This is a genomic window from Shewanella sp. WXL01, from assembly GCF_012263345.1.
Classification (GTDB): Bacteria; Pseudomonadota; Gammaproteobacteria; order Enterobacterales; family Shewanellaceae; genus Shewanella; species Shewanella maritima.
This window is the reverse complement of sequence record NZ_JAAIKQ010000011.1, coordinates 1-115,343: the sequence shown is the minus strand read 5'-3', so window position 1 is coordinate 115,343 and position 115,343 is coordinate 1. Positions and strand designations below refer to the sequence as shown.

Below are 115,343 nucleotides of genomic sequence, written 5' to 3'. Positions count from 1 at the left end.
GCGCATAAAACCTGCTAGCACTACAAGATCGGGTTGATACTTGTTGATTGCCTCAAGCAGGCGGGCATCGTACTGTTCACGGGTCTCATCAGAATGAGCAATCACACAGCTGGTGTCGATTTCACTATGATGCGCTCTAACTAATCCATAAGCGTCAGGTTTATTACTGATCACACCCACCACATCAGCGGTTAAGGTGTCATCACATCCATCAATAATGGCTTGAAGATTAGAGCCATTACCTGAAATAAGCACAACGACACGACAGCGGTGTGACATGTTAGATGATCTCCACTTGCTCTTCGTCGCCATTGCGCGCAGCAATGTCACCGATTAACCAAGCGTTTTCACCTTCAGCTTTTAATAGCTCAAGTGCAGATTCAACCTGCTGCGCAGGTAGCGCGATAATCATACCGACACCACAGTTAAATGTACGGTACATTTCAAACTGCTCGATGTTACCGTTGTCTTTTAACCAGTCAAATACTACTGGCCATGTCCACGAGTCTCCTTTAACAACAGCTTTTGCATCTTCAGGCAGTACGCGTGGGATATTTTCCCAGAAGCCGCCACCTGTGATATGCGCCATTGCGTGCACGTCAGCCTGCTCAAGTAGTTTAAGTAGTGACTTAACGTAGATTTTTGTTGGCTCAAGTAGGTGGTCGATTAGCGGCTTACCTGCTAAGTCTTGTTGTGGGTCAGCTTTGCTCACCTCTAACACTTTGCGGATAAGCGAGTAACCATTTGAGTGTGGGCCTGAAGAACCTAGCGCAATTAGCGCATCGCCAGCTTTAACTTTGCTGCCGTCGATTAATTCTTCTTTTTCAGCAACACCAACGCAGAAACCAGCTAGATCGTAATCTTCGCCTTCGTACATGCCTGGCATTTCAGCAGTTTCACCACCGATTAGCGCGCAGCCTGATTGGTGACAACCTTCAGCAATACCGTTAACGACAGAAGTCGCAGTATCAACATCAAGTTTACCAGTTGCGTAATAGTCCAAGAAGAATAGTGGCTCAGCACCAGCAACGATTAAGTCGTTGACACACATAGCAACTAGGTCGATACCAACAGAGTCATGCTTTTGGTAGTCAATCGCTAGACGCAGCTTAGTACCAACACCGTCAGTACCAGATACTAATACAGGTTGCTTGTATTTAGTTGGTAGTTCGCAAAGAGCGCCAAAACCACCTAGGTTACCCATAACTTCTGGGCGGTGGGTACGCTTAACTGCAGACTTGATGTTATCAACTAACTTGTTACCAGCGTCGATATCAACACCAGCATCTTTATAACTTAGTGGGGTAGGGGTGCTCACGGAGGATCCTCTCGGGTACATCGTTCTATGGGATTTTTATGCGGCGGTATTCTATCAGTTTGTGATACAGCTCGAAAGCCAGAATTGTACTTATCCGCGCAATAAAACGTTCATTTGCTTGATTTAGCTTGCGATGGCTCACGATTCACTGTAATAGCGAAACTTTATGTTTTATATATGGGATAAATAGACTACCATTTGTGCCATTAGGCCATTGTTGTAACGACTGAGGAGATCAGGATGAAAGTTGTTGAAGTTAAACACCCATTAATTCGTCATAAAGTTGGATTAATGCGTGAAGCAGACATCAGCACCAAACGCTTTAGAGAATTAGCTACAGAAGTTGGTAGCTTATTAACTTATGAAGCGACTGCAGATTTTGAAACTGAGAAAGTGACCATCGACGGTTGGAATGGCCCAATTGAAGTTGAAAAGATTAAAGGTAAAAAGGTAACCGTGGTGCCAATTTTACGTGCAGGTCTTGGCATGATGGACGGCGTACTTGAGCACATCCCGAGCGCCAAGATTTCGGTTGTGGGCATTTATCGTGATGAAGAAACGTTAGAGCCAGTGCCTTACTTCGATAAGCTAGTGAGCAATGTTGAAGAGCGTGTGGCGATTGTGGTTGACCCTATGTTAGCTACCGGCGGCTCATTAATCGCTACTATTGATTTGCTAAAAAGCCGCGGCTGCAAGTCAATCAAAGCGCTTATTTTAGTTGCAGCGCCAGAAGGTGTTAAAGCGCTTGAAGAGGCTCACCCAGATGTTGAGCTTTATACTGCATCAATAGATGAGTGCTTAAACGAAAATGGTTATATCCTGCCTGGCTTAGGTGATGCTGGTGATAAAATTTTTGGTACCAAATAACATCTAGCTGCGGCTTTGTTCATCAAAAAATAAGGGAGCATATGCTCCCTTATTTTATTTTTGATCAACTCTAACATTAACCATTTGGCTATTGTTCTATTCTGCCTTTTTCAGGCAATATCTCGACGATAATCCAGCTTTTACCACGTTTGACCAATCTGATAGTTCTGTCGTCAACCCAATCTCTGCCGCCTCTCAAGCCTTCCATCTTGACAATTACCGTCACGTCATCAGTAAATTTACGGAAGAAGTCGATATCAATTTCGTCAATAGACATAGTGACGTCAGTCATCGATAGCCCTAACACGTGACGCTGCACCGCAGAAGCAATGTGGTAGTGCTCAATGACTTCTTTAAGGTCGTTATCGACATATCGCACAGCTTTAGATACATCACGCTCGACATAGATAGCGTTAAAGAAACCAAGAGAGACTTCCTCCGGAGTTAGGGCTTTAGTGCCGCTTTCATCCGGCTGTCCACAGGCAGAAATGAGCAGTAAACCTAGAAAACAAACTGACGATAATAATCTTTTAAACATAGAGATAGCTCTGGTTAACCCAAAAGTACTCAGCACATTGGGTTAGTTAATTTTATCGTTAGTATTACTGTTTAGCTGTTATTTAACAACTGTTTATCATTTAAAGAGAGGGAGTAGTGCGATAGCAACCAAGCTGCATAGACTTATCCGTGTCCATTTGTAACTGAGTTTGTTTTAAGCTTGACTGCCAGCATGGTGGATGTCATAACTAACTCAATAGCTGCATTTTAGTAGCGGGCTTCATTCGTCCCTATGTTATCCACAAAATCTGTGGACAAGTGTGTTAACGAATCTTGATTTTAACCTTAAGTTTATGAAATTAAACTTAATTATCCTTTGGTTATTTTTTACCACCTTTATTTCCTGTCGCTTAATTCACCAATTACTGCTGTTGTTTTGTTGGTAAAAGCTGCGCTTTTTACTGCTATTTCGAGCTCTAAGTCAGTCAGCACCAATAATCTGTTTGTTTATCCACATTAGTAACTAGCCTTGTCTAGCTATGATCAAACACTGCTAGTTAGTAGCGAGCTTATATTAATGCGGGGAACGCATTTCAGAACAAGACCGCCCATAAAAAAGCACCTCTTGAAGAGGTGCTTTTAAATGACTTTTAGCTAGCAGTGGCTCGCTAATTACCGAACGTTAGCTATTCTGCTCGGCTTGTGCTGCCTGGATAGCCGTTAGTGCGATGGTGTATACGATATCATCTACTAGTGCACCACGAGATAAGTCGTTAACCGGTTTACGCATACCTTGCAGCATAGGGCCGATACTAATTAGGTCAGCACTACGTTGAACCGCCTTGTAAGTCGTGTTACCTGTATTGAGATCTGGGAATACGAATACGGTTGCTTTACCCGCTACTGGGCTGTTTGGCGCTTTTGAGCGAGCAACGTTTGGCATAACAGCGGCGTCGTATTGCAGTGGACCGTCAATCACAAGATCTGGGCGCTTCTCTTTAGCAATACGTGTTGCTTCACGTACTTTATCTACGTCAGAACCTGTGCCAGATGTTCCTGTTGAGTAGCTGATCATCGCTACACGTGGCTCAATACCAAATGCCGCAGCAGACTCAGCTGATTGAATCGCGATATCAGCTAATTGCTCAGCGTTTGGATCAGGGTTAATCGCGCAGTCACCGTAAACGAGTACTTGATCAGGCATCAACATAAAGAAGATTGATGATACAAGGCTAGAGCCTGGTGCGGTTTTAATTAACTGTAGTGGCGGACGAATGGTGTTGGCTGTGGTGTTAACCGCACCAGATACAATACCGTCGACTTCGTTTTGCGCCAGCATCATGGTACCAAGTACCATGTTGTCTTCTAGCTGCTCTTGAGCAACTACTTCAGTTAGACCTTTATGGCGGCGTAAATCCAGCATAGGTTCAACATAGTTATCACGTGCACCTTGTGGCTCAATGATTTCAATGCCATCACCAAGCGTGATTTCTTGCTGCGCAGCGATACGTAGAATTTCTTCGCGGTTACCTAACAGCACACAGCGGGCAATACCGCGCTCAGCGCAGATTGAAGCCGCTTTAATTGTACGAGGCTCTTCACCTTCAGGTAGTACAATTTTCTTACGCGCAGCGCGAGCAAGCTCAGTCAATTTATAACGGAATGCTGGTGGCGATAGTAAGTGCTCGCGTGGTGAATCTTGAGTAACAGACTCAACCCAGCTTTGGTCGATATGACTGGCGACAAACTCTTGTACTTTCTCAACACGTACCGCATCGTCAACTGGCACTTCATGGTCAAAACGCTGGATATTAAGCGATGTCTGCCATGTATTCGACTCAATCAAGAATACCGGTAAACCAGTTTCAAAAGCTTGTTCACAAAGGCTCATTACTTCAGGCTCTGGCTCATAGCCACCTGTAAGTAATAGTGCGCCAATTTTCACGCCGTTCATTGCCGCTAGACACGCAGATACAATCACGTCTGAACGATCGCCGGAGGTCACTAGTAGCGAGTCAGCTTTAATGTGCGACACCATGTTGCGGATACTACGAGCACAGAAGGTTACACGGCGCATGCGGCGGGTGTTCATGTCACCTGCATTGATGATTTTAGCGTTAAGGTGCTTGGCTAAATCTGAAGCACGCGGCGAAATCAGGTCGGTGTTAAACGGTACACTACCTAAAATGCGAATAGGGCTCTTGCCTGGCAACTGGAACATATCAGCTGTGTTGATTTGCGGTGCGCTGCGATCAAACACTTCAGATAAGTCTGGACGAGCACGACCTTCTTCATCAACGGGTGCACCAATTTTGTTGATAATGGCGCCCATTAGGCGTTTGTTCTTGCCACCACCCCATGCATTTTGTGCAATCTCAAGGCGATTCATTAGGCTATCAGCACTATCATTGCCTGGAGTCGCGATGAAAATCACATCGGCATCAAGTGCTTTGGCAATTTCATAGTTGATGTCATCAGCAAATGGATGGCTACGTGTTGGCACTAAACCTTCGATAACGATGGTTTCAGTTTCTGAAGTTGACTCAGCAACACGAGCAATAATTTGCTCAAGCAATACATCAGTTTGCTCTGAGCGGATTAAGTCTTGAGCATGCTCCATAGAAAACGGTTCAAGTGGGTTCACCGTTGGAGATTTAGTCAAGATAGTGGTTGAGCGTTCAGGGCCACTATCGCCAGCGCGAATTTGTGCAATTGGCTTAAAGAAGCGAACCTTAACACCTTTGCGCTCCAAGGCGCGAACCATACCCAAGCTTAGCGAGGTTAGACCGACACCTACGCCAATTGGGATCAACATAATATTTCGAGACATACTATCCTCTGTATGTAGCTAGCAGCGCTTATTGCGCCGCAATTAATTTGATTGAATCTTCAGCGATTACCCACTCTTCATTGGTTGGGATAACCATAGCCACTGTGCTGTCGTCAGTTGTTATCACGCCTTCATTACCAAAGCGTGCAGCTGTGTTCTTTTCTGCATCAACAGAGAAGTTGAAGATTGCAAGGTGGTTCAGTACTTTCTCACGGATAACGTCAGAGTTTTCACCAATACCGCCAGTGAATACCACTGCATCAATGCGACCTAGTGGCACAGAGTAAGATGCAATGTACTTAGCTAAACGATAGCAGAAGATCTCAAGTGCAAGGGTTGCGCCTTTGTGGCCTTCTTCGTAGCCTTCTTCGATACCACGGCAGTCGTTGGTTAGCTCAGAAATACCGAGCAGACCCGATTGCTTGTTCAATAGGTTGTTAACTTCATCTAGCGTGTAACCAAGCTGGTTGACTAGGTGGAAGATGATTGACGGGTCAAGGTCACCACAACGTGTACCCATTACCAAACCTTCAAGTGGGGTTAGGCCCATTGAAGTATCAACACTCTTACCGCCTTTTACAGCTGTTACTGACGCGCCATTACCTAAGTGAGCAACGATCACGTTCGTGTCTTCTACTGACTTGTTAAGAGCTTTTGCTGCTTCGCGGCTAACAAATAAATGGCTAGTACCGTGCATACCGTAGCGGCGGATACCGTGTTCACGGTATAGCTTGTATGGCAGGGCATACATATAAGCTGTTTCTGGCATGGTTTGGTGGAAGGCGGTGTCAAATACTGCAACTTGTGGCAGAGCAGGGAATGATGCCATCGCCGCACGAATACCGATAAGGTGAGCAGGGTTATGCAAAGGTGCAAGTGAAGCACAATCTTCAATACCTTTGATCACTTCATCAGTGATGATCACAGAACGAGTGAACTTTTCACCACCGTGCACGATACGATGACCAATTGCCTGGATGTGTTCGGCAAGCTGTGGCTGCTCGGCTAAGATTTTGTCAACAATAAACTCAACCGCTTCACGGTGAGCAGTGAATGCACCTAAAGACGCTTCATTCTTCGCTCCGTTGAACTTCCACTTAATACGTGAATCTTCAAGACCGAAACACTCAGCAAGACCTGAGATGTGCTCTTCACCAGACTCTGCACCGATCACGGCAAATTTTAAAGATGAGCTGCCGCAGTTAAGTACTAGGACTAATTTATCTGACATGGTTACGCCTTTTCATTAAAGTAAAAACTAAATTCTTGTTAACTGAACCATTTTCCATGTATGACACTGACATACAGTAGGCAAGGGTTAAGCCTAAAACATTGACCTACGGCCCTTTGGTTTGGGGCACGTGCGTGCTTTATGCTATGGTATAAACACGATTTGTGTGTTTTGGTTACTTAGCTTTGCTCGTCAATTTGTATTCTCTATTCAACCAAGGCCGCCGCTATATGAAGGTGTGGCCGATGGTGAAACAATTAAGCTGGTTTTTTCCTGAGTACCGCGTGATAAAGGCAACCAGATTAGCTTTGTTTGTGATGCCCGCTATTGCGCTTGCCACTCTGGTTATGCAGGTTGGCGTGCTAGGTTGGGCACACTTGCCACAGGCTATTGCCATGGGCTTATTTTTTGTTAGCTTGCCAATCCAAGGTTACATTTGGCTTGGTTGGCGAGCTCAGCATCCTTTGCCGTTAACCTTATTTGACTGGAGTAACCAGTTATCGCAAAAGTTGTCATCAATGGGTGTTAATTGTCAGCCATTGACGGCAAAAGCCTGTTATTTAGACATGGCTTATATATTAAAGCTTGCTTTCGAACGATTAGACAAAAGCTATTGGGATGAACTTTAGCTTTTTAGTCTCATCTAGCGCGTTTTTTGATTATTGTTAATTAGTAAACTGCGTTGATGCCCCGTTCTGTAAACACGGCTTTAATGGTTTCCATCACTTCCTTTGACGGTGGTTTTACATCTTTTAAGCTGTATTCTTCACCAAATGATGCCCACTTATGCTCACCTAATTGGTGGTAGGGCAGTAGCTCTACTTTTTCTACGTTGGTCATTGGCTTGATAAATTCGGCTAACTTAATTGCACTGGCAACATCATCAGTAAACCCTGGGACGACCACATAGCGGATCCAGGTTGCTTGGTTGCGTTTAGCCAAATATTCAGCGAACTGCAAAGTGCGCTGATTGCTCACTTTGGTCAGGTCGATATGGGTATCGTCATTCATCTGCTTGATATCAAGCATCACTAGATCGGTTTGATCGAGTAGTTCATCAATAATCGGTTCGTACTTGCGAACAAAACCATTGGTATCTAAACAGGTATGAATGTCATTTTGTTTACACGCCTTAAACAGTGCGTGGACAAACTCAGCTTGTAAAATCGCTTCGCCACCACTAGCCGTTACGCCGCCGTTACCGGCAACTAAAAATGGCTTGTAAGACAGAATTTGTGTCATTAGCTCTTCAACTGTGACCTCTCTACCGCCATCGAGATCCCAAGTGTCCCGGTTATGGCAATATTGGCAGCGCATCAAACACCCTTGCAAGAAGGCGATGAATCGAATACCAGGCCCATCTACGGTACCAAATGATTCGATTGAATGAATACGGCCTTTGGTCATGGATCTTCCTTGTGTTGAAGGCGTTAAGGCTAAAAATTTGGGCAGCATCTATTGATGCTGCCCAGCTGGACTAAAGGACTACAAACCTTTAGTGAAAGTACGTGTGATCACGTCTTGTTGCTGCTCAGGTGTCAGTGCGTTGAAGCGAACTGCGTAGCCCGATACGCGAATTGTTAGCTGAGGGTATTTCTCAGGGTTAACCACCGCATCTTCTAGCATTTCACGATTCATCACGTTCACGTTTAAATGCTGACCACCTTCACGTGCTTCGTTGCTCATGAAGTAACCGTCCATCAGTGATGCAAGGTTTGCGCAGCGACCGCCTTCATCTTTGCCTAGTGCGTTAGGTACGATAGAGAAGGTGTACGAGATACCATCTTGAGCGTGCGAGAATGGTAGTTTGGCAACCGACGTTAGTGATGCAATTGCACCAGACTCGTCACGGCCGTGCATTGGGTTTGCACCTGGAGCAAATGGTGCGCCTGCAGGGCGACCATCTGGCGTGTTACCTGTCTTCTTACCGTAAACCACGTTAGAGGTAATGGTTAAGATAGACTGAGTTGGTACTGCATTGCGGTACATCTTACGGTCACGGATTTTCGCCATGAAACGTTCAACTAGGTCGCAAGCAATGTCATCAACGCGTGGGTCGTTGTTACCATATTTAGGGTAGTCACCTTCGATCTCGAAGTCGATTGCAATACCATCTTCATCACGTACTGGCTTCACTTTGGCGTACTTAATAGCAGATAGTGAGTCAGCAGCGATAGACAGACCAGCAATACCACATGCCATAGTACGGCGAACGTCACGATCATGCAGTGCCATTAGCGCAGACTCATAAGAGTACTTGTCGTGCATGTAGTGGATTGAGTTTAGTGCTGTCACGTATTGGGTTGCTAACCAATCCATTAGCGTGTCTAGACGACCCATAACGTCGTCAAACTCAAGTACGTCAGCAGTGATGATGTCAGACTTAGGCGCGATTTGCTTCTTCATCTTTTCATCAATACCGCCGTTGATGGCGTATAGCATTGTTTTAGCTAGGTTAGCGCGCGCACCAAAGAACTGCATGTGCTTACCCACAACCATAGGGCTTACACAACACGCGATAGCGTAATCGTCAGAGTCGAAGTCTGGACGCATTAGGTCGTCGTTTTCGTACTGGATTGAACTGGTGTCAATCGATACTTTCGCACAGTAGTTTTTGAACGCCTGTGGTAGTTGGTTTGACCAAAGTACCGTGATGTTTGGCTCAGGGCTTGGACCCATGTTGTAAAGTGTGTGTAAGAAACGGAAGCTGTTTTTAGTTACTAGCGTACGACCGTCAACACCCATACCGCCGATAGATTCAGTTGCCCAGATAGGGTCACCAGAGAATAACTCATCATATTCAGGAGTACGTAGGAAGCGAACCATACGTAGCTTCATTACGAAGTGGTCAACCATTTCTTGCGCTTGCTCTTCGGTGATCACACCGTTTTTAAGATCACGCTCAACGTATACGTCTAGGAAGCTAGAAGTTCGGCCAAGTGACATTGCCGCGCCGTTTTGACTCTTAACAGCAGCTAGGTAACCGAAGTAAGTCCATTGAATTGCTTCTTGGGCATTGGTCGCAGGGCCTGAAATGTCGTAGCCGTATGATGCAGCCATTTGCTTCATTTGGCCAAGAGCGCGGTGTTGCTCAGCGATTTCTTCACGTAGTTGGATAACGTTAGATAAGTCTTCACCCGCTTCGAACTGGGCTTGCAGTGAACCAAACTGTGCAAACTTGTCAGCCATTAGGTAGTCAATACCGTATAGCGCGATACGGCGGTAGTCACCAATGATACGACCACGACCGTATGCGTCTGGTAAACCTGTTAGTACACCTGATTTACGGCAAGCCATGATTTCTGGTGTATATACATCAAATACACCTTGGTTATGAGTTTTGCGTAGTTCTGAGTATACGTATTTGATGTCTTGGTCTAGTTCGCGATCGTAAGCTTTGCACGAACCTTCAACCATACGGATACCACCGTTTGGCAGCATAGCACGCTTAAGTGGTGCGTCAGTTTGCAGACCTACGATAGTTTCTAAATCTTTGTTGATGTAGCCTGCATCGTGAGAAGTGATGGTAGAAACTTTGTCTGTGTCGAAATCAACAGGAGCATGAGTGCTGTTCTCTTGCTTGATGCCTTCCATTACTTTGTCCCAAAGGGCAGTAGTGGCGTTGGTTGCATCGGCTAAGAAAGATTCGTCACCTTCATATGGAGTGTAGTTAGCCTGAATAAAGTCACGAACGTTTACTTCTGACTTCCAGTCACCAGCGGCGAAACCTTCCCAAGCTTTAGCAAATACTTCTGTTTGTTTAGTCATCGATTGCTACCTTAATCGTATTTAAACTTAATTGACTGTAGACCATTATCTATAACATGAGTGCCAGATGATACTTATTATAGGTAATTGCTTTAGTCTGCTAATATTTGACCCACAACAATAGATGATTATTGCGGTATCTGAACCTATTTCCAAGTCGGTATTGGTACGAGTCGACTTAGTGAAATTCTTATTTATCAATATTGGTAAGACCAATTTACCCTAAAGATATTAGCATAGCGTTCCACTAAACGCATTGAGAATCGAACTTCGTGTATAAGCAATATACAAAACTGTTACCCAGGTAACAGTTTTCACGCTGCCGATTCCGATTGGTATATTAATTGATTATTCTATGTCCGTTGAATAATGTTTTGAACTCTTTATGTCCGTTTTTAACTTGGTTGTTTAAGGCTTAGTCAATAAGAAAAAGTACATGGAAATATTGGTAAGACCAATTTAACCTGTGTTTTTGTGCCATTTTAATTTTGACGTTTTTCCTATTGCTATAGAAGGTGGGATGAGCGAGTCGATACGAGTGATGTTATGTCTAATACGAGTAAGCAACAGTCAGCCGCTGTTGCTAAAAGCCCTTTAGTTGCCGCTGCCAGTGAATACGGTATTGCAAAAGTCAATAAGCCAGCAAAACAGTCATTTATATTAGCTGTGTTTGCTGGGGTGTTTATTGCAATTGCCTTTATCTTTTATATTTCGGTAACCACAGGTAGCACCATGGGATGGGGCATGACGCGCTTGGTTGGTGGGTTAGCATTTAGCATGGGCTTAATGTTGGTTATTGCTGCTGGGGCTGAGTTGTTCACTAGTACTGTGTTGACTACAGTCGGTTGGGCTCACAATAAGATAACGGTTGCTCAGCAACTGCAATGTTGGACTCGAGTCTACTTTGGCAACATGCTTGGTGCATTCGTCATGGTATGCATGATTTTCGCAGGTGGCTTATTTGCGTTAAATGATGGTCAATGGGGCTTAACCGCACTTAAAATTGCTCAACACAAGTTACATCATACCTGGGGGCAAGCGTTTGTTCTTGGCATAATGTGTAACATGTTAGTGTGTTTGGCGGTATGGATGACATTTGCGACTAAAGATTTATTCACTAAGTGCTTTATCGTAATGTTGCCGGTAGCCATGTTTGTTTGTGCTGGCTTTGAGCACTGTATTGCTAACATGTTTATGATCCCTATGGGGATTGTGATTGCTGAGTTTGCGCCTGAATCATTTTGGTTGGCCGCTAATGTAGAACCTGCGCAATTTAGTGATTTAACCCTGGTCAACTATATTGGTGCTAACCTAATTCCGGTTACCCTAGGTAATATTGTCGGTGGTGCGGTGATTGTTGGTTTAGGCTATTGGCTCGCTGACAATACTGAGTTGCTAGGTGCTAAAGCACAACAAACAAAACAGCAGAGTGGCACGGCAGCCAAAGCTAACGACTAACCGTTTATTATAGGAATATTGCGTACTTTTCTATTGCATTAGACAGGAAATAAAGCTCCCACTTTGGGAGCTTTATTGTTTTTTAGAAGCCATCTCAGTGCTTGTATAGCCGCCGACAGCATTTGAAAATATTGTCAGGCAAACTTAGGTTATGCCTTGTTTAATCCCTATTCTCTAATATTTCTCTTATCTCAGCATTGGTATAACGGCACTTAATTCCAAGCGCTATATTTGAAGTGTCATGTTTTTTGTTCTCACTTAGCCAACGGTTAACTTGTGGCATTGTGCAAGCTGCTAAACTAGAGTCAGGTGCGCTATCTAGTTCGGGGTTTTAGTTGACAATAAAAAAGGCCACCGCGCGATGCGGTGGCCTCACTTTAAAACCGTCAATTTATTTCAAGACGGCTCATTCTGTTAACCGACTGGTGAACTCAGAGCTAAAGCACCATAGCGGCTATCCAACCAAACACCAATAGCGGAATATTAAAGTGGATAAAGGTTGGGATAACACTGTCTCTAATGTGGTCGTGTTGACCGTCGACATTTAAGCCTGCGGTTGGGCCTAGGGTTGAATCAGAAGCTGGTGAGCCCGCATCGCCAAGCGCTGCAGCTGTGCCAACAAGAGCAATGGTCGCAGGGATTGAAAATCCAAAACTGAGGGCGAGTGGCACATAAATGGTGGCGATAATCGGGATGGTAGAGAATGATGAGCCGATACCCATGGTAATCAATAAACCCACTACTAACATCAGCATGGCGGCTAGCGGTTTGTTATCACCGATAAACTCGCCAATTGAGGCCACAAGCGTAGAAACCTCGCCAGTAGATTTTACAACTTCTGCAAAGCCTGCAGCAGCAATCATAATAAAGCCGATATTCGCCATCATGAGAACGCCCTGACTAAACAAGTCCTGGCCAGAAACGTTCTTCAAAATACCAGATAGATTTAAAATGATAAATCCACTTAAGGCACCAAAAATCATTGAGTCTGTTTGTAGCTGTACAACTAAAGTGGCAACAATGGCAGCTACAGAAACCCAAATACTTTTGGTTTCTACAGTAACCTCTTGTTGCTGTTGATCAACTTGTTTTGTTTGGTATTGTCTTGGTTTGCGATAACTAACAAACATCGCAATTAGTAAGCCAGAGACCATGCCAAGTGCTGGAAGCAGCATTGCCTGTGGAATTTGGCTACTTGTCGCTTCAAGTCCATTACTGGTAAGGTTTGCAAGTAAAATATCGTTCAAGAAGATACCGCCAAAACCGATTGGCAAGATCATGTAAGTGGTAACCAGACCAAAGGTTAGCAAACAAGCAATAAGTCTACGGTCGATATTGAGCGCTGAGATCACCAATAATAGTGGCGGAATTAAAATTGGGATGAACGCAATGTGGATTGGTAGCACGTTTTGCGAGCTAACGGCCATGGCTAGAATGGCAAATAGCAAGCTCCAACGCAGCAGGTTAGTATTGGCGCTCGTTGGCTCTTTACCTAGCTTCTTTATTATTGATTGCGAAATTAAGGTGGTTAAACCTGAGTGTGATAAAGCTGCAGCAAAGGCGCCGAGTAGGGCATAACTAAGTGCTATTTGCGCGCCACCACCAAGACCGCTGTTAAATGCAGCGATAGTTTCGTTTAAATTTAAGCCGCCAAATAAACCGGCAGCGACTGCACTAATGGTCAGTGCAATGACCACGTTGACGCGGGCAAAGCTCAAAATGAGCATTAAGCACACCGCAATTACAACTGCATTCATATTTACGCTTCTTATTAGATTTTTGTTAAACGGTTATTTTTGACCTGATTTAATGAGTTTGTCTAGCTCAATAGTGTTATTTCATTAACTTTGAAGCGCTAATTATCAATTCGCTGATAACTTGTAAATAAGCATGACACTCAATGTAAAGCGAGGTTGTAGCTTGGGTGCGTATGTGAACTAAACTCACGGTGTTGTATTTTTCAACGAATAAAACAAAATTCATCGGAAATATCTTACTGCTACTCCAAATTAGTAGTATGGTATGTCACAGTTTTGTTTATACCATGATGTGTATACACTAACTTGAACTATTTAAGCCATTAATGGAGAGTAAAAATGAGCGTATTAGTAGGACGTCCAGCCCCAGATTTCACTGCAGCAGCAGTTCTTGGTAACGGTGAAATCGTTGATAGCTTTAACCTAGCAACAGCGATTAAAGGTAAACCAGCGGTTATTTTCTTCTACCCACTAGATTTCACTTTCGTATGTCCTTCAGAGTTGATCGCATTTGATCACCGTATGGAAGAATTCACTAAGCGCGGCGTTGAAGTAATTGGTGTTTCTATCGACTCACAATTCTCTCACAATGCGTGGCGTAACACTCCTGTTGATAAAGGTGGTATTGGCCAAGTTAAATACACTCTTGTTGCTGACGTTAAGCATGAGATTTGTAAAGCTTACGACGTTGAGCACCCTGAAGCTGGTGTTGCATTCCGTGGCTCTTTCCTAATCGACAAAGAAGGCCAAGTTCGTCACCAAGTAATCAACGATCTACCACTAGGTCGTAACGTTGACGAAATGATTCGTATGGTTGACGCACTTCAATTCCACGAAGAGCATGGTGAAGTTTGTCCAGCGGGCTGGTCAAAAGGTGATGAAGGTATGGACGCAAGCCCAGAAGGTGTTGCTTCTTACCTAAAAGACAACTCAGAAAAGCTTTAATCTGTACCTAGATTAGTTTTACGAGTATTAAAAAAGCTGCCTCCGGGCAGCTTTTTTGTTTTGGTTAGTCGTTTATCTTACCTCGACTATTTAGTCTCGTTGCTCTGTTCTTGAAGGGATTGCTCTTCAAGTGACTGTTCTTCAAGTGACTGTTCTTCCAGGGACACGCATGGCCAGCCACCAAGTGCCTTCCATTTATTAACGATATGACAGAAAAGCTCAGCGGTGCGCTCCGTATCATATAGTGCAGAGTGGGCCTCGCTATTGTCAAAATCAATGCCAGCCATTCTGCAAGCTTTGGCTAATACCGTGTGACCAATTGCAAGACCGGCAAGGGTTGCAGTGTCAAAGCTGGCAAATGGGTGAAATGGCGAACGTTTTAATGAGTTGCGTTCAATGGCTTGATTGACAAAGCCAACATCGAAGGCTGCATTGTGAGCCACAATAATACTGCGGTGACAGTCTGCAGCTTTTTGCGCTTTTTTCACTTCTTTAAAGATTTCTAAAAACGCCTGTTTTTCATCGACCGCACCGCGCAGCGCACTGTATGGGTCGATACCATTAAACGCTAATGCGTCAGGTTCAAGGTTTGCTCCCTCAAACGGCTCGATGTGATAGTGCAGGGTTTTATCAAGCTCAAGCACACCATCTTCATTCATTTTTAATAGGGTGACGGCTATTTCGAGCAGGGCATCTGTTTTAGCGTTAAAACCAGCTGTTTCCACATCGATAACGACGGGGTAGTAGCCACGAAATCGATTCTTAAATTTATTGGTGTCGCAAATGTCAGTCATGCCTGCCGTATCCTATTTTACTGGTCATCGAAACGCTGTGATGACGTTGGTCGGCTATTATGGCGAATCGCCGTGGCGCTGTCATGTTGCTTAGGGTAAATAATCACCAATTAATAGCAGTTTGGTTAAAGGATTTCAGTTTAAGGCCGATAGCTAAAGAGAACTTAGTGATTAGGGGAAGCAATATGTGGCAAAAATGGCTGTTGGCAGCGTCTATTTTGATGTGCTCAAGTGCGCAAGCTGAGCTGCGTCATTATGTTGCATCCCTTGATAACTCAATGTGGAAAATCAGCGAAGACTCACCTGTTGAATGCCAGCTTTCTCACGACATTCCTGGCTATGGTACAGCGATGTTTACCAGTCGCTCTGGTAAAGACATGAATATGTTGTTTACCCTAGATATGTGGCTAAAACCAGATGCGGTCACTCAGGCAAAATTGATTAGCCGTGCACCACAGTGGCGACCAGGTCTAAACTCTCGTGAAATTACCACATTAACTTATCATGAGCAGTTTAACGGTGAAGTGCCGAAGAAAGCTGCTTGGGCCATGCTTAATGAGCTAAGTCAGGGCATGGTACCTACCTTTTACTACGCAGATTGGTACAACCCGTCTTCAAAAGTGGCGGTAGGGATCTCTTCGGCAAACTTTAGCTCTGAATATCATAAGTTTCGTGCTTGCTTAGCAAATCTACTGCCTTATGGTTTTGATGACATTTCTTTTACTGTGCTTAACTATCGCGAAGGTGGCAAAGAGTTGACTCGATACTCGAAAAAGCAGCTAGAGCGAGTAAAGCGTTATTTAGAGCATGACCAAGATGTTGACCTCATCTTGGTTGATGCATACACCGATAGCTATGGTGAACAAGCCGCTAACCAACAGGAATCTGAACTGCGAGCTCAATCCGTAAAAGATATTTTAGTGGCAAGTGGCATTGACCAAACCCGAATTTCGACAACCGGTCACGGTGAGCGTCGCCATGTTGCGGGTAACGCGTTGGCGACAGACAGGCAAATTAACCGCCGTGTTGTCATTAAAATCACTAAAGATATCTAATCACAAGTATCCGCAGATTTAGCCATTTTGTTCACGGCTTTCAGCCTGTAGGCTGCCGATTGATTCGGCAAATATCACTTAAGAGGTATACGGAAGGCTAAACGTAGGCCAACTCTTTATATCGCTGCAATTTTATCGTTATTAGTAGAACGCTCTTGCACATAGTGCAGGGGCGTTTTTATTGATTTGCATTATGAGGTTTAGACTACCCAAGTTACTATAACTTAGGCAAAAAAAAGCCTGCTTAAATAAGCAGGCCGAATAATTTGCAATCAACAAATTGAAGGAAGGAAGTCAAGCATAAGAACCAATAACAACTGATGTATTGGGTTACATCAATCTGGTGTTCTTTGTTCTCAAAAATCTGAAAAACTTGTTTTTGGGAACGAGGTAAATATTAGAGCCTGGGCACTAGTTTGACAAACTAGAAAATTTTCATGTTTGCATTAGTTTTTCTTATGATTAATTGGCTGTGAGTATTATGCTAGTCACTAGAAATTATTATAAGCACTGTGATTTATCATACTTGCACGGAAGATTTGCATTTTTAGTGCATATCTATTCGTATCCCCCATGCTAGCAAGGATAACAAAATGTTAAATTCGGTTTATATGGCATGTTGGCCGAATTAATTTTTATGAAATTATTAAAGAATATAGATTGCATTGGGGATGACTGAGCTGAATATCCTGGTTTGTTGATTGGGTTAGATAAATAAGGGCAAGTACGTGATATTGCAGTTAGGTGCGTTTGGATAGACTAGATACAGCGGAGCTGTTGTGTCTATAAGTTTTAAATGTGCAAACTTATTTAAGGGTGGGCAGGCTGAGCAAAGCGCGAAGTAGTCGTCAACATCGCTATTGTTAAGGTATTGCAGATTAATAATTCTTCACTTAAACCCTACATTGGACGTAATCGGGTATTTTAGTGAGCAAAAGTCGGATTTCAGTGGTCATATTATTCACAAGCCTAGAGTGACTAGGTATAGTAAGCGAAAAATAAATAATAGATTATGCAAACGTTAATGACCTTTAATTGGCCAATTTCCATTTACTATGAAGATACCGACGCTGGCGGTGTTGTTTATCACTCCAATTACCTCAACTTTTTCGAACGGGCGAGAACCGAGTGGTTAAAGTCATTAGCGATTAACCAAACCGAGTTGCTTAAGCAAGATATTGCGTTTGTTGTAAAGCATGCCGATATCGACTTTCGTATCGCCGCCCGTTTTGAGCAATCACTTAGCGTTCGTTCAACACTAACCCAATTAAAGAAAGCATCTATGGTGTTTCATCAACAGTTAATTGATGAGCAAGATAATGTGTATTGCGAAGCAAGCATAACAGTTGCTTGTATCGCCCTTTCAAAAATGCGCCCTAAGGGCATTCCGCAATCAATAGTTCAGGAGTTTAACCGTGCACGCTGATATTTCATTTATTGGTCTTTTCCTTGAAGCGAGCTTGCTCGTGAAATTAGTGATGTTGACCTTGCTCGGTTTATCGATTTTATCTTGGGCTGTGATTATTCAGCGTCGCAAATTGCTCAATCATGCACGTACTCGCTCTGTTAAGTTTGAAGATACCTTTTGGTCTGGTGTTGACTTGAACCGCCTTTATAAAGAGTTAAGTGCCCGCGGTGATAGCGTAACAGGGCTTGAGTCGATGTTTATCGCAGGTTTTAAAGAGTATTCGCGTCTTAGTAAAGTAAACAGTAAAGCGCCTGAAGCGGTAATGGATGGGACATCGCGAGCGATGCGAGTAAGTCTGTCGCGCGAAATTGAAAAAGTTGAGAATAACTTACCTTTACTTGCCACCATCGGTTCAACCAGCCCGTATATTGGCTTGTTTGGAACGGTATGGGGGATCATGAACTCATTTATTGCGTTGGGAGCAGTTGAAAACGCCACACTTGCCATGGTGGCTCCAGGTATTGCTGAGGCCCTAATTGCGACTGCAATGGGCTTATTTGCCGCTATCCCGGCAGTTATTGCCTATAACCGTTTTTCTACTCAAGTTGAAAAGCTTGAAGGTAGCTACGCCAACTTTATGGAAGAGTTTGCCAACATCTTGCAACGTCAGGCTTATGCCGAGAAGGATGCGAGCTAATGTATCAACGTAAACGTCGCCGGCCTGTCGCTGAGATCAACGTTGTACCCTATATCGACGTGATGTTAGTGCTGTTGATCATCTTTATGGTGACCGCGCCGATTGTCTCCCAAGGCGTAAAAGTCGAATTGCCACAAGGCGAGGCAGAGCCACTACCTGCTGAAAGCAAGCCACCCATTGTCGCCTCGATTGATGCCGTTGGTGATTATTTCTTAAACGTGGGCAGTGGTTCTAATTCTGAGCCCATGACACTTGAGTCAATTAGTATCGAGGTTGGCGCTTTGGTCGAGCTAGAGCCCGAGCGCCCAGTTGTGGTTAAAGCTGATAGAAGTATTCCTTACGAGCATGTGATTCAGTTAATGGTGACGTTGCAGGCGTCTGGCGTGCCAGCTGTTGGCTTAATGACAGAATCACCGGAGGAAAACTAAATTGGCTGATAAGTCTAATTTTACCGTTCCTTTAGGTATTTCCGCTGCGGTGCACATTGGAGCAATTGTGGTGTTAGCGCTGGGCGTTAGCTTCGACGATAAGCCAAAACCTATGCCAGTCGCTGCCAGTGCGCCTATCGTAGAGGCGGTAGTGATTGATCAAAAAATGGTGAATCAGCGCGTTGAAGAGCTGAAAAAGCAGCGCGAAGATGCCGCCCGTAAAGAAAAAGCGCGCCAGCAAGAATTAGAGCGCAAGGCGCAAGAAGCCAAAAAAGCGCGTGAGCTTGAGCAGCAAAAGATTAAACAGTTAGAAGCTGAGCGTAAGCGTAAAGAGCAAGAAACTAAAAAAGCTAATGACGCAGCTAAAGCCGCCAAGCTAAAACAGCAGCAAGAGAAAGAAAAAGCCGAAAAGGCTGAGGCGCTCCGTAAGCAAAAAGAACAGGAGAAAAAAGCGGCTGAAGAGGCTGCTAAAAAAGCCGCAGAAAAACGTAAAGCTGAAGAAGCTGCAGCGAAAAAGGCCGAAGAAGAGCGTAAACGTAAAGAAGAGGCTGAGCGTAAACGAAAAGCTGAAGAAGAACGTAAGCGTAAAGAAGCCGCTGCCAAGGCTCAGCGTGAGCAAGAAATGGCTGATGCGTTAGCTGCAGAGCAAGCTGCGCTGTCAAAAGCGCGTCAACGTCAGGTAGTCTCTGAAGTACAAAAGTATCAGGCAATGATCCGCGCAACTATTCAACGTAATCTTGTTGTTGACCCGTCAATGCAAGGTAAGAGTTGCCGAGTGTTTATTCGCCTAGCCAAAGATGGCTTTGTGATTGCGAGTCAAACACTCGATGGCGATCAGGTTGTATGCCGCGCAGCAAAAGCCGCAATTAATAAAGCCGGTAAGCTACCTGTGTCATCTGAAGCTGATGTTTATGAAAAGCTTAAAGAAATCAACCTAACAGTTTCACCAGAATAATTGTTATTTACACAACAGCAGATTGTGATTAGTAAAGGAGTCTTATGAAAAACTTGGCTAAATGGCTAGTGTTCGCATTTGCCATTATTACGCTGCCAGCTCGCGCGGCGTTAGATATTGTCATTACCGAAGGGATTGATGCCGCTAGGCCAATTGCTGTTGTGCCTTTCGTGTGGGAAGGGCAAGGGCCTGCTCCTGAATCTATTTCTGATGTTGTGATGTCAGACTTAGCTCGCAGCGGCACGTTCAAATCACTGGACGTACGCGCATTGCGACAAGCAAACATCGCTACTGTAACCCAGTTTGATGTTGCTCAATGGCAGGGCATTGAAGCAGAAGCGCTAGTTGTCGGCTCGGTTAAACCTTACGGCGCAGATCAATTCCTAGTTAAATTTGAGTTGATCGATTTAGTTAAAGCGCAATTTGATGCAATGAAAGGTCCAGCTAATAAAGATGCTTATCTTTTAGAAAATCGTGAGACGGTGATTAGTGCGAATCAATTTCGTCAGTACAGCCATCGTATAAGCGATATCGTGTATGAAAAGCTTACCGGTATTCGCGGCGCGTTTTTAACCCGTATTGCTTATGTTGTAGTTAAGCCAGAGCAAAAATCGCCGTACCATCTTATGATCGCTGACTATGATGGTTACAACGAGCAAATGTTATTACGCTCGCCAGAGCCGTTAATGTCACCTACCTGGTCACCAGATGGTCGCCGCTTAGCTTATGTAAGCTTTGAAAACCGAAAAGCTGAGATTTTTGTGCAAGATATTTATACTCAGCAGCGTATAAAGGTAAGTAGTTTTGATGGTATTAATGGTGCGCCAAGTTTCTCTCCTGATGGTAAGAAACTAGCAGTCACGTTATCAAAAGACGGTCAGCCTGAGATTTATGTTATCGACATCGCTACCAAGGCGATCAAGCGTGTGACCAACCATTATGCTATTGATACTGAGCCATCGTGGTTCCCTGATGGCAAGTCACTGTTATTTACCTCTGAGCGTGGTGGTCGCCCGCAAATTTATAAGGTGGACTTGCAGACCAATAAAGTCAGACGCATGACCTTTGAAGGCGAATGGAACTTAGGTGGCTCAATTACCCCTGATGGCCGGAGCATGATATTTGTGAATCGCACTAACGGAAAGTTCCATATTGCGCGTATGGATTTGGCTACCCGCTTCATGCAAGTTTTATCGTCAACCCAATTAGATGAATCTCCAAGTGTTGCGCCAAATGGCACTATGGTGATTTATGGCACGACGCACAATGGTCAGCAAGTGCTGGCAGCAGTTTCTATGGATGGTAGATTTAAGGCTAGGTTGCCTGTCGGACAAGGCGCGGTTAAATCACCGGCTTGGTCTCCATTTTTATAATTTTATCGACAAGGATTTATGATGGATCTGAATAAACTATTTAAAGCAATGGTAATTGCTGTACCTTTATTCGCATTAGGTGCATGTAGCTCGACTTCTGACTCTGAAACTGAGTCAAGTAGCTCTACTTCTTCTTCACAAACATCAGGTCAATCTGGTGAGTATGCTAACGGTGGTGTTGAAACAGGTGGCGTGGCCCCCGTACTTTCACCAGTTGAGCAGCAACGTTTAAAAGAGCAAGAACTGCGCCGCGAGAACATTATCTACTTTGACTTCGACCGCAGTGAAGTACAGACCAAGAACGCTGAGATTTTACAAGCGCACGGTAACTATCTAGTAGAAAACCCAAATGTTCGCGTATTGATTGAAGGCCACGCAGATGAGCGCGGTACGCCAGAGTACAATATTGCACTTGGTGAGCGCCGTGCGAAAGCGATTGCGAAGTACCTACAATCTATGGGTGTACAACCTAGCCAAATGAGCTTTGTAAGCTACGGTGAAGAAAAACCACTGGATTTTTCTCGTACCGAAAGTGGTTTTGCTAAAAACCGTCGTGGTGTTTTAGTTTACTAGTCAATTATTACCAGCAACCACTGAATGTGGGTTAGGAGTGTCGGGATGAAACGTACGATTTTAACGGCTGCATTGCTATCAGTAATGTCAGGGGCAATGGCAGCACCAGCACCAGTAGAAGAAATTGGTGGCGGTGCTACAGGCTCAAGCCAGGATCGTATTGCTAAGCTTGAGCGTATTTTGAAGGCGAAGCAACAAAATGAATTTGATATGCAGCGACGTTTGGACCAATTGCAAAACGAAGTGTTAGAACTTCGTGGTCTAGCTGAGCAACAACAGTATCAGATGGATCAAATGCTGCAGCGTCAGCGTCAGCTATATGATGATATTGCTAAGTTAAGTACTCAACCTGCCGCTTCTATACCGTCTCCAACAACGTCTGTAGATACACCGACTTCGAGCTTAGGTGAGACCGCAAGCTATGAAGCTGCTGTAAACCTCGTATTGAAAGAGCGCAAGTATGAGGAGGCGATCCCAGCCTTCAGTCAGTTTATTGCGCAATACCCGCAATCAAGTTATGCACCAAACGCAAATTATTGGTTAGGGCAGCTATTATATAACAAAGGTTCGTTGGACGAGGCTAAAGCGGCATTTGTGATTGTGGTTGATAAATATCCCCAGTCAAGCAAGCGTGGCGATAGCTTAGTTAAGCTAGGAATGATTGCTGAGAAGCAAAATGACAAAGCTGGTGCCAGTGCTTTATATAACTCAGTTTTAAAAGAGTACCCTAATAGCGCTTCGGCTAGACTTGCAAAGCAGCAATTATCTAGTCTTTAATCAGTTTTATATCAAGAAACAGCCGCTTAGATCGTTTTTCATGCAAACGGCAAAAAATTGGGAATTTGCACTTGCATGAGGAAATGAAAACGGTATTATAAGCGCCCTCAGCACACAGCGGTGTTGAGGGCAGCAAATGTTGCTTCAATAGGTGTCACTGTTTCACACTTCTTAAGTTGTCATAGTTACTCCAGAATCAAACTTAGTCTGATTCAAAACTAGATGGGCGTTAGCTCAGTTGGTCTTTGAGATTGACAGTTGGCTTTTGCTTCAGAATTCAAGTTTACTTGATTCAAAACCTAGATGGGTCGTTAGCTCAGTTGGTAGAGCAGTTGGCTTTTAACCAATTGGTCGAAGGTTCGAATCCTTCACGACCCACCACTTTATCTGTGAGTGTTGCCAGTTTGGCGAGAATTCAGAAACAAACCTAGATGGGTCGTTAGCTCAGTTGGTAGAGCAGTTGGCTTTTAACCAATTGGTCGAAGGTTCGAATCCTTCACGACCCACCACTTTATCTGTGAGTGTTGCCAGTTTGGCGAGAGTTCAGAAACAAACCTAGATGGGTCGTTAGCTCAGTTGGTCTTTGAGATTGACAGTTGGCTATTGTTCCAGAATTCAAGTTTACTTGATTCAAAACTAGATGGGTCGTTAGCTCAGTTGGTAGAGCAGTTGGCTTTTAACCAATTGGTCGAAGGTTCGAATCCTTCACGACCCACCACTTTTCTGAGAGTGTCGCCCGTTTGGCGAAAATACAGAAAACTCAAGTTCGCTTGATTCAAAAGCTCGATGGGTCATTAGCTCAGTTGGTCGTTTGATACAGACAGTTGGCTTTTGCTCCAGAATTCAAGTCTGCTTGATTCAAAACTAGATGGGTCGTTAGCTCAGTTGGTCTTTTTAGATAGACAGTTGGCTTTTGTTCCAGAATTCAAGTTTACTTGATTCAAAATTAGATGGGTCGTTAGCTCAGTTGGTAGAGCAGTTGGCTTTTAACCAATTGGTCGAAGGTTCGAATCCTTCACGACCCACCACTCTTCAAGCACATTTACCTGCTGTAAATCCCCTTTTAATATCTATCTAATAAATGACTAAACAACTAGTTGTTATACACTTTTGTCTAATAGACCTATTGCTAATGTAAACAGTTCGTTAAATGTTCCATATTGTTGTGTGCTTTACACTAACAATAACTGGGGACACAAGGATGAAATATTCAACACTGAGTGTAGCAATTGGCTCTGCATTACTTCTTTGTTCGGGAGCGAGTGTAGCCGATACTGAAATGACTTTTGGTGGCTATGTTAAAGCTGATGTCATGTTTAGCAGCTATGGTAACGGTGCGCCTGATTCCGGGCAGCTTTCAAGACAGTTTTACGTGCCTGGCACCATATACGGCAGCGAAGGCAATGGTAAGCAAGTTGTCGATTTTCAGGCCCGAGAATCTCGATTTAACTTTAAAACTGTGACTGACGTAGATGGACACACATTAACAGGCTTTATTGAGCTTGATTTTATGACTCATTCTGACGGTAATGAGCGGGTTTCTAATAGTTACTCACCCCGTATTCGTCATGCGTTTGTCAGTTACGACAACTGGACTATCGGTCAAACCTGGTCGACCTTCCAAAATCCAGGAGCCTTGCCTGAAAATTTAGATTTTGTGGGGGCAGCTGATGGTGCGGTATTCGTTCGTCAAAGCATGATCCGTTATACCAATGGTAACTGGCAATTTGCGGTTGAAAACCCTGAGACCACTGTAACACCCAATGGTGGCGGCACACGTATAACAAGTGGCAGTGGCATTGTGCCTGATGTCGTCGCTCGTTATAACTTGAAAACTGATAGCGGTGCAAAAGTATCGTTCTCAGGTATTGTTCGTCAGCTTAATGTTGACAATGCCACTATTGATTCAACAGAAATGGCTTACGGCGCAAGTGTTGCTGGTATGATCCCTGTGGGCGGTGATGACATCAAGTTCTCAGCAACTTACGGCACTGGGCTAGGTCGTTATGTGGCACTGAATTATGCCAACGGCGGCGTTATTAACGATAAAGGTGAAATCGAAGCTATTACCTCATTAGCAGGTTATGCTTCTTATCGTCACTGGTGGACCGATAAATGGCGCTCAAGCTTCACTTTATCTGGCTTTAAAGCGGATAACGAAGTCGCGTTTACTGGCGGTGGCGTTAATAAAACGGCATATTCTGGCTACATTAATCTACTATATTCACCATCTAAACCTCTGACATTTGGTGTCGAGTATATGCATGCGCTTAACGAGCGTGAAGATGGCAGTGACGGCGATTTAAATCGTATTATGTTCTCAGCCAAATACGTACTGTAAATACAAAGCAGTACTTGTGATTCCCTGAGCTAAAAAGGCTAAGGGAACGGAAAGCAAAAACCACCTCATGTAAGGTGGTTTTTGTTTGTATTGAGATACTAAGAGCTTATAAAAATTATTCTGATACTTTGTTGCTTGAAGGGCGCAGACGATGGAATTCACTTTGCGGGTAGTAGCCTGGACGCTGCTTACTATTTGCCAGCTTATAAGCTGCATTAAAGTAGATATTGAGATCTTGAATCGCGCCAGATAAATCCCAGTCGTCACGATATTCGTCACATACATTGTGATAGCAGCCTTTCATTATCTCTAACATACGCGCTTTATATTGAGCGGATGCTTCATCAAGTGGTGTACTACCGCTGCCCGCAAATACTGCTGGGACACCTTTTTTGGCGAAACTAAACTGGTCTGAACGGAAAAATCCACCTGATTCAGGGCGTGACTCTCTCAACGCTTTACGTCCTTGCGCCTCAACTTCAGTGATCAGCAACTGCTCAAGCTCTGACTGACCTTTACCAATAATGGTGTAATCTTTGGTTTTCCCATAGATGTTTGTGCTATCAACGTTAAATACCGCGATAGTATCGTCAATTGGGTAGATAGGGTTATCGGCATAATAGCGTGATCCAAGCAAGCCTTGCTCTTCACCCGTGGTGGCGATAAAGGTCACAGAGCGTTGATTGGCACCTCCTTTGTCAGCTTGCTCGGCAAACATGCGTGCAATCTCCATTATTCCCGCTGTGCCTGAAGCGTTGTCGAGGGCGCCGTTGTATATATTATCGCCTTGCTTGTTGGTATCTTTACCTAGGTGATCCCAGTGGGCGGTAAACATAATATGCTCATTAGCTTTGCTTGAACCGGGTAGGGTAGCTACTACGTTGTAGCTGTCTGAGTAGCTTGTTTTATTGCCAAAAGCGATATTTGCTCTTTGCTTTAGTAGTAAGTTTAACGGGCCACTTGCAGCTCTGTCGGCAACATTAGTCAGGTTATGACCGCTAGCGGTAAATAGCTCATTTGCTAGATCTTTTGTCATCCAACCTTCAACCATTACTCGGTTGTTTTCGCTATTTTTGGCAGACGCCAAATCTTGTTGCGGTCCAGTCCAGCTATTTTCCACCACGCTCCAAGGGTAAGACGCAGGCTTAGTATCATGAATAATAATGGCACCAAGCGCGCCTTGACGGCTCGCTTCTTCAAATTTGTAACTCCAGCGGCCATAGTAAGTCATGGCTTTGCCATTGAATTTTTGCGACTCTGGGTGAGCAAATCCTGGGTCATTGATTAAAATAACCGCTATTTTTCCTCTCATATCAATATCTTGATAATCGTTCCATTGATACTCGGGGGCATTGATACCATAACCAACAAAGACCAATGGTGCTTGCTTGATGTCTATTGCCTTAGTGTCGTGGCGAGTGTTTAAAACGATATCGTCACGGTAGTTAGCTATGACATCATTAAAGCTAATGGTTTGTTGCTCGCTAGCGGTGTAACTCACCATAGGCACAGCTTGTAGGTAGCTGCCGTTATTTGCACCTTGTAATCCCATTTCTTTAAAAGCGGCACTCAGGTAGTCAAGAGTGAGCTTTTCGCCTTTTGTTGTCGGCGCTCGACCCTCAAACTCATCAGAGGCAAGGGTTTTTATATCTTGGCGAAAACGAGATTCATTAAATGAGACTTGAATACTCGGTGCAGGTTTAGCTTCGATTGATAAAGAAGGTTGCTCATCGTTGCAACCAGTGGCTAATGCACACAATGTGAGTGCGAAAATTGGAGCCCGATATGTCATGGTCACCCTTAGTGTTGTTTTTCTTGTTGTCAGCGATATAGTCGCCTATCTGCATTGCAATAAAAAGCCAAAAACTATTTGAAGTTGTTACCAAATATAAGTGTATAGCAGTATGTGCTAATGAATGATTTTATGTTTGATAGCGGTTTTGATTCAGCTATTGTTTTAGGCGCTGAATTTGCCGGCTGTGAGCCGTTGAATAAGCCAAAGATTGTTTTTGCGGGATGTTTGATTGTTGAGTTCTAATAATGTCTTTTTATTGCAGGCATATCGACCGTAACTAGCCAGTCATATGTGCGCTCTGTGTGGTAGGTGCTTAGTTACTGTAAGGTACAAAAAAGGCGTTGCTCTATAGAGCCACGCCTTTTCAAATACAGGGCGATGCTAAACTATTTTTAGTAAGCCTAACTCACGTTCACTCTTTAAGATTTTGAAGCCTTGCTTCATAAAGTTGAATTTGTCGTTGCTTGGTAGCAATTCGAGTGAACCCAGAAGTTGTTCAAATGCGTTATCAATGGCGAGTTGGTCACGCTCTTTCAAATGATTAAACACTAACGGCCTGAGTACCATGGTAAATATACCGGAAATATCATCCCAGCGTTGTTCGTTAATCGCTCTAAAGTTACGCATTAACTCTCGTGTACATAGTGCGGCGAGAATTTCATTTTTGTCTCTAAAATGCTGGTAGCACGACGCACGTGATAAGCCACATGCTCTTGGTATATCAGACATCGAGAAGTTGATGATCCCGTGTTGCTTAATCAGCTCATCTGCTGCGTGAAGTAATTTCTCTTCAGTTGTCATTTTATCCCCCGATAAACTTAAGCAACACAATATACACTTGTTTAGGTCGAAAGTGTTACCCGTTTACCGTATATAGCTCACAATAATGAACATGTGTGCGCTAAAAATCGTCAACTCTGTACCAAAGTAAATTGACAGCCCGTGTTTTACGCAAACAGATTTTGCAAACAACAAAAAAGGGCAACAAAGTGCCCCCTTTATGGTTTCTCTCGCGATTGGCAAAAATAGCCAAATGGCATTGCTCAGTTCATTGCTTAAATCATTAACATTCGACGATGTTAACTGCTAAGCCACCTTTAGCTGTTTCTTTATATTTACTACGCATATCTTTACCCGTATCCATCATGGTTTTAATGACTTTGTCGAGTGAAACTTTATGGTGACCATCACCGCGAAGCGCCATACGCGATGCGTTAATTGCTTTAACTGCACCCATGGCGTTTCGCTCAATACATGGAACCTGTACTAGACCGCCTACTGGGTCACAAGTTAAGCCAAGGTTATGCTCCATACCGATTTCTGCAGCGTTTTCAACGTGAACAACTGTGCCGCCCATAATTTCAGTTAGGCCTGCTGCAGCCATAGAACACGCTACGCCGACTTCACCCTGACAACCGACCTCTGCACCTGAAATTGATGCATTCTTTTTGTAAAGAATACCAATAGCTGCAGCGGTAAGCAGGTAACGCGCACAGATGTCGATATCAACTTCTTGTACAAACGTATCGTAATAGCAAAGCACTGCGGGAATGATGCCAGCAGCGCCGTTAGTTGGCGCTGTTACCACGCGATCGCCTGCGGCATTTTGCTCATTAACTGACAGTGCGAATAAATCTACCCAATCCATTGCTGTTAGGGGATCGACGCTGTTTCTGCCTTCTGCTTTTAAGCGGCGATAAAGCGCTGGGGCGCGGCGGCGAAGTTTTAATCCACCAGGCAACATGCCTTCTTTTTGATAACCACGCTCAACACACTGCTTCATAGTTTGCCAGATATGCCAAAGCCCTTGCTTTACCTCTGACTCACTCGCAATGCTTAACTCGTTAGCCATCATCAATGAAGAGATGCTGAGACCATTGTCACAGCAAATTTGCAATAGCGCCGTTGCCGTTTCAAAGTCATAAGGCACGTTAATTGGCGTTGCAGGTGATGCATCTTGTGCGGTGATTTCATCTTCATCGAGAATAAACCCGCCGCCAACAGAGTAGTAAGTACGTTGATAAATACATTCACCCTGGTTAAATGCATATAACGTCATAGCGTTAGCATGTGCAGGCAGTGACTTACGTCTATGGTAAGTGATGCCGTTTTCTTTGGTGAATTTTACTTTGTCGCCGCTAGCAAGTGTGAGCTGCTGGTCGTTTGAAACCTGGGCTAGGATGTCATCAACTTTATCGGTATCGACGGTTTCTGGGTCTTCACCCATCAGTCCTAAAATAACGGCTTTGCCTGTGCCGTGGCCTTTACCTGTTTGCCCAAGCGAGCCAAACAGTTCTGCTTGCAGTTCATCTACCTTATCAAGCAAGCCTTGGTCGGCGACATTTTGCATGAAGATTTTACCGGCTTTCATTGGCCCAACTGTATGTGAGCTTGACGGGCCGATGCCGATCTTGAACATGTCGAAAACACTGATCATAGAATAACCTTGGTCTGGGTCGTATTTTGTTTTAGTTATTACAGAGTATAATCGCTGCTAGAGAGATTAAGCCTGTTTATTTGTGGCAAAGTATCACACACTTTTTACTAAATGATTCATTAGATTTTTTTATATCTGCATTTCGCATTAGTGAGATTTATTTGTATGCAGTTATATTCCTAACATAGCTAAACTAATAGCTTTTTCTACATAGAGGTTCGCAATTGAGTTACCTAATGATGGACTTGGCGGGGTTAACCGTCAGTGAAAAAGAAGCGCAGCAGCTCGCACACCCACAGGTAGGCGGCGTAATTCTATTTAGCCGAAATTATGAGACAAAATCTCAGTTGGTTGCATTGACTGCAGAAATTAGAAAAGTGCGCAAAGACCTGATTATTGCCGTTGATCATGAGGGCGGCCGTGTGCAGAGGTTCGTCTCCGAGTTTAGTAAAATTCCGGCTATGGGCAGCTTACTAGCGCAGGCAAAAGGCGACTTAACCCAAGCATGTAAATGGGCTAAAGAGTTAGGTTTTTTAATGGCAGTGGAGTTACTAGCTTGTGATATCGACTTGAGCTTTGCGCCCGTACTGGATTTAGATGGCATTAGTGAAGTGATAGGCAAGCGAAGCTTTAGTCACGACCCTAAGCAGGTAGCTCTGCTAGCAGATGCCTGGATTGATGGCATGAATGACGCGGGCATGGCCGCTGTTGGTAAACATTTTCCGGGTCATGGCAGCGTGCAAGCCGACTCACATATTGCCATGCCAGTCGATAGCAGAAGTAAAGCCGAGATTTTTGAAAATGACATGACGCCATTTGCCAGCTTAATCGAGCAGCAAAAATTACAAGGCGTGATGCCTGCTCACGTGGTTTACGACCAAGTCGACCCAAACCCTGCGGGCTTTTCAAGTTATTGGCTTGGTGAGGTTTTAAGGCAACAGCTAAAGTTCGCCGGGGTGATTTTCTCAGATGACCTTGGCATGAAAGGAGCAAGTTTTGCTGGTGATTACCTAGGGCGGGCAAAAGCAGCACTAGATGCAGGTTGTGACATGATTTTGGTATGTAATGACCCTCAGGGTGTTGAGACATTGCTAAATGAGTTTCAATGGCCAAGCCACGCACCTAAGCATGACGTGAAGCAATTGCTTGCTAATAGCAAACAAGTTGCAAAAGCATTAGAGCAAGAGCAGCGCTGGTTGGATGCCCAGGCACTTGCCAAGCAATTTGCTCAGTAGCTGAGAAGGCGATAAGTGGGGGCCGTTGTGAGTAGTAATAAAAATTGCCGTAAGCTTATCTACTAGGCTTGAAACGACACTTGTGTGATCGTGATCAGATATCTTGTTATGCAAAGGTTAATTAATGTGCAACTGTACGCTTAAATGTAGCAATTGGTAACAAGTGGTGATACAAAGTGTCACAGGCAAAGTTCGAAATGCGACTCGAATAATGTCTATGTCATATTTTAACTGATTAGCAGTTTCAGCGACTCATTTTGAGTCGCTTTTTTTTGTCCAAATTAAACCCATTATGGACAGTAGGTAGAGTATCTGCCGTTTGTATAAAGTCCGAAACGAGTGCGTATAAACAAAAACAGCGCTTCCCTGTGTAGGTCAGCGCTGTTAGTTATCTAAACTGCTAAAACGTTATAGCTGGGGTGGTGTTTGTACCTCGTCATCTGCCGATGAGCTTAAATCAATTGGGCGCGCTGTGGTAGGTTGCTCCATTTTACGGATTTGCATAACGATACCCATTTGCGGGTGGTCAAAGTAATGCACTTCCCCACTGCGAACGCGGCGGTTTTGTTTCATCGGGATGGTTTGCAAAAACGGTACAAGTTCGACGTTTGTTTGATCACCGGCTTGTTGCTCTTGGCTATAACCGTAACTAGTTAGGCTACCAAAATCGCTAAGGCTTTGTTCAATGCGCGTTGGTTTGCGTAGTCCAAGGTCATGTTCGATGTACAAATAGTGACTAAGATAAATATTAATGGTGCCATCAAGCTCCCAAACTGGCTTAGTTTGCTCCTCAAGCGAGAACAGTTGACCAAAGCTGCCGAATTGGTTGTGCGCCGTTGATGAGTCAGTTGTTTCAGTTTGCTCAATTGAGCCAAACGAGCCGAACTCACCAAACTGAGCAGGCTGTGATGTGTTATTTACCTCAGAGACTTCAGGCTCTTCAATCTGAGATTCAGGCTGCTTTACGACGTGCTCGCCATGGTAGCTGTATTCTTCTGAGAAATCTTTACCGGCAAAAATACGAACAGGCTTTGAGCGGCGTTTTGACTGCATATCTTGCTGCCAAGTAAGATGCAGCAGTGGTTTGACTCCTGGCTCTTTTGAGACTGTGGTGATCACATCTGCAAATTGAGATTGTGATTGTGCTAGCAATAACGGTTCATCACCTAAATATGCCGTTTGCTCAGTCTCTGCTGCGATAGTGACAGGTACTACACCTGGGTGAGATTTTTGGCTTTGACTGTTAAATTGTTGCTGACAGTCAGGGTTGTCGTTGAGCCAGTCGTTTGAGTCACACCCTGCAAGCCCTAGTGCTACACCAGTAATATCAGTGGTGATCACAGGTGAGATTAAATCAATTGCTCTGCTGCTAATTGGCTTAGCAGGTGCATCTTCGTCCCACTGCTCGGTATTTGGCTGTCCTTGCCTTTCAAATACAAACACTTCAACTTCAAACCAGGTTTTAGCTTGAACTGTTAATGGTGAGCAAAGCAGACTGAGGCCAGTCATTGCTGCTAGTGACATTGCCAGTTTAGGTTGCACTATTTGTTGTCTCCATTCGGGTGTTTAGCAAACTCCTCAAGTAGGGTTTGCACCAGGTCGAGACGCTCTTTACTCGTCTCTGCGGGAATGTTGAACTTTAACTTATTTGGTCCGTCCATTCGATACATTTGTGGTTGGTTTTGCAATAAACCTATGATGAACATAGGGTCGACTTTGTTGTCGTCGCTAAACTCAACACTGCCGCCTTTGGCATGAAGCTCGATTTTACTGATACCAAGCTTGGTCGCTTGATGTTTGTATAGGGTGAGATCCATTAAGTTACGAGTGGCATCAGGTAGCATGCCAAAGCGGTCAATGAACTCAACTTTTAGCTCATCAATCATGTTCTCGTTTTCGCAGTTAGCAATGCGCTTGTATAGCGATAGACGCATGTTTACGTCACCAACATAGTCTTCTGGCAACAATGCTGGAATACGCAGGTCGATTTCAGCCTGACTGCTCATCATGTGCGCCAGTGACGGCTCTTTACCTTGTTTTAGCGCGCTAACGGCAGATTCAAGCATATCCATGTACAAGCTAAAGCCAATTTTTGAAATATGACCGCTCTGCTCATCACCTAGTAGCTCACCAGCACCACGAATTTCTAAGTCCTGGGTTGCCAACATAAAGCCGGCGCCTAAATCTTCTAATGCGCCAATGGCCTCAAGACGTTTACGGGCATCTGATGTCATGCGTTTTGGGTGTGGCGTCATCAAGTAGGCGTAAGCCTGGTGGTGTGAGCGACCAACACGGCCGCGTAATTGGTGCAACTGGGCTAAACCAAACTTGTCTGCTCGGTCCATAATAATGGTGTTGGCACTGGGTACGTCGATACCGGTTTCGATAATCGTGGTACACACCAACACGTTAAATCGTTGGTGGTAAAAGTCAGACATGACTTTTTCAAGGTCACGCTCACGCATTTGCCCATGCGCTGTGACAACTCGCGCTTCTGGTAACAGTTCACGAATATCATTGGCAGCGCGCTCAATACTCTCAACATTGTTGTGTAAGAAGTACACCTGACCACCACGCAAGATCTCCCTGGAGATGGCTTCTCGCACAGTGGCTTTGTCAAACTCGCGTACAAAGGTTTTTACTGCCAGACGTTTAGCTGGCGGGGTAGCGATAATCGACAAGTCACGCATGCCTGACATTGCCATATTTAGCGTACGTGGAATTGGCGTTGCGGTAAGGGTAAGAATATCGACGTTCGCGCGTAGTGCCTTAATTTTCTCTTTTTGACGAACCCCAAAGCGGTGCTCTTCATCGATGATCAACAGGCCAAGCTGCTCAAAGTTAGCTTGTGATTGCAGCAGTTTGTGTGTGCCAATAACAATATCGACCTTGCCTTCGCTAAGTTGCTCAACCACCTGATTTTGCTCTTTGGTGGTTCTAAAACGCGACATGACTTCAATCACCACCGGCCAATCGGCGAAGCGGTCTTTAAAGTTTTCATAGTGCTGCTGGGCTAGCAGGGTAGTTGGCACTAACACCGCCACTTGTTTGCCTGCGTTTACCGCAATAAAGGCGGCGCGCATGGCAACTTCTGTTTTACCAAAACCTACGTCACCACAAACTAGCCTGTCCATCGCGGTTGGTGCTTGCATATCATCAAGCACATTTTCAATGGCGACCTCTTGATCGACTGTTTCTTCAAATGGGAACCCCTGGCTGAACAGCGCGTATTCTTCATCATCGACTTTAAGCGCATCGCCAGGACGTGCTTGACGTCTGGCATAGACATCCAGCAATTCAGCCGCTACGTCGCGAATTTTCTCAATGGCTTTTTTCTTAGCTTTCGCCCAAGTTTCGTTGCCTAGCTTGTTAAGCTGAGTTTCTTCCTCATTACCGACACTGTAGCGGCTTATAAGGTGCAGCGACGATACAGGTACGTAAAGTTTGTCGCCGCCTGCGTATTCTAGCTGCAAGTACTCAGCTATCAGACCGCCTGTATCTAATGTTTGTAAGCCCTTGTATAAAGCGACACCATGCTCTAAGTGCACAATAGGTTGGCCCACCTTTAGCTCGGCTAAGTTTTTAACCAGAGCGTCAGCGCTAACTTGTTTTTGCTTTTCACGGCGGCGCTGCTGTGAAATACGTTGGCCAAAAAGCTCGGTTTCACAGATCAGGCTAACATCGCCTTTTGCTGTACCTTGCAGCACGCAGCCTCTGGCTAGCGGCGCAACAATTAAGCCGACTGCCTCCTTTGATGCCAGATAGTCATCAAGGTGGTTAAATAGCACCGGCTTGATATCAATTTTGGCAAATAGCTCGAATAAGGCTTCACGGCGGCCTTCAGATTCAGCACAAAACAGTAAATTTTGCTGTTGCTCGCTATATTCGGCTAGCGCAATAAGTGGCTGCTTAAGCTTGTGATTAGCGTTAATGTCAGGCAATGCTTGAGTTTGCGCAATTTGGGTATGCTTAGGCAGCTGCGCATCTTGTTGTTTGCTACGCTGTGTATCACTGCTCTGCGTATTGCGCTCGTCAGTTTGTGTTGTGCGCAAAGCGAGCAGCTGACTACGCTGATATTGTTTAAATGCGCCAAATAACTCATCGGTTGGTAAATACAGCTCGTGTGGAGCAAGTAATGGGCGCAGTGGGTCAACGCGGCGATCTTCAAAACGCTCGTTAATTTCCGCAAGGTAATGTTGGCACGAAGCCTCAATGTCACCCACAGTGATAAGCGCGGTTTGCTCTGGCAAGTAATCGAATAGGCTAGCGGTGTCATCAAAAAACAGCGGCAAGTAGTTCTCAATACCTGCAGGCATGAGATTACGGCTAACTTGTTGGTACACTGATTCAGGCTCTTTTGATATCACTTCAAAGCGGCGGCGATAGCGCTGCCTGAAACCTTCAATGGCATCTTTGTCGGTCGCGAACTCTTTTGCTGGCAGCATTCTAATTTGCTCAAGCGCCATGCCTGAGCGCTGAGTTTCAACATCGAAGAAGCGAATCGATTCGATTTCATCATCAAATAATTCAATACGCAGTGGCTGTTTTGAGCCTGTAGGGAAGATATCGACTATCGAGCCTCTAATGGCAAACTCGCCATGCTCATAAACCTGCTCAACCAAATGATAGCCTGTATCAACTAAATGCTGACGCACGCTTTGCAGTGCATAGATATCGCCTTTTTTTAGCAGCATCACATTTGAGGTTAAAAACGCTAGTGGTGGTAAGCGCACCATGAGGGTATTAACTGGCACTATCACTACTAGCTGCTGCCCTTGGCTAATTTGCGCCAAGGTTTCTAGCCGCTGGGAAATCAAATCCTGATGCGGCGAGAAGCTATCATAGGGCAGGGTTTCTCTGTCCGGGAACAAGCACACTTGCACAGACTTATTCGCTAGTAAGTAGCCAAGCTCGGCTTCGAGTGTGATGGCAGTTGGCGTGTCTTGGGTCACGAGTAAGGTAGTGCCAGTATTTTGCTCGATAAGTTTGGCTAAGGTGATAGCCTGGGCGCTGCCGCCTAGAGTGGCGAGGGTTTGTAATTGCTGACCTTTATTGACACTTGGTGGTGTCAGTACATTAAATTGCTTCATTGATGCTGCAGTATTAATTTAGATTTGAATAAGCGTATCGACTGGCTATGACTTTAACTTTGGCTGATGACTCTAACCAACCTAAGTTGATGACTCTAACCTAAGTTGATGATTGTTGCTGCTTTCGGCGTTTAAGCATTTTTTGTTGCACATTCAAGCTGGCTTTAACCAGTTGCTCGACGTCATCTTCAAGAATTTGGCTGAAATCGAGTTGGCAATGCCATTGTCCTTCAAGCTCTTTACAGGCTTTTACCTCACAAAAACACAGCAAGGCGACAAGTTCTGAGCGAATAAATAATTGGGTTTGGTAATGCTCACCAACGTTAAGAGGCTCGCTGCTTAAAATGCTAATGCCGCTGCCGCCAAACTGAATACCACTTACAGGCTCACCTTGTTGTTGCTCGTTTTCAAGAATGTATTGCAACACGAGATCAATTTTGCGAGATTGAAGCTTGAGGTAATCCACTACCGCTTTAGCATCGTTGTCGATTTGCCTAAGCTGTAATAGGCAATTTGCCTCTAAGCCTTTCACTTCAGTTAATAATTGCAGACCAACAGATTGTAAGTCGCGCAGTTGCTCTTCGCTAGGAAGTGGTTGGCTGTTGTCCCATAAAGTGAGGTAAGCGCTGAATTGATGAGGCACGCTAAAGTAAGAATTGCTGTCAGGTAACAAGGTTTGCCTCTTTATTTATCACACTAATAGCCCTATTATCGTGCCCAACTTAATGATTTAGCAAGTCATAGACTTAGCGTGCTCGTATTAATTCTTGCTATCTTACCTTATTGCACGCCAAGAAAGTTTAGGATTAACAATAAAATATGAATTTGGGCTTTTCGTTTTATATTGGATTTCGTTATTGGCGAGCGCGAAAAGCCAATGCTTTCGCGTCCTTTATCACCTTTTTTGCCGTATCAGGCATTTTCCTTGGTGTTGCCGCTTTGATTATTGTCAGCTCAGTAATGAATGGGTTAGAGGCGCAGCTTAAAGACCGCATTCTGGGAGCTGTGCCGCAATTGACCCTAGTGAGCGAGCAAGGTTTTGCTGATTGGCAAGACACTACGCAGCGCGTACTCAAGCAACATCATGACATTAAAGGCATGGTGCCAAGTGCAACTACCCAAGCTATGGTGCAGTCAGTCAATAATATTCACGCTGTGCAAGTGTTAGGCATTTACCCAGAGCATGAGCAGGGATTGTCACAGGTGATGAGTCACAGCTTTGACGGCGCGTTTGCCGCGTTAACACCTGGTAGCTACCAAATTGTGCTTGGCAGGCAGCTTGCTATGACCTTAGGTGTATCAGTAGGTGAGAGAATTCGCGTGTTGAGTGGCGATGGAGTAGTGTACTCGCCGCTTGGGCCAGTGCCGAGTCAGCGCAAGTTTACCGTTGCGGGTATTTTCGAGATGGGCTCTCAAGTTGATGCCAATCTTGCTTATGTACACTATCAAGATCTGCGCCGCTTAATGCGTAAAAATCCTAATCAGGTTAACGAACTCAGAGCATACCTTAGCGATCCGTTTGATGCGCCTGTACTAGCACAGCAAATCACGGCTCAGTTTCAAACGCACGCTAACCTTGAACAAAATGCTGGCAAGGAGCAAGGTGCTGATAGCATCACAGTGGTTGATTGGCGCCAGCAGTTTGGGCATTTGTTTTCCGCAGTAAAAATGGAAAAAAACATGATGTCATTGATGCTAAGTCTCATTATTGCAGTCGCAGCCTTTAATATTGTGTCAGCGTTAGTGATGATGGTGGTCGATAAAACCACTGATGTTGCAGTATTAAAAACGCAAGGGTTGACCACGCAATCGGTAATGGCAGTTTTTATTGTGCAAGGTGGATTAAATGCGGTACTTGGGCTGCTAAGTGGCACTCTTGCAGGTATCGTTATCACCTTAAATATCAATAGTATTTTGAACGCTATTGGCATCTCCGTATTAGGCGCGGGGCAGACTCTGCCAGCCTCAATATCAGTGACCCAAATAGGTGTGATTGTTGTTGGAACCTTATTTGTCACCCTAGCCGCCACCTTATACCCAGCTTACACCGCAGCTAAAGTTCAACCTGCAACAGCTTTGAGATACGAATAAATGACTAATCAAACTCCAGCCTCCTCGCAAGCACCAAAGCTGTTACATGTCAGCGCGGTAAGTAAACAGTACCAAGAGGGCGAGATTGCTACTCAAGTGCTCAGTGACGTTGAGTTGAGTGTCGCGCCCGGTGAGCAGCTCGCTATTGTGGGTAGCTCAGGTTCGGGTAAGTCGACGCTATTGCACCTAATGGGCACATTAGATACCCCAAGCGCGGGTAAAATATTGCTCGATGGTGAGGACATTCACAGTGTTTCGGCTAAGCGTCAGGCGCAGATCCGTAACCAAGACCTTGGTTTTATTTATCAATTTCACCATTTGCTGCCAGAGTTTAGTGCCCTTGAAAATGTGGCAATGCCGGCATTTATTCAAGGTGCTAACAAGGCTGGAACACTTAAGCGTGCAACTGAATTACTTGAGCGGGTGGGCTTATCGCATCGCCTTGAACACACGCCAGCACAACTTTCAGGTGGTGAGCGTCAACGTGTCGCGATTGCTAGAGCGCTAATTAATAGACCAAAGTTAGTCCTTGCCGATGAGCCGACCGGTAACCTTGATGCCAGTCGCGGCGATGAAGTGTATGCGTTGATCCGTGAGTTGTCGCAGCAATTTGGCACAGCATTCGTGGTAGTAACCCATGATTATAAACTCGCTGCCAAGATGGATCGTCAGCTGACGATGAAAGATGGCAAGCTCCACTCTCAAGAGGTTGATAGCCAAGAGACTGGTACACAAGGTGTTTCACACCAGCAGGAAGCTGCCCAATGAGTTTAAAATTGCCTCTTACAATTGGTTGGCGTTTCTATCGCCAACGTCAGGCGAATGGGTTTATCAACTTTATTTCGTTTGCATCGACTTCTGGTATTGCACTTGGCGTTGCCGTGTTGATTATTGTGTTGTCGGTAATGAACGGCTTTGAGCGTGAGCTACAACAAAGGCTGCTTGGCGTTACCCCTCATGGCGAGCTGGTTGGGGTGAACTCACCATTGCAAGATTGGCAGTCTAAGGCACAGTCAGCTGATCTAATTCCCGAGATTAAAGGTGTTGCGCCGTTTGTGCGCTTGCAAGGTTTAGTGCAAAAGCCCGGCGGATTTCAAGGCATTCAAGTTACGGGTATCGATTTAGCTTATGAGCCAAAAGTGTCCACCATTGCAGAGTATATGGATGAGTCAACTTGGCAAACGTTAGCTGAAGATGCTAACAACATTGTCCTCGGTCAGGCGCTGATGCAGCAGTTAGGGCTTAACATTGGTGATGCTGTGGCTATGTACACGCCGCAGAAAAACGCCACAAGACTCACTCAAGCGAAAAGTCATCGATTTGTGGTGACCGGGAGTTACAAATTAAGTGGTGAGGTCGAGCAAACTCAGGCCTATGTACCGATGGTGTATCTTGCAAGGTTGCTTGGTCATGAAGGGCTGGCATCTGGGATCCGCATTAAAGTTGATAATGTACTGCAGGCACAAAGCGTTATTCGTGAGCTTGGCTATGCTCAAAGCGAATATGTGTATATGAATGACTGGACGAGAACTCAAGGCCACTTATATTCAGATATTCAGCTAGTAAGAGTTGTGATGTATCTGGTACTGGCGCTAGTGATTGCTGTAGCTTGCTTTAATATCGTCTCGACACTCGTGATGGCGGTGCGCGATAAAGCCTCAGAAGTTGCAATTTTGATGACCATGGGACTGCAACGTTTTAGCATCATGGCGATATTTATGTTGCAAGGCGCGCTTAACGGATTATCTGGCTGTGCTATCGGCGGCGTTGTTGGCGTGGTTATCGCGCAAAATTTAAGTGCGATAGCTAAAGCAATTGAGAGCGCTTTTGGTATTCAGCTGCTGGCTGGTGGCATTTACTTTATTGATTTTGTACCAACTCAACTTGAGCTAAGAGATGTAGCCTTTGTGATATTCATGGGACTGGTGATGAGCCTGATTGCCACGGTTTATCCGGCCTGGAAAGCATCAAAAATAGCGCCTGCAGCCGCGTTGGCAGGGCGATAAGGATATTTTAGGGAAACTACCGAGTTAGTTTAGCGTGTAGAGTGTTCGCTAGCCATCAATTACATCCACAAAAAAGGTCGCCAAATGTATTTAATGATACTGGGCGACCTTTTTTGTATTCTATATCAAGCTTTAAAGCTGGTTACTTACTTTACTATTACTTTCTATTTGTATTTGCCGCGCTTATTCCACTTAAATAACACGTTGTACTTCCAAAGGTTAGACATCACAAAGTAACCCACAATGGCGCTGACAACGGCTAGTACGCCGCAGCCGACAAGAAAGGGTAAACCTATGGTTGAAAGTGAAGACTCAACCCACGCCCAGCTTGCCTCAAAATGAAATTCTTGCTCTGGTCTACCCATAATTTTTGCGCCCAATAAATAGGCTGCATAGAACATAAACGGCATGGTGACCGGGTTGGTTAACCAGACCAACGCGACAGACACTGGTAAATTAACGTTAAAGAAGATGGCTAATGCGGCGGCGAGGATCATTTGAAACGGAATAGGGACCCAGGCGGCAAACAGGCCAATCGCAAATGCGCCAGGGGCTGACTTACGGTTGAGTGCCCAAAGATTAGGTTTGTGGAGTAAATTGCCGAACACCTTTAGATACTTATGATTTTTAAGTTCTTCCGGGTTAGGCATGTATTTTTCGATAAATTTTTTTGGCATCTTCGGCGATTACTGTCTTTACTCAATCGTTATGAATCGATTTATTATCGGTTATTGCACGTGTTGTTTTTCAGCGCTGCTGTGGCCGCAGATCTTACCATTGCAATGGATTGTGCTCTGGCTGCTAATTGGGGGAATGTGCTTTAAAAAAGCCCCTTTTATCAGCGGGATCATGATGTCGTTGTCTTGGTTATCCATTGTATTTCATGGTTTTTATTCACATCAGACAACAGCAAAACCAACACAACAAATATTCAGGGCAGAGATAGTATCACTAGTTAACCAAAACCGCGACTGGATTAGTGTTGATGTTAAAAACCTTGAACAAACTAGCGCTAGCAAATTACAGGGTTATTACCGCTTAAACTGGAACAGTGCTCCTGACGTGAAACCTGGTCAGGTATGGCAATTTAGCGCGCGGATGAAAAGTATTAGTGCTATCGCCAATCAAGGTGGCTTTAATCAGCAAAAATACTTCATCAGTAGACATATTATAGGCCGAGGCAGCGTCAGGCGTGCTGAGTTAATCCAAGATAACCCTGCGTTAGTGCATCAATTTAAATCAGACTTGGTTGTAGTACTGTCAAAGCTTGCCAATGGCGATGTGTTGCAAGCGCTGCTTTTAGGTCAAAAGACGGCCTTGTCTGACGAGCGGTGGCGTCATTTAAGGCAAACGGGGAGTGGTCATCTTATTGCCATTTCCGGGCTGCATTTATCTGTGGTTTTTGGGCTGTTCTGGGTAATCTTTTCCAAACTCTGTAAGCCGTTAGCCCAGCACAACTACTTTGCTTACCGAGCCGTTACGTTATTACTGCCGCTTGTTATGGCGTTTATCTATGGCTACTTAGCTGGTTTTCCGGTTGCAACAACGAGGGCAATTATCATGCTGATTATGGTGGTAGTGCTAAGTGTGTTTAATCAGCATGCCAGTGTATGGGATCGTTTGCTTTATGCCTTGTTCGCCGTGTTGGTCATTGATCCTTTTGCTATATTAAGTAGTGGCTTTTACTTATCGTTTTGCGCATTGGCAATTATTTTGTTGGTAGGTACAGGTCGCGGTGCTGAAATGAGATCAACGCTTGAAAGTGATAAACAACTAGATCAAGCATCTGTTACTAATCCCACCAACCTTGCTGCTAGCGAAAATGCACATGTTATTTGGCGCAAGGTCAAACACTATGGGATGGCATTGTGGGCGATTCAATGGCGCTTAGCTTTGGTATTAGCGGCAGTGCAAGCTTTGTTATTTTCGACTGTGTCGGTTCATAGCATGTGGCTGAACATGTTGTTTGTGCCTTGGTTTAGCTTGCTGGTTATTCCAGTTGCGATTCTAACCTTATGTGTTTGGGCGATGTTCTGGTTTATCAATTTACTTGGGATACGTATATTTGGTCATGATTTAGTCAGTTGGCATGAGTCGGCAGAGTTATTTGAAATTGCTGACGCACTGTTGATGCCATTTAGCGCATTGCTTCACTATTCCGATTACTTACCTTATGCGCTGCTGACGGTATCTGAGCGACAAGCAGGCTTGCTCGTGTTAATTCTGGTGATTGCGGTAAGTGGCTATTTGATCAAACAGCTGCTTTTATCGCAACTTGCTATTCCTTGGATAAGCCTAGCTAGGCAGCAATTATTCACCGCAGTCAGACGTTTATATTCGCGTAAAACGCTTGGGGTTGCTGCAGTGCTAGTTGGCTCGGCGGGTATGCTATTAGCTTTTATTTTGACGAATACGCTCCCCATTCTGGTCGCTGCAGAACCAGCAATAAAATCGAACCTGAGCGACAAGCTTGAAAGCGGTGAATATAAGCTAAGTCCATCGGTAAATTCCAAGCTTCATCCCTCTGAATTTATCGCTGAATCTAAACCTTTTTCTGACTGGCAATTACATGCTTTAGATGTCGGGCAAGGGAGCGCCCTGGTGTTTGAGATAGGCGGTCAAGCGATTATCTATGATACAGGCGCAAAATACGGTGACAGCTTTACCTATGCGGACAGAGTGATAGTGCCGTTTTTAAATGCCCGTGGTTTGGGTCATGTCAGCCATATTTTCATTAGCCATAATGATAATGATCACGCGGGTGGTCTAGCTCGGCTAGCTAAGTTGTATCCGCAAGCGAAGATAATCGCTGATGATGAATCTATAAAGGCAGATTTCGGCAAGCGAGTATCGCCCTGTAGCGGCTTTAATTGGCAGTTTGCTCAGCTAACGTTTAGCGCATTACAGACCCCTTTGATGGCTGCGGGAGAGAATGACTCTGACAATAATCGCTCTTGTGTATTATTGCTTGATGATGGCTCGAGTAAACTGCTGTTAACCGGCGATATCGAAACAGAGCGCGAACGGGGGTTGTTAGCCAATCAGCAAATTCAAAATGTCGATATCATGTTTGTGCCTCACCACGGCAGTCGCACCTCATCGACGAGTGAGTTTATCAATCATACCCACCCTAAGCTTGCGGTTGTTAATGCAGGCTTTGCCAATCAGTACGGATTTCCCAAAGAGGACGTCATGCAAAGGTATCAATCTATCGGTGCGAAGACGTTCGTCACTGGAGAGCTTGGTCAAATAAGCTTCAATTTTAATCAGGGCGGTTATCAAGTGAGCAGTTATCGCCAGCAAATGTCACCTTTTTGGTATAACCGTTTGTTTAAATTTGGTGAGAAAGTTAAAGCAGAGTAGAATGCGTCTCTATGTTTGTCATGAAAGTAATCAAATAAATGTCATCAGAAGCAAATAATGAAATGTGGGTTGTATTCAAACGTTTAATGACGTATGTGATCCCCATGAAATCCATGTTCATCTTTGCGGTGCTTGGCTTGCTTACCTATGGTTTGGTCGATGCGGCGTTCATTGCCTTTGTAAAACCTTTTATTGACGAAGGTTTTGGCCAGTCAGCATCCAATGTTGCAGGTGTTGACCTTCCTACTCATACTGGCTTTAGCGCCAACAACGATATCATGATGATGGCACCCTTTGTGGTGATAGTGATGTTCACTATTCGCGGCTTTGCTAACTTTGTCTCTACTTACTGTGTGTCATATATCAGTGCCAAACTGATTATGGATATGCGTCAAGAAGTATTTGAGCACTACCTGCGTTTACCTGTGAGCTATATTGATCGTGAGAACAGCGGTAACTTGATCTCGCGCGTTACCTTTGACACTGAGCAAATTGCCCGAGCATCAGGCAGCGCTTTGATTTCGATTGTTCGCGATACCATCACAGTAGTTGGTATGCTGGCGATCATGTTCTATTACTCGTGGAAATTATCCCTGTGTATTTTGGTTATCGGCCCAATCATGGGTGTAGTGATCAGTGTGGTGAGTAAGCGTTTTCGTAAGGTGTCTAAGCAAATTCAGTCTGCGATGGGCGGGGTAACAGCTACCACAGAGCAGATGATTAAAGGTCATAAAAATGTGTTGGCCTTTGGCGGTCAAGAAACCGAAATGAAGCGTTTCTTTGACGTGAACGATCGTAACCGTTATCAAAATATGAAGCTTGCCGTTGCCCAATCCATCAGTCAGCCACTAATCATGGTCATTGGCTCGTTTGCGCTAGCGTTTGTACTTTATGCCGCAAGTTGGGACAGCATGGCGCAAGAACTCACCGCCGGTACATTTGCGGCAATTTTGGGTGCGATGCTAGCCATGCTGCAGCCAATTAAGAACTTAACACGAGTAAACGCAGAGTTTCAGCGCGGTATTGCAGCATGTACCACGGTATTTGAGCTGTTGGATACGCAGCCAGAAGAAGATAAAGGCAGTTTTCATGTTGAGCGCGTTGAGGGTAAATTGACCTTTAACCAGGTGACCTTTAGTTATCCTGAGCAAGAAACTGCGGCGCTTAAGGGCATAGATTTTAATGTTGAGCCAGGCAAAACCGTGGCACTGGTTGGTCGTTCAGGCTCGGGTAAATCAACCATTGCGAGCTTGATTACCCGCTTTTACGGCGGTCTATCAGAGGGCGATATTTGCATTGATGGCACCAGTATCTATGACTACCAACTCAAGTCTTTACGTAATCAAGTGGCGTTAGTGTCGCAGCAGGTGACGCTATTTAATGACACTATCGCGAATAACATCGCCTATGCCTATCCGGGAGAGGTGACTCGCGAGCAAATTATTGAGGCGGCAACGCTGGCCCACGCGATGGAGTTTATTGACGAGCTGCCCGATGGCTTAGATACCGAGGTGGGTGAAAACGGTGTGTTGTTATCAGGCGGTCAACGTCAGCGTATCGCCATTGCTCGCGCCATGTTACGCAACGCACCTATCTTGATTTTGGATGAAGCAACATCTGCACTTGATACTGAATCTGAAAAGGCCATTCAGCAAGGTTTAGATAACCTCAGACAGAACCGTACGTCTATCGTTATTGCTCACCGTTTATCAACCATTGAAAGCGCTGACGAAATCTTAGTGGTTGAGCAAGGTGAGATTATGGAGCGCGGCACCCATAGCGAGCTGCTCGAGAGAAATGGCATGTACGCGAATCTTTACCAAATGCAGTTTGGTGAGTAATGCAAAACTGGGTTAATAAAATCTGGTATCAAGGGCATTGGGCAAAATGGTTGCTAGTGCCTTTGTCTCTGATATTTTGGTTTGTCTCGAGTATCAGACGCAGTTTGTTTCGCTTAGGGTTAAAACAACAAACTCGTTTGCGTGTGCCAGTGATTGTTGTGGGCAATATTACCGCTGGTGGCAGTGGCAAAACCCCAACTGTTATTCATTTAATTGAATTATTGCGCGCTAATGGCTACAAGCCGGGCGTTGTGAGCCGTGGCTACGGCGGCAGTGCCTCTGAGGCTATGTTGGTTGAGCCTAGTAGCGAGCCTAGTCTAGTTGGTGATGAGCCGGCGCTGATTGCGATGCGCACGAAAGCGCCGATGGCGGTAGGTTCAAAGCGTGCTCAAGCAGCAAAGCTGTTGCTAGCAAATCATGATGTTGATGTGATTATTAGCGATGATGGCATGCAACATTATGCTCTCGCCCGTGATATTGAAATTGCGCTAGTTGATGGTGACAGACGCTATGGCAATGAGTGGTTAATTCCAGCAGGTCCGCTACGTGAAGGTACCAGTCGCCTAGAAAGTGTTGATTTTATTATTAACAATGGCGGGCCGGCGCAAGATGGTGAAGCCCTGATGACACTCGCACCTCTTAAGCCTGCAGCAGTTGTCTCCTTGGCCGCAAATATGCCTATAAATACGCAAGCTGAATGTTTTGATAAACAGCAACCGATTTACGCGATTGCAGGAATAGGCAACCCACAAAGATTTTTTGATAGTTTAGGCAATCAGGGTTTTAATGTTACTCGCACTCAAGCATTTGATGATCATCAAGCGTACAGTGCTGAACAGTTGCAGCGTTTTAGTCAGGATGCAGCGCTGCTGATGACAGAGAAAGATGCGGTTAAATGTCGCGCTTTTGCTCAGCAACACTGGTGGTATTTACCGGTTAATGCCAAACTAACAGCAGAGTTTGATCAAGCATTACTGAGCCGCTTACAGCAAGCGGTTGATAAAATAAAGGAAGCATAATGGCGTTTGATAGAAAATTACTTGAAATTGTCGCGTGTCCAGTAAGTAAAGCAAAGCTGGAGTATGATAAAGAGAATGATCGACTAATCTGCAAAGAAAGCAAATTAGCCTATCCAATTACTGAAGGTATTCCTGTGCTATTGGAAAACCGTGCTACGCCGCTAGAAGCCTAATTTGCCCATATAGGTAGATTGTTTAATATGCGAATGCTTAACAAAAAGCCACCTTCATCGAAGGTGGATTTTTATTATAAGGGGTTTAAAAAGGCTCTGGCTAAGCTTTCGGCTCTGACTATCACAGCTTGCTTGTTTACACCTCAAGCTGTTGCTAGCAAGGTGCTGAATAATCCTGATGCATCGCATTATGCTTTTGCCAATTACTTGGGGAGTGGCTTGTATCGCACTTCCGGTCAAAATGCTGCAGTTGCGAACGTACCACTAAAATTTACCTTAGATGAAGCAGACGACCATCTAGTTAAACTGCGTCTACCCATCTCATTGGGCTTTTTTGATTATTCATTTGATGATCTCCCCGGTGGGCAGCTACCTGAAAGAGTCGGCACCATGACGGTGACGCCGGGGCTAGAATATCATTGGCTGTTCAATGATAAGCTCACGTTTGAGTCATATTTAGACTTAGGTTATGGCCATAATTTTACTAACTCAAGCAATGTCGGTATCGTATCGCTCGGCACTGCAGCGGTTTATCAAATTGATATGCCTGAATACACGCCTATATGGACCAACAGACTATTTTGGGCAAGTTATCGTAGCAGTATCAATGATAACTCTGACAGGTTTGCCGTATACCAAGCTGGGTTAGATTTTGGCTTAGGCTATAACTGGCGTGCATTCAATCGCAACATGGAGCCAAGGCTATTTGTTAGCGGCCGTTGGTTTTTTGATGATCTCACCTTTGCCAATCCTGAAGGGGATGATGTTGTTAGCAATTACACCTACGAGCTCGGTGCCACAATCAAATTTGATAAACCCATAGGCTGGGATGTGTTTGGTTGGGACGGCCTTAAGCTAGACCGTTTAGGCGTGAGTTATCAAAATGGTGGCGGCATTATCGTCTGGCGTTTGATCTTTTCGTTACCAATCTAACATTTCACCACCATTAGCTGTTATTTAGCGATTTCCCCAGATATGAGCGTTAACGCTGTCGCTACTTTCAGTTTTATCAGTCTTAGCTGCTGGCGCGCTAGCTTTTTGAGTGTGGCTTGACGGTTTTTCAGTATCAGTTTTACTCACAAAATAATGGTCAGGCAGCTGGTGGTTGTTCATTTTAAGCCACAGCATTTCAACCTTATCTCTTGCCCACTGGGTTTTGCGCAAAAACTTGAGGCTCGACTTCACGCTTGGGTCGCTTTTAAAACAGTTAATGTTTATCTGCTCCGCCATTTGCTCCCAGCCATAATGCGCGACGAGATCTGTTACTACTTGCTCGAGTTTCACACCGTGCAATGGATTGTTTTTTTGCGTCATCGTTGTTCAGCCAATTTAATGTGGAAATATGCTTAGCGACTTATTATACGTGACGCCTGAGCTGCATGAAATAAGCTCTAGGCACAAAGCTCAGTAACCTAGGTCTTTGGTGTGGAACTGGCAAGGGCAATTATGCTTGAATGACAGGGATATCTAGGAGCGACAAAAAAGGGAAAGATGCTTAGGCAATCTTTCCCTTTTTAAGTTAGGGCTCACTGAGTGAGCGCTCGGCTAATTAAGCTGTTTTAGCGTCTGCTTCAGCCTCTTCACCCGGAAGTTCGTCTTCACCTTTACCTTTTGAGATCTTGAATACAACGCCAGTTACAACGATAGCGAAGATAAAGCCAGCAACCGTTGATACATCGATTGGTAATCCGAAACCTAGTTTATCGTTGCTTAAGATAAAGCTCGCACATACAGTGGTCATAAACATCGCTGGTACGGTAGTAATCCAATGGAATTTATTGTGACGAAGTAAGTAAGCTGACGCAGTCCACAGCATCATTACTGCTGTTGATTGGTTAGCAAAACCGAAATAGCGCCAGATAACCCCAAAGTCAACTTGAGTTAAGATACCACCAATAACAAACAGAGGGATGGCCATCATTAAGCGATTACGTAAGGTCTTTTGCTCCATGTTGAAGTACTCAGCAAGGATAAGGCGGCTTGAGCGGAAAGCTGTATCACCAGAAGTGATAGGTAGAATCACCACACCTAGGAAAGCTAAGATACCGCCAAATACGCCTAGTAGGCCGAATGAAGCTGAGTACACTACGTTACCTGGGCCACCGTCAGATACCGCAGCTTGTAACGATTCAACTGACCCAAAGAATGATAGTGCAAGCGCACACCAGATTAGCGCGATAACACCTTCACCAATCATTGCGCCGTAGAATACAAAGCGGCCGTTTTCTTCATTTTCCATGCAGCGAGCCATTAGAGGTGACTGTGTTGCGTGGAAGCCAGAAATTGCACCACAAGCAATGGTAATAAATAGCGCTGGCCATAGCGGTAGGTCATTTGGGTTCATGTTAGTGAACATGTCGCTCACCTGGAAGCCACCCATGATTTGATGCTCGCTTGAGAAACCAATTGCGGTGATAAGGCCAACTGACATAAAGATAAGTAGCGCGCCAAACAGTGGGTAGAAGCGACCGATAATCTTATCTACAGGAACGATTGTCGCAATGATGTAGTAAGAGAAAATTGCCACAACCATAGCAATAACAGGAATGTTGAAGCTGGTTTGATCGTTAACTAGCTTGGTTAACATGCCTGCAGGAGCAGAAACGAATACCACACCAACAAGCAGCAGCAGTACGATAGCAAACACGTTCATAAAGTGCTTGGCGCCATTACCTAGGTAACGGCCGGTAATGGTTGGTACTGATGCCCCGCCGTTACGAACCGATAGCATACCTGAGAAATAATCGTGAACAGCACCCGCAAATACACAACCAATCACGATCCATAGCATTGCCGCTGGGCCGTATAGTGCGCCCATAATTGGACCAAAGATTGGGCCGACACCAGCAATGTTAAGTAGCTGAACCAAGTAAACTTTTTTGTTTGACATAGGGACATAGTCAACGCCATCCTGCTTTGAATATGCAGGTGTTTGACGTTTGGCATTAATGCCGAAAACTCTTTCGACAAACTGTCCGTAAATGAAGTAGCCACCAATTAGAAAGGCGACACATGTTAGAAACCAAATCATATCCATACACTCTTAATAGCAATTTTGTTCAAGGCTACTTTAAGCAATTGCTGTTATTTAGTGGCGCTAGATTGATTAACAGGCAAGATTGCTTGTTTAAGCGGTGCTATAAAGCGCTAAGCGGTTGCAGGTAGAATTGAGCGGTATTAAATAGAGAGCTAAGTGGTTATAAATCGATTTAAGCGGCGCGATAACGAGCTAAGCGGTTATTGATAGCTCTGAGCGGTTACTTGCCAAGGTTTAGCGGTTCGCTCGCTGACAATCATAAATTGCCGCTGAGCGTTGTATTGCTAATTAAAGTAAACAATCGCTCATAGTTTGGCTTTCGCCTGTCAGTGAGCATGTACCTGTGACCAATAAAAATAGGTTGCTGGTTAGTTTTATATATAAAACATTCAAGGTTTTTCTCTATTGAAAGCCAAGAGTTTGCTTTAGCGCTTTTAGGTAACGACGTGACACAGGCACTTTAGCGCCGCTTTTAGTGGTGATTTCCGCGCCTGTGTCTAAAAGCTCAATTTCTGTAATGGCGCTAGGTGCGACCAAATACTGTTTATGGCAGCGAATAAGCGGGGTTTTTTCTTCTAAAACCTTGAGTGTTAGTTGCGTGTGGCAAGGCATGAAAGGCGTAAAAACCTTGATGCCGCCAACATAACTCATTACGTATTCAACATCTTGAGTTTGGGTCACTATCAAACGGTTACCGCAAAAGCACGGCAGCTGTTCAAGCTCAGTTGGGCTGATAGTGGATAAGTCTTGAGGAGTTAACTCTGTGCGCAATTTCTCAAGTGTTTTACGAAAACGGGTGTCATCAATAGGTTTTAACAGGTAATCAAAGGCATTGTTTTCAAAAGCTTTAACCGCATATTCGTCGTAAGCTGTGATAAACACTACTCGAGGTAAGAAGTCTGGGTTTAGCATGGCGATAAGCTCCATGCCGTTAATTCGCGGCATTTGAATATCAACAAAAATCAACTCAGGCTTATGTTGGTTTATCTGTGCTAGCGCATCAATGGCATTGCCGCATTGAGCAATTACCTCAAAGTCGTCATGCTCATCAAGCAAATCGATAATTTCCTGCCTAGCAAATGGCTCGTCGTCGATGATAATACAGCGGATCATGGATGATTATTCCTCTAGGGGCAGGCGAACTTGAACTTGAGTAAGTTTATCAGCTTCACACTCGACGCTCACGCCATACTGTTGGCCAAACTGTGCTTGAATGCGTTTATGGACGATATTCATACCAAGGCCTTCGGTTGTTTCACTAGGCTGATACAAGCCGGCGTTGTCGGTCACCATTAACAGCAAGTCATCACCATCAATTTGTGCACTGACATTAATCACACCAGCTTCAATTAGATGTGAGGTACCATGTTTTACAGCATTTTCAATCAAAGGCTGTAGGGTAAAAGCAGGCATTCTATAGTTGGCTAGCTCATCGCTAATGTCGATGTTAACGGTAAGCTTATCGATAAATCGTGCTTTTTCGATAGTCAGGTAAGCATCAATATGCTCAAGCTCGTCTTTTAAGGTTACCAGTTCACTTGAGCGTTTCAGGTTGATACGCAAAAACTGTGAAAGCTGTTGCAGTAGCATCTTTGCCATTTTTGGCTCGCGCTTAATAATGGCGCTGATGGTATTGAGTGCATTAAATAAAAAGTGTGGATTAACTTGTGCTTGAAGTAGCTTTAATTCTGCTTGCACCAGTAGGTTTTGTTGCTGTTCAAAGCGGCCGTATAGGATTTGGTTGGAGAGTAACCTTGCGATCCCCTCACCAAGAGTACGATTGATATTCAAGAATAATTTATTTTTTGGCTCATATAGTTTAATGGTGCCAATAACCTCGTTGTTGCTTCTAAGGGGAATAACAAGGCTTGAACCCAGCGGGCACTTGTTCGATAACGAGCAGGCATAAGGAATATCCACACCATCTGCAAACATCACTTTATTCTGGCTGATAGCGTCTAGGGTTATTTGTGAAGATATAGGCGTACCTGGCAAATGGTGATCATCCCCAATACCAATAAATGCCAGTAATTTTTCATTGTCAGTAATGGCAACCGCGCCAACCTGAGTTTCTTCAATAACAATTTTAGCTACTTGACTACTGCTTTGTTGATCAAACCCTTTGGATAATAGGCCGACACTGCGCTCGGCAATCTTTAGCGCTTTGGCGGAGAAGCTCGATGATAGTTTGTCGAACATGGTTTTCTGGTCGCGGATCATGCTCATAAACATAGCCGCGCCCAAGGCATTGACTAATAACATCGGCGGGGCGATTTCTTTAACGAGTGCGAGAGATTGATCAAATGGCTTGGCAACTAGCAAGATAATCAGCATTTGCATTACCTCGGCGCAAAAGGTCACGAGAAATACCTGCATTGGATGGTAAATAAGCTCACTCTTGTCATTACGCTTTAAATACAGGTGCACTAAACCAGCTGTAAGCCCTTCGAGCGTGGTTGAAATAGCACAAGCAACATCGGTAAAACCGCCGAGGCTATACCTGTGTAAACCACCCGTAAGGCCGACAAAAAAACCTGTTACAGGACCACCAAGTAAGCCGCCGAGCACTGCGCCCATTGCCCGAGTATTGGCAATGGCCCCCGTGGTTTGCTCACCAAAGTAGGTTGCCATAATACAAAAGCCAGAAAATATCAGATAGATATACACCTTGTGGGGCAAGCGTTTTGATGTTTCTGTAAACAGCTTGAATAGCGGGGTTTTACTCAACAGGTAAACGATAACCAAATAAAGGCACATTTGCTGAGTCAGTAACAGAATAAGTGACATGGTGTAGCTCTTGTTTGCTTTTTAGGTGTTCGCGTTTTTAAGGTTTAATATTTCTAGGTTTTCACGTGCTAGTGTAAAGTCGCGTCATACAATGCAGATAGAGCTGCTTTGTTTTATCGTTTAGCTACTTACGTTTTTTGTTTAACAATTTAGTCTGTGCTGAACTCGACTTACTGCAAAAATCGTCGATTAAAATCCGTAAGATCTTTGACTTAGCAATATTACTATTTTGATTTATTTCATCTAGCTGTGAAATACTTTTTTCGGTAAGTGTGAAGGTGGCACGGCGATAAACTTTTGCGCTGTTTTTATCTAAGCCTTTAATAAACTCGGCAGTGGTTTGCTGCTGTGGTTGTTCGCCATCGATGAGTGACTTTTTACCAAAAGCATAGTTATTGGCGTCTTCAATAAAGTCGTCAACAGACACCGCCTTGCGGCGGTTCTTCGGAAGCTTACGTTTGAGATCAGTTAAACTCATAGCTATTTTCTGGTGGTATAGCGAAAAGTTCATCGGTGATGGCGCGGATTTCATCGGCAGCTTTGCCTTCTGGCTCTATTTCAAGTACTGATGAACCAGACTCTTCACTGTCATCGTAGATGTTACGACTAAAAGTGACAGAATTTAGTGCGCGCAATCCGTAAGACTCTACCACTTCTTTAGCCTCAAGGATCCGCTTATATTGTGATGGTAGCGCGGGGCACTGGGTCATTACAATGGTGGCGACCATTTTAGGATTGACCATCTTACAGGTGCTTAGCATGTCTTCCATGTGTGGCAGGGTTTTTAAATCGCGACGTTTTGGTCTCAGCGGAATAACCACATAAGTGGCTACCGACATAGCAGCACGCATAGCTAAGTTATCCTGACCACCACAGTCGACAATAACATAGTCAAAACGCTCATCAAGACTCAGTAAATCATTGCGAATTTTTCCGTAGAGCTGAATACAGTTGATAGCAGGGAGTTCAGGGTCGTTGTTACGCGCTTGGATCCAGTCTGAAGTAGTACGCTGAGGGTCACAGTCCACCATCAATACATTGGCATTGAATTTTTGAGTAATATTGACCGCTAGGTTTTGCGCTAAGCAGCTTTTGCCACTACCGCCTTTTTCGCCGCCAACTAGCAATATCATATTCGTCTCCCTTTGCGCCGCGAGGCAATGTTGAACTTAGGCTACTGCATGCAAGTGATTGATGACTTATTTCGCCGAATAAAATTGCGTGCCAATAGTAAAGATTATAGGACACATCTGACATTTTACTTTGCCGATAAGCGGTTCAGTCTTGCTTTACACCAATTGCATCGCAATATGAAAGCCGTTTTCGTCGGCTGCAGAGCAGCGGCAAACTTGACCTTTAATGGTATTTTGTTGTGGTGTGCCTTGATTAAAGGTGAGGGCAACGAGCGCGCCGACTTTAAAGGCTTGTTTGTATTCAAATAGCACACCTTTTCGGGCGAGGTCGAGACAGGTTGCATCATCTTCTATAGCTTGGCCTTGATCATCAATCCAGTGCAGGCGTACTGGCTCGGCTTCCATATCTACGCGAAGTGACGCGCGCTTTTCTTTAAAACCAGTTGGCTCGTTCGCCATAACCATCACTCCTTTGTCGTGGTTGGTACTTAGAATTTATCAGGCTAGTGTATTAGTTTTAGCATAAACAAGATGTTAAGCAATAGCCAAGCGCCTCTAGTCGTTGTTAATTTACTGCTACAGGCGCTAAATGTGGGTTATCAAAACTCAGGTTGGTTAGTCTTCCATGTCTTTGTTCTTTGGGTAAGGCAGTTTTAATTGCCCCCAACGGATCACAATTACCGTGCATGCTAACACAATGGTGGAGATAGAGATGGCAAGTACGCGCCAGTCGTCCATGCCTTTCATGTCGAGAATGAGGTATCGCGCTAACGCAACTATGGCAATATATAGTGGCATTCGAATAGGTAGTTTACCTGATTCAAGATAGTTAACTACCATAGCGAGTACTTCGAGGTAGATAAAGAGTAAAAGCAGGTCGGCGAGCTGCACTGTTTTAATATTAAACATGTGCAAAATTTCTTCACCAATTGCGTAAACGGTCGCAATAGAAATGATGAACAAGACTACGTGTTCAATCATCTTCAGGCTTTTTACACCAATTTTACGCAGTGCGGTATCAGGCATGACAAGTATCCATAAAAATCAACATAATGGCTCAAGTATATGCCCGACAATGTAAATCGTTGCAGTGATCTAGTTCAAAGAAACAAAAAAGGCCAACTATCTGTGATAATTGGCCTTAATTTTCAGCTTTATGAGGATAAAGCTGATGTCATGAGCGCAAAATAACTTAGCGTTGTAGTGCTTCGTTAAGTAGTGGACGCATGGTTTTGATTAGCTTAGCAGTGACTTTTGGGCTACCAGCAACAATGTTACCTGATGCAAGGTAGTTGTGAGCACCTGTGAAGTCTGTAACTGTGCCGCCAGCTTCGCGACAGATAAGGTCACCTGCAGCGATGTCCCATGGTTTTAGGCCGATTTCAAAGTAACCGTCCATACGACCCGCAGCAACGTATGCTAGATCTAACGCAGCAGAGCCTGCACGGCGAATGTCAGCACATTGTGGGAATACCGCACCTAGAATATTCATGTAAGTTTCGGTGTGCTGGCGAGCCTTGAATGGGAAACCCGTTGCGATGATAGTGCCATCTAGATCGTTAACTTGAGTAACGCGTAGACGGAAATCGTTCACTTTTGCGCCTTTACCGCGCACGGCTGAGAATAGCTCGTCACGAACCGGGTCGTAAACGACTGCAACTTCAACTTTGCCTTTGTATTGAACCGCGATAGAAACCGCGAAATGAGGGATACCACGAACGAAGTTAGTGGTACCATCCAGTGGGTCTACAATCCATACGTAATCTTTATTCTCACCACGGTTTTCGCCGTCTTCTTCACCCACAATAGTATGGTCAGGGTAAGACTTTCGAATTTGATAAACGATGGCTGATTCAGCTTCCTTGTCAACGCTCGTAACGTAGTCGTTCATTCCTTTCGCACTAACCTCGACACGGTCAAGTTCGTTAAAAGCGCGCATGATAGTTTGGCCCGCCGCGCGTGCTGCGCGTGTGGCAATAGTGAGCATTGGATGCATTGCAATCCCCTGGATGTTAAAGAACGTATATAAAATAGCCGGCGTATTATACTCAATTTGTTGGTTATATCAAATGCAGATTTTCATATAACCATGTAATCTCCCTTGTGTTAGTATGCGCAGATTGAATTTTCCTTAAAATAGATCAAGTTACATGCTAAGTAATATCCGCGTCGTCCTCGTCGGCACGTCACACCCTGGTAATATTGGCTCTACTGCCAGAGCTATGAAGACCATGGGCCTTACCAATTTATATTTAGCTGAGCCTCGCGTTGAACCTGATGGTCATTCTATTGCACTTGCAGCGGGCGCGGCAGATATTCTTGAAAACTTAACCAGAGTTGATTCATTAGAAGAAGCGATTGCCGATTGTAGCCTAGTCATTGCCACAAGTGCTCGCAGCCGTACTCTTGATTGGCCAATGCTAGAGCCTCGTGAAGCGGGTGAGAAACTTGCGCAGCGCAGTGAAACTGGCCCTGTTGCCATTGTCTTTGGTCGTGAAAATCATGGTTTAAGTAACGAAGAGCTGCAAAAGTGTCATTACCACCTAACCATTCCGGCCAATCCTGAATATAGCTCGCTTAACTTAGCGCAAGCTGTGCAGTTGATTTGTTATGAAACTCGGGTTGCTCAGTTAGCGCTTGATGAGTCAGGAAAACAAGTTACCGAGGAAGAATACCCGCTATCTGAAGATTTAGAGCGATTTTTCACTCACCTTGAAACAACTTTGAGTAAAACCGGGTTTATTATTAAGAACCATCCCGGTCAGGTGATGGTTAAGCTGCGCCGCTTGTTTACTAAAGCAAGAATTGAGGCTGCAGAAATGAACATTTTGCGCGGTATTTTAACCTCAATCGATAAAAAGATTGTTGAGCCTTCGCAAGAAGAGTCAGACAAATAGCGTCCGTCCATTAGGGAGAGTTATATGGGCATTATCTCCACCATAAAAGAAGATATCGCATCCATCTATCATCGCGACCCAGCCGCGAACAGTAATATTGAGATCCTACTCAATTATCCAGGCATGCAGGCAATTTGGTTGCACCGTATTAGCAACAAGCTATGGCTTAAAAACTGGAACCTAACGGCGCGATGTTTGTCGACTTTTTCTCGTTGGTTAACGGGCGTTGAAATTCACCCCGGTGCGACTATTGGTCGTCGTTTTTTCATTGACCATGGTATGGGAGTGGTGATTGGTGAAACCGCCGAGATTGGCGATGATTGTACCTTGTACCACAGTGTTACCTTAGGCGGTACTACTTGGCAGTCCGGCAAACGCCATCCAACCCTTGAAAATAATGTAGTTATTGGTGCCGGCGCCAAAGTGCTAGGCCCGATCACCATGCATGAAGGAGCCCGAGTTGGTTCCAACTCTGTGGTAGTAAAAGATGTGCCTGCAGGTAAAACGGTAGTTGGTATTCCAGGGCGAATCGTTGCAGCCGCTAGCGAGCAGTCTAAAGAAACGTCTGAGCGACGCAGCCAGATGGCGAAGAAATACGGCTTTGACGCGTATGCGGTATCACCGGACAACCCAGACCCTGTCGCAAATGCCATTGGGCAAATGCTTGATCATATGCACCTAATGGACTCAAAAGTGCAAGAAGTGTGTCAGGCGGTGCAATCTATGGGTGGTGAAGTATGCACTGAAAAACTACCTGAGCTTAACGTTGATGAATTTAACGAAGCTGAGCGCGCCGCGGCTGAAAAGCGCAAGCAGGAAATTGATGAGTTTGACCCGCATATTTAAACCGTGACAAATAGCCTCGTTTAAGTTGCCTGCTTTAGCTGTTGATGGTTTAGTTATCGGTACTTAGGTTGTCGGTAAGTTGGGCTACGTTAAATGGGGCTACGTCTTTAGTGATTCAAGAGGCAATTGAGCTTTTATCCCGAAAACTGTTAGCTATTACTCATTAATTGTTATTTGCCCTGAATAAATGTTTCTTAGCCATTGAATAATTGACTTCAAAAAGGTTAAATACCCCAGCAAATGAGTAGGGTGTTTTGCATTTTGTGAAGTACCGCAATACTTGAGTAAATTACTGGGATAAATACTTGACTAAATTACTCGGGTATGATGCAATTGCACCATACTTTTTGGGAGCAGTAGAAAGTTATGAAACTTACATCAAAAGGTCGCTACGCAGTGACCGCCATGCTAGATGTTGCCATTCATTCATCGCTAGGGCCTGTTCCCTTGGCCGATATTTCTGAAAGACAGGGTATTTCGCTGTCTTATCTTGAACAACTCTTCGCCAAATTACGTAAACAAGGTCTTGTTGCAAGTGTCCGTGGCCCAGGTGGTGGTTATCGCTTAGGTCTAAAAGCAGATGACATCTCGGTTGGCATGGTTGTGCATGCCGTTGATGAGTCCGTTGATGCAACTCGCTGTCAAGGTCAAGGTAACTGCCAAAGTGGCAGTCGTTGTTTAACTCATTCGTTATGGGGTGATTTAAGCAAGCAAATCTCTGACTTTTTAGGCGGAATTACCCTTGCCGGGTTAATGGAAAAACGAGATGTGCAGTATATCTCGGTAAAGCAAGATGAATTGCAGCAGGAACAAAGAGCCGTTTCGTAAGGCTTTGAGTTGATTTGAAAATAATTATTATTTGTACGTTGTATGGTGGCTAAAGGCTGCCCTTGTACGGAGTGTGAGTATGAAGCTTCCTATCTATTTAGATTACGCCGCAACAACCCCGGTTGACCCGCGTGTTGCAGATAAAATGGTTAAACACATGACTATGGACGGTGTTTTTGGCAACCCAGCCTCTCGTTCACACCGTTATGGCTGGCAAGCAGAAGAAGCCGTTGATATTGCGCGTAACCAAATTGCTGACCTTATCAATGCGGATCACCGCGAAATCGTGTTCACTTCAGGTGCAACTGAGTCTAGCAACCTTGCAATTAAAGGTATTGCGCACTTTTACCACAAGAAAGGTAAGCACATTATCACTAGCAAAACCGAGCATAAGGCGACCCTAGATACTTGTCGTCAATTAGAGCGCGAAGGTTTTGAAGTTACCTACCTTGAGCCAGAAGCAAACGGCATCATTCCTCTATCTCGCATTGAAGAAGCAATGCGTGAAGATACAATCCTTGTGAGCATCATGCATGTGAACAACGAAATTGGCGTTGTACATGATGTGACTGAAATCGGCGAGCTATGCCGCTCGAAGAAAATTTTCTTCCACATGGATGCAGCACAAAGCGCAGGTAAGCTGCCAATCGACGTACAAGAAATGAAAGTTGACCTTATCTCTATCTCAGGTCACAAAATGTACGGCCCTAAAGGTATTGGTGCACTATATGTTCGCCGTAAACCTCGTATTCGCCTTGAGTCGCAAATGCACGGTGGTGGCCATGAGCGCGGTATGCGTAGTGGTACACTTGCTACCCATCAAATCGTTGGTTTTGGTGAGGCTGCAGCGGTTGCTAAGCAAGATATGGAAAGCGATAACGCGCGCATTCGTCAGCTACGCGACAAACTATGGAATGGCATCAAGCACATCGAAGAAACTTACATCAATGGCGATATGGAGCAGCGTTACAGCGGTATCTTTAACGTGAGCTTTAACTTCGTTGAAGGTGAGTCTTTGATGATGGCACTTAAAGATTTAGCAGTATCGTCAGGCTCTGCCTGTACTTCTGCAAGCTTAGAGCCGAGTTACGTACTACGTGCTTTAGGTCTAAACGATGAAATGGCCCATAGCTCAATTCGTTTTTCTATCGGTCGCTTCACAACAGATGAAGAGATTGACCACGCGATTAAAACAATTACCGAGTCTATCGATAAACTACGCGCAATGTCTCCTTTATGGGAAATGTTCAAAGACGGTATCGACTTAGAAAAGGTGCAGTGGACTCACCACTAATAACAAGCGTCTAACTGACGATATTGCATTGTTAAACGAACAGATTTTGGAGTAATACCATGGCTTATAGTGAAAAAGTAATCGACCATTATGAAAATCCACGTAACGTGGGTTCATTCGAAAAAGACGACCCATCAGTAGTGACTGGTATGGTTGGCGCGCCAGCTTGTGGTGACGTAATGAAACTGCAGCTTAAGATTGATGACGAAGGCATCATCGAAGACGCTAAGTTCAAAACTTATGGTTGCGGCAGTGCGATTGCATCAAGCTCGCTAGTTACTGAGTGGGTTAAAGGTAAAACTGTTGAAGAAGCTGCAGCAATTAAAAACGCTGACATCGCTGAAGAGCTAGCGCTTCCACCGGTTAAAATCCACTGCTCAATTTTGGCTGAAGATGCAATCAAAGCCGCGATTGACGAGTACAAGACTAAACAAGACAAGTAATATCTGGAGTTAAACATGGCTATTACAATGACCCCAGCAGCGGTAGATCGAGTAAAATCGTTTCTAGCCAATCGTGGTAAGGGGCTTGGATTGCGCCTAGGGTTAAGAACATCCGGATGTTCTGGCATGGCTTACGTGCTTGAGTTTGTCGATGACCTTAACGACGATGATGAAGTTTACGCTATCGATGGCGTGAACATTATCATCGACGCTAAGAGTTTCATCTATTTACAAGGCATTGAACTCGACTTTGTAAAAGAAGGCCTAAACGAAGGTTTTCAATTTAACAACCCCAATGCCAAAGGTGAGTGCGGCTGTGGCGAAAGTTTCACGGTATAATCGACTCTCTTTGACAATCCAATAGCGCTGTGCGGTCCAATACATGAACTATTTTGAGCTTTTTCATTTTACGCCAGCCTTTGATATAGATACCACAGCGCTTGCAGAACGCTATCGCGAACTGCAGCGCGCGGTACATCCCGACAAATTCGCCCATGAATCTGAGCAACAAAAATTGCTATCTGTGCAACGTACCGCGCAGATTAATGACGGGTATCAAACGCTAAAAACACCTCTTCGCCGCGCTGAGCACATGCTTAGTTTGCGCGGTATCGATTTAAGTCACGAAACCACCACTGTTAAAGACACCAGTTTCTTAATGCAGCAGATGGAGTGGCGTGAAGCGCTAGAAGACATCAACCACAGTGATGATCCTCAAGATCTAATTGACGATTTATACGATTCATTCGCTCAGTTTGAAAAGTCGCTATTTAGTCAGTTATCCTCACTGCTTGAAAACAATAATGAGCAAGACAATTTATCTGCCGCGGATCAAATTCGTAAGCTCAAGTTTATGGCAAAGTTACAAGACGAGCTGTCGCGCATTGAAGACCAACTGCACGACTAGTTTTTGCCACGCATTTACATAACAAATTTACAAGTTGGAACAATATGGCACTGTTGCAAATTGCAGAACCTGGCCAAAGCGCCGCGCCACATCAACACCGCTTAGCTGTGGGTATCGATTTAGGAACCACCAACTCGCTGGTTGCCTCTGTACGCAGCGGCGAAGCCACAACGCTGGCTGATGAACAACAACGGCATTCACTACCTTCAGTGGTTCACTATGGTAAAGATGAGATTGTGGTTGGCCATCAAGCACAGGCATTATCAGCATCAGATCCGGTTAACACGATTGTTTCGGTTAAGCGTTTTATGGGACGTAGCCTTGCTGATGTGCAAGCAAATGACGTGCAGCACGCTTACCAGTTATCTGCCAGTGAGCACGGTTTACCTGTGTTTGAAACCTCTCAAGGCAAGGTTAACCCAATTCAGGTGTCTGCTGAGATCTTACGTCCATTAATTGAACGCGCTGAAAACACCTTAGGTGGTGAGCTTCAAGGCGCGGTGATTACTGTTCCGGCTTATTTCGATGATGCCCAGCGTCAAGGCACCAAAGATGCTGCTGAGTTACTCGGCGTTAAAGTATTAAGACTATTAAATGAGCCAACTGCAGCGGCGATTGCTTATGGTTTAGATACCCAGCAAGAAGGGGTTATCGCCATTTACGATTTAGGTGGCGGCACCTTTGATATCTCAATTTTGCGCCTTAATCGCGGCGTATTCGAAGTGCTAGCGACCGGCGGCGACTCTGCATTAGGCGGTGATGATTTTGACCATTTATTGCAAGCTCATCTGCAACAAGCATTTGCTTTAACTGAAGTTGATGTTCATTTAAACCGTCAGTTGTTAATTGAAGCGCGCCGCGTAAAAGAGCAGTTAACTGACATTGACGCTGTTGAAGCAACTATTGAAGTCGCAGGTACTACCCACACTTGCCAAGTTAGCAAAGCTGACTTTGACCAATTGATTGAAAAGCTAGTGAAAAAGACCATCAGTAGTTGTCGCCGCACGTTACGTGACGCTGGCGTGAGCACTGATGAAGTGCTTGAAACCGTGATGGTTGGCGGCTCAACTCGCGTGCCACTAGTACGTGAAAAGGTTGCAGATTTCTTTGGTAAAGCGCCATTAACCTCTATCGACCCTGATCGCGTAGTTGCCATTGGTGCGGCGATTCAAGCCGATATCCTTGCGGGTAACAAGCCTGACTCTGATTTACTACTGCTTGACGTACTGCCGTTATCGCTCGGTGTTGAAACCATGGGCGGTTTGGTTGAGAAGGTTGTCACGCGTAACACCACCATTCCTGTCGCACGCGCACAAGAGTTTACCACTTTTAAAGATGGTCAAACGGCAATGGCATTTCATGTGGTGCAGGGCGAGCGTGAGCTGGTTGATGACTGTCGCTCACTGGCGCGTTTTACTTTAAAAGGAATTCCACCATTAGCTGCAGGCGCTGCGCATATTCGAGTTACTTACCAGGTTGATGCTGATGGTTTGCTTAGCGTTACCGCAATGGAGAAATCAACCGGCGTACAAACGTCAATTCAAGTGAAGCCATCGTTTGGGCTTTCAGATGTTGAAATTGCCACCATGCTAAAAGACTCAATGAAGCATGCGAAAGAAGACATTACCCGCCGTATGCTAACCGAGCAAAAGGTCGAAGCTGCGCGAGTGATTGAATCGCTAACAGCGGCGCTCGCGAAAGACGGTGATTTATTGTCAAGTGAAGAGCGTGAGCAACTTGATAATGGCATTATTGAGCTTAATAATGTTGCCCAGGGCGACGACGTTGACGCCATTGAGAAAGCAATTTCAGCTTTAGATGCACAAACTCAGGACTTTGCATCTAAGCGTATGGATAATTCAATTAAGGCTGCGCTAACTGGCCAGTCAGTTGACAATATATAGGTGAAGCAATGCCACAGTTAGTATTTTTACCCCATGAAGAGTTGTGTCCAGATGGCGCAGTTGTCGAAGCTGAAGTGGGTGAAACCATTCTTGATGTCGCCTTAAAAAACGGTATTCATATTGAACATGCTTGTGAGAAGTCATGTGCTTGTACAACGTGTCACTGTATTGTGCGTGAAGGCTTTGACGACTTAGAAGAAAGCGACGAGCTAGAAGACGATATGCTAGACAAAGCCTGGGGACTTGAGCCTGAGAGCCGTTTAGCCTGCCAAGCTAAAGTTGTTGAAACAGACTTGGTTGTAGAGATCCCGAAATACACGCTCAACATGGTCAGTGAAGGCGACCATTAATCTCACCTATCGCTATCATGTTTAAATGGGTAAACCAAAAAGCAGCGCATTAGCGCTGCTTTTTTAGTTGGCTGTTAACTACTTATAAACTGATGCTCTGGGAAAAATAGCAGTTAATGATTGAGTCTTAGCTCTTGTCGGTGCTCACGTAAATGCTTTTCACCGCATACTGCACAGCGCTGCTCAGTAGGATCGGCTGCTAGGCGCTCAGGCTCGATTTCCATCTCACAATCGGCGCACAAGCCATATAAGCCAAGTTCTAGTTGGCAGTAGGCTGCATCAAGCTGCACTAGCTTATGGAATAGCTCGTCGTCCAGTAAATGAGTATGGCTGATTTGCTCTATTAACTCAGGCAAAGTGGCTTGTTCATTAACGCTTAGGCGCTGCTCAGCCATCAGAGGAGTGTTTAGCGCCAAGCTAAGTTGAGAGCGTAGCGCAACCTCTCGGTTGATCAGAATTTGTTTGGTAGCTTGGCTAGACACGTTATTCGCCTTATTTCAGATAATGAAGACGATTTTAAGCGGTCAAATGTTATTCGCTATGATGAAGATCAATCGACAGCTAATTAATGGAATAATTAAGCAAAATTCATACGTTTATTGGACGAATGAGCATAGCGTAAGTGTTTTTGCCGATTTAGTGGCGTGAAGCTAACTCTTGGTTCGCTTTCTCTAGCTCAGTGACAATCGCATCTTTGGTTTTATGCACCCTAAGTTGTCTAAACAGTTCTTCTGCTTGCGGGTATTGGCGGTTGAGATACCTAAACCACTGCTTGATACGTGCTGGATAATAAGTTGCTTTCTTACCGTTTAATTCACGCTGGGTGTATTGCAGCAAGAGTTGCAGTGTTTGTTGCCAGCTAAATGGCTCCACGCCATTTTTTATGGTGTCAGCAAGGTTTGGCAGTGAAATTGCGCCGCGGCCAACCATAATATCACTGCACTGAGTTACTTCCATACAGCGTTTGGCATCGTCAACGTTCCATATTTCACCATTTGCTATGACTGGAATAGGAATAGCTTTGCGGATTTCAGTAATGTATTCCCAATAGGCTGGAGGCTTATAGCCATCAACTTTACTGCGAGCATGTACTGCAAGCTCAGTTGCACCGGCTTCATAAATTGCCAGTGCATTTTCCATAAACTTAGACTTATCTTCAAAACCTAAACGGATCTTAGCGGTGACCGGCTGCTCGCTTGGTACTGCGTCGCGCATGGCTTTGACAATATCGTATATGGTCTCTGGGTACTGCAAAAGCACAGCGCCGCCATTACTCTTGTTCACCATTTTAGCTGGGCAACCAAAGTTAGCATCGACGCCATGAGAGCCAAGCTCCACCGCTTTATAAGCATTTTCTGCCATCCAGTCGGCGTGTTGACCCAATAGCTGAACTCTAACTGGCGTGCCAGAGGGTGTTAGGCCGTTATTGTGTAGCTCAGGGCAAAGCTTGTAATACACTTTTTCTGGCAATACTTGATTTACCACGCGCACAAATTCGGTGACCACCAGATCATAAGGGTTAATTGCTGATAAAAGATCTCGCATGTGGTCGTCAACCACACCTTCCATCGGGGCCAGAATAATACGCACAATGAATCCAAGTCAGTAAAAGGGCGCTTATTTTAGCGCGTAAAATTAGCCACGCCAGTAGTTTTGTCCTGGTAATTAGGCTGCTACTCGGTAGCTTATTGTTATTTATCGTTATATTGAATTGCTACGGTTAAAAAATCCGCTATTATCAAAGGTGAAGACTCTATTCGCTAGCAGGGATTTGCAGTGGTTGAATTGATCTAGAATAATTTTTTTATCTTTTTTGAAATAAAAATAATTAACCCAAGGTCTATTCAGGTAAGTCAGCGCATTGAGAGCAAACAAAGGTGAGTTGGCCACCCATTACAATATTTTAAAAGGAAGATAAATTATGAGTTCAATCAAACAAACATCAGTAGCAGTAGCATTAGGTGCAGTTGTAATGAGTGCTGGCCTAGCAACAGAAGTACAAGCAAACCCATTTGGTTTTGAGCAAATGTCTTCAGGTTACCAATTAGACGGTGGTGAAGGTAAATGCGGTGAAGGCAAGTGTGGTGAAGGTAAATGTGGCGGTGACAAAAAAGCCAAAGCAAAAGAAGGAAAATGCGGTGAAGGCAAGTGCGGCGGCGACATGAAGAAAGCCAAAGAAGGCAAGTGTGGCGAAGGTAAATGCGGTGAAGGCAAATGTGGCGGCGACATGAAAAAAGCCAAAGAAGGTAAATGTGGCGAAGGCAAGTGTGGTGGCGACATGAAAGCTAAAGAAGGTAAATGTGGTGAAGGTAAGTGTGGCGGCGACATGCTATAAGCAAGTCGGCTAATACATGATATAAAGGCCTGACTATCAGGCCTTTTTTGTACGAGTTTGGTATGATTTTCATATTGCGCAGATAAAGGAAGTAATCATGACTGAAGTGAGTAGTACGCGTCACCCAAATCCTATGGTCGGGCTAGGATTACGCCGAGAAATGTTAGATGAATTTTGTCAGCAAACGCCTAACCAAATTGAGTTTTTCGAGGTCGCACCAGAAAACTGGATGACGCTTGGTGGCAAGTTTGGCAAGCAATTTAAACAACTCACCGAGCGGCACGCGTTTTTTTGCCATGGTTTGTCTTTATCGATTGGTAGTCCTGAGGTGTTAGACGTTGAGTTTGTCAAAAACATCAAAACCTTTTTAGATGCGCACAATATTGATGTCTACTCTGAGCATTTGTCTTATTGCTCTGGTACAGGGCATATGTATGACTTGATGCCCATTCCATTTACCGATGATGCGGTTAGCTATGTTGCTAAGCGCATTAAGCAAGTCGAAGATATTTTAGAGCGACCATTTATTCTCGAAAATGTCTCTTTCTATGCCGCCCCTGGTGCACAGATGAGTGAACAAGACTTTGTCAACGCTGTGCTGAGCGAGGCTGATTGCCAATTATTGTTAGATGTAAACAACATCTATGTAAATTCGATTAATCATCAATATGATGCATTTGAGTTTCTCAAAGCGATGCCAAGCGAGCGTATTAAATATCTGCATGTGGCTGGGCATTACGAAGAAGATGTTGATTTAAGAGTCGATACCCATGGCGCAGATGTAATTGACCCGGTTTGGAAGTTGCTTGAGCAGTGTTATCAAGTTCATGGTGTGCATCCCACCTTACTTGAGCGTGATTTCAATATTCCGCCCACAAGTGAACTACTGAAAGAGATTAACCAGATTCATGCTTTGCAGCAGCAAGCTATCGCAAGTAAGTCTCCTAATGAGATAGTCGCTTGATGAGACTGATTATTGTCAAACGTATAGATTTTGCTAGATGTTTAGATTTTGCTAAAGGTGTAACAGATGGACTTTAAAGCTCAGCAACAGCAATTTATGGATTACATTAAAAATCCGCAAAATCCCATTCCTGAGGGGATAGAGCCGCGACGAATGACGATTTATCGCGAGCTGTTCTTTAATAATGTCGATGGCTTTGTATCTAGCGCTTTCCCAGTATTAAAAAGCTTGTATTCACAGCAAGCCTGGGGTGATTTAGTGCAGCAGTTTTTTGAGAAACATGACTGCCAAACCCCAATATTTGTTGAGATAGCACAAGAGTTTTTAAGCTTTTTACAAAACGAGTACCAGTTAACCGACGATGATCCGGTATTTATGTTGGAACTGGCACATTATGAATGGTTAGAACTGGTTGTTGCTATATCAAAGCCAAACCCCGCTCAGCAAAAACTTGAGCCTGAACAAGTTAGCCATGAGCCTTTGTGCTTCTCAAGCTTGGCAAGGATTGCTCAGTATGCATTTGACGTGCAGCACATTAGCCTTGATTACCAACCAATTGAGCCACCGCAGCAGCCACAGTTTTTTTGTGTTTATTTAGATGACGTGCAAGAGGTGGCATTTTTGCAGCTTAACCCGTTGAGCGCTCAGGTGCTGGCATATATTGATGCCGCGCAACAGCCAGTGAGTTTCAGTCAAATAACGGATTGGCTGATGACGGCTTACCCAAATATGGCTCAGGAGACGATCAGTGCAGGCTGTTTAGATATGCTTAAACAAATGGCCGAGCAGGGGATTGTTGTCACCACTAAGCAAAGTACTGAATAGCTCGATATTGTAACTGTTCTGAGGGTAGAAATATCCCACAAAATTTATGGTTTTTATTCTGAACACAAATCGCTAGAATGGCGCGACTTTGTGAAGTGAGTCACAAATTCTAGTCGTGTATGGCCTAATGGCTCATGCGAATTTGCGTAAAACAATAATCAGATAGGAACCATTATGAGTCAGCCGTTTAAAGACCCGTTTAACTTTTTATATTTTGTTGGTTTTATTCTTGTTTTGTTGCTGCCAACGCTGCCTGCAAGCTTATCTTTCCTGCGTCTTGCTGGTGTGATTCAATTCTAATCAAGCACTAGAAGCTCAATTGTTCCCTATAAGGCCACCTCAATGAGGTGGCTTTTTGTTTTGGCTCGTCGGTTAGCTTGCATGCAAAACAGTGCTGTAAGTTGAGCGCTAACTAATCAAACGCAACGGCACTATGACTGGTAACGGGGATTAACCATAGTCTATTAAGTTTGATTTTAGCCTTTGATGTTAGACTAAATGCCATGTTTGTAGCGATATAAGTTTAAGTAAATTTACTGTATCGGCGGCAATTAGCTGATAATATCGGCGAGCATTTTATGGCGTATTTGAGTTAAGTACAGATAAGGTTTTCATGGTAATCAAGCGCGGTTTTTTTCTTGTTATTGGTCTGATTAGTTTAGGGCTCGGGTTACTCGGTATTGCAGTTCCTCTGCTGCCTACAGTTCCCTTTATCTTGCTGTCGGCTTATTGTTTTGCCCGCTCAAGCGAGCGATTACATAATTGGTTGATGACTCACCCTTGGTTTGCTGAGGCGTTAAATAGTTGGCAGCAACAACGCGCATTGCCAAAAGCGTTGAAGAAAAAGGCCATGATCATGACCACGCTGAGTTTCGCAGTGAGTATTGCGATTGTGCCTTTGGTATGGGTGAAGATTATGCTTGCCTGTATGCTTTGTGGATTGTTGTTTTACTTAAAATCGATTCCAGATGTACAAGAATGAGGCATGTATCAAGTCGATAAGTTGCAACGCAAGCGGAACAGGCATAAGATCACATCATCTTTACACAAGTCCACATTTGTTGTGGACTTTTTATTGCGCAGAATTAAATTAAGCAACTTAGAGTAATCGTATTATGATGAATCAAGACAGCCTCGCACTAATTAAAGCCAGCATTAAAACTATTCCTGACTACCCAAAGCCAGGCATCATGTTCCGCGATGTCACCAGCTTGTTAGAAGACGCTCAAGCGTACAAAGCAACGATGGCACTGCTTGTGGCACATTATCAATCAAAAGGCTTTACCAAAGTGGTTGGTACAGAAGCGCGTGGTTTCCTTTTCGGCGCGCCATTAGCATTAGAGTTAGGTATTGGTTTTGTTCCTGTGCGTAAACCAGGTAAGTTACCACGAGCAACTGAAGCGCAAAGCTATGAACTTGAATACGGCACCGACACCTTAGAAATTCACACCGATGCCATTGAGCCAGGTGACAAAGTACTTGTAGTAGATGACTTGCTCGCTACTGGCGGCACAATCGATGCAACAGTCCAATTGATCCGTCGTCTAGGTGGTAATGTTGAGCACGCTGCCTTTGTTATTTCACTACCTGAGATTGGCGGTGAAAAGCGCTTGAAAGATCTTGGTCTTGAAGTGATGAGCCTGTGTGAGTTCGAAGGCGAATAATCCCCTTTCTATTTAGGCCATAAAGCTGGGTAATTCTTGCCCTGTGTCAAGTGGCGATATTCCCAGCTAATGGTTGTCAAACAATAGCGTGACTTAGGTTTGCATGTTATTGTTTGGCATCATACTTTGCCAACATCCAGCGTTAGTTAGCCTGCATCTGTTATCGTTAGTCAGTTAACTGAAACCGCCGCTGTATTGCTGTCTAAGTTCAAGTTTTTTCTAGTTTGATTAGTTTGGGGATATTCATGTCATATCAGGTGTTAGCGCGTAAATGGCGACCTGCCACATTTGAGCAAATGGTTGGGCAGTCGCATGTGCTAATGGCGCTGACTAACGCACTGACACAGCAGCGTTTGCATCATGCTTATCTCTTTACTGGAACTCGCGGTGTGGGTAAAACCAGTCTTGCGCGCTTGTTTGCTAAAGGCCTTAATTGTGAGCTAGGTGTGAGTGCAACGCCATGTGGTCAATGCGCTAGCTGCGTTGAAATTGCCGAAGGGCGTTTTGTTGATCTTATTGAGGTGGATGCCGCTTCACGAACAAAGGTTGATGATACTCGCGAGCTGTTAGATAACGTGCAGTACAGGCCAACCCGTGGCCGCTACAAAGTTTACCTGATTGACGAAGTACACATGTTGTCAAAAAGCAGTTTTAATGCACTGCTGAAAACCCTAGAAGAGCCGCCAGAGCATGTAAAGTTTCTGCTGGCGACAACCGACCCTCATAAATTACCTGTAACCGTGTTATCGCGCTGTTTGCAGTTTAATCTGAAGAGCTTGTCGCAAGATGAAATCGCCAATCAACTCAACTTTGTTTTAGGGCAAGAGCAAATAGCTTTTGATGACGCAGCGCTGAATTTACTCGCAAAAGCCGCTAACGGCAGCATGCGTGATGCCTTGAGTTTGACTGATCAGGCGATTGCTTTTAGCAGTGGTCAGGTATTGATTGAGCAGGTTCGCTCAATGCTTGGCAGTATTGATGAGCAACATGTCATTGCGCTACTTAAAGCACTGTGTGATGCTGAAATCGGGCCACTAATGCAATGCTTGCATCGAATTCTGGCCTTCGGCGCTGATGCCGATGAAGTGTTGCGCAGTTTACTCGAACTACTGCACCAAATTACCTTAACTCAATTTGCACCAGCTGCAGCGCAGCAATCGCTATATAGCGAGCAAATTATCAACTTTGCCCAGCAAATATCAGCCGAGCAAATTCAGCTGTACTACCAGTTATTACTGAGTGGTCGTAAAGATCTGCCCCATGCACCAGATCCTAAGTCTGGCTTAGAAATGGCGCTACTGCGCGCGGTTGCTTTCGTGCCTGAAAAATCGACCCAGCGTTGGGTAGTGCAGAACCAAGCTCAGGTCGACCTTGAAGCAAAGCCTATTAGCGAGGTCGTCGAGACCAGCCCAAAGCCAGCTAGCGAGCAAAGCTCTGAAGCAACTGAAGCAGATAGCTTAGAGTCCAATTTAGCCGACAAAGCTGAGGTGGAAGAGCCTGTAGCGTCTCAAGAACCAGTCGTTTCCCAAGAAACAGTCGTTTCTCAAGACGCAGTATCAGCCAGTTCTCAAAACCAAGAACAAGTCTCGTCTCAAGATGTTAATGAGCAAGCTTTGCCGCCGGAGAAACCGACAGTTTCGGAGCAACCCAAGTTAGCAGAACCTGCATCTGAAAATGATGCATCAGAAGCCGAAGATGATCAGCAAGCATTAAATGCAGAGCAAGCAATCTTATTGAGTCAGGCCCAGTCGCTAGGGTTTGAGGTGACTACGCTCGGTAATGAAGATAAATCGCTCGCTAGTGATGAGCCGTGGAAACAAGCTGAAACTCAGACTGACGTCTCTCAGTCACAAGTTGATGAAGCCGCAAATCACTCAGATACAAGCGCAGCTCAGCTTGAAACTCGAGAAGATGCTCAATCAGAGCCAGAGCAGCTGCATACTGCACAAGTGGAAGCTGTGCAGGCTGCAGATACTCAGGTTGCTAACTCTGATACTCAAGCTAGCGCATCGCTCCAAACAAATACCAGCAATGAGGTGAGCGCCGATGATGCGTACCATATGGCAATGGCTGAAATGTCAGAGCAAATGGCTGATGACGATTATCAGTTTGGCTTGATGTCAGATTCTGGTGAGTTGGCAACTGAAACCCAAATAGGTAATAGTGCTGAGATAAGTCATAACGCTAAAATTTCTGAACTAACACTAGAGCAAGCACCTGAACAAACCGTTGCATCTCAACCTAGTGTGATTTCTGAAGCCGTGACATCAAATGAAGATGACGATCTTGATGACATGCTTGATGCTGTATTAAACAGCCGCGCTGAGCTGGTAGCTGATTTAGAAGCGTTAGCCATAGAGCAAAAGAATAATCAAGCTAATGAGGCTGCAGCCGCAAAAAAGAGCGCTAAAGAAAAATCCGCGAAGCCAGTCGAGCCGAAACAGGCTGATTCTGTCACTGCAAGCGCTAATGCCGATACTTACAATGATACTAGTTCTGATGTCGAAAGCTCTGATGTCGCTAACTATGAGGCTAACCGCTCAGAGACTGGCAACTCAAAGATTGGTAACTCAGAAATTAGCAGTGCAGAAGCAAGCCAATTTAATGCACCAGACGCGGTTAAGTCTGAAGATTCATCTGAAGCACCAACAAGTTACACAAGTAGTGAAGATAGACCACCTTGGGTAGAGCCAAGCCCAGAAGAACTTGCGGCGGAAAATCAAGCCGCTTCCCTAGTTGAACAAACATTAGTAGAGCAACCATTGGTTAAGCAGCCATTAGTTGAAGCTAGTCAACAAGCTCAGTCTACTGAAGCTCTAACTCAGCAGTCTCAAGCCCCATCCACTCAAGCTCAGACGGCTCAAATGCAGGCGACTCAAGTACAAGTTACGGGACAGCAATCAAGTGCAGCGCACCCCCAAAGTACAGCGCAAGTAGACGATGCTAGCATTGGTCACTCAAATGCCAATGCTAATGGGCATCAGATAACCGGTGATGAACGTGATTTACAGTGGTACCGGGTAATGAGTCAGGTTAAAGCCGGTGGACGTGTGCGTCAGCTTGGAGTTAACTCTATTTGTCATGGGCTGACATCACCGCTGAAGCTAACGTTAAAGCCAGATCAAAAGCATTTAGCTGCACCTGCGGCAATTTCACAACTTGAGGCGGCATTAACGGATTACCTTGAGCAAGAAACCCGTGTCGAGATTGAAGTTGGCGCAGTGCAAGGGCATGAAACACCGCTAGAGTTGCGTAAACGATTCCATCAAGAATTAACTGCAGGTGCCACGCAATCACTGTTAAATGATGATAGCGTGCAATGGATGATACAAACCCTTGGTGCACAGTTAAATCAAGATAGCGTGTTATACCCAACCGAGCAGTTAAGCCAAATAGGCAACTTAATCCCAGCTAAACATTAGCGGTGAGTTAACGCGATACAATAAAAAGTCATTTTTGGCGTTAGATGATCAATCCTTCATCTCAAAAAGCTAATACTAGCATTGCCAATTAAGTTTATTTCAGTAAGATGGGCTGCATATGAAAGCAGCTTGCTGTCAACGTTAGAGTAAAGAGAAAAGATTATGTTTGGAAAAGGCGGTATGGGCAACTTAATGAAGCAAGCCCAGATGATGCAAGACAAAATGGCGAAGATGCAAGAAGAGATCGCTCGCGCTGAGATGACAGGCGAAGCTGGTGCAGGTCTTGTAAAAGTAACCATGACAGGTGCTCACAATGTTCGTAAGGTTGAGATTGACCCAAGCCTTATGGAAGACGACAAAGAAATGCTAGAAGATCTGATTGCAGCTGCATGTAACGATGCTGCGCGTCGTATCGAAGAGAATCAAAAAGAGAAGATGGCTGAAGTAACCGGCGGTATGCAATTACCACCTGGTATGAAAATGCCTTTCTAAGCATTTACCGCTTAAACGAACAAAGCCAGCTCATTGAGCTGGCTTTGTTGTACTTAGGCTACGTCAACCTGATTAAACGCTACTGATTAGCTTAGTAGGCCGTTCTCGCGCACGTATTGTTCGAATTCAGTGCAGCCACCGATTGGCTTTTCGTCGATGAAGATTTGCGGCACGGTTTCTACAGGCTTACCTACGCTTTTAGACAGGTCAGCTTTTGAGATGCCTTCAGCATGGATATCGACATATTTGAATTTAAAATCATCACGTTGTTCAGTCAGCTTTTCTGAAAGTTCAACGGCACGTACGCAATATGGGCAGCCTGGGCGACCAAAAATAACAACAAACATAATGACTCCTCTTATTAGTGTGAGCAATTTATAACATAAGTTGCAGTTAATGAATAACCTAGATGGCGATAAATTCATCTAACAACATAGCGTTAGCAGTTAAGCGTTTGTTTGTGTGATGCCACTATCATTCATTGCTGACAAGTCGTTAGGTGAAGCGCTTAGCTAAAGTCAGTTTTGTGTCTGCCTTGATAGTCGAAGAAGCTTTCAACGAGATCCCAGCGGTGCTTGTTTTTCTTAAGTAGCAGCATATCAGGCATGCGAAAACGGTCACTGTCTTTAATTACCGCGCTAATCGAATTGTACTGAGGGTGAAGTATCCCCGGCGTTTTGGTGTGCTCTAACACAAAGGTGGCGTAAAATGCTTTGCGCTGAGCGCTGGTGTCAAAGCGGTAGTAACGTTTAAAGTCGTTACCCTCAATGTCTAGGTATTGAATAATAAGCTTGTCATCTTGCTCGCTAAACAGCATTTGCTGGCATTTGAAAAGGTGGTGATGCTGAGATTGCAGTACCTGCTTTAGGCGTTTGTCTGGGTCGATTAAGGTCGAGTCGCAGCAATGACACACTCTGGCGGCAATATCGTTTTCTGCGCCGCAATCAGGGCAAGACTTGGAGCGAAAACGAAAATCGCATTGCACTTGTTTATCACCATTGAATCCATCACTTAGTAGATCAGGTTTGCCATTGAGAGCCTCTGGTTCAACTAACCCCTGACAACGCCTCCCAAAGTGTTCGACTAAATCGCCGTCACCATCGACAATGCCCCAAAAGGTATTTGCAAACTGGCACACAGGGCAGTGGACTTGCACCGGAACTGACTTACTGTTGGGTTTAACTTGACCAACTTCAGGAAAGAACAAGTCGTACCCATTAGCGGCGTAATCAATGACCAAACACTCCTCTTTGTTGTCGCTTAAGCGTAAGCCGCGGCCAACCATTTGTTGAAACAAGCTCACCGAAGCTGTTGGTCTGAGAATCGCGATAAAGTCGACATGAGGCGCATCAAAGCCTGTGGTTAATACTGCTACGTTTACGATGAATTTTATCTCACGGGCTTTAAAGCGAATGATAATGTCGTCACGTTCACTATGCGGGGTGTTAGCTGTAATAAGCGCTGCAGAGTCATTTGTATTTTCTAGAGCAAACTTTTCAAGTAACGCCATGATTTCTTGTGCGTGTCTCACGGTTGCCGCGAATACAATCACGCCTTGTCTTGTGCGGGCAAGGTCGATAATTTGCTTGGTAATTGCTGTGGTTGCACGGCCTTGGTGATTCAGTAGCGAGTCTACTTGCTGCGCGGGGTATTCACCGGTTTCGCTTGGCGTAAGCTCATTAAAGTCATATTGAGCGCTTAAGCCATCAAGCAGTTTTGGCTGAGTTAAAAAGCCTTGTTTGATCAGCGGTCGCATAGGCAGTTCAAATATGCACTTTTCAAATACTGGGTTATCGCTATTGCCAACTTTACCGTGATAGTGAGTACGATAAATCCAGCCGATACCTAAACGATAGGGCGTCGCGGTCAGCCCGAGTAGCTTGATGTTGGGATTTTTGTCTCTCAGCGCGCTAAGCAGTGTTTGGTATTGACTGGTGTCGTCATTAGACACCCTATGGCACTCATCAATAATTACCAGCGAGAAAGCTTGATCAAATTTTTCAATCGCTCTGGCAGCGGATTGCACACTGGCGACCACAGTTTTGCCGCTGGCTTTCTTTTGCTTTAAGCCCGCAGAATAAATGCTGGCTTTGTCGGTCAGTAATCCGACTTTTTCAGCATTCTGCTCAACGAGTTCCTTTACATGGGTCAATACCAACACATTGCCATTGGCAATACGTGCTAACTCAGCAACCACGATGCTTTTACCTGCGCCAGTCGGCAGTACGATTACGGCGGATTGTTGGCTTTGTTTGAAATGGCGAATGGCAGCATCAACGGATTGCTGCTGGTAATCACGAAGTTTAATGGTAGAGGGCACAGACGTTGAATTTACACGCGTATGATTAGTTTGCTCAATATGCTAACACAGCAGCCATCTTGAGTGGCATCAAACTGAGTTATGGAAAGGCTGGATGAGTAAAAAAATGCCCCTCAAATGAGGGGCGATTGAGGAGGGTGAGTCCTCAGGATAGTGTTGTATAACAAGTAAACGGGTTAGCTCGCACTAAGCCAACGCACTACGCCAAGTAGTTAGCTGGCATTAAACAATCGCTTAAGTCAGCTTGTATGAGTTAGCAATTACTCCGCTTTGTTTAAGCGGGTTTCAATTAAGGTATCGATAACCGCTGGATCTGCCAATGTTGACGAATCGCCTAGGTTAGTAATTTCATTAGCAGCAATCTTACGTAAGAAGCGGCGCATGATTTTACCTGAGCGAGTTTTCGGTAAACCGCCAGCAAACTGGATTAAATCCGGTGTGGCGAGGGCACCAATTTCTTTTCGTACCCATTGGCGTAGCTCTAAACGCAGTTCTTCTGTTGCCTCAATGCCGCGAGATAACGTCACGTATGCGTAAATGCCTTGACCTTTAATATCATGCGGATAACCCACCACTGCAGCCTCTGCGACTAACTCGTGTGCAACCAGTGCGCTTTCAACCTCGGCAGTACCTAAGCGGTGACCAGAGACGTTAATGACGTCATCTACACGACCTGTGATCCAGTAGTAGCCATCTTCATCACGGCGAGCACCGTCACCGGTGAAGTACATACCTCGGAAGGTTTTAAAGTAGGTCAGTGCAAAGCGGTCATGGTCGCCATAAACGGTGCGCATTTGCCCAGGCCATGAGTCTAGAATAACTAGGTTACCTTCAGCCGCGCCTTCAATAATATTGCCCATGTTATCAACGAGTGCAGGTTGCACGCCAAAGAATGGACGGGTCGCTGAGCCTGGTTTGGTATCGGTTGCACCAGGCAGCGGGCTAATCAAAATACCGCCTGTTTCTGTTTGCCACCAGGTATCAACAATCGGGCAGTGTTCACGGCCAATAACTTCGTGGTACCAGCGCCAAGCCTCTGGGTTAATCGGCTCACCCACTGAACCCATAATACGTAGCGACTTACCATCAAATCCGTCAAACTGCTCTTTACCTTCGGCCATTAATGCGCGGATAAGCGTTGGCGCGGTATAAAGAATGTTGACGTTGTGACGATCAATCATTTCACCAAGACGCGCTGGTGATGGATAGTTTGGCACGCCTTCATGAATAAGAATGGTTGCGCCATTGGCAAGCGGGCCGTAAACCATGTAAGAGTGACCCGTAATCCAACCTACATCGGCAGTACACCAGTAAATCTCACCATCTTTATAGTCAAATACATACTCATGGGTCATGGATGCATACACCATGTAACCACCAGTGGTGTGGAGCACGCCCTTAGGGTTACCGGTTGAACCTGAGGTATAAAGTAAAAAGAGGGGATCTTCAGCGTTCATTTCTTCATAGGCGCAATGCTCAGAAGCGACGTCCATGATAGATTCCCACCAGATATCGCGACCCTCAACCCAGTTAATATCGCCGCCGGTGCGATTGAGTACAATCACTTTTTCAACGCATTGCACATCAGGGTTAGATAACGCCTGATCAACGCTATCTTTTAGCGGAATTTTACGACCACCGCGAATACCTTCATCGGCGGTGATCACGACTTTTGATTTACCGTCAATCACACGTGATGCGATAGAGTCTGGTGAGAAGCCACCAAATACCACAGAATGAATGGCGCCAATACGCGCACAGGCAAGCATAGCAACAGCCGCTTCTGGCACCATTGGCATGTAAATGGTCACTACGTCACCACGGGCGACACCTTGGCTGCGAAGGGCATTGGCAAACTTACACACATCTGCGTGAAGTTCTCTATAAGTGATTTTTCGCTGCTCAGCGGCGTCATCGCCTTCCCAAATAATCGCTACCTTGTCGCCGTTTTCTTCAAGGTGGCGGTCTAAACAGTTAGCTGAGGCGTTAAGTGTGCCGTCATAAAACCACTCAATCGACAGGTTATGGTCGTCGAACGAGGTTTGCTTAATCTTGCTGTAAGGTTTTATCCAGTCTATGCGTTTGCCATGCTCGCGCCAAAAGCCCTCTGGGTTAACAATGGACTCTTGGTACATCTTTTTATATTGGTCGTTGTTGACCAGTGCATTGTTAGCGATATCGCTAGGAACTTGATATAGAGACTGCGAACTCATAGGGTTTCCCTTTGTAAAATGGCTTATCGAAAGTATCATCCGCTTTTAGGGATGAGCTCCATTAGACCTTGGTCTAGTTTTAAAAAATCCTTAATATTTAGCCCGTTGCGCGTGCTAATATCCTCAACTACTTACGTTACCCTATAGATTATTAGTTGTTCAATTACATCTATATATGTCGTTGTTCTTTATTATGGCGAATACTGATAATCTCGATGTAAATATCACAACAATAATGAATTCTGATGAGCGCGATTTATCTTTCAGGCTTGGCGTCAATCGCTCCTCGTTGGTAAATAAAGTGGAATAAATTATGAACTTAACCCTAGTGGTCGGCGTCATTGCGATTTGCTATGTCACCTTACTGTTTATTCTGGCGTGGGGAGCTGAGCGCTGGTTTACCAAGATCACCAAAAAAGTTCAGGTGTGGATTTATGGCTTAAGTTTGGCGGTTTATTGCTCGTCGTGGACCTTCCTTGGCACCGTTGGGCAGGCTGCAAATGATTTATGGTCGTTCTTACCGATATTTGTCGGCCCCATTATTATTTTTACCTTAGGTTTTGGCATGCTGCGTAAAATGGTGGCGGTGTCCAAAACGCAAAATATCACTTCAGTTGCCGACTTTATTGCCTCTCGGTATGGCAAATCTCAAAGCCTAGCCGCACTGGTTACCTTAATTGCAGTATTTGGCATCATGCCGTATATCGCGCTGCAACTTAAAGCCATGATGCTCAGCTTGAACTTATTTCAAACTGAGCCAAGTAGTACCAGCTCGCTAGCGATGCCAATGCTTATTACGGTCATTTTGGCAGTATTCGCAATTCTATTCGGCACGCGCAAACTGGATGCTACAGAGCACAACCCTGGCATGATGGTGGCGATTGCATTTGAGTCATTGGTAAAGCTCACTGCGTTTTTGCTGGTGGGCTTAGTGATTAGCTTTGGTTATTTTGATGGTTTTGGTGATATTTGGCGTCAAGCTAACGCAGCAGATTTGGTTGAGTTTGGCGAGATACGTGTGGGCGCTTTATTACCTGAGCTTATTGTCGGCATGGCGGCGTTTTTATGTATGCCAAGGCAATTCCACGTTATGGTGGTTGAGTGTGCCGGTGAGAATGTGCTGCAAAAAGGCCGCTGGATTTTCCCTGTTTATATCGCGTTATTTGCCATATTTGTCGCGCCACTGGCTCTGGCGGGCAAGCTGCTGCTTGGCGATGGCGTGTCAGGCGACACTTATGTGATCAACTTGCCGCTTGCTTTAGAGCACCCCTTTATTGCGGTTATCGCCTTACTGGGTACCTTATCTGCGGCTACGGGGATGGTGATTGTTGCAGTGGTGACCATAAGCGTGATGGTCAGTAACGAATGGCTAGTGCCGTTAATGCTCAAAACAGGGCGTATTCGTGAAAAGAACTTTAGCCAGTTTTCTCATTTTTTACTTAATGCCCGTCGTTTAGCCATAGTAGTGATACTCGGCTTTGGCTATTTAAGCTATTTAACCTTGGGCGAAAGCGATTCGCTATCTAATCTAGGCATGCTGTCGTTTGGTGCTTTTGCTCAGCTCGCACCTGCATTAATTGGTGGCTTGTATTGGAAGTATGGCAATCGCTCAGGCGTTTATTTAGGCCTGATTGTTGGCTTTAGCTTGTGGTGTTTGATTTTAGTGCAGGGCGCTGATGGTATTGGTGATAGCCGTATTATTGGTAGCGACACAGGTTTGCTAAGTGCTATCAACCCCAACGTCAGTGATGCATTAATTGCGCTGATTGCCAATATTGTCTGCTATGTACTCGGCTCGCTATGGTTTAGAGCCGGCGTTGCTGAGCGTATGCAAGCCAGCAGTTTTGTTCACCCCGCAATACCTGAAAAAGATAGTAGCAAGCGCTCTGGCCCTATCTCTCAACAAGACTTATTAATCCTTGCTAGCCGTTTTGTGAGTCCAACGCGGGCGTATGAAGCCTTTAGTCGGTTCTCGCCTGATGCGGTAAAAAGTGATGCCTGGCATAAAGCGGCATCTGACGAGCTAATTGCCCATACAGAGCATATGCTATCAGGGGTATTGGGTGCATCGAGCGCCGCTTTGGTGATGGACTCGGTACTTAGAGGGCGCGATTTAGCCTTAGATGAAGTATTTAGTCTGGTTGATGAGGCCTCCTCTAAGATTGTGCTTAGCCAAGACATGCTGCGCGGCGCGATTGAACATGCTTATGAGGGAATGAGTGTGGTCGATAAAGATTTAAATCTTGTAGCCTGGAATTATAAGTATGCCGAGCTTTATCAGTACCCTGAGGGCTTTTTGACACAAGGTATGCCGATTAGTGAAGTCATTCGCTTTAATGCTACCCGAGGCTACTGTGGCGTGGGTGATATTGAAGAGCAAGTTCGTGTGCGCGTGCAGCACATGCTTAACGGCACCGCTCACACCTCTGAGCGACAACGCAAAGACGGTAAGGTGATTAAAATTCAAGGCAACCCTATGCCAAGTGGCGGTTTTGTGATGACCTTTACCGACATTACTCAATACCGTGAGCAAGAAAAGGCATTAACGCTGGCGAATGAAACCTTGGAAGAGCGGGTAAAAGAGCGTACTTATGAACTGGCATTACTCAACAGTGAGTTAATGGAGTCAAAAGCTCAAGAAGAACTAGCCAATGCATCAAAAACCCGTTTTTTGGCAGCAGTGGGACATGACTTAATGCAGCCGCTAAACGCTGCAAGATTATTTACTGCATCATTATCTCAATATCCAAACCTAGATCTTGAAGCCAAGAACACCATTAATCACGTCAATAGCTCATTAAAAACTGCGGGTGAGTTATTAACTGATTTGCTCGATATTTCTAAGCTAGATAGTGGCACCGTTGAAGTGAATCGCCGCGACTTTGCGGTATCAGAAATACTGCAAGGTTTAGCAGTAGAATTTGACGCCATGGCTGAAGATAACAATATCCGCTTTAACACCCAGATTAGTCAGGCGACGGTTAACTCCGACCCAGCATTGCTTAGAAGAATTTTGCAGAACTTTCTCACCAATGCCTACCGTTATGCCAGAGGTGGCAAGGTGCTGCTAGGTTGTCGTCATCGTCAAAATCAGCTAGAAATCCAGGTGCTTGATACTGGCTGTGGCATTGAAAGTGATAAAATAAAAGAGATTTTTCAGGAGTTTAAACGCCTTAATCACCCTAGTAGCCGTAATGTGAGTGGTTTAGGGCTTGGGCTGGCTATCGCTGATCGCATTGCTAAAGTGCTAGGCCATGAAATTAACGTCAGCTCTGAGCTCGGGAGCGGCTCAGTATTCTCGATTATGGTGCCGTTAGGGCAAGCTGCCAGCCAGGTCGTGAGTAAGCCGAAACCTTCGATTGCTCAACCGCTTGCTGGCGTAAAAGTGCTTTGTATCGATAATGAAGAGGCGATTCTAGCAGGGCTTGAATCTTTGCTTACTCGCTGGCATTGCGAAGTGGTGTGCGCCAAAGATCTCAGTGATGCTCGGATTAAACTCGGCCTTAAAGGTGTCGCCCCAGACATTGTACTTGCCGATTATCATTTAGATGATGACCAAAATGGTGTTGATGCTATGGATGGTATTCGTGCGCGCTATGGTGAGCATTTGCCTGGCATCTTAATCACTGCCAACACCAACAAAGCGCTGGTGGAAGATGTCGAGCAGCGCGGTTATCACTATATGGCGAAGATGATTAAGCCTGCGGCGTTGCGAGCGCTAATGTCGAGCTTGGTTAAAGCTAAATAACGCCGGGGTTGATTAGCTTTAATCATAAAGTGATTAAAGCTAAATCAAACCTAACTTTATCGCAAACTACTAGCTAGTCTTGTCATACTCAGCTTCAAGCAGCGCCGCCTTTTGTGCTGCAGGTCTTGTTTGCAACGCTGCGAGGTATTGCATCAGTTGCGGGTAATCATTTAGTAATCCTAGTGCGCCGGCCATTTCAATGATAAATGACAATAGAATGTCTGCAGCAGTAAATTGCTCGCCAACTAACCATTTGTTGTTGGTTAGGTGGTCATTTAAGTAGCCAAGAATAAGTGCCAACTCTTGCTTGCTGTAGCCATCTAAAAAGCGCGTGTCGCTGCCGTCAATTTTTAAGAAGTAGTGCAGCAATAAAGGTAAGGCGGCTGAGCTTTCTGCAAAATGCAGCCACTGCAAATAGGCAGGGTATTGAGCTGAGTCTTTGGCTGGTACCAGCGAGTTTGCAGCACTCTTATCTGCAACATACTTATCAGCTAGGTATTCAGTTATCGCACCTGATTCAGCCAGTACCATATCGTTTTCTTCTATTACTGGTGATTTACCTAATGGGTGAATCGCTTTCAACTCAGCTGGCGCTAGGTTGGTTTCTGCCACGCGCTGATATGCTTTTACTTGATAGGGCACTTGCAGCTCTTCGAGTAACCAGATGATGCGCTTTGAACGAGATTTATTTAAATGGTGCAGAGTGATCATGGTCTTTCGCCTTAAATACAGTCTTGAGTGTCGTGACACTTTAACAATCAAAAATAAATGTTGCAAGCAATTTGATTGCGCGCAATTTATGTGAGAGATTTACTATGCAAATAACAGCTTATTGATAATCAGGTATAATTTAATGAGCATAAAAAAACGGCAGTGAAATCACTGCCGTTTTGATGGTTGACTGTAACTAATGTTTTGACGTCGCAAAGGGAAAGGGCGCTGCCAATTTAGTTAATTTCAGTTATCTAGGGTCTGTTGATCTTTGCTGATTAGAATTTGTTCGAATTAAAAGCACTTTAATCAAGACGCGAGCTATGTAGTTTAGTCGACTAAACAAGTGGCTCGCAACGCAGAGAAAAGTGCTTTTAAACGAACCTTTCAGGCAGCGCTTGTTGTCATTTCTACTGTGTTAACGACTTACTCATGTGGAATAACCACACATCAAAGTCGTTGCCTTGTATAAATTTCCAACAAGCAGCTGCAAAAATAATCTTGGAAGATCAACAGGCCCTTAACAGGCATAAAAAAACGGCAGTGAAATCACTGCCGTTTTGATGTTTGACTGTAACTACGTTTTGACGTCGCAAAGGGAAAGGGCGCTGCCAATTTAGTTAATATCAGTTAAGTAATTACTTCTTTAGGTCTTTGAAGTAGTCAAAGATCACTGGTACGTCGTGGTTACCAAGACCTGCATCTACAGCTGCTTGTAGGCTAGTAGATGTACCTTGTGCGATTAGCGACTCAGTACCTAACTCTTCACAAAGCGCTAGGAAGTAACCTAAGTCTTTGTTTGCGTTGTTGATAGAGAAACCTAGTTTCTCTTCACCGTCTACAGCGTAGAACTTACAGAACTGCATGAATGGTGAGTTAGAAGGACCCGCTGACATGATGTCGAATAGTTGCTGACCGTCTACGCCTGCTTGCTTAGCTACAGCGAATGCTTGAGACATAGTCGCAACAGTGGTCATACCCATGAAGTTGTTAACTAGCTTAGTTACGTGACCAGCACCTAATGCGCCTAGGTGGAATACGTTTTCACCTTGCTCTTCTAGTACAGGCTTAACCTTGTTGAAGGTGTCGATGTCACCAGCAGCCATGATGTTTAGTAGACCATCTTTAGCGTGAGCAGGAGTACGACCTAGTGGCGCGTCAATCATACCAGCGCCTTTAGCAGCTAAGTCAGCACCAATCTTCTTAGTAGAAGCAGGGATAGACGTACCGAAGTCAACTAGTACAGCGCCTTCTTTAATGCCCGCTAGAATACCTTCGTCGCCGTATACAACTTTTTCAACAACAGCAGAAGTTGTCAGACATAACATGACGATGTCAGAGTTTTCTGCAAGTTCTTTAGCAGATGCTGGAGCTTTAGCACCACGCTCAACACATTTAGCAACTGCGTCAGCGTTTAGGTCCATCACATTTAGCTCGTAACCACGGTTTTGTAGGTTTTCAACCATGTTGCCGCCCATAAGACCAAGGCCGATAAAACCGATAACAGGCTTTGTCATAACTAACTCCTAAAATTGAATATAGATAAATCTGGTGTAGATTATTTCATTGCGATGCTTCAATTGTATTACAAATAGGACTGAGTTTGCCAACCATTTTGTTGACCAATTTCATGTTTTTGGACAAACCAGCGCTGAAGAGGTGTAAATTCGCCCATTTGAAATCTAGGATGTGTGAATTTTCGACAAGCCTAGTGACACCTTGTCGTACAAAAGCTTAGCAATGTAGTTTGATTGTTTGATGAAGCTTGCAGAGTTAAGGTCACCATTTATGGTGCACACTCATGGATTGGCACCTTAACCCTGCAATGCTATTTACTAGAACTTGGCGCGAACACCTACAGAGTAACGGCGATCCGCTTCACTATAGTTCCATACCGAGCCTAATTCTGTGGTTTCTTCAATTGGTTCGCCAAGTAGGTTTACTGCGTTGGCAAATACAGTGAAGCTCTCATTAATATCCCAGCTAGCTGAGAAGTCAACTTGACCACGAGCTTCACGGTAACTATTACCTACTGTTGGGTCTGCTTCAGTATCTGCAGTATTTAAACCTAATGCACCTACTGTTTGTACACGCTTAACCACTTGATCGTCTAAATAACGGTCGCGCCAGTTATATGCGATACGGAATTGTAGATCTTCGTTTTCCCAGTAGAACTGTGCATTAGCACTGTGCTTAGAGATTTTCAGCAGTGGGTTACCGTCAGGTTGTTCGCTGTCGGCGTAGGTGTAGTTGGCATTGACACCAAAACCAGACCAGAAATCAGGTAAGAAGGTGAATTGTTGCATGTAAGCAAGCTCTAAACCTTTAACGGTACCGCTGCCACCATTGACTTCAGTATCGATAAGAATACCCGTGTTGCCTGTCGCTTTAGCGGCATCAACGTATGCCTGACCTTGCGCTTCTGTTGCAAAGTTAATCTCGCTTTGGCTTTGACCGGCGGTGTCTAACAAACAGATGTTACCCCACTCAGTCGTGTTTTGACCTTCAATGGTGCTCGAGTCCGCAAGACAGCTACGGCCAGTTTCAGTGAACGAGTTTACATCTTTATAGAAGATTGCTGCAGACATTAAACCGTCTTCAAAATAATGCTCTAGCGATAAGTCATATTGAGTTACACGGTATGGATCTAACTTGTAAGAACCTTGTGTACCCGTTACTAGAGAGTTATCAATATCTAGCGCAGGGCTAAGTTGATCAAAGTCTGCTCGACGCATTACTTTTGCTGCAGCGAAGCGAGCTAGGGTGCTTTCATTAATGTTATAGGTCACGTTTAAGCTAGGTAAAAAGTCGTTGTAGTCATTCTTACCCGTTGTCAGGACTTTGTTGCCATCTGCATCGATAGAGTCAACAACGCTTGATTCAAGCTCTGTTCGGATATAACGGCCACCGAATACTGCTTGTAAGTCTTCAAAATCAAGATGGAACTGAGCGTATAACGCTTGGGTTTTCTCGTTGATCTGTTGATAAGCACCGCTGCTTTCAACCATGTTGTCAGCCAGTGAACCAGTCATTGCATAGTCAGTGTGAGCAAGGATTTGTTTTACTAACTCATAAGTTGCATTGGCATCTTTTAAACGTTCAGCGTCATATACATGGTAAGTCATTAGGTCATTTTGACCATTGATACCAGTTTGGTTAAACGAATTGTTTAAATTAACGGTTTTGAAAGTTCCCGCTAGAATAGGATCATCAATCCATACCGGAGCAAATAATCCATCGGCGTTTTTCGCTTTTTTGTACGAATCTTTTAATGTGCTGCCATTTGGCATTAGATCAAAGCGAGTGGACTTGAAATCACGGTCGGTAAAACGCATACCAGTTTTAACTGCTGCAATCCAGTCAACGCCAACATCAGTAAAGTTAAAGTCGAAGCGAAGTGCTTGTTCTTCATTATCTTTCTGAATGGTCTTGTGGAAAAACTCACGGAACACGAGATTATCTGGATTGGTGAGTACCTCGCTGTCAGCGTAGGTATAACCAGGAATGCCAGAACCTGTATAAAAACTAGATGTGGTGGTATGGGTTACCAGATCCAGTGTTGGGTCAGTTCGCTCAATTGGGCGAAGGTTGAACTCAGATGCGGTTTGCAACTCGTCAGCTTTTGAAATTGAGTACTCTGCTGAAAACTCAATAGTGTCGGTTAGGTTCCACTCGGTGCCAATGGCATGAGAAGTGGTATCTGAGGTAGTAAAGTCACTCCAAGTTTTTGGAATAACAAACGCGCCAACAAGATCATAGTTATGTAACAGGCCGTTATGACCATAGTAGCTGTCGCTGCGCGCTTCTACGCTACCACCAACGTCTAGAATAGAATAAGCAGCTTGGCCACCGTCTAGTTTCGTTGCGTTAAAATCAAGGTAGATGTTGCCGTTCTCGCTTTCAGGAGCCCACTGCAGCGATAAGCCATAAGCGGTACGTTCACGCTCCTCAGTTTTCTGTTCGTTGGTAGACTGCGTTTTGCGTTGGTATTTACCGTTTGGTCCACCCGAGTCATCAACAATGCCATCACCATCGATATCAATATTGTCTTGTAAATCTATCTTATTGAAATACTCGTCACGACGAATTTCACGATCCATATAGGATAGGTTAACCGAAGCACCAAATGTACCAGACTCGCCAAAGTCCCAGTTATTGCCTAGGCCTGCAGAGAACTTAGGCGCAGTGTTTTCGGTTTTATCCGCATACTCTCCCTCTAAAGACACTGCGATGAGTGGTTCAGAAAGTTCGAGAGGGCGAATAGTTTGCATGTTGACGGTGCCACCAAGTGCCCCTTCTATCATTTCGGGTGTTGGTGATTTAATCACTTCAACGGTTTTCAAGAAGCTTGAAGGGAAGTCATCAAGTGAAATACCACCGCGACCAGGCCCCGCTGTTGAGCGTCCGTTAAGTAGGATTAAATTTTCGGTTACACCACGGATAGTAACGTTTTGACCAACACCAAAATCCGACTCAATCGACACACCAGGAATGCGTTGCAGCGCTTCGGCGATGTTGGCATCGGGTAATTTACCAATATCTTCAGCAACAATTGCATCAACAATTCGCGCGTCGGTGCGCTTCATTAAGTTTGCTTGTTTCAAACTACCAAAGATACCGCGAACTTGAATGACTTCTATATTTTCTTGATCATTCGCAGTTTCTTCAGCAATAGCTGGAAGTGCTAGCATGCTAGTTAATGCCGCACCGAACAAAGCAATATTGCTGGCACGATATTTAGCACCGCTAAACAGCTCACTAATCTTATTTAACTTCATATTCCCCCCAAAGAATGTATTGTTTGGCCGCACCATCTTGGTAAGGCCAATCACTGTAGTTAGTAAACGGTGTTAACGTTTATATAACAGCTTACCAATATAGGCAACATTGTATTACCAATAGTTTGTTTTGGTATGCATGAAGGTGGGGCTGTATATTTCGTATAAAAAACAGTTGCTTGGGTTGTTTTTGTCTATTTGGTGATTAAAAGCTCATTGATATGCAACAGGCTTGTAAATTACTGAAATCGTATGCAATTTATGCTTTCTATACAAAATTGAAACTTTTTTGTAAATTTTGTTTATATTGGTAATACAAAAATGTATTACCATGCGGTTTGGTTGCTCGTGGAGGAGAAGTGGTAGAACTCAGTAACTAGCTTAATCGTATACAGGCTGTGGAAATTGAGAGGAGAGCAGCTCGACTATGGCGTTGAGTAACAATGACTCAAACGGCTTGTTTAAGTCATTGTTGTCTCAATATATCGAGTTGTATTGGCGGTATTTTATACCTAGTAATTTATTTTACCCGTTTGAAGGACTCGTTGCTGTGCTTTGCTCAGGGGTAATATTAGCGGCGATGGTTTTCATCGCACCGGTTAATTGAGTTAACTGCGCCTTAGTAATGGTATAAGGCGGGGTAATGTAAATGACATTACCAAAGGGTCTTATCCAAACGCCTAAATCAATAAAGGCTTTTTGCAGTAACCCGATATTGATGGGGCTATCCATTTCTAATACGCCGACCGCACCAATAATGCGCACATCGGTTACGTGTGGTAGGTTAATCGCGTCCTCAAGCTCTTGAGTCATTTGCTCATCTATAGCGCTTACCTGCTGCTGCCAATGACCTTGCTGTAATATCGCCAGGCTTGCATCGGCTGTAGTGCAGGCTAGCGGGTTGCCCATAAAGGTTGGGCCGTGCATAAACACACCGGCTGGTGAGTCGCTGATCCCTTGAGCAACTTTGTCGCTGCATAGCGTAGCCGCAAGTGAGATATAACCACCTGTCAGCGCTTTGCCCAAGCATAAAATGTCGGGCTCAATGCCTGCGTGCTCATAAGCAAATAGTTTGCCTGTACGCCCAAAGCCTGTTGCAATTTCATCAAGAATAAGCAGCACGTCGTATTTATCACATAATGCTCTTACCGCTTTTAAGTACTGCGCGCTGTAAAAATGCATGCCGCCAGCAGCTTGCATTATCGGCTCGATAATTAATGCAGCGATTTCATGGTGGCGTTGCTTTAACACCGCCTCTAGGGCATCAACGTCATCAGTATTCATTGCATCGCCAAATTTACAGCTTGGCGCAGGTGCAAAGATTTGTTCAGTCACCGCTTCATTAAACATGGTATGCATACCGCTGTCAGGGTCACAGACACTCATCGCGGCAAACGTATCGCCATGGTAGCCACGTTTTACCGTGAGCATTTTTTGCTTTTGGGCTGAGGCTTGCTGGTTGTTAGTTTCTTGCCCCTTTCCTTGCCCTTGCCGCTTTCCTTGAAAATACTGCATCGCCATTTTCATTGCGACTTCTACAGCAATTGAGCCGGAGTCAGCTAAAAATACTTTAGTCAGGTTAGGGCTGGTCATCTCCACTAAACGCTTTGAAAGATTTACCGCTGGCGCGTGGGTGAGGCCGCCAAACATCACATGGCTAAGTTGCTGCAACTGATTTTGCATGGCAGATAAAATTTGCTCATTGCCATAGCCGTGAATACACGCCCACCAAGAGCTTGTGCCGTCAATCACTACCTGGCCGTCAGCTAATGTTAGTTCACAGCCTTGGGCAGACGTTACACCGGTCACTTCAACAGGGTTGGTCATTGAGGTGTAAGGGTGCCAAATGTGCTTTTTGTCGAATTCAAAATCAATTTCAGAGGGAGTATGCTTAGTGGTGTTCATTTTTTAACCGTTAGTATAGTTTGCGCCACTGGTCAGATTGACAGTTTACGGCCTCAAAGTATCCTAGCCAACAGAAAATCATAAAAAGGATAGGTTGTTATGTCGTTAGCTATTGTTCGTCACGATTGGACTAAAGCTGAAATTGAAGCTCTCTTTGCGTTGCCAATGAATGATCTCTTGTTTAAGGCGCATAGTATCCATCGTGAAAACTTTGACCCTAACGAAGTGCAGATAAGCCGTTTACTTTCGATTAAAACTGGTGCTTGTCCTGAAGATTGTAAGTATTGCCCGCAAAGTGCTCGTTATGACACGGGGCTTGAAAAAGAGCGCTTAATGGAAATTGAAAAAGTGCTAACCGAGGCAAAAAGTGCCAAAGCCGCGGGTGCATCACGTTTCTGTATGGGCGCAGCCTGGCGTAACCCGCGTGAGCGCGACATGCCATACCTAACGCAGATGGTAAAAGATGTTAAAGCACTGGGCATGGAAACCTGTATGACACTGGGCATGTTGTCAAAAGAGCAGTCTGATCAGTTAGCAGACGCTGGCTTAGATTATTACAACCACAACCTAGATACCTCACCTGAGTACTATGGCGACATTATTACCACGCGTACCTATCAAAATCGTTTAGATACCCTAGACAATGTGCGCGCATCAGGCATGAAAGTTTGCTCTGGCGGTATTGTCGGCATGGGTGAGCAAGCAAGTGATCGTGCAGGTCTTATTCAGCAGCTCGCTAATATGGATAAGCACCCAGATTCTGTACCAATTAATATGCTGGTTAAAGTTGCAGGTACGCCATTTGAGAAGCTAGATGATCTCGACCCGCTTGAGTTTGTCCGCACCATTGCTGTTGCCCGTATTACTATGCCACTGTCGCGAGTTCGTTTATCAGCTGGGCGCGAGAATATGACCGAAGAGCTACAGTCTATGTGTTTCTTTGCTGGTGCCAACTCAATTTTCTATGGCTGCAAACTACTTACCACACCAAACCCAGAAGAAAACGACGACATGATGTTGTTTAAGAAACTGGGCTTGCACCCTGAGCAAGGTCCTCAAGCCGTTGCTGATGCCGATCTTGATAAAGATGAGCAACTTATTGCTAGCGCAAAAGCCAAAAAAGATCGTGACACCATGCAGTTTTATGATGCAGCTGCGCTGTAACACTTAACTGGCAGTTCGATAAAGTATCTTTAGGCTCATCGATGATAAAGTTAGAGAGCATGGTGCATCCACTCCAAGCTAAAATGGCGCAGAAAACCAAGCAATTAGCTGATGCCGGTAGATTGCGTCAGCGCCGCGTTGTGGGCGCTGGGTTAATTGATTTTAGCCACAATGACTACCTTGGCCTAGCTAGCTGTGAGCCAATGAGAGCCGCTGCGGCTAAGGGCGCAGAGCGTTATGGTGTTGGCGCGAAAGCCTCACCACTTGTTTCTGGATATAGTCAGGCGCATCAAGCCCTAGAGCAGGCGCTTTGCCAGGCGACTGGCCATCAAGCTTGTTTGCTATTTTGCTCAGGGTTTAGTGCTAATTCAGCATTAATAGAAACCCTATTTGATAGTGATAACACAGTTGTTGCCGACAAGCTTATTCACGCCAGCGTTATTGATGGCATCAAGCATAGTGGCGCGAAACTAAAACGCTTTTTGCACAATGACATTGAAAGCGCGCAGCGAATCCTGACCAAACTTGAACCTACCGTGGTGCTGACTGAAAGTACATTTAGTATGGACGGTGATCGCGCGCCGCTTAACGAGTTATCAGCGCTTTGCAAGCAACACGGCAGCTGGCTGATTGTCGATGATGCCCACGGTTTTGGGATAACTGGCAATGGCATACAGGTTAACTGCAACAAGTTAAGCGCAGTTTCGGCTGACATTGCTGATATTCAAGTGATCACTTTTGGTAAAGCTCTCGGTTGTCAGGGAGCGGCGGTATTAGGCTCAAAGCAGGTAATTGATTATTTAGTTGCTAATGCTCGCCACTATATTTACTCCACCGCCTTATCGCCTGCCAATGCCTATGTGGCGCTTGCGGCAATTAACTATATCCAAGCCACGCCAACGCTAATTGACAAGCTAAATAATAATATTGCCCTGTTTCGGTCGCTATATCAGCAATCTGACGTGAGCCGTCAGTATCTATTAGCTGATTCTGCGACACCTATTCAGCCAATCATTATTGGTGCAGATAGCGAAGTTGTTGCGCTGGCAAATAAGCTATCAAAGCTTGGCTTTGTAGTGGGCGCAATACGCTCGCCAACGGTGCCTAAAGGTGCCGCCAGATTGCGGATTACCTTATCTGCCACTCATACAAGCGAGCAAATTACCAATTTGGTTGATGCGTTATCTTTGTCTTTAAGCTAGCTGAGTAGGCTCATCGGTACATCCGTAGAACGATACAAAGGCAAAAACCATTTTTATCACACAAACAGTTTTAAGAGCCGTATTAACTTTATGACATCAAAGCCGAACGTCGCCAACACATTTTCTCAAGCTGCCACTTGTTATAAGCAGCATGACGTCGTGCAGCGGCAAACCGCATCGCGCTTACATGAGTTAATGCACAAGCAAGATATCGCTGCGCCCTTGAAAGGCCCGTTACTTGATATAGGTTGTGGTCCAGGTACGGATTTTTCAGCATTTAGCCAAGTAGACCAAGTAACTGGTGTTGATATTGCGCCAGGAATGCTAGCTCAGCTACGTGCTAACTTTCCCCGCTATCAGACCTTACAATGCGATGTGCAAAACCTAACGCTTAGCGATGACTGTACAGCCAATGTGTATTCAAATCTCGCGCTGCAGTGGTGTGACGATTTACCCAAAGCGATATCACAACTTAATCGCGTGCTATTGCCATCTGGCAACTGTTTTATTGCGACTGTGGTCGATGGCAGTTTGCCTGAACTTAAGGCGCTTGGATTCAGAGTAAACCGCTTTTTAAGCATGCCCAAAGTGATGAGTGCTTTTGGCGTCGTCAGTGGCGCCAATTTGCAAGTAGCAACTGGCGAGCCGTGCGCTAGCGAGCAGTCGCTGGTCAGTCAAAACTGGTTGATCAAACACGCCAAAGTTGAAAAGGTGACCGTGCATTTTGATAGCCTTAAATCGCTGTTATATTCCATAAAAGGTGTGGGCGCATCTGCAAGCTCAGACAGTGAAGCGGGTGAGGCATTAACTAAGTCTCAATGGCGACAAAGACAAAAGTTGTCTGAGGGGTTAAGAACTACCGAGGGCATACCTTTGACTTACCATATCGCCATTATTCACGCTGAAAAGTTAGCGACAAAGGCCTAGCTTTTAACTGGCTCATTTGTAACTACAAGCAAAGCCCTACAGTAAAAGGATAAAGACATTGATTTACTTTGTGACAGGAACCGATACCGATAGTGGCAAAACCTTGGTGTCATCGGCGCTGCTGTCTTTAGCTAAAGGCAGTAAATTTGGCTTAAAACCTATAGCGTCAGGTTGTGAAGTGACAAGTGAAGGACTGCGTAACGCCGATGCCTTAGCCTTGATGGAACAGGCTAATGTGGAGCTTGATTATCACATTGTTAACCCTATCGCGTTTGAGCCAGCTATCGCGCCGCATATTGCCGCGGCCAATCAAGGGTTAGCGCTAACTGAGCAGCGGGTAACTGAGGTAATAAACCAGGCGCCAATAAAGGATGTTGACTTCGCCTTAATCGAAGGCGCTGGTGGCTGGCTACTACCATTGGGCGGCGACCAGCTTATGTCGCGCGCGATCAAGCAACTTGAACAAAATCTAAGTCAAGATGGCAATAAACTTGGCGTGATATTGGTTGTGGGCATGAAACTTGGCTGCTTAAACCATGCGCTGTTAACTCAGCAAGCAATTGAGGCTGATGGACTCGAAATAGCGGGTTGGGTTGCTAATCAAGTTGATGCGGAAATGAGTGAAATTGATGCCAACTTAGCGAGTTTAAAAACGCTAATGACTAGCCCATTTCTTGGCTACATTCCTCACCTAAATAACGCAAAAACTGAGCACGCAAGTCAGTTCATTGATATCGAAAAACTCACGCTTTAAATCCAAAACACTTAGCTTACATTTGAGCAACAGATATCACGATATATAACGCCACATATACCCACATATAAATAATAGCGCTAAGACAATTAAAGCTGCGAACAAATAAAAAACCGCATATCACTATGCAGTTTTTTATTGTTCTTTTTTGGTGGACTGATTAGCAGTCGTTAGCGTTTATTTTTGGAACTGGTAAACGCTGCCAAGTTTTAAGACTTGGGTTAATTCATCAAGTGCGGTGCGCGACTCTATAATTAACTGTGGGTCAGCTAAGTCAGCAACCGTTAGCGTATCGCGATAGTGCTTATCTACCCAGGTATTTAAGCGAGTAAATAGTGCATCATTCATTAAGGTGTTTTGGTTAACCGCAGCCACTTCATGCTCGTTCATTGCTACACGTAAACGCAGACACGCTGGGCCGCCACCATTCTGCATGCTTTGCTTCACATCGTAGTAGCGCACTTGCTTAATCGGTGTGCCAAGTGTCACTAGCTCGTTTAGATAAGCGTGAACCGCTGGGTTTTCTTCACAATCTGTTGGCGCAATGATCGCCATTTCACCGTTTGGTAGGGTGATGATTTGCGTGTTGAACAGGTAGCTCTTAACCGCATCTTGAATTGAAACCTGCTCAGTTGCCACTTTCACAAAGTGTACGTCAGTGTTCATTTTTCGGCGGATTTCATCAAACTTAGCTGCCGTATCTACAAATGCCTGTTCGTGGTAGAACAGCACATTTTGGTTGCCCACAGAAATAACGTCGTTATGGAATACACCTTGGTCAATGACATCAGGATTTTGCTGCATGAATACGCAGCTTTCATCATCTAATTGATGCAAACGCGCAACAGCTTGAGAAGCTTCAAGGGTTTGACGGGCAGGGAATTTCTTTGGCTTAGGCGCATTTGGGTTCATCGCCTGTTGGCCGTATACAAATAGCTCAACGCCAGCATGACCATAATCGCTACATAGACGCGTATGGTTTGCAGCACCTTCGTCACCAAAGCTTGCATGCTCTGGTAAGTGTTGATGATGCTGAAAGTGTTTCTCATCACTAAATGTTGCTTTTAAGATGTTGCCGGTAGTTGTTGGCTCGATTGAGCGGTGAAGCTTGTCAACCAGATTCGCTGGGGTGAAGTGCACTTTACCATTACGAGTATCGGCTGATGGCGATACGGTTGCAGCGTTTGCCGTCCACATACTTGATGCGCTGCAGCAGGCATTTAACAGCATAGGCGCTTGCTTTGCTGCTTGGGTTAACACTTCTGCGTCACTACCGCTAAAGCCCATACGACGAAGCGAATAAAGATCAGGACGCTCTTGCGGCGCTAATACACCTTGAACCATGCCTAAGTCAGCCAAGGCTTTTGCTTTGGCTAAGCCTTGCTTGGCAGCGGCTTTTGGGTTTGATGCTTGCGCAGCGTTGCTATAAGAGGCTACGTTACCAAAAGATAAGCCAGCATAGTTGTGGGTTGGGCCAACCAGTCCATCAAAGTTCGCTTCGAAGTGTTTCATTCGTATTCCTTGAAGTCAGTGAATTATTGTAATTATGGGGGCAAACTGCCGTGATTAGCGAGTTTTTGCAACAAAAGTCTATTGCATAAAAATAGAACTTCGCCACCGAATGTTTTGCACAATACTGCATCTCAGTGGATGCTAATTTACCGCCAGTATACTCATGCGCAAGGGCTTCACAAGTCGTACTATTTTTGTCCAATATAATAAAAGTGACTAAAAATGCACAATAGTGATTGCTTGTTAGGTAAATATGAAATATTACTTTTTAATAACGCAAAAAAAATTTTTTCATTTTTTTAATTTGATTAAAAAATGGCACACTGGACACATAAAAACGCGATTAACTTGAAACTCGCGGCGCAACACTCTATATATGTAACCAATTTTCTATCCTTTGAGACTATTTGGCGTAAATTAATTTATGGGTAAATCGCTAGTTATTGTCGAATCACCGGCCAAAGCCAAGACAATCAACAAATATCTTGGTAAAGAATACATCGTTAAGTCGAGTGTAGGTCACGTCCGTGATTTGCCAACGTCGTCGACATCAGATGGCAGCAAGGGCGGCAAAACTGCTGCTGAAGTGCGCAAAATGTCACCTGAAGAAAAAGCCAAATATAAGAAAGCACGTGATCAAAAAGCCTTGGTTGCTCGCATGGGGGTTAACCCTGAAAAGTCTTGGGCGGCTAAGTATCAAATTCTTCCCGGCAAAGAAAAAGTCGTAAAAGAGCTTAAAACCCTTGCAGAGTCAGCTGACCAAATCTATCTCGCAACCGATTTGGACCGCGAAGGGGAAGCCATTGCCTGGCACTTGCAAGAAATTATCGGCGGTGAAGACTCACGCTATCAACGCGTAGTGTTCAACGAGATCACTAAGTCTGCGATTCAAGACGCATTTAGTAAACCATCGGCACTTGATACCAATATGGTTAATGCTCAGCAAGCGCGTCGTTTCCTCGACCGTGTTGTGGGCTTTATGGTGTCACCATTATTATGGAAAAAAGTTGCACGTGGCTTATCAGCAGGGCGCGTTCAATCTGTTGCTGTGCGCTTAGTGGTAGAGCGCGAAGGCGAAATTAAAGCCTTTGTTCCTGAAGAGTTTTGGGACATTCATGCCAAGCTAAATACCAGCAGTGCTGAAGCGCTAAAAATGCAGGTCAGCAAGTATCAATCTGCTGCATTTAACCCGATTAATGAAGCGCAAGCGCAAGTTGCTGTCGACGCGCTGAAAGACGCGAGCTTCACGGTTACAGGCCGTGAAGACAAAGCAACGTCAAGCAGACCTTCTGCACCTTATATTACTTCAACACTGCAGCAAGCGGCATCAACCCGTTTAGGCTTTGGCGTGAAGAAAACCATGATGATGGCGCAGCGCCTATACGAAGCCGGTCACATCACTTATATGCGTACCGACTCCACCAACTTAAGCCAAGAAGCACTGGATAATGTGCGTGAGCTTATCGGCGGCGAGTATGGTGATAAGTACCTACCGAAAGATCCTATTCGTTACGGAAGTAAAGAAGGTGCACAAGAGGCGCACGAAGCGATTCGTCCATCGAATGTTAAAGTGAAGTCTACTTCATTGACTGACATGGAGCGTGATGCGCAGCGTCTGTATGAACTAATTTGGCGTCAGTTTGTTGCGTGTCAGATGACACCTGCAAAATACGATGCAACGCGTTTAACTGTTACAGCTGGCGATTACGAGCTGAAAGCCAGTGGACGTACCTTGCGCTTTGATGGTTGGACGCGCGTGCAGCCGCCAATGAGCAAGAAAAACGAAGAAGACAACACCTTACCAGTGGTTGAAAAGGGCGATAGTTTATCCCTTGCAGACCTAATGCCTAAGCAGCACTTTACCAAGCCGCCTGCACGTTACAGTGAAGCATCGCTAGTAAAAGAGCTAGAAAAGCGTGGTATTGGCCGTCCATCAACTTACGCGACCATTATTTCGACTATTCAAGACCGTGGTTATGTGAAAGTTGAAAATCGCCGTTTCTTCGCTGAGAAGATGGGTGAGATTGTCAGCGAGCGTCTGGTAGATAGCTTTAATGATTTAATGAGCTACGATTTTACCGCTGGCATGGAGCAAACACTTGATGATGTGGCTCAAGGCAAGCTTGATTGGAAGAAAGTACTCGACGGTTTCTATGGTGATTTCACCAAGCAACTAGGTAAAGCTGAGCTAGACCCTGAAGAAGGCGGTATGCGCCCGAATGAGATGGTCGTCACTGACATTGAGTGTCCGACATGTGGTCGCCCAATGGGTATTCGTACTGGCTCAACCGGTGTATTCCTCGGTTGTTCTGGTTATGCATTGCCACCAAAAGAGCGCTGCAAAACCACACTTAACTTAACGCCAGGTGAAGAAGCGGTAAGTGACACCGAAGAAGGTGAAACTGATGCACTGCGCGCTAAGAAGCGTTGTAAAATCTGTGGTACCGCCATGGACAGCTACCTAATCGATGAGAAGCGTAAATTGCATGTGTGTGGTAACAACCCTACATGTGAAGGCTTTGACGTCGAAGAGGGCACCTTTAAGATCAAGGGGTACGATGGTCCTATCATTGAGTGCGACAAGTGCGGCAGTGATATGGAGTTGAAGAACGGCCGCTTTGGTAAGTACTTTGGTTGTACTAACCCAGATTGTAAGAACACCCGTAAACTGCTGAAAAGCGGTGAAGCGGCGCCACCAAAGGAAGATCCTATTTTCTTGCCAGAGCTAAAATGTACTAAGTCAGATGCGCACTTTGTACTACGTGATGGCGCAGCAGGTATCTTCTTAGCGGCTAGCACCTTCCCGAAATCGCGCGAAACCCGTGCGCCTTTGGTTGAAGAGCTGGTTAAATACCGTGAGTTACTATGGCCTAAGTACCAGTTCTTAGCTGATGCACCGGTGAAAGATGACGACGGTAACCCAACGCTGGTGAAGTTTAGCCGTAAGACCAAAGAGCAATACGTTGCCAGTGAGAAAGACGGTAAAGCCACAGGTTGGTCAGCGAAATTTATCGCAGGTAAATGGGTCGCTGAAAACACCAAGAAGAAACCAAAAGCGAAAGCTAAAAAGGCTTCATAACTGAGTCTATTGGTTTAGTCGATTAGCTATTAAATGCCACTGATTGAGTCATCATTCAGTGGCATTTTTGTGTGTGCTTTAGCGTTTACGATAGGCACTAGGTGGCACACCTGTCCATTGTTTAAAGGTGCGGGTGAAAGGGCTGGTTTCTGCAAATCCTAAATAATGGCTGATTTGCTCTATCGACAGTTCACTGTGAGCGAGTAGCTCGATGGCCTTGTCGCGCTTGAGTTGATTCTTTAACGCGATAAAGCTATTGCCCTCATCGCTCAATCTTCTTTGTAAGGTATAAGGTGCAAGGTTAAGCTTGGCTGCGACTTTATCTAAGCTAGGGAGCTCAGGTATTTCGGGTATTCGCGCTTGTAGCGTACTTTGCAGTATTTCTCCCACTCGGGCAGAGTAACTTTGGCTGTGAAACTGCAGCATCAACAAGTTTGCAATAGGGTTTGTTAGCAGCTGCTCAAGTGCTGCTAAGCCGCGTTTATTTTCTTTTACGAGTAAGCGTTTGTCGAAATTGAGCTTAGCTCTCGGTGCGTTAAACTTAATGGGTGCGCCGTAAAAGACCAATGCGTAGTCTCTCGCGTGCACAGGCGCAGCAAAGGGCAATTCAATCGCTGTGATGGGTATAATCGACTGACTGTACCAACTGAGCATGCGGTGAATAAAGAACAAGCCAAACTCATACACAAATAGCTGTGATTGCAAAGCTAAATCTAGTTTTGGCAGCGATACCTTACATTCATCTGCAACGATTTCAATCTCAATACTTAAGTCATTGTCCATCACCTGATTATATTGCTTGAGGCGTTTTAGCACGTGCTCAAGGTTTTTAGCGGTGATCATAAAGTGGCTCATTATCGCGAAATTGCCAATCGGCAAAATCTGCTCGCCATGTCCGAGTAACTCATCTTTACCCGCAAGCATTAACTGAGTGATCAACTCGCCATACTGACGCAGTGAGATACGTGCACTTGGCTGCATGAGTAATTGGCTCGGGATACGACATTGCTGCAGAATGTTGGATTTCTCATCATCGCTAATTGGCACTTTGGCTAGTGCGGTTTGCGCGAACGCCACACTGATCGAGATATTATTGATTGAGACGTTGCTGCTTGAATGACTTGCCATCGAATTTGTTTATTGATATCAACTTTTAAGGCGTATTTATCTATATTTAGGCAAATTTTGTTATAAAGTGTCAAGTTTATGTGGTGTGGTGTCATTCTTTTTATCTTGTAACGATGAATAATAAAGGTGTACTCAATAACAAGGAAATCTGGTAATGGCTGTTCCTCCAATTTTAAAACAAGGTTTATCTGTGCCAGCAGTCGCTGCGCCGCTATTTATTATTTCTGGCCCTGAGCTGGTCATTGCCCAATGTAAGGCGGGCATTGTAGGCTCATTCCCGTCACTAAATGCGAGAGGCGAGGGTGAGTTTGAAAAATGGCTTATTCAAATTACCGAAGAGTTAGCAACGTACAATAAGGCAAACCCAGACAAGCCGGCAGCGCCTTTTGCGGTTAATCAGATTGTGCACCGCTCGAACAATCGCTTAGAAGAAGACTTAGCCTTGTGCGTTAAGTACAAGGTGCCGATTGTGATCACCTCTTTGGGCGCGCGCGTCGAAGTGAATGAAGCTGTGCATTCATATGGCGGAATTGTATTGCACGATATCATCAATAATACCTTTGCCAAAAAAGCGATTGCTAAGGGTGCAGATGGTTTAATTGCAGTGGCTGCAGGCGCAGGTGGCCATGCAGGCACCCAATCGCCACTGGCACTTATTTCAGAAATTCGTGAATGGTTTGATGGCCCGTTATTATTATCTGGCTCAATTGCCAACGGCGATTCTATTTTGGCTGCACAGGCGATGGGCGCTGACCTAGGTTATATTGGCTCTGCGTTTATCTCGACCACGGAAGCGCGTGCGCTAGAAGATTATAAGCAGTGTATTGTCGATAGCAGTGCTGAAGACATCGTGTACAGCAACCTATTTACTGGTATTCATGGTAACTACCTAAAGCCATCGATTGTTAACGCTGGTATGGACCCTGACAATTTGCCTGAAAGTGACCCAAGTAAGATGGACTTTGGCTCAGGTGGCAATACCGATAAGAAAGCCTGGAAAGATATCTGGGGTTGCGGGCAAGGGATCGGCGCGATTAAGAAAGTACAAAGCGCAGGTGATTTGGTAGCAGATTTAAAGCAACAGTATGATGCTGCATTTGCTCGCCTTGCTAATTTTCAGCGCTAAACTCTAGCGTTAGTTCTAGCATTAATTTTAAGAGCTGGCTTTTAGCGTCAATCGTCAAAGCGAGCCTTTAGAACTGACGTAAATAAAATGCCTGGGCTGACTCTATAACATGAGTCAATCCCAGGCATTTTTGTTGGAACTTAAGCTATTTCTATTAACGATTCAGCTAAGCCTAAGCCTAAGCCTAAGCCTCAGCAATCACGATAGGATGAAATTAACCGCAGCGCTGGCATGCAGTGACGTGGTATCAAATAATGGCAGCTGGCAATCGGCTTGTTGAACCAAAAGGCCGATTTCTGTGCAACCTAAAATTACCCCTTGCGCGCCTTGCTCTTCGAGCTTTCTGATAACATCAAGATAAATTTGCTTCGACTCAGTCTTAATCACGCCATGGCAAAGCTCTTGATAAATTATGTCGTGCACTAGCTGCATATCTTTGTCATCAGGTGTTACAACGTCAATGGCAAACCTGTCTTCAAGGCGCTGTTTATAAAACGCTTCGCGCATGGTAAAGCCTGTGCCGAGCAACCCCACCTTGTTGATGCCTTGTGAGTGCAAGGCCTGCGCTGTTGGGTCTACGATGTGCAGCAGCGGCACGGTAACCGCTTTTGCTACACCTGCGGCAACTTTATGCATGGTGTTGGTACAAATCACAATTGCATCAGCACCTGCAAGCTGCAGCGCTTGCGCAGCCTCTGCTAAGCTTTGCGTTGCCTGCAGCCATTCACCTTGAGATTGCATTTGCGCTATAGGTGCAAAATCGACACTGTTAAGAAGAATCTTGGCGCTGTGTAATCCGCCAAGGCGCTCACCAACTTCGGTGTTAATTAGCTGATAATAACTCATGGTTGACTGCCAACTCATGCCGCCAATAAGGCCAATGGTTTTCATTAAATTTTTACCTCAATAGACACGTCGTCACATTGTAATAATGACCATTGTTAATTGGCTACTTACTTAGGTCGTTATACAAGGTATCAATCCACCTTTTCTCGGTGATAAACCGCCAGCCCCAGCTTTTGTATTTCTCTGGCACGCCTGCTGCGTGGATTTGCTCCAATGATTTACCCGCCTGAATTTGTCCTCGCATCCAGTTAATGCTGTCATCAAGCATATGCTTAAACTCGCGAAGCTCAGCTTTACTGGCCATTTCGCCATGGCCTGGAATGATTTGAATGTCGTCTGGGATCTTAAGTAGGATCTTTGCGATGTTATCACGATAGCCCATTACAGAGCCGCCGCCTTTTAAATCTACGTAAGGGAAGCGGTCTTTAAAGTACAAATCGCCCATGTGGATAACATTACTTTGCTGCCAGTGCACAACACTGTCGCCATCGGTATGACCCGCACCAAGATGAATGACGTCTAAAGTGTCATTGTTAAAATGAATATGGATGCCCTGATCATAGGTGATAACAGGCAGTGCAGTTTTAGGTGTTTTTGGGTTATCACTTAAACGTTTCAGTACGTTGTGATGGGCGAGTATGGTGCCATGCTCGCCGAAATGGCTATTGCCGCCAGTATGATCGCCGTGATAGTGGGTATTAATCACGTATTTGGGTCTTGCATCAGCTTTGCCACCGCCTTGTTGATGTAAGTGACGTAGTGCCCGTTCAATTTTACCTGCTAGCGGCGCAAATTGATCGTCAATAATCAAGAGTCCATCTTCACCACTTGAAACCCCTATATTGCCGCCAGAGCCAGTCAGCAGATACACATTGTCGGTAAGCTTGGTTGCACTAATCTCAACATCTTTAAACCTGTCATCATCAGCCTTTGCTGAAAAAATTGATAAAGCAGTGAGCAACAATGCAAAGCTCACCAGAATAGGGCGCGTACGATTGTTACCTTGGAGCTTGTTTGGCAATCTTGATTTGCTAGAAAATGGTTGAACGCGTGAAGATGGCGCTAGGGATGGCTTCATAGGGCTTCCTTACTTTAATTATTATTTTCTCTTGAGTCTGTTGATGCATAGGCTAGGCTTTCGTAAAACCTAAAAGCTGGCTGCATATACAACTTAGCTGCAAATACGTAAAAAAACACCTAAACGATCAGCACAGCATCTCGTTTAGGTGTTTGGTGTTTCGCTAAGGGATAAACTTTTAATGCATCAGTAGAATAAAACTCTTGTTCTAACCTAGCGATTATGAACATTTATCGCGCGTTTCCTTATGGGATTAATGAGCTTTGAGTAAACAAGCCTCTTTAGCAGGGATGCTAAAGCGGAGCCATCAGGGATGATTTAACGGCGTCTTGCGCAATCAAAGCTCGTTAACCTTTAGTACATGACAAATAATCAATCGCTCATGCGCTCACCCTTGGTCCAAGGCAGCAGTCTCTTGGCGGTTTGGTCTGCAATCCCCAATCTAATCGCGCTTTTATGGCGCATCACATACAAGCCTTGATAACAAAGAGGTACTAGGTACAAACTGGTTACCGTCGAAAAGGTCAGGCCGCCAATAATCGCGATTGCCATTGGTGAATATGGCGGGCCGCCGCCACCAATTTGGGTGTCACCCATAGCAAGCGGAACCAGTCCCAACACCGTTGTGGAGACTGTCATTAACACAGGGCGCAAACGGGTTTGACACACCTTGATAATGGTATCGCTAAGCTCGTCTAATTCTGGCGTCATCTGATTGATTTGGTCAACCAGTACAATGCCATTGTTTACCACAATACCCATTAAGATCAGAATACCAATCATTGCCATCACTGACATTGGGGTAAAGGTTATCCATAATCCCCAAAATACGCCGGTAATTGAGAACAAGATTGAGGTGATAATTGCTGTTGGCAATACCAGCGACTCAAACAAGGCCGCCATTACGATGTAAATCATTGCCAATGCCAGCACCATGTTTACTGCCATAATTGCCTGATCTTCATCCTGGCGTTGGAATCCACCGCGCAACGAATAGTCATAACCGTAGGGGAAGTTAACCGTTTCCATCACCTTAGTGATTTGCTTTTGTGCTTCCTCAGTGGTCATGTCCTCAAGGTTGGCACCAATAGACAGTGCAGTTTGGCGATTGTAATGCCTAATGGTGTCAAACCTTGGCTGAATATTGATTTGCGCAATGCTATCTAAGGTATAAACGTGGTCACCTTGGCGCACAATAGGCAGCTGCTTTAGGTTCTCTAACGACTGTTGCCAGCTTTTATCAAAGCTCATTTCAATGCGAAGCTCGCCACTTGGATCATGACGATATGAACGTAGCGGCGTACCACGCAGTGCAATGGCAACATTCGAGGCAATCTCTTGCAATGGCAAATCAAGTCTTGCCGCCATTTCGCGGTTAATAATCACAATGACTTCTTGCTGGGCACTGTTCACCTCAGAGCGCACATCCACTAAACCTTCGATGGTACTTAGTAGCGGCACGACTTGCTCACTAATGCGGATAAGCTCGGTGGTAGAGCGACCTGTTAGGGTAATGCGCACACCATTATTGTCGCCGCCCCAACCAAATTGCGGCGTGGCAATCGAGTATTTAGGGAAGCCTTCGCGGATCTCTTTTTTCAATGCCGCCATATCCACATCTAGGTCTTTTTCAAGCAAGATGGTGGTTTGAGTACTGTCTGGCGAGTAGTAGCTATAAACCGAGTCGATATGAAACTTCTCTTTGTTGGCATAAAGGTAGGTTTCCATGCGGTCAATAACTGACTCTGTGACATTGAGGCTGTGGCGACCTTTTAGCTGATAGTTAATGTACAGTCTGTCGTTACCTTCACCGTCACTTTGGTCTTGCTGCACCATCGATAGCGGCAGGGCGGTTGATGCCAGAATCACGATTGCGGCAACGCCTGAGCGTTTCGGGCGAGTTAATATCCAGCGTAAGCTGCGCTGATAAAACCTTGCTAGCATGCCCGGCTCTTTTTCAGGTGTTACCTCAAAGTCGAACACATTCAGCATTAGCGGAATTAAGGTTTTAGCAACAAGTAGTGATGCGGCAAGCGAAATACAAATCGAAATCGCCACATGCTCTAAAAAGATAGTGAGCTCAACCTTAACGCCAAAAATATTGGGCAAAAATACAATTGCGGTAGTCAGCGTGCCTGCAAGTACTGCAAGTGATACTTTATCAACCCCTAGAAGTAGCGCTTTTTTCTCTTGTGGCTGTTCCGCTTGTGACTGTTTGCCCAGTGGAAGCCCCTGATTATCTAGTGATGACTGCGCCGCTTTTTGTTTTTCCTGCAGCACGCTTTCTGTTACTACCACTGCGTTATCAATCAGCATACCGACAGCAAGCAGCAGTCCCATCATCGATAGAATGTTCAAGGTGTAGCCTAAAAAGTACATGCCAGCTAAGGTCATACACAGTGAAATTGGCACCGAAGACACCACCACTAGGGTCATCTTAAGGTTACGTAAGAACAGGTACAGCACGCCAAATGACAGTAGGGCACCAATCAAGCCTGAGATAAGTAAGTCTTTAAGTGATGACTTTACTCCAAAAGCTTGGTCTTCCATTACAAACAGCTTGATGCCATTAAACTGTTTATCTTGCTTGGTTTGCTCAATCACCTTGAGCACGCGCTCAGACACTGCTACTAGATTAGCGCCTGATTCTTTGAATACATCCAAACCCACCGCGTACTTACCATCTAGGCGGCGGCCTTCGCGTTTCTCTGGCAGTGAAAAGCTGACATCGGCAAAGTCTTCTAAACGAACACCCGGTTTGATCACTAATTGCTTAATGTCATCGAGATTAGTGAACTCGCCCTTAGGTGATACCTGATAAACCTGATTGTTAGCGCGCAGCGTGCCAGCACTTAAGACGAAGTTTTCGCGCATTAAACGTTGCTGCAACGCTTGGCTGCCAACACCAGCCGCTGCAAGGCGGTCTGCGTCTATACGGATTTCAACTTGCTTTTGCTCGACGCCATAAAGGGTCACCTTTGATACGCCTTCAACCCGCTCTAACGGCTTACGTAGCTGCTTTTCAAGTAAGTCATAAGCGTTGGAAAGCTCACGCTCACTTGAAATTCGTATGGTTAAAATCGGCATATCTGAGGTCGAGAACTGACGGATAAATACCCGCTCAACATCGCGTGGTAACAGATGCCGCACAGAGTCGACTTTCTCTCGCGCCTCTAAGCTTTTAGTCGCAACCGCTTCGCCCCATTTCATATTTAGGCGAATAAACGCGCCTTCTTGGGTCGAGTCGCTGCGCATTTCTTCAATGCCGCCCATAGTTGCTAAGGCTTCTTCAAGCACCTTAGTGATTTCGCGCTCAACCTCAGCAGGCGTCGAGCCTTTATAAGGCACTTCTACCATGATTTGCGGTATATCAATGCCAGGGAACATCTCCAGCGGTAGCAGTCTGCTTGCCGCCATGCCAAATAGCATAATGGCGACAAAAAACATGCTGGTGGTAACAGGGCGATTTAGCGCCAGTTTGGTGAGGTTCATACTCGCTCCTCCACTAACTGCGCAGCTGAGTTATCATCAGACGTTTTAGTGGTTTCAACTTTGAACTGTTTGCGGTCAAACAGCCCATACAGCGCCGGAATAACCAATAAGGTAAGGGCAGTGGCGATACATAAACCAAATATCACGGTAATGGCCATTGGTGCACGTACTTCACTACCGTCTCCCACACCGATAGCCATTGGCAACAAACCTAGGGTAGTGGTCATGGTGGTCATTAAAATTGGGCGCAGGCGCGATTTAGCCGCTTCACTAATGGCGTCAATTTTATCTTTACCCTGACGGCGTAGCTGATTGATACGGTCAACTAATACAATGGCGTTATTCACCACAATACCTGCCAGCATAATCAAGCCGATGAATACCACCACGCTCAAGTGAGTGTTCGTGATAAACAAGCCCAATACGCTACCGCTGACTGCCATTGGTACAGCGACCAAAATCAGCAGCGGATGCAGCAACGACTCAAACTGACTTGCCATAACTAGATATACCAAGCAAACAGCTAGCACCAGCGCGATTTTAAGTGATTGGAATGAATGCTCCATCTCTTCATTTTGGCCACCAAATCGTGCTTGAATTGAGCTCGGAATCGCTTGAGCTTTAAGGATTTGATTCGCTTCAGCGACCGCTTCTGTTAAATCGCCATAAGCTAGGTTTGACGACACAATGGCCACACGTTGCTGGCTTACGCGGTTAATGGCTGACGGGCCAGTTTGTAGCTCAACATCGGCAATGGCGCTCAGTGGAATTGGCTGGCTGCTGTTTGGGTTAATGATCATCGAGGCGATATCACTAATGTGATTACGCTCTTCAAGCTCACTACGCACCAAAATATCAACCTTGCGATCACGCACCGTGTATTGACTAGCAATAGTGCCGCCTACACGCTGGGCTACACGATTAGCAACAGTAGGTGCATCCATACCCAGCGCCGCTAGGCGGTCATGATCAAAACGAATGCTGATCTCAGGCTGACCATCACGCAAGCTGGTGTTGATATCAATAAAGCGCTCAGATTGCGACAGTGCACTCACTAAACGGTCTGCAGTCGCTTTTAGCTGAGCAAGGTCGTAACCTGCAAGCTCAATTTCAAGGGGCGTTTTAAAGCTAAATAGCTCAGGGTGGTCAATGTTTGCTTCAAGCTCAGGCATCTTCATTGCGGTATTGCGCAGCACTTGTTTTACCTGAGCATAGGCTTGAGGCGAGTTTAGCACCACTTGCAAGCGGCCCCAGTTTTCACCGCCTCTGGCGGTATCTGAGGTCATCAAGCCGCCGCTACCAGCCTGGCTATAAGCATGCTTAACTTGTTCCATGTCGTTAATTGACCAAGCTAGCTGCTGCAGCGCGCGGTCAGTTTGGCTAACTGAGGTGCCAGGCGGCAGTAAAATCTCCACATAAAACTCACCCTGGTTCATCGGCGGAATAAGCTCCATGCCAAGGCGCGGGAATAAACTGGCACAGCCCACAGTTGCGCTGATGGCAATAATAAGGGTAATAACTTGATGCTTTAACGCTTGTTTTAATACTGAGTGGTACACAGTTTCGACTGTGCGATACACCAGATTAAACGCTGCTAAAAACGGCTTAGTGATCATCGCAAATAGCCAGCGCATAAAGCGGCCAATAATCATCGCAAGAGTCAGCAGCCCAGCTGGTAGATAGCTAAATAGCAGTTTTACTGGGAAGGTCAGCACGGCAACACTGTAGTGCTTAACTTTCTGCCACTTGGTTGTGAGCATAGGTTTTGCTTGCTCAGTTTGTGCTTGCGGCAGAGATTTAAACCCTTGACGTGACGCCAACATAGGAATGGCGGTTAACGCCACAAACAAAGAAGCAAGAAGGGCGAAGGTGACCGTCATTGCTTGGTCTGAAAACAGCGCGCCAGCAATACCATCGACAAACACCAGTGGAATAAATACTGCCAGTGTGGTCAGTGTTGATGCGAAAATCGCGCCCGATACTTCTTTGGTGCCTTTTACGGCCGCATCTAAGCGCGATAAGCCTTGCGCCTTATAGCGGTCGATGTTTTCTAGTACCACAATGGCGTTGTCAACTAACAAACCAATGGCTAGAGCAATACCGCCTAACGACATAATGTTTAGGCTGATCTCAGCAAAGTACATCATATTAAAGGTGGCGATAACTGAAAACGGAATCGAGATTGAGATAATCAAAGTAGCGATAATATCTTTCAAAAATAAATAGATAACTAACATCGCCAGCAAACTACCGATAAAAGCTGCTGAGGTGACTTCGTTTACCGCACTTTGAATAAACTCAGACTGGTCGTAAATAATCGACAGGTTTTGCTCGTCAGCTTGCGCCGTTACTTTATTTGTAGCGTCATCAGCATGAGCTTTGGCAACGATTGTTCCATCAGATTGCTCATCATCTTTTGCAGCGCCACTGTCCGTTTCTGTAGATGCTTTAGCAACCTGTAGTTGGTTTTGCTCAGCTTGCATTGCGTTGATTTTAGCTAGCTCGGCTTTAAGCTTTTTCGCTACCGCAACTGTGTTGGCATCACCTTCTTTATAAATGGCGAGTTCAATTGATTCGTAATCACCAATACGGGTGATATCGCTACGCTCTTTATAAGCATCTTCAATGGTCGCAATTTCATTTAACCGTACCAGCTTTTGGCCATCGCGAAACACAATCACCTGACCAAGCTCTTCTAAAGAGTGGAACTGGTTTAGGGTGCGAACCAGGTATTCTTTGTCTGACTGAATAACTTTACCCGCCGACAAATTGATGTTCTCTTGATTAATGCGGCGTTTAATATCGTCGGCGTTCAAGTTAAGTTGGGTCAGCTTTTGCTGGTTAAGCAAAATGTGTACTTCTTGCTCTAAGCCACCAGAAAGCCTTACTGCTGCCACACCGGTTAGCGCTTCCAAGCGGCGCTTTAGCTCTTCTTCAGCAAAGGTGCGCTGAGATTTAAGCTGCTCAGGCGTGGCATTGGGCAATGAAAATGCAAGACGCATAATCGGGTCAAGATTAGGGTTAAAGCGCAGCAACAGTGGCTTGTTGATATCAAGTGGCAGCTCAATGGTGTCAAGCTTTTCACGTACTTCAAGGCTTGCCATATCCATGTTGGTGCCCCATTCAAACTCAAGCACTACATCTGACATGCCTGAGCGTGAAATTGAGCTGATTTTGCGCAGGCCCTTTACCACGCCTACCGCTTCTTCAATCGGCTTAGATACAAGCTGTTCAACTTCGACTGGCGCAGCACCATCATAGGCGGTGCGAATAGTCACGCTTGGGTAACTTAAATCTGGTAGCAGTTTGACTGCCAAACGTGTGAAGCCAACAACACCAAACAGCATAATGGCGAACATGAACATCCACACGGTAACTGGTCGCTTTACCGAGGTATTGATAATTGACATGTGAGACTCCGTGGTTATTGAGGTGCGGCTTGGCTAGTTTGCTCAGGCGCGTTGTTGGCGAGCTGACCTAAAGGCGTCACTATTTCAACCAGTGACTGATCTTTTAGGTTTTGCTGACCGCGAATAACGATGCGCTCGTCAGCATTGACGCCAGAGATAACCTCAACCAGATTGTTCTCACGGTAACCTAGGGTAACTTCGCGTCGCTCAGCCGTGGTGTCGTTAATCACATACACAGCATGCACGTTATCTTGGTTAATCAGGGCGTTGTAAGGTACGGCTAGTACGTCTTCATGGGTATCGTATTTAATCTCTACACGCGTAAACATACCGGCTTTTAAACGCGCATCCTCATTAGGTACGGCTAATGTCACTTTAAAGGTGCCGCTTTGGGCATCAACAATTGGGCTAATGCGCAGCACATTTGCATCTACTGCTACAGGTGAGTTGCTACGGTGCTGGCTAATCACGCTTGCTTGTTGACCAAGTTTTAAACTAGGCAGTTGTTGCTCAGGCAAGTGCACAATGCCGTGCAGCTCATCTTGGTTTACAACATAAAATAGCTCTTGGAATTCTTTGGCCATATTGCCAACTTTGACGTGACGTTTGGCAATCACGCCGTCGATAGGCGAGGTGATAAAGCTTTCTTTAACATGCAGCTTGGCAAGGTCGCGCTGCGCTTTAGCTGCTTGTAGGTTGAACTCAAGTTTCGCCATGGTGTCTTGGCTAATAAACTCTTTGTTGTTCATCTTATTTAAGCGGTCTAGCTCTTGCTCAATGATTTTTACTTCTGCCACTGCGCGGTTGTAATCGTATTCCTGACGCTCAGCGTTGATTACTGCTAATACTTGACCTTGCTTAACACGGTCACCTTCTTCTACGTTAATCGCTTTAATCAAGCCTGCTATACGTGTAGTAACGTGGGATTCTTCTGGCGCTTCTAAGGTTGCAGTGGTGCTGTAGAAGGAAGATACATCGGCCAGTTGCACTTTTGCGGTTTCAACCGGGATTGCATATTGTTTTTCTTCTCCCTCTTTTGCGGTATCAGCTGGTGCTTGCTCACAAGCCGTTAAAGTTAGTAGCGCTGCAAAAGGAAGTGCCAAAGTCAGTTTGTTGAACCTTTCCATAGGAATACCTGCCCACATCTTGTCGATTTAATTAATTTTACTGGTGAAACTCACCACCGTTTGAATAGCAATGATTTAGCAGCTTCTGTGCCAAGGTTTAAACCTGTTTAAATTCAAATGCTTACTCTAAAATCTGGTTTGTGACAGCCGAACGTTAATTTAATTAGATGATCAAAATGTAGTGAAAATGTTGAACAGTTGGCGAAAATTAACAAAGCTTCATTCAAACGGCTTAAACCGTGTGCCAACAGCTTGTGAAATGAATGTTTGATTGGGTATGAGTAGGGAAACAAGCATGAAAAAGCTGGCCATTAACGCCAGCTTTTAATTTAGCTCCAAAGATGTGAGCAGGTAAAAACGGCTGCTAACTAAAACTGCTCATTGAGCATTTCAATCAGCTCGGTCTCGGTTGTAGGCACTTTGGCGAGTTCGACATTAACCGGATCTGAACCATTGAGCATGTAGGCGTTAGTGGTTAAATGATCATGGTGAAACCATTTTCCGTTAACACATACATCGGTATAACACTTAGGGCATTTCTTTAATTCCATCGTAGTCTCCTAATTCCGGTGAGTCGACCTGTGTAAACCTACCTCAGTCATTCGCCGCTCAAAGTGATCTGGATCAATCTCGCCGCACATTTATGGTGATCAATGTCACTTTTACTCGGCTGGCTCATCAATTTGCCTCTTGACTCTCATGCCACTCAATGTATCTTTATAGTGTAAAGTTTACGCTGTAAGGATGTTTTGTGGTATGCAGCTAGGTCGACAAAAAAGGAGAGCGAATGACCATGACAGACTTTGATGCAATCGTAATTGGCGCAGGTAACGGCGGGTTAACAGCCGCTGCCACCTTGCAAAGAGGCGGGGCAAGAACCTTGCTGCTTGAGCGCCATAATATTCCCGGCGGCTGCGCGACTTCATTTGTTCGCGGTAATTTTGAGTTTGAAGTGGCGCTGCACCAACTCAGCGGTATGGGTACTGAAAAACAACCTTTCATTATGCGTCAGGTGTTTGCTGAGCTTGGCATTATGGACAAGTTAGATGTGGTGGTTGAGCGCGACCTATATCGCTATGTTATGCCAGCCAAAGACGGTGCTGAGCATGCGATTGACATTACCTTGCCAGCAAGTTGGAAAGGACTGGAGAAAACCTTAGTTGAACACTTCCCAGATGAAGCACCAGCGATAAGTAAGTTCCTCGCCTTGTGTGAGGGCTTGTCGATGGAGTGCTTTATGGTGCTACCAAAAGCCAAGCGCATAACCGACGAGCAAGAATTTACCGCGACCTGCCCGTTATTTACTCAATATGGTTTGCAGAGCGCAAAAGATGTTTTGGATGGCTTCTTTAAAAGTCGTGAGTTAAAAGCGTTAGTTGCCGCATATTGGTGTTACCTTGGTATGCCGCCAAAAGATTTTGCCTTTAAAGATCTTGCTATCATGTTTTACTCCTACGCAGCATTCAAACCTTGCCATGTAAAAGGCGGCTCGCAAGCGATTTCCAGCGCCTTGCTTGAGTCATTTCTCGCAGCCGGCGGCGAGGTCAAATTTAACTGCGGCGCCGAGAAAATCTTAACCGAGAATAGTCAGGTTAAAGCCGTAGTAACAGAGAGCGGTGAAACCTTTAGCTGCCAGCAAATAATCTCAAACATTAGTCCGCAGCATACATTCAACGAGCTGTTAGACATTCCTACACCTAAGCAAGCCGCACAAGACATGAAGTCGCGCCGCTTAGGTACGTCAGCATTTGTGCTTTATATCGGTCTTGATTGTGCGCCGCAAGATATCGGTGTCACTGCCGCATCTAGCTTTATTGTGGACGACTTAGAAGAAGATATTGCTCACGACTTAATGAGCACTATCGCGCCGCCAAAGCATACCATGTTGACCTGTTATAACTATGACGACCCAAGCTTTGCACCTGAGGGCAAATCGGCTATCTCGCTAGTGTGCTTGCAATACGGCGAGCCATGGCAAAACATTACAGCAGAAGATTATGCCGCAGCTAAATATCAGTTTGCTGAGCATTTACTTGATCACGCTGAGCGTGTATTCCCTAACATTCGCGCCCATATCGAAGAGATTGAGGCTGCAACACCGCTGACTATGATGCGTTACCTTAATACTCCGGGCGGCGCGATATATGGCTTTCAGCAAAACACTCAAGATGCCAATATCTTCCGGCGCCGTATTGACCAAGTCAAAGGTCTACACATGGCGGGTAGTTGGATGGGCATGGGGGGATTCCAGCCCACCTATATGGCTGGGCACACAACAGCAAAAGGCGTGTTAAAGGCGTTTGCTGCGGCGAGTCAGCAACAAGCTCAACCATCTCAACAAGCTCAATCACCTCAATCAAGTGCAACTCAGCAAGTCGATGCGCAAAAGGAGACCGCTCATGTCTAATACTGCTAAGCAATCAGCGCCAGTAAATGTTCTACATGCAGTGGCGGGATACGATAAAGCCCTGATGCAGCAAAAAGCCTTGTATCAGTCGGGGAGCGACTTTAATGAGCAAAACGGCGCGGTTAAAAATACTGTTGCGAAATTGCACCCAAAGCGCATTCAGCTGCGGGTGTCTGAGGTGATTAAAGAAACACCATCAACCGTGACTTTACGCTTAGTAAGCAAAGGTAAACCGCTGCCACCGTTTCAAGCTGGGCAATACATTAACTTGTTCGTCAATATTGATGGCACCGACACCGCGAGGCCTTATGCGATTTCATCCGCACCGCAGCAGCGTGATTATTACGATTTAACCATTAAGCGTGTAGAGGGTGGCTTTGTTTCTAATCATTTAATTGATGATGTAAAGCAAGGCGATAGCTTTGAAAGCTCAGGCCCAATGGGCACGTTTTACCATAACCCATTGTTTCATGGTGATGATCTGGTGTTTATTGCAGGTGGCTCAGGTATCGCGCCCGCTAGAGCCATGATAGAAGATATGGCACAAAACAAGTTTGTTGAGCGTAAAGCGCAGCAAAAAATGCACTTGATATACACTAGCAGTTATCAAGATGACGTTATCTTTGCAGATGAAGTGAAACAGCTTGAACAGCAGCATGACTTTCTAACTGTCACCTGGATTATTACTCGTCCACAAGCAGGCTATCAGGGCAGAACCGGACGTTTAACGGTTGAAACGTTAACTGAGCTGCTAGGTGATGATACAGCGGCATTACAAAACAAGATGTACTATGTGTGTGGCCCAACGGCGTTTCATGACCATTGTGAAATGCTGCTGCGAGATTTAAAGATCAAAGCGCGCCGGGTACGTATTGAGTGTAACGGGCCACCGAAAAATCCACAGAATTTACCTGGGTGGCCAGCAAATGTGAAAGCCGAAGATGTGATAACCGTTACCATTAAAGGCCAAGGCGAGTTTCAGGCGAGGGTAGATGAGCCACTGCTAAATAGCATGGAGCGACACGGCTTTAGCGCAGAGAATGCGTGCCGTTCAGGTGAATGCAGTTTGTGCAGGGTTAAGGTACTACAAGGTGAGGTATTTAATCCCAAAGAAGCCAAACTACGCTCAACCGATGAAGCCTATGGCTGGTGTCATTCGTGTGTGGCGTTCCCATTGTCAGATATTGAGATCATGATTTAGCGGTCAGCATATGTAGTTTGCGTTATTGAGATAAAAACCATCAGCCAATCTGATGGTTTTTTTTGGTTTTAGGCCTTAGTTGCTTGTTTTTATCACCTATATCGACTGCTGTTTATTCGTACAGTTATAACTGGGTCACAAAATTCGCTTCTCGTCATGTGAGTGAAAAAATTCTCGGTTTACGAAATAGGATACTGTTAAGGTATTGATTTTTTTATTGGTTTAAGAGCTTTAAGGGTTACATAACGAGACCAAATAATTCTCGGTTATCTAGATTCTCGGTTTCTCCAGTACGGGCTGCTATTGCCGTTAGTTATCAAGGCTGATAAGTTACTGGAATTATTGATTAAAAATCGTATTGTGGTTTGAGTTTCGGCTAAATTTTAATGGATTAAATCGGAATTCTCGCTAATACGCTGTTATACATATTAATAAACGAGAGAAAACGAAAGTGAGATACTATCTCTTTACATCAAAATCTAAAGTAACTGAAATATCTAGTTATCCAGCAATAGTTCTGAGGCGGGATAGCTGGGATGACTTTGGTTACAAAACAACATTAGAGTTAACATATCACCCCTCTGAAGGAGAGCCCGGGAAACCGCTAGGTCATGTTAAGATTTTAAACAAACGCGATGATTCGGGATACACGCAATTTGAAAGCCAAGAATTTGATAACTTGGGAGAGGATTATTGCTCTCTTGGGCAAAGTTCAGATTATTATCACAATATTAAGAAACTAGGGCTTCATAATGTTCTTGAAGACATTAGAGATTGTGCGATAAGTGATATTATAAGAGATGAATTCATAAATTTAGAAGGATTTAGTGCTTCTCTTCTCAGATCTAGTCGCGCTGAAAAACTATTGTATGAAGCAAAAGTTATATTTTCTAGCCAAGTCACAGTGCCTGATAATTTAAATGATGATTTTTCATTTAATTATAAGGTTCAACTGCCAAACTCAAGAGAAATAACAAGTATTAATTTCGATTTATCAAGACATGATGTTTTACCTTATAGAATAAATATAATCGTAGGGAAAAATGCTTGTGGCAAATCGCAGATATTATCGAGTTTAGCGCTACATTTGTCAGGGATGGCGTTGGATTCAGAAGGAGAAGTGTCTAGAAATAATAACAAATACCTATTTGGCGATGTTCATGTAATATCATATAGCCCATTTGACACATTCAAGGACTTGTCTGAATTAAATGGAGGGAAAGTATCAAAAAATAATATTACTTCAGGTTTGTTACCATATAATTTTTATGGGATAAGAAAGCTTGTAACTAGAGATGGCAAGCAAGAAGTACTGTTAAAGTCTCATACAGAAACAAAAAAAGAGTTGAGTAAAAGTTATAACGAAATCCTCAATAGAAATCGCCGCGACTTTCTAGCTGAAATGTTGGAAATATGCTTAGGGTGGAATGTTACAATTGGAAATCCTAAGCATGCTTTAGAAAAATATGATAGTTTTAGCAGTGGTCAAAAGATTTTATTCAAAATGATTACGGATTTTTTGTCTTCTGTAGAAAAAGATGATTTGGTATTGATTGATGAACCGGAAATATATTTGCATCCTCAAGCTGTTAGTAATTTCTATCATTGTTTAAATAAATTGCTCTCATTTACGCAGTCTTACTGTATTTTGGCAACACACTCTCCGATTCTTATCCAAGAAACTCCTTCAAAATATATTAACATAATATCTAATGTAGGATCTAATATAAAGGTTAAAAAGCCAAAGTCAGAGACTTTAGGGCAAGGTTTAAATACCATTGTAAATGAGGTTTTTAAAGTTGATTTCGATGACTTAAGTTTTTTTGATACTTTACAAAGTTTCTATGACAAAGGAGTTTCTCTACAAGAATTGGAGCAGATTCTGGGTAATAGCTTAGATTTTAGTGCAAAGAGTTATTACATGAGTTTAAGTGGTATTAGCCATGAAGACTAGTATTAGACCCAGTATCGTTGAGCCTGATAATTTTGACACTTTTATAAAGTACCGAAGGGGCACAACAAGGACCAATTTGACCAGTGTTAAAAGAAAGATACCATATTATTATCGTCATTATGATAATCATAAATCTGATGTACATAAAATAAAGCCAAACAAACTTAATGGTAATGAAAAAATTACAATGATTGATGTGTATGAAAGTTATACATCAAAAGCGATTGTTTCGTTTCGTGATACGCTATTTGAACATATCCCTTTATGTCCATATTGTGGGTTAGGAGAAACGGTACATCTAGATCATTATCTTCCTAAGAGTGCATTCTCTGAGTATGCTCTTTACACTGATAACTTAATTCCTTGTTGTTATAAGTGTAATTCCACGTATAAGAAAACTAGTTATGAAGAAGGTGGCTTTAGAGTATATTTTCATCCATATATAGACAGTGTGAACGATTTCGATGTTTTATCAGCTACCATCAGGGTGAAGAATGGAAATGTTGTCATTAACTATGGAATTAACGCTAGATCCGGCTTGGACGCGTCGACAACACTTGTTTTGAAAAAGCATTTTAAGCATTTGAAGTTGGGAATCCGATACTTAAGGTGTGCAAGTAGCTACTTATCTAATATGAAGCCTGTATTTAATGAAGCTTATGGTTTAAATCAAGATATTGAAAACCTTAAAAGCGCTCTCGATTCAAAATATACAGACGCATTAGCAGAGCATGGAAGAAACCATTGGAAAACAGCATTGTTGAGAAATCTAAAGGTTAATGATGAATTTTGTAGTGGTGGGTTTCTGAACGCATAATATGTATAACAAACTGTTTAAGAGTGATTCGCAGCGCGTGGCATTTTTACTATGCGTTGCGTTTAGTGGTTAAGGTGGTTTTCGGCAGCTCTTGTACTGCGTTGCTCACACCTTAACAGGGCGTTATATGCTATGAAGAAAATATTGCCTCACATTGAAATCGGCCTAGATCAGTACGGTGCTGTAAAAGTAA

94 protein-coding genes and 4 tRNA genes (1 of these 98 running past the window's edge) are annotated in these 115,343 nt (G+C 44.7%); 56 read left to right on the top strand and 42 right to left on the bottom strand.

Translation table 11 applies throughout. The features are described 5' to 3' along the window. Both purN and purM read right to left on the bottom strand, forming a co-directional pair. Positions 1-279: the 5' end (the start) of a phosphoribosylglycinamide formyltransferase gene (gene purN / locus G3R49_RS18095; protein ID WP_130602373.1), read on the bottom strand. 366 nt of this gene lie to the left of the window's left edge; the window shows 279 of its 645 coding nt (coding positions 1-279); its start codon is at positions 277-279; its stop codon lies beyond the left edge, outside the window. Position 280: 1 nt separating this feature from the next. After that, entirely contained in the window at positions 281-1,318 is a 1,038-nt protein-coding gene (gene purM, locus G3R49_RS18090; RefSeq protein ID WP_130602375.1) for a phosphoribosylformylglycinamidine cyclo-ligase, read from the bottom strand. Positions 1,319-1,558: 240 nt separating this feature from the next. On the opposite strand from purM, the gene upp reads away from it, so the two are divergent. Next, positions 1,559-2,185, top strand: coding sequence for a uracil phosphoribosyltransferase (gene upp, locus G3R49_RS18085; protein WP_167870599.1), 627 nt, complete (start codon positions 1,559-1,561; stop codon positions 2,183-2,185). Positions 2,186-2,273: 88 nt separating this feature from the next. Here upp and G3R49_RS20345 read toward each other — a convergent pair whose 3' ends face one another. Next, positions 2,274-2,477, bottom strand: coding sequence for a hypothetical protein (locus G3R49_RS20345; protein ID WP_130602379.1), 204 nt, complete (start codon positions 2,475-2,477; stop codon positions 2,274-2,276). 15 nt (positions 2,478-2,492) lie between these two features. Here G3R49_RS20345 and G3R49_RS20340 point away from each other — a divergent pair, with 15 nt between their 5' ends. Then, positions 2,493-2,633 (top strand): CRISPR-associated DxTHG motif protein, encoded by a 141-nt coding sequence (locus tag G3R49_RS20340; RefSeq protein WP_167870598.1) that lies wholly within the window; start codon positions 2,493-2,495, stop codon positions 2,631-2,633. Between the two features lie 732 nt (positions 2,634-3,365). Here the strand turns inward: G3R49_RS20340 and pta are convergent. Then, positions 3,366-5,513: a phosphate acetyltransferase gene (gene pta / locus G3R49_RS18070; protein WP_167870597.1), complete on the bottom strand. Its 2,148-nt coding sequence runs from the start codon at positions 5,511-5,513 to the stop codon at positions 3,366-3,368. Between the two features lie 28 nt (positions 5,514-5,541). Further along, positions 5,542-6,744, bottom strand: a complete 1,203-nt coding sequence (gene ackA / locus G3R49_RS18065; protein WP_167870596.1) for an acetate kinase — start codon at positions 6,742-6,744, stop codon at positions 5,542-5,544. Between the two features lie 185 nt (positions 6,745-6,929). On the opposite strand from ackA, the gene yfbV reads away from it, so the two are divergent. After that, positions 6,930-7,373 carry a terminus macrodomain insulation protein YfbV gene (gene yfbV, locus G3R49_RS18060; RefSeq protein ID WP_280954624.1) on the top strand — a complete coding sequence of 148 codons (444 nt, stop codon included), beginning with the start codon at positions 6,930-6,932 and terminating at the stop codon, positions 7,371-7,373. 40 nt (positions 7,374-7,413) lie between these two features. On the opposite strand, the gene pflA is transcribed toward yfbV, so the two are convergent. Beyond that, the gene (pflA, locus tag G3R49_RS18055) at positions 7,414-8,151 is read right to left on the bottom strand and encodes a pyruvate formate lyase 1-activating protein (RefSeq protein WP_167870594.1); all 738 of its coding nucleotides are present in this window, start codon (positions 8,149-8,151) and stop codon (positions 7,414-7,416) included. A gap of 78 nt (positions 8,152-8,229) precedes the next feature. Next, complete coding sequence (gene pflB, locus G3R49_RS18050; RefSeq protein ID WP_130602391.1) at positions 8,230-10,512, bottom strand: formate C-acetyltransferase; 2,283 nt, start codon at positions 10,510-10,512, stop codon at positions 8,230-8,232. Positions 10,513-11,058: 546 nt separating this feature from the next. On the opposite strand from pflB, the gene focA reads away from it, so the two are divergent. Next, a complete protein-coding gene (focA, locus tag G3R49_RS18045) occupies positions 11,059-11,970 on the top strand; it encodes a formate transporter FocA (RefSeq protein WP_167870593.1) in 912 nt (303 codons plus the stop codon). Positions 11,971-12,407: 437 nt separating this feature from the next. Here the strand turns inward: focA and G3R49_RS18040 are convergent, their stop codons facing one another. Beyond that, on the bottom strand, positions 12,408-13,727 hold the full coding sequence (locus G3R49_RS18040; RefSeq protein WP_167870592.1) for a Na+/H+ antiporter family protein: 1,320 nt from the start codon (positions 13,725-13,727) through the stop codon (positions 12,408-12,410). Between the two features lie 339 nt (positions 13,728-14,066). Between G3R49_RS18040 and G3R49_RS18035 the strand changes: the two genes are divergently transcribed. Beyond that, a complete protein-coding gene (locus G3R49_RS18035) occupies positions 14,067-14,672 on the top strand; it encodes a peroxiredoxin (RefSeq protein ID WP_130602397.1) in 606 nt (201 codons plus the stop codon). 86 nt (positions 14,673-14,758) lie between these two features. Here G3R49_RS18035 and rnt read toward each other — a convergent pair whose 3' ends face one another. Then, positions 14,759-15,466, bottom strand: coding sequence for a ribonuclease T (gene rnt, locus G3R49_RS18030; protein WP_167870591.1), 708 nt, complete (start codon positions 15,464-15,466; stop codon positions 14,759-14,761). Positions 15,467-15,651: 185 nt separating this feature from the next. On the opposite strand from rnt, the gene G3R49_RS18025 reads away from it, so the two are divergent. The 13 genes from G3R49_RS18025 to G3R49_RS17965 all read left to right on the top strand — a co-directional run bounded on the left by G3R49_RS18025 (position 15,652) and on the right by G3R49_RS17965 (position 25,073). Next, positions 15,652-16,521, top strand: coding sequence for an OmpA family protein (locus G3R49_RS18025; RefSeq protein WP_130602401.1), 870 nt, complete (start codon positions 15,652-15,654; stop codon positions 16,519-16,521). Between the two features lie 1,024 nt (positions 16,522-17,545). Then, positions 17,546-17,947: a tol-pal system-associated acyl-CoA thioesterase gene (gene ybgC / locus G3R49_RS18020; protein ID WP_130602403.1), complete on the top strand. Its 402-nt coding sequence runs from the start codon at positions 17,546-17,548 to the stop codon at positions 17,945-17,947. Next, positions 17,937-18,626, top strand: coding sequence for a protein TolQ (gene tolQ / locus G3R49_RS18015; protein WP_130602405.1), 690 nt, complete (start codon positions 17,937-17,939; stop codon positions 18,624-18,626). The genes ybgC and tolQ overlap by 11 nt, the downstream gene beginning before the upstream one ends. Beyond that, positions 18,626-19,054 carry a protein TolR gene (gene tolR / locus G3R49_RS18010; protein WP_130602407.1) on the top strand — a complete coding sequence of 143 codons (429 nt, stop codon included), beginning with the start codon at positions 18,626-18,628 and terminating at the stop codon, positions 19,052-19,054. Before tolQ ends, tolR begins: the two co-directional genes overlap by 1 nt. A 1-nt stretch (position 19,055) precedes the next feature. After that, positions 19,056-20,009 (top strand): cell envelope integrity protein TolA, encoded by a 954-nt coding sequence (gene tolA, locus G3R49_RS18005; protein ID WP_167870590.1) that lies wholly within the window; start codon positions 19,056-19,058, stop codon positions 20,007-20,009. A 44-nt stretch (positions 20,010-20,053) separates the two neighbouring features. Then, a complete protein-coding gene (tolB, locus tag G3R49_RS18000; RefSeq protein WP_167870589.1) occupies positions 20,054-21,382 on the top strand; it encodes a Tol-Pal system beta propeller repeat protein TolB in 1,329 nt (442 codons plus the stop codon). Between the two features lie 21 nt (positions 21,383-21,403). Beyond that, positions 21,404-21,955: a peptidoglycan-associated lipoprotein Pal gene (gene pal / locus G3R49_RS17995; protein ID WP_130602413.1), complete on the top strand. Its 552-nt coding sequence runs from the start codon at positions 21,404-21,406 to the stop codon at positions 21,953-21,955. A 45-nt stretch (positions 21,956-22,000) separates the two neighbouring features. Then, a complete protein-coding gene (ybgF, locus tag G3R49_RS17990) occupies positions 22,001-22,732 on the top strand; it encodes a tol-pal system protein YbgF (RefSeq protein ID WP_167870588.1) in 732 nt (243 codons plus the stop codon). 305 nt (positions 22,733-23,037) lie between these two features. Continuing rightward, positions 23,038-23,113, top strand: a tRNA-Lys gene (locus G3R49_RS17985). Positions 23,114-23,165: 52 nt separating this feature from the next. Then, positions 23,166-23,241 (top strand) — tRNA-Lys (locus G3R49_RS17980). 133 nt (positions 23,242-23,374) lie between these two features. Further along, positions 23,375-23,450, top strand: a tRNA-Lys gene (locus G3R49_RS17975). 234 nt (positions 23,451-23,684) lie between these two features. Further along, a tRNA-Lys gene (locus tag G3R49_RS17970) sits at positions 23,685-23,760 on the top strand. Positions 23,761-23,933: 173 nt separating this feature from the next. After that, the gene (locus G3R49_RS17965) at positions 23,934-25,073 is read left to right on the top strand and encodes a DcaP family trimeric outer membrane transporter (RefSeq protein ID WP_167870587.1); all 1,140 of its coding nucleotides are present in this window, start codon (positions 23,934-23,936) and stop codon (positions 25,071-25,073) included. Between the two features lie 115 nt (positions 25,074-25,188). On the opposite strand, the gene G3R49_RS17960 is transcribed toward G3R49_RS17965, so the two are convergent. Continuing rightward, on the bottom strand, positions 25,189-26,865 hold the full coding sequence (locus tag G3R49_RS17960; protein ID WP_167870586.1) for a M28 family metallopeptidase: 1,677 nt from the start codon (positions 26,863-26,865) through the stop codon (positions 25,189-25,191). 120 nt (positions 26,866-26,985) lie between these two features. Between G3R49_RS17960 and G3R49_RS20265 the strand changes: the two genes are divergently transcribed. Continuing rightward, on the top strand, positions 26,986-27,111 hold the full coding sequence (locus tag G3R49_RS20265) for a hypothetical protein (protein ID WP_278044721.1): 126 nt from the start codon (positions 26,986-26,988) through the stop codon (positions 27,109-27,111). 138 nt (positions 27,112-27,249) lie between these two features. Here G3R49_RS20265 and G3R49_RS17955 read toward each other — a convergent pair whose 3' ends face one another. Both G3R49_RS17955 and G3R49_RS17950 read right to left on the bottom strand, forming a co-directional pair. After that, entirely contained in the window at positions 27,250-27,669 is a 420-nt protein-coding gene (locus tag G3R49_RS17955; RefSeq protein WP_130602421.1) for a TetR/AcrR family transcriptional regulator, read from the bottom strand. A 262-nt stretch (positions 27,670-27,931) separates the two neighbouring features. Further along, complete coding sequence (locus G3R49_RS17950) at positions 27,932-29,305, bottom strand: L-serine ammonia-lyase (RefSeq protein WP_167870585.1); 1,374 nt, start codon at positions 29,303-29,305, stop codon at positions 27,932-27,934. A 224-nt stretch (positions 29,306-29,529) separates the two neighbouring features. Here G3R49_RS17950 and nagZ point away from each other — a divergent pair, with 224 nt between their 5' ends. Further along, positions 29,530-30,540 (top strand): beta-N-acetylhexosaminidase, encoded by a 1,011-nt coding sequence (nagZ, locus tag G3R49_RS17945; RefSeq protein ID WP_167870584.1) that lies wholly within the window; start codon positions 29,530-29,532, stop codon positions 30,538-30,540. A gap of 408 nt (positions 30,541-30,948) precedes the next feature. Here nagZ and G3R49_RS17940 read toward each other — a convergent pair whose 3' ends face one another. The 3 genes from G3R49_RS17940 to G3R49_RS17930 form a co-directional block, all read right to left on the bottom strand. Continuing rightward, on the bottom strand, positions 30,949-32,082 hold the full coding sequence (locus tag G3R49_RS17940; RefSeq protein WP_167870583.1) for a peptidoglycan binding protein CsiV: 1,134 nt from the start codon (positions 32,080-32,082) through the stop codon (positions 30,949-30,951). Then, positions 32,082-35,630, bottom strand: coding sequence for a transcription-repair coupling factor (gene mfd, locus G3R49_RS17935; RefSeq protein ID WP_167870582.1), 3,549 nt, complete (start codon positions 35,628-35,630; stop codon positions 32,082-32,084). Before mfd ends, G3R49_RS17940 begins: the two co-directional genes overlap by 1 nt. A gap of 100 nt (positions 35,631-35,730) precedes the next feature. Further along, positions 35,731-36,303: a hypothetical protein gene (locus tag G3R49_RS17930; RefSeq protein WP_167870581.1), complete on the bottom strand. Its 573-nt coding sequence runs from the start codon at positions 36,301-36,303 to the stop codon at positions 35,731-35,733. A 146-nt stretch (positions 36,304-36,449) separates the two neighbouring features. On the opposite strand from G3R49_RS17930, the gene G3R49_RS17925 reads away from it, so the two are divergent. Genes G3R49_RS17925 through lolE form a run of 3 tightly spaced genes read left to right on the top strand, consistent with a single transcriptional unit; the run spans position 36,450 to position 39,727 of the window. Then, positions 36,450-37,721, top strand: a complete 1,272-nt coding sequence (locus G3R49_RS17925; RefSeq protein ID WP_167870580.1) for a lipoprotein-releasing ABC transporter permease subunit — start codon at positions 36,450-36,452, stop codon at positions 37,719-37,721. Continuing rightward, positions 37,722-38,489 carry a lipoprotein-releasing ABC transporter ATP-binding protein LolD gene (lolD, locus tag G3R49_RS17920; RefSeq protein WP_167870579.1) on the top strand — a complete coding sequence of 256 codons (768 nt, stop codon included), beginning with the start codon at positions 37,722-37,724 and terminating at the stop codon, positions 38,487-38,489. Next, the gene (lolE, locus tag G3R49_RS17915; protein WP_167870578.1) at positions 38,486-39,727 is read left to right on the top strand and encodes a lipoprotein-releasing ABC transporter permease subunit LolE; all 1,242 of its coding nucleotides are present in this window, start codon (positions 38,486-38,488) and stop codon (positions 39,725-39,727) included. Before lolD ends, lolE begins: the two co-directional genes overlap by 4 nt. A 164-nt stretch (positions 39,728-39,891) precedes the next feature. On the opposite strand, the gene G3R49_RS17910 is transcribed toward lolE, so the two are convergent. After that, entirely contained in the window at positions 39,892-40,404 is a 513-nt protein-coding gene (locus G3R49_RS17910) for a DUF2062 domain-containing protein (RefSeq protein ID WP_167870577.1), read from the bottom strand. Between G3R49_RS17910 and G3R49_RS17905 the strand changes: the two genes are divergently transcribed. From G3R49_RS17905 to G3R49_RS17885, 5 genes are all read left to right on the top strand, one after another. Continuing rightward, positions 40,376-43,090 (top strand): ComEC/Rec2 family competence protein, encoded by a 2,715-nt coding sequence (locus G3R49_RS17905; RefSeq protein WP_348633942.1) that lies wholly within the window; start codon positions 40,376-40,378, stop codon positions 43,088-43,090. The genes G3R49_RS17910 and G3R49_RS17905 overlap by 29 nt on opposite strands. A gap of 38 nt (positions 43,091-43,128) precedes the next feature. Continuing rightward, positions 43,129-44,931 carry a lipid A export permease/ATP-binding protein MsbA gene (gene msbA / locus G3R49_RS17900; protein WP_167870575.1) on the top strand — a complete coding sequence of 601 codons (1,803 nt, stop codon included), beginning with the start codon at positions 43,129-43,131 and terminating at the stop codon, positions 44,929-44,931. Then, entirely contained in the window at positions 44,931-45,950 is a 1,020-nt protein-coding gene (gene lpxK, locus G3R49_RS17895; protein WP_167870574.1) for a tetraacyldisaccharide 4'-kinase, read from the top strand. The genes msbA and lpxK overlap by 1 nt, the downstream gene beginning before the upstream one ends. Next, positions 45,950-46,123 (top strand): Trm112 family protein, encoded by a 174-nt coding sequence (locus G3R49_RS17890; RefSeq protein WP_130602449.1) that lies wholly within the window; start codon positions 45,950-45,952, stop codon positions 46,121-46,123. Before lpxK ends, G3R49_RS17890 begins: the two co-directional genes overlap by 1 nt. Positions 46,124-46,285: 162 nt before the next feature. Then, positions 46,286-47,056, top strand: coding sequence for a hypothetical protein (locus G3R49_RS17885; protein WP_167870573.1), 771 nt, complete (start codon positions 46,286-46,288; stop codon positions 47,054-47,056). 24 nt (positions 47,057-47,080) lie between these two features. Here the strand turns inward: G3R49_RS17885 and G3R49_RS17880 are convergent, their stop codons facing one another. From G3R49_RS17880 to suhB, 9 genes are all read right to left on the bottom strand, one after another. Continuing rightward, on the bottom strand, positions 47,081-47,437 hold the full coding sequence (locus G3R49_RS17880) for a VF530 family DNA-binding protein (protein ID WP_167870572.1): 357 nt from the start codon (positions 47,435-47,437) through the stop codon (positions 47,081-47,083). Between the two features lie 235 nt (positions 47,438-47,672). After that, complete coding sequence (locus tag G3R49_RS17875; RefSeq protein WP_167870571.1) at positions 47,673-49,154, bottom strand: carbon starvation protein A; 1,482 nt, start codon at positions 49,152-49,154, stop codon at positions 47,673-47,675. Positions 49,155-49,562: 408 nt separating this feature from the next. Next, the gene (gene btsR / locus G3R49_RS17870) at positions 49,563-50,273 is read right to left on the bottom strand and encodes a two-component system response regulator BtsR (protein ID WP_167870570.1); all 711 of its coding nucleotides are present in this window, start codon (positions 50,271-50,273) and stop codon (positions 49,563-49,565) included. Positions 50,274-50,279: 6 nt separating this feature from the next. Then, positions 50,280-51,947 (bottom strand): sensor histidine kinase, encoded by a 1,668-nt coding sequence (locus G3R49_RS17865; protein WP_167870569.1) that lies wholly within the window; start codon positions 51,945-51,947, stop codon positions 50,280-50,282. Between the two features lie 124 nt (positions 51,948-52,071). Next, positions 52,072-52,425: a replication protein RepA gene (locus G3R49_RS17860; protein WP_167870568.1), complete on the bottom strand. Its 354-nt coding sequence runs from the start codon at positions 52,423-52,425 to the stop codon at positions 52,072-52,074. Further along, positions 52,412-53,080 carry an AAA family ATPase gene (locus tag G3R49_RS17855; RefSeq protein WP_130602461.1) on the bottom strand — a complete coding sequence of 223 codons (669 nt, stop codon included), beginning with the start codon at positions 53,078-53,080 and terminating at the stop codon, positions 52,412-52,414. Before G3R49_RS17855 ends, G3R49_RS17860 begins: the two co-directional genes overlap by 14 nt. A gap of 156 nt (positions 53,081-53,236) precedes the next feature. Further along, positions 53,237-53,539, bottom strand: coding sequence for a PilZ domain-containing protein (locus G3R49_RS17850; protein ID WP_167870567.1), 303 nt, complete (start codon positions 53,537-53,539; stop codon positions 53,237-53,239). A 156-nt stretch (positions 53,540-53,695) separates the two neighbouring features. After that, positions 53,696-54,106, bottom strand: a complete 411-nt coding sequence (locus G3R49_RS17845; RefSeq protein WP_167870566.1) for a phosphate-starvation-inducible protein PsiE — start codon at positions 54,104-54,106, stop codon at positions 53,696-53,698. Positions 54,107-54,272: 166 nt separating this feature from the next. Further along, positions 54,273-55,076 carry an inositol-1-monophosphatase gene (gene suhB, locus G3R49_RS17840; protein ID WP_130602465.1) on the bottom strand — a complete coding sequence of 268 codons (804 nt, stop codon included), beginning with the start codon at positions 55,074-55,076 and terminating at the stop codon, positions 54,273-54,275. Between the two features lie 154 nt (positions 55,077-55,230). On the opposite strand from suhB, the gene trmJ reads away from it, so the two are divergent. The 9 genes from trmJ to fdx all read left to right on the top strand — a co-directional run bounded on the left by trmJ (position 55,231) and on the right by fdx (position 62,549). After that, positions 55,231-55,977: a tRNA (cytosine(32)/uridine(32)-2'-O)-methyltransferase TrmJ gene (gene trmJ, locus G3R49_RS17835; protein ID WP_130602467.1), complete on the top strand. Its 747-nt coding sequence runs from the start codon at positions 55,231-55,233 to the stop codon at positions 55,975-55,977. 24 nt (positions 55,978-56,001) lie between these two features. Then, the gene (cysE, locus tag G3R49_RS17830; RefSeq protein WP_130602469.1) at positions 56,002-56,823 is read left to right on the top strand and encodes a serine O-acetyltransferase; all 822 of its coding nucleotides are present in this window, start codon (positions 56,002-56,004) and stop codon (positions 56,821-56,823) included. A 366-nt stretch (positions 56,824-57,189) separates the two neighbouring features. Then, the gene (iscR, locus tag G3R49_RS17825; protein ID WP_130602471.1) at positions 57,190-57,651 is read left to right on the top strand and encodes a Fe-S cluster assembly transcriptional regulator IscR; all 462 of its coding nucleotides are present in this window, start codon (positions 57,190-57,192) and stop codon (positions 57,649-57,651) included. 79 nt (positions 57,652-57,730) lie between these two features. After that, complete coding sequence (locus G3R49_RS17820) at positions 57,731-58,945, top strand: IscS subfamily cysteine desulfurase (RefSeq protein ID WP_130602473.1); 1,215 nt, start codon at positions 57,731-57,733, stop codon at positions 58,943-58,945. A gap of 59 nt (positions 58,946-59,004) precedes the next feature. Further along, positions 59,005-59,388 carry a Fe-S cluster assembly scaffold IscU gene (gene iscU / locus G3R49_RS17815; protein WP_130602475.1) on the top strand — a complete coding sequence of 128 codons (384 nt, stop codon included), beginning with the start codon at positions 59,005-59,007 and terminating at the stop codon, positions 59,386-59,388. 15 nt (positions 59,389-59,403) lie between these two features. Then, positions 59,404-59,727: an iron-sulfur cluster assembly protein IscA gene (gene iscA, locus G3R49_RS17810; RefSeq protein WP_130602477.1), complete on the top strand. Its 324-nt coding sequence runs from the start codon at positions 59,404-59,406 to the stop codon at positions 59,725-59,727. Positions 59,728-59,770: 43 nt separating this feature from the next. Further along, positions 59,771-60,295, top strand: coding sequence for a co-chaperone HscB (gene hscB / locus G3R49_RS17805; protein WP_130602479.1), 525 nt, complete (start codon positions 59,771-59,773; stop codon positions 60,293-60,295). Between the two features lie 44 nt (positions 60,296-60,339). Further along, positions 60,340-62,199: a Fe-S protein assembly chaperone HscA gene (hscA, locus tag G3R49_RS17800; RefSeq protein WP_130602481.1), complete on the top strand. Its 1,860-nt coding sequence runs from the start codon at positions 60,340-60,342 to the stop codon at positions 62,197-62,199. Between the two features lie 8 nt (positions 62,200-62,207). Next, positions 62,208-62,549, top strand: coding sequence for an ISC system 2Fe-2S type ferredoxin (fdx, locus tag G3R49_RS17795; protein WP_130602483.1), 342 nt, complete (start codon positions 62,208-62,210; stop codon positions 62,547-62,549). Between the two features lie 113 nt (positions 62,550-62,662). Here the strand turns inward: fdx and G3R49_RS17790 are convergent, their stop codons facing one another. Both G3R49_RS17790 and G3R49_RS17785 read right to left on the bottom strand, forming a co-directional pair. Further along, on the bottom strand, positions 62,663-62,965 hold the full coding sequence (locus G3R49_RS17790; RefSeq protein WP_245335406.1) for a TraR/DksA C4-type zinc finger protein: 303 nt from the start codon (positions 62,963-62,965) through the stop codon (positions 62,663-62,665). Positions 62,966-63,185: 220 nt separating this feature from the next. Continuing rightward, positions 63,186-64,139, bottom strand: a complete 954-nt coding sequence (locus G3R49_RS17785) for a tRNA-dihydrouridine synthase (RefSeq protein WP_167870565.1) — start codon at positions 64,137-64,139, stop codon at positions 63,186-63,188. 331 nt (positions 64,140-64,470) lie between these two features. On the opposite strand from G3R49_RS17785, the gene G3R49_RS17780 reads away from it, so the two are divergent. From G3R49_RS17780 to G3R49_RS17750, 8 genes are all read left to right on the top strand, one after another. Then, positions 64,471-64,884: a hypothetical protein gene (locus G3R49_RS17780; RefSeq protein ID WP_167870564.1), complete on the top strand. Its 414-nt coding sequence runs from the start codon at positions 64,471-64,473 to the stop codon at positions 64,882-64,884. Positions 64,885-64,981: 97 nt separating this feature from the next. Further along, entirely contained in the window at positions 64,982-65,848 is an 867-nt protein-coding gene (locus tag G3R49_RS17775) for a DUF692 domain-containing protein (RefSeq protein ID WP_245335402.1), read from the top strand. A gap of 66 nt (positions 65,849-65,914) precedes the next feature. Then, positions 65,915-66,673, top strand: a complete 759-nt coding sequence (locus tag G3R49_RS17770) for a DUF2063 domain-containing protein (protein ID WP_167870563.1) — start codon at positions 65,915-65,917, stop codon at positions 66,671-66,673. A 174-nt stretch (positions 66,674-66,847) separates the two neighbouring features. Then, the gene (locus tag G3R49_RS20260; protein WP_278044722.1) at positions 66,848-66,973 is read left to right on the top strand and encodes a hypothetical protein; all 126 of its coding nucleotides are present in this window, start codon (positions 66,848-66,850) and stop codon (positions 66,971-66,973) included. Positions 66,974-67,286: 313 nt separating this feature from the next. Continuing rightward, positions 67,287-67,655: a YbaN family protein gene (locus tag G3R49_RS17765; protein ID WP_167870562.1), complete on the top strand. Its 369-nt coding sequence runs from the start codon at positions 67,287-67,289 to the stop codon at positions 67,653-67,655. 130 nt (positions 67,656-67,785) lie between these two features. After that, positions 67,786-68,337, top strand: a complete 552-nt coding sequence (apt, locus tag G3R49_RS17760; protein WP_207234137.1) for an adenine phosphoribosyltransferase — start codon at positions 67,786-67,788, stop codon at positions 68,335-68,337. 245 nt (positions 68,338-68,582) lie between these two features. Then, positions 68,583-71,759, top strand: coding sequence for a DNA polymerase III subunit gamma/tau (gene dnaX, locus G3R49_RS17755; protein ID WP_167870561.1), 3,177 nt, complete (start codon positions 68,583-68,585; stop codon positions 71,757-71,759). A gap of 162 nt (positions 71,760-71,921) precedes the next feature. Further along, positions 71,922-72,251 carry a YbaB/EbfC family nucleoid-associated protein gene (locus tag G3R49_RS17750; RefSeq protein WP_130602497.1) on the top strand — a complete coding sequence of 110 codons (330 nt, stop codon included), beginning with the start codon at positions 71,922-71,924 and terminating at the stop codon, positions 72,249-72,251. Between the two features lie 86 nt (positions 72,252-72,337). On the opposite strand, the gene G3R49_RS17745 is transcribed toward G3R49_RS17750, so the two are convergent. The 3 genes from G3R49_RS17745 to acs all read right to left on the bottom strand — a co-directional run bounded on the left by G3R49_RS17745 (position 72,338) and on the right by acs (position 76,784). After that, positions 72,338-72,598 (bottom strand): GrxA family glutaredoxin, encoded by a 261-nt coding sequence (locus G3R49_RS17745; protein ID WP_130602499.1) that lies wholly within the window; start codon positions 72,596-72,598, stop codon positions 72,338-72,340. A gap of 161 nt (positions 72,599-72,759) precedes the next feature. Further along, entirely contained in the window at positions 72,760-74,571 is a 1,812-nt protein-coding gene (locus G3R49_RS17740; RefSeq protein ID WP_348633941.1) for a DEAD/DEAH box helicase, read from the bottom strand. A gap of 260 nt (positions 74,572-74,831) precedes the next feature. Further along, positions 74,832-76,784: an acetate--CoA ligase gene (gene acs, locus G3R49_RS17735; RefSeq protein WP_167870560.1), complete on the bottom strand. Its 1,953-nt coding sequence runs from the start codon at positions 76,782-76,784 to the stop codon at positions 74,832-74,834. 313 nt (positions 76,785-77,097) lie between these two features. Between acs and G3R49_RS17730 the strand changes: the two genes are divergently transcribed. Next, on the top strand, positions 77,098-80,532 hold the full coding sequence (locus G3R49_RS17730; protein ID WP_130602503.1) for a PAS domain-containing hybrid sensor histidine kinase/response regulator: 3,435 nt from the start codon (positions 77,098-77,100) through the stop codon (positions 80,530-80,532). Positions 80,533-80,601: 69 nt separating this feature from the next. On the opposite strand, the gene G3R49_RS17725 is transcribed toward G3R49_RS17730, so the two are convergent. The 4 genes from G3R49_RS17725 to bioA form a co-directional block, all read right to left on the bottom strand. Then, the gene (locus tag G3R49_RS17725) at positions 80,602-81,243 is read right to left on the bottom strand and encodes a glutathione S-transferase family protein (protein WP_167870559.1); all 642 of its coding nucleotides are present in this window, start codon (positions 81,241-81,243) and stop codon (positions 80,602-80,604) included. A 638-nt stretch (positions 81,244-81,881) separates the two neighbouring features. After that, positions 81,882-82,760 carry an NAD(P)-dependent oxidoreductase gene (locus tag G3R49_RS17720; RefSeq protein ID WP_130602507.1) on the bottom strand — a complete coding sequence of 293 codons (879 nt, stop codon included), beginning with the start codon at positions 82,758-82,760 and terminating at the stop codon, positions 81,882-81,884. A 318-nt stretch (positions 82,761-83,078) separates the two neighbouring features. After that, positions 83,079-86,021, bottom strand: coding sequence for a TonB-dependent receptor (locus G3R49_RS17715; RefSeq protein ID WP_167870558.1), 2,943 nt, complete (start codon positions 86,019-86,021; stop codon positions 83,079-83,081). Positions 86,022-86,546: 525 nt separating this feature from the next. Then, the gene (gene bioA, locus G3R49_RS17710; protein WP_167870557.1) at positions 86,547-87,926 is read right to left on the bottom strand and encodes an adenosylmethionine--8-amino-7-oxononanoate transaminase; all 1,380 of its coding nucleotides are present in this window, start codon (positions 87,924-87,926) and stop codon (positions 86,547-86,549) included. 99 nt (positions 87,927-88,025) lie between these two features. Here bioA and bioB point away from each other — a divergent pair, with 99 nt between their 5' ends. The 4 genes from bioB to bioD all read left to right on the top strand — a co-directional run bounded on the left by bioB (position 88,026) and on the right by bioD (position 91,973). Next, entirely contained in the window at positions 88,026-89,090 is a 1,065-nt protein-coding gene (gene bioB / locus G3R49_RS17705; protein ID WP_130602513.1) for a biotin synthase BioB, read from the top strand. Between the two features lie 41 nt (positions 89,091-89,131). Then, a complete protein-coding gene (locus G3R49_RS17700; RefSeq protein WP_245335401.1) occupies positions 89,132-90,292 on the top strand; it encodes an 8-amino-7-oxononanoate synthase in 1,161 nt (386 codons plus the stop codon). Between the two features lie 90 nt (positions 90,293-90,382). Then, positions 90,383-91,219, top strand: coding sequence for a methyltransferase domain-containing protein (locus tag G3R49_RS17695; protein ID WP_167870556.1), 837 nt, complete (start codon positions 90,383-90,385; stop codon positions 91,217-91,219). Positions 91,220-91,280: 61 nt separating this feature from the next. After that, positions 91,281-91,973, top strand: a complete 693-nt coding sequence (gene bioD, locus G3R49_RS17690; protein WP_167870617.1) for a dethiobiotin synthase — start codon at positions 91,281-91,283, stop codon at positions 91,971-91,973. A gap of 177 nt (positions 91,974-92,150) precedes the next feature. Here bioD and astB read toward each other — a convergent pair whose 3' ends face one another. Next, the gene (astB, locus tag G3R49_RS17685) at positions 92,151-93,485 is read right to left on the bottom strand and encodes an N-succinylarginine dihydrolase (protein ID WP_167870555.1); all 1,335 of its coding nucleotides are present in this window, start codon (positions 93,483-93,485) and stop codon (positions 92,151-92,153) included. Between the two features lie 424 nt (positions 93,486-93,909). Between astB and topA the strand changes: the two genes are divergently transcribed. Continuing rightward, positions 93,910-96,564 (top strand): type I DNA topoisomerase, encoded by a 2,655-nt coding sequence (topA, locus tag G3R49_RS17680; RefSeq protein WP_167870554.1) that lies wholly within the window; start codon positions 93,910-93,912, stop codon positions 96,562-96,564. A gap of 78 nt (positions 96,565-96,642) precedes the next feature. Here the strand turns inward: topA and G3R49_RS17675 are convergent, their stop codons facing one another. Further along, positions 96,643-97,692: an AraC family transcriptional regulator gene (locus tag G3R49_RS17675; protein ID WP_167870553.1), complete on the bottom strand. Its 1,050-nt coding sequence runs from the start codon at positions 97,690-97,692 to the stop codon at positions 96,643-96,645. A gap of 154 nt (positions 97,693-97,846) precedes the next feature. Between G3R49_RS17675 and G3R49_RS17670 the strand changes: the two genes are divergently transcribed. Further along, positions 97,847-98,818 carry a nitronate monooxygenase family protein gene (locus G3R49_RS17670; RefSeq protein WP_167870552.1) on the top strand — a complete coding sequence of 324 codons (972 nt, stop codon included), beginning with the start codon at positions 97,847-97,849 and terminating at the stop codon, positions 98,816-98,818. 198 nt (positions 98,819-99,016) lie between these two features. On the opposite strand, the gene G3R49_RS17665 is transcribed toward G3R49_RS17670, so the two are convergent. The 6 genes from G3R49_RS17665 to G3R49_RS17640 all read right to left on the bottom strand — a co-directional run bounded on the left by G3R49_RS17665 (position 99,017) and on the right by G3R49_RS17640 (position 109,322). Further along, positions 99,017-99,709, bottom strand: coding sequence for an aspartate/glutamate racemase family protein (locus G3R49_RS17665; protein WP_130602523.1), 693 nt, complete (start codon positions 99,707-99,709; stop codon positions 99,017-99,019). A gap of 58 nt (positions 99,710-99,767) precedes the next feature. Beyond that, on the bottom strand, positions 99,768-100,742 hold the full coding sequence (locus G3R49_RS17660; protein ID WP_167870551.1) for an MBL fold metallo-hydrolase: 975 nt from the start codon (positions 100,740-100,742) through the stop codon (positions 99,768-99,770). A gap of 372 nt (positions 100,743-101,114) precedes the next feature. Further along, complete coding sequence (locus G3R49_RS17655; RefSeq protein ID WP_167870550.1) at positions 101,115-104,234, bottom strand: efflux RND transporter permease subunit; 3,120 nt, start codon at positions 104,232-104,234, stop codon at positions 101,115-101,117. Next, positions 104,231-107,644: an efflux RND transporter permease subunit gene (locus G3R49_RS17650; protein ID WP_167870549.1), complete on the bottom strand. Its 3,414-nt coding sequence runs from the start codon at positions 107,642-107,644 to the stop codon at positions 104,231-104,233. The genes G3R49_RS17655 and G3R49_RS17650 overlap by 4 nt, the downstream gene beginning before the upstream one ends. Before the next feature lie 14 nt (positions 107,645-107,658). Then, positions 107,659-108,771, bottom strand: a complete 1,113-nt coding sequence (locus tag G3R49_RS17645) for an efflux RND transporter periplasmic adaptor subunit (RefSeq protein WP_167870548.1) — start codon at positions 108,769-108,771, stop codon at positions 107,659-107,661. 368 nt (positions 108,772-109,139) lie between these two features. Then, positions 109,140-109,322 carry a hypothetical protein gene (locus tag G3R49_RS17640; protein WP_130602533.1) on the bottom strand — a complete coding sequence of 61 codons (183 nt, stop codon included), beginning with the start codon at positions 109,320-109,322 and terminating at the stop codon, positions 109,140-109,142. A gap of 236 nt (positions 109,323-109,558) precedes the next feature. Between G3R49_RS17640 and G3R49_RS17635 the strand changes: the two genes are divergently transcribed. From G3R49_RS17635 to G3R49_RS17620, 4 genes are all read left to right on the top strand, one after another. Further along, positions 109,559-111,178, top strand: coding sequence for an NAD(P)/FAD-dependent oxidoreductase (locus G3R49_RS17635; RefSeq protein ID WP_245335400.1), 1,620 nt, complete (start codon positions 109,559-109,561; stop codon positions 111,176-111,178). Next, on the top strand, positions 111,171-112,379 hold the full coding sequence (locus tag G3R49_RS17630) for an FAD-binding oxidoreductase (protein ID WP_167870547.1): 1,209 nt from the start codon (positions 111,171-111,173) through the stop codon (positions 112,377-112,379). The genes G3R49_RS17635 and G3R49_RS17630 overlap by 8 nt, the downstream gene beginning before the upstream one ends. A 451-nt stretch (positions 112,380-112,830) precedes the next feature. Continuing rightward, positions 112,831-114,333 (top strand): AAA family ATPase, encoded by a 1,503-nt coding sequence (locus tag G3R49_RS20310; RefSeq protein ID WP_167870546.1) that lies wholly within the window; start codon positions 112,831-112,833, stop codon positions 114,331-114,333. A 76-nt stretch (positions 114,334-114,409) separates the two neighbouring features. Beyond that, the gene (locus tag G3R49_RS17620) at positions 114,410-115,150 is read left to right on the top strand and encodes an HNH endonuclease (protein WP_167870545.1); all 741 of its coding nucleotides are present in this window, start codon (positions 114,410-114,412) and stop codon (positions 115,148-115,150) included. Positions 115,151-115,343: the final 193 nt, after the last annotated feature.

Excerpts from the sequence above, each read along its gene's own strand:
- upp (WP_167870599.1), top strand. The coding sequence starts at position 1,559 with ATGAAAGTTGTTGAAGTTAAACACCCATTAATTCGTCATAAAGTTGGA.
- G3R49_RS20345 (WP_130602379.1), bottom strand. The coding sequence starts at position 2,477 with ATGACTGACGTCACTATGTCTATTGACGAAATTGATATCGACTTCTTC.
- pta (WP_167870597.1), bottom strand. The coding sequence starts at position 5,513 with ATGTCTCGAAATATTATGTTGATCCCAATTGGCGTAGGTGTCGGTCTA.
- ackA (WP_167870596.1), bottom strand. The coding sequence starts at position 6,744 with ATGTCAGATAAATTAGTCCTAGTACTTAACTGCGGCAGCTCATCTTTA.
- pflA (WP_167870594.1), bottom strand. The coding sequence starts at position 8,151 with ATGACCAAAGGCCGTATTCATTCAATCGAATCATTTGGTACCGTAGAT.
- pflB (WP_130602391.1), bottom strand. The coding sequence starts at position 10,512 with ATGACTAAACAAACAGAAGTATTTGCTAAAGCTTGGGAAGGTTTCGCC.
- focA (WP_167870593.1), top strand. The coding sequence starts at position 11,059 with ATGTCTAATACGAGTAAGCAACAGTCAGCCGCTGTTGCTAAAAGCCCT.
- G3R49_RS18040 (WP_167870592.1), bottom strand. The coding sequence starts at position 13,727 with ATGAATGCAGTTGTAATTGCGGTGTGCTTAATGCTCATTTTGAGCTTT.
- G3R49_RS18035 (WP_130602397.1), top strand. The coding sequence starts at position 14,067 with ATGAGCGTATTAGTAGGACGTCCAGCCCCAGATTTCACTGCAGCAGCA.
- rnt (WP_167870591.1), bottom strand. The coding sequence starts at position 15,466 with ATGACTGACATTTGCGACACCAATAAATTTAAGAATCGATTTCGTGGC.
- G3R49_RS18025 (WP_130602401.1), top strand. The coding sequence starts at position 15,652 with ATGTGGCAAAAATGGCTGTTGGCAGCGTCTATTTTGATGTGCTCAAGT.
- ybgC (WP_130602403.1), top strand. The coding sequence starts at position 17,546 with ATGACCTTTAATTGGCCAATTTCCATTTACTATGAAGATACCGACGCT.
- tolR (WP_130602407.1), top strand. The coding sequence starts at position 18,626 with ATGTATCAACGTAAACGTCGCCGGCCTGTCGCTGAGATCAACGTTGTA.
- tolB (WP_167870589.1), top strand. The coding sequence starts at position 20,054 with ATGAAAAACTTGGCTAAATGGCTAGTGTTCGCATTTGCCATTATTACG.
- pal (WP_130602413.1), top strand. The coding sequence starts at position 21,404 with ATGGATCTGAATAAACTATTTAAAGCAATGGTAATTGCTGTACCTTTA.
- ybgF (WP_167870588.1), top strand. The coding sequence starts at position 22,001 with ATGAAACGTACGATTTTAACGGCTGCATTGCTATCAGTAATGTCAGGG.
- G3R49_RS17965 (WP_167870587.1), top strand. The coding sequence starts at position 23,934 with ATGAAATATTCAACACTGAGTGTAGCAATTGGCTCTGCATTACTTCTT.
- G3R49_RS17960 (WP_167870586.1), bottom strand. The coding sequence starts at position 26,865 with ATGACATATCGGGCTCCAATTTTCGCACTCACATTGTGTGCATTAGCC.
- G3R49_RS20265 (WP_278044721.1), top strand. The coding sequence starts at position 26,986 with ATGAATGATTTTATGTTTGATAGCGGTTTTGATTCAGCTATTGTTTTA.
- G3R49_RS17955 (WP_130602421.1), bottom strand. The coding sequence starts at position 27,669 with ATGACAACTGAAGAGAAATTACTTCACGCAGCAGATGAGCTGATTAAG.
- G3R49_RS17950 (WP_167870585.1), bottom strand. The coding sequence starts at position 29,305 with ATGATCAGTGTTTTCGACATGTTCAAGATCGGCATCGGCCCGTCAAGC.
- mfd (WP_167870582.1), bottom strand. The coding sequence starts at position 35,630 with ATGAAGCAATTTAATGTACTGACACCACCAAGTGTCAATAAAGGTCAG.
- G3R49_RS17925 (WP_167870580.1), top strand. The coding sequence starts at position 36,450 with ATGAATTTGGGCTTTTCGTTTTATATTGGATTTCGTTATTGGCGAGCG.
- lolD (WP_167870579.1), top strand. The coding sequence starts at position 37,722 with ATGACTAATCAAACTCCAGCCTCCTCGCAAGCACCAAAGCTGTTACAT.
- lolE (WP_167870578.1), top strand. The coding sequence starts at position 38,486 with ATGAGTTTAAAATTGCCTCTTACAATTGGTTGGCGTTTCTATCGCCAA.
- G3R49_RS17905 (WP_348633942.1), top strand. The coding sequence starts at position 40,376 with ATGTATTTTTCGATAAATTTTTTTGGCATCTTCGGCGATTACTGTCTT.
- G3R49_RS17910 (WP_167870577.1), bottom strand. The coding sequence starts at position 40,404 with ATGCCAAAAAAATTTATCGAAAAATACATGCCTAACCCGGAAGAACTT.
- msbA (WP_167870575.1), top strand. The coding sequence starts at position 43,129 with ATGTCATCAGAAGCAAATAATGAAATGTGGGTTGTATTCAAACGTTTA.
- lpxK (WP_167870574.1), top strand. The coding sequence starts at position 44,931 with ATGCAAAACTGGGTTAATAAAATCTGGTATCAAGGGCATTGGGCAAAA.
- G3R49_RS17890 (WP_130602449.1), top strand. The coding sequence starts at position 45,950 with ATGGCGTTTGATAGAAAATTACTTGAAATTGTCGCGTGTCCAGTAAGT.
- G3R49_RS17880 (WP_167870572.1), bottom strand. The coding sequence starts at position 47,437 with ATGACGCAAAAAAACAATCCATTGCACGGTGTGAAACTCGAGCAAGTA.
- G3R49_RS17875 (WP_167870571.1), bottom strand. The coding sequence starts at position 49,154 with ATGATTTGGTTTCTAACATGTGTCGCCTTTCTAATTGGTGGCTACTTC.
- btsR (WP_167870570.1), bottom strand. The coding sequence starts at position 50,273 with ATGATCCGCTGTATTATCATCGACGACGAGCCATTTGCTAGGCAGGAA.
- G3R49_RS17865 (WP_167870569.1), bottom strand. The coding sequence starts at position 51,947 with ATGTCACTTATTCTGTTACTGACTCAGCAAATGTGCCTTTATTTGGTT.
- G3R49_RS17860 (WP_167870568.1), bottom strand. The coding sequence starts at position 52,425 with ATGAGTTTAACTGATCTCAAACGTAAGCTTCCGAAGAACCGCCGCAAG.
- G3R49_RS17855 (WP_130602461.1), bottom strand. The coding sequence starts at position 53,080 with ATGATATTGCTAGTTGGCGGCGAAAAAGGCGGTAGTGGCAAAAGCTGC.
- G3R49_RS17850 (WP_167870567.1), bottom strand. The coding sequence starts at position 53,539 with ATGGCGAACGAGCCAACTGGTTTTAAAGAAAAGCGCGCGTCACTTCGC.
- G3R49_RS17845 (WP_167870566.1), bottom strand. The coding sequence starts at position 54,106 with ATGCCTGATACCGCACTGCGTAAAATTGGTGTAAAAAGCCTGAAGATG.
- suhB (WP_130602465.1), bottom strand. The coding sequence starts at position 55,076 with ATGCATCCAATGCTCACTATTGCCACACGCGCAGCACGCGCGGCGGGC.
- trmJ (WP_130602467.1), top strand. The coding sequence starts at position 55,231 with ATGCTAAGTAATATCCGCGTCGTCCTCGTCGGCACGTCACACCCTGGT.
- cysE (WP_130602469.1), top strand. The coding sequence starts at position 56,002 with ATGGGCATTATCTCCACCATAAAAGAAGATATCGCATCCATCTATCAT.
- iscR (WP_130602471.1), top strand. The coding sequence starts at position 57,190 with ATGAAACTTACATCAAAAGGTCGCTACGCAGTGACCGCCATGCTAGAT.
- G3R49_RS17820 (WP_130602473.1), top strand. The coding sequence starts at position 57,731 with ATGAAGCTTCCTATCTATTTAGATTACGCCGCAACAACCCCGGTTGAC.
- iscU (WP_130602475.1), top strand. The coding sequence starts at position 59,005 with ATGGCTTATAGTGAAAAAGTAATCGACCATTATGAAAATCCACGTAAC.
- iscA (WP_130602477.1), top strand. The coding sequence starts at position 59,404 with ATGGCTATTACAATGACCCCAGCAGCGGTAGATCGAGTAAAATCGTTT.
- hscB (WP_130602479.1), top strand. The coding sequence starts at position 59,771 with ATGAACTATTTTGAGCTTTTTCATTTTACGCCAGCCTTTGATATAGAT.
- hscA (WP_130602481.1), top strand. The coding sequence starts at position 60,340 with ATGGCACTGTTGCAAATTGCAGAACCTGGCCAAAGCGCCGCGCCACAT.
- fdx (WP_130602483.1), top strand. The coding sequence starts at position 62,208 with ATGCCACAGTTAGTATTTTTACCCCATGAAGAGTTGTGTCCAGATGGC.
- G3R49_RS17780 (WP_167870564.1), top strand. The coding sequence starts at position 64,471 with ATGAGTTCAATCAAACAAACATCAGTAGCAGTAGCATTAGGTGCAGTT.
- G3R49_RS17775 (WP_245335402.1), top strand. The coding sequence starts at position 64,982 with ATGACTGAAGTGAGTAGTACGCGTCACCCAAATCCTATGGTCGGGCTA.
- G3R49_RS17770 (WP_167870563.1), top strand. The coding sequence starts at position 65,915 with ATGGACTTTAAAGCTCAGCAACAGCAATTTATGGATTACATTAAAAAT.
- G3R49_RS20260 (WP_278044722.1), top strand. The coding sequence starts at position 66,848 with ATGAGTCAGCCGTTTAAAGACCCGTTTAACTTTTTATATTTTGTTGGT.
- G3R49_RS17765 (WP_167870562.1), top strand. The coding sequence starts at position 67,287 with ATGGTAATCAAGCGCGGTTTTTTTCTTGTTATTGGTCTGATTAGTTTA.
- dnaX (WP_167870561.1), top strand. The coding sequence starts at position 68,583 with ATGTCATATCAGGTGTTAGCGCGTAAATGGCGACCTGCCACATTTGAG.
- G3R49_RS17750 (WP_130602497.1), top strand. The coding sequence starts at position 71,922 with ATGTTTGGAAAAGGCGGTATGGGCAACTTAATGAAGCAAGCCCAGATG.
- G3R49_RS17745 (WP_130602499.1), bottom strand. The coding sequence starts at position 72,598 with ATGTTTGTTGTTATTTTTGGTCGCCCAGGCTGCCCATATTGCGTACGT.
- acs (WP_167870560.1), bottom strand. The coding sequence starts at position 76,784 with ATGAGTTCGCAGTCTCTATATCAAGTTCCTAGCGATATCGCTAACAAT.
- G3R49_RS17730 (WP_130602503.1), top strand. The coding sequence starts at position 77,098 with ATGAACTTAACCCTAGTGGTCGGCGTCATTGCGATTTGCTATGTCACC.
- G3R49_RS17725 (WP_167870559.1), bottom strand. The coding sequence starts at position 81,243 with ATGATCACTCTGCACCATTTAAATAAATCTCGTTCAAAGCGCATCATC.
- G3R49_RS17720 (WP_130602507.1), bottom strand. The coding sequence starts at position 82,760 with ATGACAAAGCCTGTTATCGGTTTTATCGGCCTTGGTCTTATGGGCGGC.
- G3R49_RS17715 (WP_167870558.1), bottom strand. The coding sequence starts at position 86,021 with ATGAAGTTAAATAAGATTAGTGAGCTGTTTAGCGGTGCTAAATATCGT.
- bioA (WP_167870557.1), bottom strand. The coding sequence starts at position 87,926 with ATGAACACCACTAAGCATACTCCCTCTGAAATTGATTTTGAATTCGAC.
- bioB (WP_130602513.1), top strand. The coding sequence starts at position 88,026 with ATGTCGTTAGCTATTGTTCGTCACGATTGGACTAAAGCTGAAATTGAA.
- G3R49_RS17700 (WP_245335401.1), top strand. The coding sequence starts at position 89,132 with ATGATAAAGTTAGAGAGCATGGTGCATCCACTCCAAGCTAAAATGGCG.
- G3R49_RS17695 (WP_167870556.1), top strand. The coding sequence starts at position 90,383 with ATGACATCAAAGCCGAACGTCGCCAACACATTTTCTCAAGCTGCCACT.
- astB (WP_167870555.1), bottom strand. The coding sequence starts at position 93,485 with ATGAAACACTTCGAAGCGAACTTTGATGGACTGGTTGGCCCAACCCAC.
- topA (WP_167870554.1), top strand. The coding sequence starts at position 93,910 with ATGGGTAAATCGCTAGTTATTGTCGAATCACCGGCCAAAGCCAAGACA.
- G3R49_RS17675 (WP_167870553.1), bottom strand. The coding sequence starts at position 97,692 with ATGGCAAGTCATTCAAGCAGCAACGTCTCAATCAATAATATCTCGATC.
- G3R49_RS17670 (WP_167870552.1), top strand. The coding sequence starts at position 97,847 with ATGGCTGTTCCTCCAATTTTAAAACAAGGTTTATCTGTGCCAGCAGTC.
- G3R49_RS17665 (WP_130602523.1), bottom strand. The coding sequence starts at position 99,709 with ATGAAAACCATTGGCCTTATTGGCGGCATGAGTTGGCAGTCAACCATG.
- G3R49_RS17660 (WP_167870551.1), bottom strand. The coding sequence starts at position 100,742 with ATGAAGCCATCCCTAGCGCCATCTTCACGCGTTCAACCATTTTCTAGC.
- G3R49_RS17655 (WP_167870550.1), bottom strand. The coding sequence starts at position 104,234 with ATGAACCTCACCAAACTGGCGCTAAATCGCCCTGTTACCACCAGCATG.
- G3R49_RS17650 (WP_167870549.1), bottom strand. The coding sequence starts at position 107,644 with ATGTCAATTATCAATACCTCGGTAAAGCGACCAGTTACCGTGTGGATG.
- G3R49_RS17645 (WP_167870548.1), bottom strand. The coding sequence starts at position 108,771 with ATGGAAAGGTTCAACAAACTGACTTTGGCACTTCCTTTTGCAGCGCTA.
- G3R49_RS17640 (WP_130602533.1), bottom strand. The coding sequence starts at position 109,322 with ATGGAATTAAAGAAATGCCCTAAGTGTTATACCGATGTATGTGTTAAC.
- G3R49_RS17635 (WP_245335400.1), top strand. The coding sequence starts at position 109,559 with ATGACCATGACAGACTTTGATGCAATCGTAATTGGCGCAGGTAACGGC.
- G3R49_RS17630 (WP_167870547.1), top strand. The coding sequence starts at position 111,171 with ATGTCTAATACTGCTAAGCAATCAGCGCCAGTAAATGTTCTACATGCA.